General features: G+C 58.1%; 121 protein-coding genes, 3 tRNA genes and 2 pseudogenes (1 of these 126 only partly in view). 71 read left to right on the top strand and 55 right to left on the bottom strand.

The annotated features are described in order from the left end of the window. Positions 1-122: the 3' portion of a hypothetical protein gene (locus tag GSP01_RS14710; protein WP_167495493.1), read on the top strand. Its footprint begins 28 nt before the window's first position; 122 of the gene's 150 nt are visible here — the last part of the coding sequence; its start codon lies off the left edge, out of view; the stop codon is at positions 120-122. On the opposite strand, the gene GSP01_RS07845 is transcribed toward GSP01_RS14710, so the two are convergent. From GSP01_RS07845 to GSP01_RS07820, 6 genes are all read right to left on the bottom strand, one after another. Continuing rightward, positions 119-931 carry a phage head morphogenesis protein gene (locus GSP01_RS07845; protein WP_218023654.1) on the bottom strand — a complete coding sequence of 271 codons (813 nt, stop codon included), beginning with the start codon at positions 929-931 and terminating at the stop codon, positions 119-121. The genes GSP01_RS14710 and GSP01_RS07845 overlap by 4 nt on opposite strands. Before the next feature lie 180 nt (positions 932-1,111). After that, positions 1,112-2,728, bottom strand: coding sequence for a phage portal protein (locus tag GSP01_RS07840; RefSeq protein WP_141352405.1), 1,617 nt, complete (start codon positions 2,726-2,728; stop codon positions 1,112-1,114). Further along, positions 2,725-3,957: a PBSX family phage terminase large subunit gene (locus GSP01_RS07835; protein ID WP_141352403.1), complete on the bottom strand. Its 1,233-nt coding sequence runs from the start codon at positions 3,955-3,957 to the stop codon at positions 2,725-2,727. Before GSP01_RS07835 ends, GSP01_RS07840 begins: the two co-directional genes overlap by 4 nt. 2 nt (positions 3,958-3,959) lie before the next feature. Continuing rightward, positions 3,960-4,451 carry a helix-turn-helix domain-containing protein gene (locus GSP01_RS07830; RefSeq protein ID WP_141352401.1) on the bottom strand — a complete coding sequence of 164 codons (492 nt, stop codon included), beginning with the start codon at positions 4,449-4,451 and terminating at the stop codon, positions 3,960-3,962. A gap of 2 nt (positions 4,452-4,453) precedes the next feature. Next, entirely contained in the window at positions 4,454-4,798 is a 345-nt protein-coding gene (locus tag GSP01_RS07825) for a hypothetical protein (protein ID WP_141352399.1), read from the bottom strand. A gap of 62 nt (positions 4,799-4,860) precedes the next feature. Next, the gene (locus tag GSP01_RS07820; protein WP_228123796.1) at positions 4,861-5,364 is read right to left on the bottom strand and encodes a hypothetical protein; all 504 of its coding nucleotides are present in this window, start codon (positions 5,362-5,364) and stop codon (positions 4,861-4,863) included. A gap of 223 nt (positions 5,365-5,587) precedes the next feature. On the opposite strand from GSP01_RS07820, the gene GSP01_RS07815 reads away from it, so the two are divergent. Both GSP01_RS07815 and GSP01_RS07810 read left to right on the top strand, forming a co-directional pair. Then, positions 5,588-6,271, top strand: a complete 684-nt coding sequence (locus GSP01_RS07815; protein ID WP_141352395.1) for an HNH endonuclease — start codon at positions 5,588-5,590, stop codon at positions 6,269-6,271. A gap of 138 nt (positions 6,272-6,409) precedes the next feature. Beyond that, a complete protein-coding gene (locus tag GSP01_RS07810) occupies positions 6,410-6,964 on the top strand; it encodes a hypothetical protein (RefSeq protein WP_141352393.1) in 555 nt (184 codons plus the stop codon). 141 nt (positions 6,965-7,105) lie between these two features. Here the strand turns inward: GSP01_RS07810 and GSP01_RS07805 are convergent, their stop codons facing one another. The 10 genes from GSP01_RS07805 to GSP01_RS07760 all read right to left on the bottom strand — a co-directional run bounded on the left by GSP01_RS07805 (position 7,106) and on the right by GSP01_RS07760 (position 11,516). Next, the gene (locus GSP01_RS07805) at positions 7,106-7,591 is read right to left on the bottom strand and encodes a hypothetical protein (protein ID WP_141352391.1); all 486 of its coding nucleotides are present in this window, start codon (positions 7,589-7,591) and stop codon (positions 7,106-7,108) included. 212 nt (positions 7,592-7,803) lie between these two features. Further along, positions 7,804-8,157 carry a hypothetical protein gene (locus GSP01_RS07800; protein WP_141352389.1) on the bottom strand — a complete coding sequence of 118 codons (354 nt, stop codon included), beginning with the start codon at positions 8,155-8,157 and terminating at the stop codon, positions 7,804-7,806. Then, entirely contained in the window at positions 8,123-8,533 is a 411-nt protein-coding gene (locus GSP01_RS07795) for a Panacea domain-containing protein (RefSeq protein ID WP_228123819.1), read from the bottom strand. Before GSP01_RS07795 ends, GSP01_RS07800 begins: the two co-directional genes overlap by 35 nt. A 217-nt stretch (positions 8,534-8,750) precedes the next feature. After that, positions 8,751-9,062, bottom strand: a complete 312-nt coding sequence (locus GSP01_RS07790) for a hypothetical protein (RefSeq protein ID WP_141352384.1) — start codon at positions 9,060-9,062, stop codon at positions 8,751-8,753. Then, entirely contained in the window at positions 9,059-9,670 is a 612-nt protein-coding gene (locus GSP01_RS07785; protein ID WP_141352382.1) for a hypothetical protein, read from the bottom strand. Before GSP01_RS07785 ends, GSP01_RS07790 begins: the two co-directional genes overlap by 4 nt. A 3-nt stretch (positions 9,671-9,673) precedes the next feature. Beyond that, the gene (locus tag GSP01_RS07780; protein WP_141352380.1) at positions 9,674-10,510 is read right to left on the bottom strand and encodes a hypothetical protein; all 837 of its coding nucleotides are present in this window, start codon (positions 10,508-10,510) and stop codon (positions 9,674-9,676) included. After that, a complete protein-coding gene (locus GSP01_RS07775; protein WP_141352378.1) occupies positions 10,507-10,863 on the bottom strand; it encodes a VRR-NUC domain-containing protein in 357 nt (118 codons plus the stop codon). Before GSP01_RS07775 ends, GSP01_RS07780 begins: the two co-directional genes overlap by 4 nt. Next, on the bottom strand, positions 10,850-11,077 hold the full coding sequence (locus tag GSP01_RS07770; protein ID WP_141352376.1) for a hypothetical protein: 228 nt from the start codon (positions 11,075-11,077) through the stop codon (positions 10,850-10,852). The genes GSP01_RS07775 and GSP01_RS07770 overlap by 14 nt, the downstream gene beginning before the upstream one ends. Next, positions 11,074-11,262 carry a hypothetical protein gene (locus GSP01_RS07765; protein ID WP_141352374.1) on the bottom strand — a complete coding sequence of 63 codons (189 nt, stop codon included), beginning with the start codon at positions 11,260-11,262 and terminating at the stop codon, positions 11,074-11,076. The genes GSP01_RS07770 and GSP01_RS07765 overlap by 4 nt, the downstream gene beginning before the upstream one ends. Continuing rightward, positions 11,238-11,516 (bottom strand): hypothetical protein, encoded by a 279-nt coding sequence (locus GSP01_RS07760; RefSeq protein ID WP_141352372.1) that lies wholly within the window; start codon positions 11,514-11,516, stop codon positions 11,238-11,240. The genes GSP01_RS07765 and GSP01_RS07760 overlap by 25 nt, the downstream gene beginning before the upstream one ends. A 111-nt stretch (positions 11,517-11,627) precedes the next feature. Between GSP01_RS07760 and GSP01_RS07755 the strand changes: the two genes are divergently transcribed. Next, complete coding sequence (locus tag GSP01_RS07755) at positions 11,628-11,810, top strand: hypothetical protein (protein WP_141352370.1); 183 nt, start codon at positions 11,628-11,630, stop codon at positions 11,808-11,810. Between the two features lie 3 nt (positions 11,811-11,813). Here GSP01_RS07755 and GSP01_RS07750 read toward each other — a convergent pair whose 3' ends face one another. The 3 genes from GSP01_RS07750 to GSP01_RS15435 all read right to left on the bottom strand — a co-directional run bounded on the left by GSP01_RS07750 (position 11,814) and on the right by GSP01_RS15435 (position 12,931). Beyond that, complete coding sequence (locus tag GSP01_RS07750) at positions 11,814-12,146, bottom strand: hypothetical protein (protein ID WP_141352368.1); 333 nt, start codon at positions 12,144-12,146, stop codon at positions 11,814-11,816. A gap of 75 nt (positions 12,147-12,221) precedes the next feature. Beyond that, entirely contained in the window at positions 12,222-12,707 is a 486-nt protein-coding gene (locus GSP01_RS07745) for a hypothetical protein (RefSeq protein WP_141352366.1), read from the bottom strand. Further along, positions 12,707-12,931, bottom strand: a complete 225-nt coding sequence (locus GSP01_RS15435; protein WP_141352365.1) for a helix-turn-helix domain-containing protein — start codon at positions 12,929-12,931, stop codon at positions 12,707-12,709. Before GSP01_RS15435 ends, GSP01_RS07745 begins: the two co-directional genes overlap by 1 nt. Before the next feature lie 95 nt (positions 12,932-13,026). On the opposite strand from GSP01_RS15435, the gene GSP01_RS07735 reads away from it, so the two are divergent. Genes GSP01_RS07735 through GSP01_RS07725 form a run of 3 tightly spaced genes read left to right on the top strand, consistent with a single transcriptional unit; the run spans position 13,027 to position 14,668 of the window. After that, the gene (locus tag GSP01_RS07735; RefSeq protein WP_228123795.1) at positions 13,027-13,719 is read left to right on the top strand and encodes a LexA family transcriptional regulator; all 693 of its coding nucleotides are present in this window, start codon (positions 13,027-13,029) and stop codon (positions 13,717-13,719) included. Between the two features lie 7 nt (positions 13,720-13,726). Beyond that, positions 13,727-14,140, top strand: a complete 414-nt coding sequence (locus GSP01_RS07730; protein ID WP_141352363.1) for a hypothetical protein — start codon at positions 13,727-13,729, stop codon at positions 14,138-14,140. 21 nt (positions 14,141-14,161) lie between these two features. Further along, a complete protein-coding gene (locus GSP01_RS07725; protein ID WP_141352361.1) occupies positions 14,162-14,668 on the top strand; it encodes an ImmA/IrrE family metallo-endopeptidase in 507 nt (168 codons plus the stop codon). A 147-nt stretch (positions 14,669-14,815) separates the two neighbouring features. Here the strand turns inward: GSP01_RS07725 and GSP01_RS14860 are convergent, their stop codons facing one another. Then, positions 14,816-15,352 carry a hypothetical protein gene (locus GSP01_RS14860; RefSeq protein ID WP_174787568.1) on the bottom strand — a complete coding sequence of 179 codons (537 nt, stop codon included), beginning with the start codon at positions 15,350-15,352 and terminating at the stop codon, positions 14,816-14,818. Here GSP01_RS14860 and GSP01_RS07715 point away from each other — a divergent pair. The 7 genes from GSP01_RS07715 (at position 15,352) to GSP01_RS07690 (ending at position 19,142) form a co-directional block, all read left to right on the top strand. Then, positions 15,352-15,672, top strand: a complete 321-nt coding sequence (locus tag GSP01_RS07715) for a hypothetical protein (protein WP_141352357.1) — start codon at positions 15,352-15,354, stop codon at positions 15,670-15,672. The two genes, GSP01_RS14860 and GSP01_RS07715, sit on opposite strands and share 1 nt — an antisense overlap. Next, complete coding sequence (locus GSP01_RS07710) at positions 15,672-15,881, top strand: hypothetical protein (RefSeq protein ID WP_141352354.1); 210 nt, start codon at positions 15,672-15,674, stop codon at positions 15,879-15,881. The genes GSP01_RS07715 and GSP01_RS07710 overlap by 1 nt, the downstream gene beginning before the upstream one ends. A 30-nt stretch (positions 15,882-15,911) precedes the next feature. Further along, on the top strand, positions 15,912-16,199 hold the full coding sequence (locus GSP01_RS07705; protein ID WP_141352352.1) for a hypothetical protein: 288 nt from the start codon (positions 15,912-15,914) through the stop codon (positions 16,197-16,199). A 4-nt stretch (positions 16,200-16,203) separates the two neighbouring features. After that, positions 16,204-16,962 carry a hypothetical protein gene (locus tag GSP01_RS14855; protein WP_174787567.1) on the top strand — a complete coding sequence of 253 codons (759 nt, stop codon included), beginning with the start codon at positions 16,204-16,206 and terminating at the stop codon, positions 16,960-16,962. Continuing rightward, on the top strand, positions 16,959-18,575 hold the full coding sequence (locus GSP01_RS07695) for a DNA cytosine methyltransferase (protein WP_141352350.1): 1,617 nt from the start codon (positions 16,959-16,961) through the stop codon (positions 18,573-18,575). Before GSP01_RS14855 ends, GSP01_RS07695 begins: the two co-directional genes overlap by 4 nt. Next, complete coding sequence (locus GSP01_RS14705; protein ID WP_156472205.1) at positions 18,572-18,745, top strand: hypothetical protein; 174 nt, start codon at positions 18,572-18,574, stop codon at positions 18,743-18,745. Before GSP01_RS07695 ends, GSP01_RS14705 begins: the two co-directional genes overlap by 4 nt. 184 nt (positions 18,746-18,929) lie before the next feature. Then, a complete protein-coding gene (locus tag GSP01_RS07690; RefSeq protein ID WP_141352348.1) occupies positions 18,930-19,142 on the top strand; it encodes a helix-turn-helix transcriptional regulator in 213 nt (70 codons plus the stop codon). Here GSP01_RS07690 and GSP01_RS07685 read toward each other — a convergent pair. From GSP01_RS07685 to GSP01_RS07665, 5 genes are all read right to left on the bottom strand, one after another. Next, positions 19,137-20,369 (bottom strand): tyrosine-type recombinase/integrase, encoded by a 1,233-nt coding sequence (locus tag GSP01_RS07685; protein ID WP_141352346.1) that lies wholly within the window; start codon positions 20,367-20,369, stop codon positions 19,137-19,139. The two genes, GSP01_RS07690 and GSP01_RS07685, sit on opposite strands and share 6 nt — an antisense overlap. A 160-nt stretch (positions 20,370-20,529) precedes the next feature. Next, positions 20,530-20,620 (bottom strand) — tRNA-Ser (locus tag GSP01_RS07680). 18 nt (positions 20,621-20,638) lie between these two features. Then, complete coding sequence (locus tag GSP01_RS07675) at positions 20,639-21,295, bottom strand: phosphoribosylanthranilate isomerase (protein WP_141352344.1); 657 nt, start codon at positions 21,293-21,295, stop codon at positions 20,639-20,641. After that, a complete protein-coding gene (gene pyrF / locus GSP01_RS07670; protein ID WP_141352342.1) occupies positions 21,292-22,002 on the bottom strand; it encodes an orotidine-5'-phosphate decarboxylase in 711 nt (236 codons plus the stop codon). The genes GSP01_RS07675 and pyrF overlap by 4 nt, the downstream gene beginning before the upstream one ends. Before the next feature lie 8 nt (positions 22,003-22,010). Beyond that, complete coding sequence (locus GSP01_RS07665) at positions 22,011-22,346, bottom strand: LapA family protein (RefSeq protein ID WP_141352340.1); 336 nt, start codon at positions 22,344-22,346, stop codon at positions 22,011-22,013. A gap of 465 nt (positions 22,347-22,811) precedes the next feature. Here GSP01_RS07665 and GSP01_RS07660 point away from each other — a divergent pair, with 465 nt between their 5' ends. Genes GSP01_RS07660 through GSP01_RS07640 form a run of 5 tightly spaced genes read left to right on the top strand, consistent with a single transcriptional unit; the run spans position 22,812 to position 29,664 of the window. Next, positions 22,812-23,333, top strand: coding sequence for a protein-export chaperone SecB (locus tag GSP01_RS07660; RefSeq protein ID WP_141352338.1), 522 nt, complete (start codon positions 22,812-22,814; stop codon positions 23,331-23,333). A 54-nt stretch (positions 23,334-23,387) separates the two neighbouring features. Further along, positions 23,388-26,480: a glycosyltransferase gene (locus GSP01_RS07655; protein ID WP_141352336.1), complete on the top strand. Its 3,093-nt coding sequence runs from the start codon at positions 23,388-23,390 to the stop codon at positions 26,478-26,480. Between the two features lie 57 nt (positions 26,481-26,537). Next, the gene (locus GSP01_RS07650; protein WP_141352334.1) at positions 26,538-27,962 is read left to right on the top strand and encodes a M20/M25/M40 family metallo-hydrolase; all 1,425 of its coding nucleotides are present in this window, start codon (positions 26,538-26,540) and stop codon (positions 27,960-27,962) included. Between the two features lie 2 nt (positions 27,963-27,964). Further along, positions 27,965-28,969 (top strand): 4-hydroxythreonine-4-phosphate dehydrogenase PdxA, encoded by a 1,005-nt coding sequence (gene pdxA / locus GSP01_RS07645; RefSeq protein ID WP_174787571.1) that lies wholly within the window; start codon positions 27,965-27,967, stop codon positions 28,967-28,969. Further along, the gene (locus GSP01_RS07640) at positions 28,966-29,664 is read left to right on the top strand and encodes a pyridoxine 5'-phosphate synthase (RefSeq protein WP_141352330.1); all 699 of its coding nucleotides are present in this window, start codon (positions 28,966-28,968) and stop codon (positions 29,662-29,664) included. The genes pdxA and GSP01_RS07640 overlap by 4 nt, the downstream gene beginning before the upstream one ends. 49 nt (positions 29,665-29,713) lie before the next feature. Here GSP01_RS07640 and GSP01_RS07635 read toward each other — a convergent pair whose 3' ends face one another. Next, positions 29,714-30,313 carry a hypothetical protein gene (locus tag GSP01_RS07635; RefSeq protein WP_062269390.1) on the bottom strand — a complete coding sequence of 200 codons (600 nt, stop codon included), beginning with the start codon at positions 30,311-30,313 and terminating at the stop codon, positions 29,714-29,716. A gap of 187 nt (positions 30,314-30,500) precedes the next feature. Between GSP01_RS07635 and GSP01_RS07630 the strand changes: the two genes are divergently transcribed. Next, positions 30,501-30,725 (top strand): DUF3126 family protein, encoded by a 225-nt coding sequence (locus tag GSP01_RS07630; protein ID WP_141352328.1) that lies wholly within the window; start codon positions 30,501-30,503, stop codon positions 30,723-30,725. A 21-nt stretch (positions 30,726-30,746) separates the two neighbouring features. On the opposite strand, the gene GSP01_RS07625 is transcribed toward GSP01_RS07630, so the two are convergent. Beyond that, positions 30,747-31,268: a DUF2939 domain-containing protein gene (locus tag GSP01_RS07625; protein WP_141352326.1), complete on the bottom strand. Its 522-nt coding sequence runs from the start codon at positions 31,266-31,268 to the stop codon at positions 30,747-30,749. Positions 31,269-31,369: 101 nt separating this feature from the next. Here GSP01_RS07625 and GSP01_RS07620 point away from each other — a divergent pair, with 101 nt between their 5' ends. From GSP01_RS07620 to pyk, 4 genes are all read left to right on the top strand, one after another. Next, entirely contained in the window at positions 31,370-32,140 is a 771-nt protein-coding gene (locus GSP01_RS07620; protein WP_141352324.1) for a HesA/MoeB/ThiF family protein, read from the top strand. Next, a complete protein-coding gene (locus GSP01_RS07615) occupies positions 32,137-32,514 on the top strand; it encodes a DsrE family protein (RefSeq protein WP_141352322.1) in 378 nt (125 codons plus the stop codon). The genes GSP01_RS07620 and GSP01_RS07615 overlap by 4 nt, the downstream gene beginning before the upstream one ends. An 84-nt stretch (positions 32,515-32,598) precedes the next feature. After that, entirely contained in the window at positions 32,599-33,537 is a 939-nt protein-coding gene (locus GSP01_RS07610; RefSeq protein WP_174787566.1) for an SH3 domain-containing protein, read from the top strand. A gap of 24 nt (positions 33,538-33,561) precedes the next feature. Then, positions 33,562-34,992: a pyruvate kinase gene (gene pyk / locus GSP01_RS07605; protein WP_141352318.1), complete on the top strand. Its 1,431-nt coding sequence runs from the start codon at positions 33,562-33,564 to the stop codon at positions 34,990-34,992. A gap of 52 nt (positions 34,993-35,044) precedes the next feature. Here the strand turns inward: pyk and GSP01_RS07600 are convergent, their stop codons facing one another. Together GSP01_RS07600 and GSP01_RS07595 are read right to left on the bottom strand one after the other, a co-directional pair. Further along, on the bottom strand, positions 35,045-35,926 hold the full coding sequence (locus tag GSP01_RS07600; protein WP_141352316.1) for a prephenate dehydrogenase/arogenate dehydrogenase family protein: 882 nt from the start codon (positions 35,924-35,926) through the stop codon (positions 35,045-35,047). Next, on the bottom strand, positions 35,923-37,104 hold the full coding sequence (locus GSP01_RS07595) for an HpnL family protein (RefSeq protein ID WP_141352460.1): 1,182 nt from the start codon (positions 37,102-37,104) through the stop codon (positions 35,923-35,925). Before GSP01_RS07595 ends, GSP01_RS07600 begins: the two co-directional genes overlap by 4 nt. Before the next feature lie 134 nt (positions 37,105-37,238). Here GSP01_RS07595 and hpnA point away from each other — a divergent pair, with 134 nt between their 5' ends. The 3 genes from hpnA to hpnC are packed head-to-tail and all read left to right on the top strand — an operon-like array spanning position 37,239 to position 40,236. Next, positions 37,239-38,234: a hopanoid-associated sugar epimerase gene (gene hpnA / locus GSP01_RS07590; RefSeq protein ID WP_141352314.1), complete on the top strand. Its 996-nt coding sequence runs from the start codon at positions 37,239-37,241 to the stop codon at positions 38,232-38,234. Beyond that, complete coding sequence (locus GSP01_RS07585; RefSeq protein ID WP_141352312.1) at positions 38,234-39,376, top strand: glycosyltransferase; 1,143 nt, start codon at positions 38,234-38,236, stop codon at positions 39,374-39,376. The genes hpnA and GSP01_RS07585 overlap by 1 nt, the downstream gene beginning before the upstream one ends. Continuing rightward, a complete protein-coding gene (gene hpnC, locus GSP01_RS07580) occupies positions 39,373-40,236 on the top strand; it encodes a squalene synthase HpnC (RefSeq protein WP_141352310.1) in 864 nt (287 codons plus the stop codon). The genes GSP01_RS07585 and hpnC overlap by 4 nt, the downstream gene beginning before the upstream one ends. Positions 40,237-40,264: 28 nt before the next feature. Here the strand turns inward: hpnC and GSP01_RS07575 are convergent, their stop codons facing one another. Next, positions 40,265-41,434 carry a pyridoxal phosphate-dependent aminotransferase gene (locus GSP01_RS07575; RefSeq protein ID WP_141352308.1) on the bottom strand — a complete coding sequence of 390 codons (1,170 nt, stop codon included), beginning with the start codon at positions 41,432-41,434 and terminating at the stop codon, positions 40,265-40,267. A gap of 81 nt (positions 41,435-41,515) precedes the next feature. Then, positions 41,516-41,989, bottom strand: a complete 474-nt coding sequence (locus GSP01_RS07570; RefSeq protein WP_141352306.1) for a cupin domain-containing protein — start codon at positions 41,987-41,989, stop codon at positions 41,516-41,518. Between the two features lie 137 nt (positions 41,990-42,126). Between GSP01_RS07570 and hpnD the strand changes: the two genes are divergently transcribed. The 4 genes from hpnD (at position 42,127) to GSP01_RS07550 (ending at position 47,003) form a co-directional block, all read left to right on the top strand. Then, positions 42,127-43,002: a presqualene diphosphate synthase HpnD gene (gene hpnD, locus GSP01_RS07565; RefSeq protein ID WP_141352304.1), complete on the top strand. Its 876-nt coding sequence runs from the start codon at positions 42,127-42,129 to the stop codon at positions 43,000-43,002. 5 nt (positions 43,003-43,007) lie between these two features. Next, positions 43,008-44,303 (top strand): hydroxysqualene dehydroxylase HpnE, encoded by a 1,296-nt coding sequence (hpnE, locus tag GSP01_RS07560; protein WP_141352302.1) that lies wholly within the window; start codon positions 43,008-43,010, stop codon positions 44,301-44,303. Between the two features lie 73 nt (positions 44,304-44,376). After that, positions 44,377-46,371 (top strand): squalene--hopene cyclase, encoded by a 1,995-nt coding sequence (gene shc, locus GSP01_RS07555; protein WP_141352300.1) that lies wholly within the window; start codon positions 44,377-44,379, stop codon positions 46,369-46,371. Beyond that, complete coding sequence (locus GSP01_RS07550; RefSeq protein ID WP_141352298.1) at positions 46,371-47,003, top strand: phosphorylase family protein; 633 nt, start codon at positions 46,371-46,373, stop codon at positions 47,001-47,003. The genes shc and GSP01_RS07550 overlap by 1 nt, the downstream gene beginning before the upstream one ends. On the opposite strand, the gene GSP01_RS07545 is transcribed toward GSP01_RS07550, so the two are convergent. The 3 genes from GSP01_RS07545 to GSP01_RS07535 are packed head-to-tail and all read right to left on the bottom strand — an operon-like array spanning position 46,971 to position 50,312. After that, positions 46,971-48,332, bottom strand: a complete 1,362-nt coding sequence (locus tag GSP01_RS07545; protein WP_141352296.1) for a sodium:solute symporter family transporter — start codon at positions 48,330-48,332, stop codon at positions 46,971-46,973. The genes GSP01_RS07550 and GSP01_RS07545 overlap by 33 nt on opposite strands. 55 nt (positions 48,333-48,387) lie before the next feature. After that, positions 48,388-49,194 carry an RlmE family RNA methyltransferase gene (locus tag GSP01_RS07540; RefSeq protein WP_141352294.1) on the bottom strand — a complete coding sequence of 269 codons (807 nt, stop codon included), beginning with the start codon at positions 49,192-49,194 and terminating at the stop codon, positions 48,388-48,390. Continuing rightward, complete coding sequence (locus GSP01_RS07535) at positions 49,191-50,312, bottom strand: Ppx/GppA phosphatase family protein (RefSeq protein ID WP_141352292.1); 1,122 nt, start codon at positions 50,310-50,312, stop codon at positions 49,191-49,193. The genes GSP01_RS07540 and GSP01_RS07535 overlap by 4 nt, the downstream gene beginning before the upstream one ends. Positions 50,313-50,470: 158 nt before the next feature. Between GSP01_RS07535 and GSP01_RS07530 the strand changes: the two genes are divergently transcribed. The 3 genes from GSP01_RS07530 (at position 50,471) to GSP01_RS07520 (ending at position 53,618) form a co-directional block, all read left to right on the top strand. Next, positions 50,471-50,544, top strand: a tRNA-Gln gene (locus GSP01_RS07530). Between the two features lie 150 nt (positions 50,545-50,694). After that, positions 50,695-52,188, top strand: a complete 1,494-nt coding sequence (gene guaB / locus GSP01_RS07525; protein WP_141352290.1) for an IMP dehydrogenase — start codon at positions 50,695-50,697, stop codon at positions 52,186-52,188. Positions 52,189-52,244: 56 nt separating this feature from the next. After that, a complete protein-coding gene (locus GSP01_RS07520; RefSeq protein ID WP_141352288.1) occupies positions 52,245-53,618 on the top strand; it encodes an RsmB/NOP family class I SAM-dependent RNA methyltransferase in 1,374 nt (457 codons plus the stop codon). Here the strand turns inward: GSP01_RS07520 and GSP01_RS07515 are convergent. Continuing rightward, a complete protein-coding gene (locus tag GSP01_RS07515) occupies positions 53,584-54,108 on the bottom strand; it encodes a GNAT family N-acetyltransferase (RefSeq protein WP_141352286.1) in 525 nt (174 codons plus the stop codon). The genes GSP01_RS07520 and GSP01_RS07515 overlap by 35 nt on opposite strands. A 92-nt stretch (positions 54,109-54,200) precedes the next feature. Here GSP01_RS07515 and GSP01_RS07510 point away from each other — a divergent pair, with 92 nt between their 5' ends. Continuing rightward, positions 54,201-56,003 (top strand): cation:proton antiporter, encoded by a 1,803-nt coding sequence (locus GSP01_RS07510; protein ID WP_141352284.1) that lies wholly within the window; start codon positions 54,201-54,203, stop codon positions 56,001-56,003. Positions 56,004-56,010: 7 nt separating this feature from the next. On the opposite strand, the gene GSP01_RS07505 is transcribed toward GSP01_RS07510, so the two are convergent. Next, positions 56,011-56,523, bottom strand: a complete 513-nt coding sequence (locus tag GSP01_RS07505) for a L,D-transpeptidase family protein (RefSeq protein ID WP_141352282.1) — start codon at positions 56,521-56,523, stop codon at positions 56,011-56,013. 163 nt (positions 56,524-56,686) lie between these two features. Between GSP01_RS07505 and GSP01_RS07500 the strand changes: the two genes are divergently transcribed. Continuing rightward, positions 56,687-57,421 (top strand): response regulator transcription factor, encoded by a 735-nt coding sequence (locus tag GSP01_RS07500; protein WP_141352280.1) that lies wholly within the window; start codon positions 56,687-56,689, stop codon positions 57,419-57,421. Between the two features lie 38 nt (positions 57,422-57,459). Here GSP01_RS07500 and GSP01_RS07495 read toward each other — a convergent pair whose 3' ends face one another. Then, entirely contained in the window at positions 57,460-58,257 is a 798-nt protein-coding gene (locus tag GSP01_RS07495; RefSeq protein WP_141352278.1) for an exodeoxyribonuclease III, read from the bottom strand. An 81-nt stretch (positions 58,258-58,338) separates the two neighbouring features. On the opposite strand from GSP01_RS07495, the gene GSP01_RS07490 reads away from it, so the two are divergent. The 4 genes from GSP01_RS07490 (at position 58,339) to GSP01_RS07475 (ending at position 62,999) form a co-directional block, all read left to right on the top strand. Continuing rightward, the gene (locus GSP01_RS07490; RefSeq protein ID WP_141352276.1) at positions 58,339-59,346 is read left to right on the top strand and encodes a dipeptidase; all 1,008 of its coding nucleotides are present in this window, start codon (positions 58,339-58,341) and stop codon (positions 59,344-59,346) included. Positions 59,347-59,661: 315 nt separating this feature from the next. Further along, the gene (gene uvrC / locus GSP01_RS07485) at positions 59,662-61,599 is read left to right on the top strand and encodes an excinuclease ABC subunit UvrC (RefSeq protein WP_141352274.1); all 1,938 of its coding nucleotides are present in this window, start codon (positions 59,662-59,664) and stop codon (positions 61,597-61,599) included. A gap of 90 nt (positions 61,600-61,689) precedes the next feature. Beyond that, positions 61,690-62,292, top strand: coding sequence for a CDP-diacylglycerol--glycerol-3-phosphate 3-phosphatidyltransferase (gene pgsA / locus GSP01_RS07480; RefSeq protein WP_024716896.1), 603 nt, complete (start codon positions 61,690-61,692; stop codon positions 62,290-62,292). A 101-nt stretch (positions 62,293-62,393) separates the two neighbouring features. Continuing rightward, the gene (locus tag GSP01_RS07475) at positions 62,394-62,999 is read left to right on the top strand and encodes a hypothetical protein (protein WP_141352273.1); all 606 of its coding nucleotides are present in this window, start codon (positions 62,394-62,396) and stop codon (positions 62,997-62,999) included. A 44-nt stretch (positions 63,000-63,043) separates the two neighbouring features. Here the strand turns inward: GSP01_RS07475 and lexA are convergent, their stop codons facing one another. Then, complete coding sequence (lexA, locus tag GSP01_RS07470) at positions 63,044-63,754, bottom strand: transcriptional repressor LexA (protein ID WP_141352458.1); 711 nt, start codon at positions 63,752-63,754, stop codon at positions 63,044-63,046. Positions 63,755-64,059: 305 nt separating this feature from the next. On the opposite strand from lexA, the gene rpmG reads away from it, so the two are divergent. After that, positions 64,060-64,227, top strand: a complete 168-nt coding sequence (gene rpmG, locus GSP01_RS07465) for a 50S ribosomal protein L33 (protein WP_011253780.1) — start codon at positions 64,060-64,062, stop codon at positions 64,225-64,227. Positions 64,228-64,310: 83 nt separating this feature from the next. On the opposite strand, the gene GSP01_RS07460 is transcribed toward rpmG, so the two are convergent. Next, the gene (locus GSP01_RS07460; RefSeq protein ID WP_141352271.1) at positions 64,311-64,640 is read right to left on the bottom strand and encodes an FtsB family cell division protein; all 330 of its coding nucleotides are present in this window, start codon (positions 64,638-64,640) and stop codon (positions 64,311-64,313) included. A gap of 140 nt (positions 64,641-64,780) precedes the next feature. After that, positions 64,781-66,061, bottom strand: coding sequence for a phosphopyruvate hydratase (eno, locus tag GSP01_RS07455; protein WP_141352269.1), 1,281 nt, complete (start codon positions 66,059-66,061; stop codon positions 64,781-64,783). A gap of 102 nt (positions 66,062-66,163) precedes the next feature. Here eno and GSP01_RS07450 point away from each other — a divergent pair, with 102 nt between their 5' ends. Next, positions 66,164-66,634 (top strand): DUF3429 domain-containing protein, encoded by a 471-nt coding sequence (locus GSP01_RS07450; RefSeq protein ID WP_228123793.1) that lies wholly within the window; start codon positions 66,164-66,166, stop codon positions 66,632-66,634. Positions 66,635-66,636: 2 nt separating this feature from the next. On the opposite strand, the gene kdsA is transcribed toward GSP01_RS07450, so the two are convergent. The 4 genes from kdsA to tpiA form a co-directional block, all read right to left on the bottom strand. Continuing rightward, positions 66,637-67,461 carry a 3-deoxy-8-phosphooctulonate synthase gene (gene kdsA / locus GSP01_RS07445; protein ID WP_141352267.1) on the bottom strand — a complete coding sequence of 275 codons (825 nt, stop codon included), beginning with the start codon at positions 67,459-67,461 and terminating at the stop codon, positions 66,637-66,639. Then, positions 67,458-69,089, bottom strand: a complete 1,632-nt coding sequence (locus tag GSP01_RS07440; RefSeq protein WP_141352265.1) for a CTP synthase — start codon at positions 69,087-69,089, stop codon at positions 67,458-67,460. The genes kdsA and GSP01_RS07440 overlap by 4 nt, the downstream gene beginning before the upstream one ends. A gap of 103 nt (positions 69,090-69,192) precedes the next feature. Next, the gene (secG, locus tag GSP01_RS07435) at positions 69,193-69,513 is read right to left on the bottom strand and encodes a preprotein translocase subunit SecG (protein ID WP_141352263.1); all 321 of its coding nucleotides are present in this window, start codon (positions 69,511-69,513) and stop codon (positions 69,193-69,195) included. Then, positions 69,510-70,310 carry a triose-phosphate isomerase gene (gene tpiA / locus GSP01_RS07430; protein WP_141352261.1) on the bottom strand — a complete coding sequence of 267 codons (801 nt, stop codon included), beginning with the start codon at positions 70,308-70,310 and terminating at the stop codon, positions 69,510-69,512. The genes secG and tpiA overlap by 4 nt, the downstream gene beginning before the upstream one ends. Positions 70,311-70,383: 73 nt before the next feature. Between tpiA and GSP01_RS07425 the strand changes: the two genes are divergently transcribed. The 12 genes from GSP01_RS07425 to GSP01_RS07370 all read left to right on the top strand — a co-directional run bounded on the left by GSP01_RS07425 (position 70,384) and on the right by GSP01_RS07370 (position 83,530). Beyond that, positions 70,384-72,459: a peptidylprolyl isomerase gene (locus GSP01_RS07425; RefSeq protein ID WP_228123792.1), complete on the top strand. Its 2,076-nt coding sequence runs from the start codon at positions 70,384-70,386 to the stop codon at positions 72,457-72,459. Next, positions 72,459-73,871 (top strand): anthranilate synthase component I, encoded by a 1,413-nt coding sequence (trpE, locus tag GSP01_RS07420; RefSeq protein ID WP_141352259.1) that lies wholly within the window; start codon positions 72,459-72,461, stop codon positions 73,869-73,871. Before GSP01_RS07425 ends, trpE begins: the two co-directional genes overlap by 1 nt. Positions 73,872-73,929: 58 nt before the next feature. Further along, entirely contained in the window at positions 73,930-74,526 is a 597-nt protein-coding gene (locus GSP01_RS07415) for an anthranilate synthase component II (RefSeq protein WP_141352257.1), read from the top strand. Further along, positions 74,523-75,614: an anthranilate phosphoribosyltransferase gene (trpD, locus tag GSP01_RS07410; protein ID WP_141352255.1), complete on the top strand. Its 1,092-nt coding sequence runs from the start codon at positions 74,523-74,525 to the stop codon at positions 75,612-75,614. Before GSP01_RS07415 ends, trpD begins: the two co-directional genes overlap by 4 nt. Further along, positions 75,611-76,537, top strand: coding sequence for an indole-3-glycerol phosphate synthase TrpC (gene trpC / locus GSP01_RS07405; protein WP_141352254.1), 927 nt, complete (start codon positions 75,611-75,613; stop codon positions 76,535-76,537). Before trpD ends, trpC begins: the two co-directional genes overlap by 4 nt. A 151-nt stretch (positions 76,538-76,688) precedes the next feature. Further along, the gene (gene pdhA / locus GSP01_RS07400; protein WP_141352252.1) at positions 76,689-77,693 is read left to right on the top strand and encodes a pyruvate dehydrogenase (acetyl-transferring) E1 component subunit alpha; all 1,005 of its coding nucleotides are present in this window, start codon (positions 76,689-76,691) and stop codon (positions 77,691-77,693) included. Positions 77,694-77,696: 3 nt separating this feature from the next. After that, positions 77,697-79,064, top strand: a complete 1,368-nt coding sequence (locus tag GSP01_RS07395; protein ID WP_141352250.1) for a pyruvate dehydrogenase complex E1 component subunit beta — start codon at positions 77,697-77,699, stop codon at positions 79,062-79,064. A 5-nt stretch (positions 79,065-79,069) separates the two neighbouring features. After that, positions 79,070-80,299: a pyruvate dehydrogenase complex dihydrolipoamide acetyltransferase gene (locus GSP01_RS07390; protein ID WP_141352248.1), complete on the top strand. Its 1,230-nt coding sequence runs from the start codon at positions 79,070-79,072 to the stop codon at positions 80,297-80,299. Between the two features lie 3 nt (positions 80,300-80,302). Then, positions 80,303-81,709, top strand: coding sequence for a dihydrolipoyl dehydrogenase (gene lpdA, locus GSP01_RS07385; protein ID WP_141352246.1), 1,407 nt, complete (start codon positions 80,303-80,305; stop codon positions 81,707-81,709). Positions 81,710-81,714: 5 nt separating this feature from the next. After that, positions 81,715-82,683, top strand: a complete 969-nt coding sequence (gene lipA, locus GSP01_RS07380) for a lipoyl synthase (protein WP_141352244.1) — start codon at positions 81,715-81,717, stop codon at positions 82,681-82,683. Beyond that, on the top strand, positions 82,683-83,162 hold the full coding sequence (locus GSP01_RS07375; RefSeq protein ID WP_141352242.1) for a type II toxin-antitoxin system RatA family toxin: 480 nt from the start codon (positions 82,683-82,685) through the stop codon (positions 83,160-83,162). The genes lipA and GSP01_RS07375 overlap by 1 nt, the downstream gene beginning before the upstream one ends. An 86-nt stretch (positions 83,163-83,248) precedes the next feature. Then, entirely contained in the window at positions 83,249-83,530 is a 282-nt protein-coding gene (locus GSP01_RS07370; RefSeq protein ID WP_141352240.1) for a hypothetical protein, read from the top strand. A gap of 77 nt (positions 83,531-83,607) precedes the next feature. On the opposite strand, the gene GSP01_RS07365 is transcribed toward GSP01_RS07370, so the two are convergent. From GSP01_RS07365 to GSP01_RS07355, 3 genes are read right to left on the bottom strand one after another with little or no spacing between them, the layout of a single operon-like run. Beyond that, the gene (locus tag GSP01_RS07365; RefSeq protein ID WP_141352238.1) at positions 83,608-84,093 is read right to left on the bottom strand and encodes a CinA family protein; all 486 of its coding nucleotides are present in this window, start codon (positions 84,091-84,093) and stop codon (positions 83,608-83,610) included. Then, a complete protein-coding gene (locus GSP01_RS07360; protein WP_174787565.1) occupies positions 84,083-85,960 on the bottom strand; it encodes a lytic transglycosylase domain-containing protein in 1,878 nt (625 codons plus the stop codon). Before GSP01_RS07360 ends, GSP01_RS07365 begins: the two co-directional genes overlap by 11 nt. Further along, positions 85,944-86,546: a YjbE family putative metal transport protein gene (locus tag GSP01_RS07355; protein WP_141352236.1), complete on the bottom strand. Its 603-nt coding sequence runs from the start codon at positions 86,544-86,546 to the stop codon at positions 85,944-85,946. Before GSP01_RS07355 ends, GSP01_RS07360 begins: the two co-directional genes overlap by 17 nt. 91 nt (positions 86,547-86,637) lie before the next feature. Between GSP01_RS07355 and purB the strand changes: the two genes are divergently transcribed. From purB to GSP01_RS07310, 9 genes are all read left to right on the top strand, one after another. Further along, positions 86,638-87,969 (top strand): adenylosuccinate lyase, encoded by a 1,332-nt coding sequence (purB, locus tag GSP01_RS07350; protein WP_141352234.1) that lies wholly within the window; start codon positions 86,638-86,640, stop codon positions 87,967-87,969. Between the two features lie 145 nt (positions 87,970-88,114). Next, positions 88,115-88,879 carry a phosphoribosylaminoimidazolesuccinocarboxamide synthase gene (gene purC, locus GSP01_RS07345; RefSeq protein ID WP_141352232.1) on the top strand — a complete coding sequence of 255 codons (765 nt, stop codon included), beginning with the start codon at positions 88,115-88,117 and terminating at the stop codon, positions 88,877-88,879. Further along, entirely contained in the window at positions 88,876-89,118 is a 243-nt protein-coding gene (purS, locus tag GSP01_RS07340; protein ID WP_141352230.1) for a phosphoribosylformylglycinamidine synthase subunit PurS, read from the top strand. Before purC ends, purS begins: the two co-directional genes overlap by 4 nt. Continuing rightward, on the top strand, positions 89,115-89,522 hold the full coding sequence (locus GSP01_RS07335) for a Rap1a/Tai family immunity protein (RefSeq protein WP_141352228.1): 408 nt from the start codon (positions 89,115-89,117) through the stop codon (positions 89,520-89,522). The genes purS and GSP01_RS07335 overlap by 4 nt, the downstream gene beginning before the upstream one ends. Beyond that, positions 89,519-90,220 (top strand): phosphoribosylformylglycinamidine synthase subunit PurQ, encoded by a 702-nt coding sequence (gene purQ, locus GSP01_RS07330; protein ID WP_141352226.1) that lies wholly within the window; start codon positions 89,519-89,521, stop codon positions 90,218-90,220. Before GSP01_RS07335 ends, purQ begins: the two co-directional genes overlap by 4 nt. Further along, a complete protein-coding gene (purL, locus tag GSP01_RS07325) occupies positions 90,217-92,421 on the top strand; it encodes a phosphoribosylformylglycinamidine synthase subunit PurL (RefSeq protein WP_141352224.1) in 2,205 nt (734 codons plus the stop codon). The genes purQ and purL overlap by 4 nt, the downstream gene beginning before the upstream one ends. 5 nt (positions 92,422-92,426) lie before the next feature. Next, complete coding sequence (locus tag GSP01_RS07320; protein WP_011253808.1) at positions 92,427-92,657, top strand: BolA/IbaG family iron-sulfur metabolism protein; 231 nt, start codon at positions 92,427-92,429, stop codon at positions 92,655-92,657. An 87-nt stretch (positions 92,658-92,744) separates the two neighbouring features. Continuing rightward, positions 92,745-93,080, top strand: coding sequence for a Grx4 family monothiol glutaredoxin (gene grxD, locus GSP01_RS07315; protein WP_062032115.1), 336 nt, complete (start codon positions 92,745-92,747; stop codon positions 93,078-93,080). Between the two features lie 206 nt (positions 93,081-93,286). Continuing rightward, the gene (locus GSP01_RS07310; RefSeq protein ID WP_141352222.1) at positions 93,287-93,613 is read left to right on the top strand and encodes a hypothetical protein; all 327 of its coding nucleotides are present in this window, start codon (positions 93,287-93,289) and stop codon (positions 93,611-93,613) included. Between the two features lie 5 nt (positions 93,614-93,618). Here the strand turns inward: GSP01_RS07310 and GSP01_RS07305 are convergent, their stop codons facing one another. The 3 genes from GSP01_RS07305 to GSP01_RS07295 are packed head-to-tail and all read right to left on the bottom strand — an operon-like array spanning position 93,619 to position 96,444. Beyond that, positions 93,619-93,951 (bottom strand): YraN family protein, encoded by a 333-nt coding sequence (locus GSP01_RS07305; RefSeq protein WP_141352220.1) that lies wholly within the window; start codon positions 93,949-93,951, stop codon positions 93,619-93,621. 35 nt (positions 93,952-93,986) lie between these two features. Next, entirely contained in the window at positions 93,987-94,997 is a 1,011-nt protein-coding gene (hemB, locus tag GSP01_RS07300; RefSeq protein WP_141352218.1) for a porphobilinogen synthase, read from the bottom strand. Between the two features lie 10 nt (positions 94,998-95,007). Beyond that, positions 95,008-96,444: an APC family permease gene (locus GSP01_RS07295; RefSeq protein ID WP_141352216.1), complete on the bottom strand. Its 1,437-nt coding sequence runs from the start codon at positions 96,442-96,444 to the stop codon at positions 95,008-95,010. A 92-nt stretch (positions 96,445-96,536) separates the two neighbouring features. Between GSP01_RS07295 and glyA the strand changes: the two genes are divergently transcribed. Next, positions 96,537-97,841, top strand: a complete 1,305-nt coding sequence (glyA, locus tag GSP01_RS07290) for a serine hydroxymethyltransferase (protein ID WP_141352214.1) — start codon at positions 96,537-96,539, stop codon at positions 97,839-97,841. Here the strand turns inward: glyA and GSP01_RS07285 are convergent. Continuing rightward, positions 97,838-98,980: a M14 family metallopeptidase gene (locus GSP01_RS07285; protein WP_228123791.1), complete on the bottom strand. Its 1,143-nt coding sequence runs from the start codon at positions 98,978-98,980 to the stop codon at positions 97,838-97,840. The genes glyA and GSP01_RS07285 overlap by 4 nt on opposite strands. Positions 98,981-99,148: 168 nt before the next feature. Between GSP01_RS07285 and GSP01_RS07280 the strand changes: the two genes are divergently transcribed. Together GSP01_RS07280 and GSP01_RS07275 are read left to right on the top strand one after the other, a co-directional pair. After that, complete coding sequence (locus GSP01_RS07280; RefSeq protein WP_141352212.1) at positions 99,149-100,381, top strand: glycosyltransferase family 4 protein; 1,233 nt, start codon at positions 99,149-99,151, stop codon at positions 100,379-100,381. Then, on the top strand, positions 100,378-101,454 hold the full coding sequence (locus GSP01_RS07275; RefSeq protein WP_141352210.1) for a glycosyltransferase family 4 protein: 1,077 nt from the start codon (positions 100,378-100,380) through the stop codon (positions 101,452-101,454). Before GSP01_RS07280 ends, GSP01_RS07275 begins: the two co-directional genes overlap by 4 nt. Here GSP01_RS07275 and GSP01_RS07270 read toward each other — a convergent pair. Then, a complete protein-coding gene (locus GSP01_RS07270; protein WP_141352208.1) occupies positions 101,451-102,632 on the bottom strand; it encodes a DEAD/DEAH box helicase in 1,182 nt (393 codons plus the stop codon). The genes GSP01_RS07275 and GSP01_RS07270 overlap by 4 nt on opposite strands. 62 nt (positions 102,633-102,694) lie before the next feature. Between GSP01_RS07270 and GSP01_RS07265 the strand changes: the two genes are divergently transcribed. The 4 genes and pseudogenes from GSP01_RS07265 to GSP01_RS07250 all read left to right on the top strand — a co-directional run bounded on the left by GSP01_RS07265 (position 102,695) and on the right by GSP01_RS07250 (position 106,945). Beyond that, positions 102,695-103,627 carry a mitochondrial fission ELM1 family protein gene (locus GSP01_RS07265; protein WP_141352206.1) on the top strand — a complete coding sequence of 311 codons (933 nt, stop codon included), beginning with the start codon at positions 102,695-102,697 and terminating at the stop codon, positions 103,625-103,627. A 12-nt stretch (positions 103,628-103,639) separates the two neighbouring features. Further along, complete coding sequence (locus GSP01_RS07260; protein ID WP_141352204.1) at positions 103,640-105,526, top strand: hypothetical protein; 1,887 nt, start codon at positions 103,640-103,642, stop codon at positions 105,524-105,526. Positions 105,527-105,623: 97 nt separating this feature from the next. Beyond that, positions 105,624-105,698, top strand: a tRNA-Val gene (locus tag GSP01_RS07255). 388 nt (positions 105,699-106,086) lie between these two features. Beyond that, positions 106,087-106,945, top strand: a pseudogene (locus GSP01_RS07250) (IS5/IS1182 family transposase). A gap of 186 nt (positions 106,946-107,131) precedes the next feature. On the opposite strand, the gene GSP01_RS14915 reads toward GSP01_RS07250, so the two are convergent. The 3 genes from GSP01_RS14915 to gloA2 form a co-directional block, all read right to left on the bottom strand. Continuing rightward, the gene (locus tag GSP01_RS14915; protein ID WP_141352202.1) at positions 107,132-107,362 is read right to left on the bottom strand and encodes a hypothetical protein; all 231 of its coding nucleotides are present in this window, start codon (positions 107,360-107,362) and stop codon (positions 107,132-107,134) included. A gap of 72 nt (positions 107,363-107,434) precedes the next feature. After that, a complete protein-coding gene (locus GSP01_RS14910) occupies positions 107,435-107,746 on the bottom strand; it encodes a transposase (protein ID WP_141352199.1) in 312 nt (103 codons plus the stop codon). Positions 107,747-107,796: 50 nt separating this feature from the next. After that, positions 107,797-108,195: an SMU1112c/YaeR family gloxylase I-like metalloprotein gene (gene gloA2, locus GSP01_RS07235; RefSeq protein ID WP_174787564.1), complete on the bottom strand. Its 399-nt coding sequence runs from the start codon at positions 108,193-108,195 to the stop codon at positions 107,797-107,799. Positions 108,196-108,428: 233 nt separating this feature from the next. Between gloA2 and GSP01_RS07230 the strand changes: the two are divergent. Beyond that, positions 108,429-108,708: pseudogene (locus tag GSP01_RS07230) on the top strand (transposase); the annotation flags it as partial. Positions 108,709-108,744: the final 36 nt, after the last annotated feature.

Below are 108,744 nucleotides of genomic sequence, written 5' to 3'. Positions count from 1 at the left end.
AAGCCGAGACTGATGCTACTCTGGATCTGTACCCACAGATCCCCGACCAGCCGGGGCCTGAGTTTTTAGACCGCGTCGGAGAAGGGGTGGACAGCGCATTTAGCAACTTGGGCGAAGATTAATCGTCAAACCCCGGAATAATCACTTGCGACGTGCAGCGGCAGTTCGGTTCCTCACCGGGGAAGATGAGCTTGCCGTCACCGTCCACGTCCGCACCTTGGCGAATATCGTAGCGAAGTCTTTCACGTCCGGCTTTCACATGGTTCGGGCGAGGGTGCTTCCCCGCGCTTGAATGACACCAGATTGCCTCGGTCAGGCCGAGTTCGATTTGGCGCGTCCGCGTGATGAAGGACGTGGCCTTGTTGTTCTGGTCTCGCGCAATAAACGCCGCACGACGCTGCGCGATGCCGTAGCGTTCTTTGAGGTCTGCCGTCAGCGTTCCGAGATCGCGGCCCGCCATGACGGATCGCTGAACCATCTGCGAAACTTCCGTCAGATGATGGTCCGCAATCGACTTGATGAGACTGACATTCTCGTTGATCGCACCATCCAGAACGTCTTTCACGGCCTTCGATGGCCTGAACTTCACCGCAAACCCGGCCTGTCTCAGCTTGTCCATCAGGGACGTGTCGGCGTGCCCCTTCCAGCGCCCCGCCTGCCGCTCGGCAATCTTCCGCGCCCGGTCATCGAATAGACTGCGCCACCGGACCGTGAGCTTGTTCATGACCTTTTGCAGTTCGTCCGCCACGCTGTCTTGCGCAATGGCGGTCTCGTGCTTCCGATAGTTGGCCGTCAGCCAGTATGTGAGGCTGTCGTCCATTTCGCGGATCAGGCGCATCAGATCGCGGTAGTAAAGGGCCTCAAGCGCAGCACTGGCGCGGGTTGGCTTGAGTGCCTTCCCAGTCGCGGATGTGCAGCGGAGTTGGGTCATATTATCGAGGGGTCCAGAAACCGCCGAAGAACAGGAAGGTATTCACGAGGACTATGCTGATCATCGCGGCCCAGAAATTATTCTTGCCGGTTTTGGGTTTCCCGTGGTCTCGCGCAGTCAGCAGCAAGCCAACCGACAAAAGAAGAAAATACGCCCATTGAGGCCAATGCCAATTTTCCATCACTCTTCTTCCTCACCCTTCTTCAACAGGTCTTCCATTCCCGACATCTGCTCGGGCTCGGGCGGCTCTGGCGGAGGACCGCTCAGGTTCACGCCCCGGAAAATGCTGCGCTCGTCCGTGGCTTGCTGCTCGCGCGCTTCCTCTGGAGCGATGACGCCTGCCGTGATGAGCAGCGCCACCAGATCGGCCTTGATCTTCTCGATTTCTGCCAATTCCTTCTCGTCCATCTGCCAGAGCGGCACGAACGTGAAGGACAGATCCGGGTCGATCTTGCCCCAGAGGTGGATCTGAACGGCCTCGAAAATCCGCTGCAGGGCAGGGCGGATATGCGCTTCCTGAAAGGCTGAAACCTCGTCGTAGAAAACGCGGATTTCACCTTCGGACGATGCGTTCAGGCCTTGGGGCTGGATGCCGAACAGTTTGACCAGTGGAATGCCGGGGATGCTCGCCATCGCCTCCATTGCCTGCGCTTGCAAGCTGTCCAACCCAGACAGCGGCGTTGCGATGATCGAAGCGTCTTCACGCTCCTTGTCCACGACGATGGTGCCCTGTCCCTCGGACACGTCCTGCATGGCAGCGGCGCGTCCCTGAACGGAGACCATATCGACGTCGCCGTAAGGCATCGGCTGGGCGTCCATCCCTGGTCCGATGTCCGTCTGCATGTTCCCCGTCATGTCCGTTTTCAGGACCAGCTTGGAGAAATTACGAACGATGGTGGCCGTGCTGTTGCGCGTGGCCAGATAGTTGTGAACGTAGGCGCGCAGAAGCTGCGTGAGAGACTGCCCCCCGAAGTTGAAGGCAGGTGCAAGGATCTGACTGACAGGGTAGGGGATCGTGGTCAGAAGGCGGGAACTGTCCACCATCGTTCCGAGGACCCACCAGTTGTCTGGCTTGTAGAAGTTCGACGCGAGCGGGTTGTTCGCGTTGTAGCTGTTTGGCGTCGTCCAGATTGGCTCGATGTTCGCAAGACGTTCGAGCGTACCTTTCGCCATGCCTTTGTCGCCGATGACGAGCGGTACTGATTGCCCATCGGTCGTGAGTGGAACGCCTTTGATGCCGATCCACACATGCCCAAGGCCATAGAGCAGGCCGTGCAGGACATGCGTGCGGATGACGCGCCGGACGTTCAGGCGATCGAATTCTTTCTCGATCTCCGCAATTCGTTTCGCGGCGCCGTCGTTCTCGTCAACGTCCGCGCCCTGTTTGTCTGAGCGAATTTCAATCCACTCACGGGTGGCCTCGCGTGCAATCACCTCGCACGGCTTCCGAAACTCGGCCCGCTGCGCCATCTGGGCAAGCTGCGGATAGCCGAGGAAGGCCAAGCCGTCCTCGAAGTAATCTCGCAGGACAGGAGCGGCCGTCGCGGCCCATCCACCCATATCAGCGACGGCCTCGAGACTTCCGCTGTCCATCGCCATCGCGTCTGGAGCTTCACCTCGCACACCTTCGGGCGGCTTGTAGGTGTCGAAAGCTGCGCGCGGATCGAGTGGAAGGCCGCCAGAGCCATGCCCGCGAAACGAGCGCAGGTTCAAACGTCGATCAGAGCGTGTGAGCACAGGCTCGCGCCGCTCGGGCAACGGCTTGCGCTCCCGGATGCGGCTGAACCAGTGTTTCATCGACGTGTCCTTGATTTGTAGCCTGCGAACGAAGGCATCGAGCGGCGGTTCTGAATGATCCCATCGAGGGCGTATCGCAGTGCGTCGATCCAGTGGTTCCAGGCGTCCACTATGACCGGCAGCACTTCCTCGGTCTTGGAATCGACCTCGAAGGCGTACTTACGAAACTCTTCTGCAATGCGAGGGCAGCGCCGATGAACGACGATGCGCTTGAACGCCTTCAGCCGGTCGATGCCGTCCTCAACGCTCCCCGGCCACTTCTTGGCGGGCGTCATGTTGTAGCGATACCGGGTCGCCATAAAGCTGATGTTCTGAGGTGAGGCGCAGTCGGCCTTGATGGGCCAGCGTCGCGTTCCGGGGATCTCATCGAGCACGGCCGGCAGTTCATCCAAATGGATGCCGGTTCCACCCGCCTCGTAATCGACGTGCAGCACGTCATCACGGATGAAGCACCGGACGATTGCCGTTGGGTCTTGCGAAAACCCCCAGTCTAGACCGTAGAAGAAGCGGGCATCCTCAGGCGTCTCGAAATCATCGACGGTCACGCGCTTACGAAAGATCACCGCATCCGAAATGGTGACGTAATCACCTTCCCAGACGTGATCGTACTCGTCAGGCCGCGCCCTCTGGTCCTCCATGCGCTCGGTCGGCAGGGTGCCGTCATCGAACCATGGATTATCGGACCAGTTCGCCCGTACCGCTGTGAGATCAGCACGGTCAGAACCTTCGCCCCGGAAGAACTCATCAATCGGGTCGTCTGAAGACGCGGGGTTCCATGACGCCCATATTTCCGATCCCGGCTTACGCAGCGTTGGCCGAAGCATCCGCCATGAGTAAGAGCTGATCGACTGCGCTTCCTCAATCCATGCGCGGTCGAAGCCTTCGAGGGATTTGATGCTGTCAGCCGTGTGGTTCTGAAGGCCCTGAAACACAATCAGCCCATCACCCGGCGTCTTGATGACCTGGTCCTGCACGTCGAAATGTTTGTGCAAGTTGAACTGATTGATCTTGTCCACGATCAACTGTTTGGATGATCGCGCGATAGACTTCTGGATTTCGCGGATACAGACCGTTCGATGGCCCGGTATCGCAAGGTGTTCTTCGACGGTCAGCCCACCAAAGAAGTGTGACTTGCCGGATCCGCGCCCACCAAAGGCGCCCTTGTAGCGGTTCGGCTTCAGTAGAGGCAGAAAGACGCGCGCTGTGGGGATCTCCAGCGCCTTCGTCATGCTCAATCCTTCTTGGGCACATCCACGACCACACGCCTGATTTCCGTGAACTCCAATGGGCCGCCGTCAGCACCGGTGTGTTCATGGTCGTGCTTATCGCGCCATTTGTCGCGTTGGCGGTTCTTGAGCCAGAAAATCGCGGCAGTAGTGTCTGGAGCGTATCGCTCAGTGTACGGAACGATCAGCGGAGAGCCCTCGGCATTGAAGATTTTCACTGCGTCGTGCTCGTAGCCGGTCGCTCGTTTATACAGCCGGTCAGCCACGGTGGCGTCTGCTAGGATTTTTCCCTTTTTTATGGACTCAAGAAATTCGGGATGCGTTGCTTTCCAAGAGTTTATGGTCTGCTCGGATACATCGAAGAAATCAGCCAAATCGCTGTCGGTAGCACCCAAAAGGCAGAGCTTGCGCGCCTCGTCACAATAGCGATCTAGGAAAGCTGAAGGCCTGCCCACAGCGCGCGCCTCAGGAGCGGCTTCACCCTTCTTCCTCGCCATAACTAAACCACCAAATACTTAGGAATACCCGCCTCAATCCGGCGCGCGTCCATTTCACGCTCAATCGCGATCTTAATGCGAACCATCAACGAGGACGACACAGAACCAACAGGAACCAGATCAGCGAGATTGAAGCAGACACGCGGCTTGCAGCGAATTACGGCGCCATCTGTCAGCCCCAGAGTGATCGTGTCAGGGAAATGCACCGGAACGTCAGCCCGATAACGCATGTCGCGAACCTGTTTGACGCGACAAAGAACCGCACTTCCTGATTGCACATCCGCAATCACGAACCGAGACAAACCCCATCTCACCACGTCGCCAGTCGTGACGGTGGGAGAGGGCACAGCAAATTGTCCGGAGATGCGCCAATATTGCAGGCGCAATTATTCAGTGTTGTCCAACCGTATCAGTAGGCGCTGGCAGGTACAAGGTTTTTTTCCAGAGCGTTTCGCTCAATCGCCTGCCTGATCTCGCGTCGAGTATCGGCATAGGCCGCAGGAAGTTGGGCGACGATTAATGCGCATTGAGCTGAAACCTTCCCGCGTTGAAGGGCCTTTCCAAGATCTGGGTAAAGTGCCGCCCCCATCGCTGAAAAAGACAGCTCCCGAGCCAGCATCATCTCCAGTCGCACATGAGCGCAGAGACCTAGCCGATCGCGGATCATGCCGATGCGTTCGGCCGCGTTCCCGCGGGAGATGGCGAACGTATGGACATCCCCCTTCACATAGTCCGAAGGCAGCACATCATTCAGGATGTCCAGATATCCGTGGTTTGCGAACACATAGTCGCAGATCCACCAACGGGCCGCGTTGACTGCGTCTCCATCAATATCACCAGCCATATGCAGAGCGTTGACTGTGTTGAGTTTGATGCGCTTACCACCGACTGTTTCAAAGTCAGGTTTCGCCATCCTCTCCGGCGTAGGCGAATTATCCTCCGCTCTTGCGGGGATGAATGCCGTTTTTCGGACCGTCTTTGGCGTCGAAAACTGGCGGATCGTGTCGCCGAGTCCGGCGCGGGATTTAGCGGGTCTGGGCATGGGGGAATGTTAGTACAGGAGAGACTGGCTGTACAAGGGAAAGTGCTATAATTTTGTCGGAATAGAATCCAATACTTTTCATTTCGAGATATTTATGGACCTTCGAAAGGCGCTGATTCCCACATGGAAAGTGAAGTGGTTAAACCCCGAGGCTAAAGGTTCGATCGATTTCCTGCCGGACTTTGATCATCAGCTTGCAGACGGTCAAATCTACAAGCACTGGACAAGCATTTCAGGCAAGGAGGTGCTGTCTACTTTTACCGCGAGTGGGAAGAAATCTGATTTCGTATTTTCTTATGGCGGCCAGTGTCGAGCCGCCAACCAAGAAGCAGGAATTTTCGTCGGTGATGTGAGGCTAGATTATACAGCACTGCCAAACGTGTCCAAACTACATTGGCGCGCTGATGAGCAGGAAGAGTGGTTTCTTCTGCCAGTCATGATCGAGGAAATTGAATCCGAAGAGGGTGACGACATAGAACGCACCTCACGGAGCCGAGTTCGTAGCAAGAAGCTTGCAAACATGTACAGAACGCAAGCGAAGCTTCAGGGGCAGCTACATTGCCAGGCCTGCAAGACCAAAGGCTTGGAGAACTATGGTGAAGCGAAGGGAAGTTGCCTTGAGGTCCACCATAAACACCCCCTCAATTTAGGGGCGGCAAATAACACTTTGAACGAATTGACGCTGCTTTGCGCGAATTGTCATCGCGCAATTCACGCTCTTAACGAACCATATGAGAAGTTCTTGGCGCGCTTCCCAGAAGCCGAACAGCGTTCATGATCACACCACCAACAAAATCAGGCTGGGCCTACGACTGCTGTAAATGCGGGAAGGGCGCTTCATTTGGCGTTGAACGTCCGACCGGGGATCTACATTACTGCTACGAGCATTGGCAGCAGTGTAAGGATGGAGAGAGGCATGCTTCGAAAGCTTTTCAGTCGCAAAAATAATACCATTCAACGCCCACTGAGTGAGGGAGCGACGGCTCTAGCAGTCAAGTTCGACCCAAAATTAATCACTCCCTTTATCGAGAAAGACATCAGGGAATTTGTCCTATCGTTTGACGAAATTCCACAAGGCAAACAGAAAATCGTAATTGATGCCGCCTTGGAATCGCTAAAGGGAGGGGGTGGCAATAGTTTTGTAGTATTCACAGCCCTTCAAGCGGCTGGAATGGAAAAAAAACGATCCCTTGTTATTACTGACCTAATCATCAAGCGCAGTCGTTGGCGCGTCAATACACAAAGGCAAACCATTACAGGGATCTTTGAAGCGGAATGGGTGTGGGCTGGCGCACCATGCATTACGTCAAATCCTCCTTCACCAGAAGAAGCGGAAATGTCTGAGCAACACAAAGCAGCTAACGGACGGAAATTTGATATTCGTGAAGGGCTACTAATCGACGGGAAAAAGCAATTCCCCGGGCTAGCTTACAACTGTAAATGCGTGTCGCGTATTGTGTTGCCGTTTTAATTTTGGCTTGCTGATTACACTGCATGCGGTGCGGATCGTCCGCGCGGGTATAGAATGCCGAATACCCCTGCAGCTACCGCACTCCCGCCCAAGGATTGAGCCACCAGCGGAGCTGGTTAATGCACAAATTAAGGGGCGTTCTCAATCCTCTGGGAAAGGATCGAAAGAGACGTCCTTCTCCACTATCCCATTTTCTATGCGAATTAATTCTCTTTCCCTTAGATATCTCATCGCATTGTGCATGGTATTATGATCATCGATCCAATCCCTCTCTATTTTACTCTTGAAGAGAGTCGAGATATCCTGATCTGCGATAGGTAATTTATCCCATATTCTTTTCGCATCAGATCGAAATTTGGTGCGATTATTATTTATAGGCAGAACATCAACGGAGTGTCCGGTGAATTCATCGCCTCCCAAGGTGTTGATTGTAAGGATAAATCCTTCATACTCTTTATAGTCACCATTAGAAAAATAATTAAAATTAGGATATAGAGTATTTTTGTCCATCCTTTCTATTTTAGAAATGGTTCCCTCTACCCCATAAACATCCGATGAAAATGTCTTTTTTTCATTTTTTATATAAACAAAATCACCTTTATTTAATTCTATTGGAAAACCTGTCATTTCTTCCTCTATAATATTTCTTAAGCATATCAAAGACTACTAAGATAAAGTTACGATTTCCTCTCCACCTCAAGCCCCTTCCGGATCAGGCTCGGATATAGTACCGCGCACCGGAGTCCGGCCAAAAGGGTGGGATGAGGCGTATGGTCAGCTGCAAGAGAAGCAGGCGGCTCTTGTTGCCGCCTGACTATGGAGCCGCCCTTCGGGGCGGTTTAACTCTTGTCTTTTTGGCCGGCCCATCCGTCAATAACGCGGTATAATAGTATGGAAACCTCTTTTATACCGAGCCTGTTTGCCATCACCGCCAAAAGAACCACCTCAAAAGCGCAGATGACAAGTGGCTCCGGCCAAAGAGTGAGTTTCTCAAAAAAGATTAGATCTAGAAGGATGATAGTCCCGATGGTCCAGCAGAAACGCTCTGAACAGAGTTTTGACTTGTAATAAGTCAAATCGTTCTCCATCCGGCTGAATGCTTCGTCTAATTTCTCGTCGGTTTTATCTTTTGTATCCGACGAGAATAGATCGGAGAGATCATCCTTCTTTTGCTCGCCTTCTTCGGAACTCATCCGCTTCGGCCTCCTTGGGAATGAAGAGGTGCATGTATCCAGGTTTGTAGTATTTGGCCCATGCGCCTTCTGGCGAATGCGTCATATTAACCAGTTGTCCTGGCGTAAATTTTGACACAAAGGCGGCGACTTCTCTCACCACGCTAAGAGCCTCACCCTCAAGGCGACCAACGTCCGGGAATATATCTTCTACAGGGCTATTTCCGAAAATTCTGGCTCGCCCATAGACGCTCGGCAGCACAGGCCCATAGTCCCATGCCTCAAATTTTTCAGAGGTAATCGGAGTGCCGTGCCGTCCCATATGGACCATATCGGCGATATAGATGCTCTTCTGTAGAGCGAGATTGGAGATGCCCCAATCCCTTGCTTCACACATGGCTCGCGCCAATGCAAAGGACTGGGAATGCGAGAATGAATTCACGATGCCCTCCTCTACGCACATGATGCACCAAAACGATGCATCGCGCCCTCTTTATGGGCCGCATACCGGGCCAATGCAACAGGACTATGCGGGCTACGACCGATCTTGGTAGCCAAGTTATCCTTGCCTCTATCCAAACCCACAAGTGGCCCTTCGGAGCGTTTTTTTGTTCTCACTCCCCACTCAATCCAAGATCGCTCTTGGTGTTTATTGCTCCACCACATTCAAACAAAGACGGAGAGACATCGCCCTTCGCACCAGAGATTTCCACCCCATCGTCATGCGTCTCATGATCCGCGCCACGATCAGCGCCAATCCTACCCCGCGCAGCGTTGATGCTATCGAGGATGGCGCGACCGTCTGACCCGATATCTGCTCCGAGGCGGTACTGACTGCGGGCACAGGCCGCATTCCAGTTCCGAGGCTTGGCCAGTGTCGCGGCGTGTTCGCCAATGCAGGAGGGCCAAGTGTTGGGATCGGTCATGCCCGGTTCTCCGTCTCGCCGGATGTTGCCCGCAGTTCGCGGATCACGGCATCAGCAAGCGCACCGGCTCGGGCCAATTCCTTCGTATCGGGCCGCTGCCTCGGCTGTTCCTCCGGCGCTTCAGCTATGGCGAGGATGCCCCGGAGGTTCGTGACTTCCGCTCGGATCGCTTCCGCGAACGGGAGCAGGTGGGTATAGAGTTCGCCCGGGGCTGGCCAGCGTGAGCCGACCGGGTAGCCATTGCGCGGTGGCTGGCGGCTCCATGCGACACGGGTTTCTGGCGTCCAGGCTCCAGCGGGGATGTCGGAACAGACCTCGAAAATCGCTCGCGTTCTGGTCGATGCCTCATCGGGATCGGCAGGGCCGTTGGTCACCAGTTGCGCCAAACCCTTGAGCCACGACGCGACCACGACGGGATTGGGCGGAAGGCAGGCGCGCTCGGCATCGGAGAGCTGCTTGCGGACGGCGCGAATACGGTCCGGCGTGAGGTCGGAACGCCAGAGGTAGCCTTCGCGCTTGGCCTCGATCAGGGTCTTGAGATCCCCGGAAGCTGGCGAGAAAGTCGGGGCGATGACGACGGCTGTGGAGCGCTGGGTTGCGATGCTCATGGCTCAAACTCCCTCGATGTCGGGCACTCCGGCCCATGCGGCGTTGACCGCAATTCGGCGGTCGGAAGGCGCAGTACGCTGCGGATTTGGCTGCATGCCGTCCTCACGCCGAACCCAGTTCCGCCACGTCGCGTTCCAGTCAGTTTTGCGGCCCTTGGGATCGGGAACTCCAAGCCAATAATCGCGGAAAACTGCGCCTGTTCGCTCAGGATCGACGCCGTTTGATCGGGCAAACTCGGCCATCTCCAGCGATGGCTGCCAGTCGGCAGGGAGGCGGGAAGCGCGTTTCGACTTTTCCGATTTCGGTGCGGGAGCGGGCGGCGCGTCGGCAGGCGCGCTTTCTAACTCACGCAGTGAGTTCTTTCTTTCTGTATCTGCTTCTGCTTCTGTTTCTTGGTGTTTAAGGGGAGGGGTTGCGTTTGCCTTAAGGGAGGGGGTTAACCCCTCTGCGTCCTCACCCTTAACCTTGCGCTTTGCCTTTCCGGTAATGTTGGGATTACCCCCTTTCTTACCGTTGGCGGCGGCTTCATCACTGATGGCCTTATCCCTGACCATGCGGCGGCTGAAGATCGTCCCGTTGTCTGTGCGGCTGAAAACTCCGTTTTCTTCGAGTTCAGCCACCAGCTTTGTGGCCTCACGTTCGGAGCATCCCAGCACGGCTGAAAGCTGTCGCATGTTCGGCGAACGTCCATTGACCAGTAGGTGTCCGACCGGATCAGCGTCTGCCATCAGGCAAAGCATCTCGATCCAAGCGCCGCGTGCTGCGAGCGAGCACATTCGCAGCGCCGGGTCGCGTTGCCAGTCCTGCCACCAAAATTTTGCCCATCTGCGCGCGCTCATGCCATCACCTCCCCACGCATCGGCAACCCGCAGGCTGAGAGATAATTCAACACGCCATCGACGCACCGGCAGACGGCGACAGGCACGCCAGCACGCTCAATCCGCTCGTGCATGTCTCTCTGCACTGGCGACAGGGAGCCTCCAGGAGCTTTCAGCTCGATCAGGTATGTCCGGCCGCTCCAAATGATTTGGATGTCCGGCCAGCCCGCAAGGCAGCCGCGCCGCTTGCGTCGCGCCCCCTCACGGATGCCGTTTTGACGGTTCTCATGGCTGGTGCACACGGCATCAGCGGGCAGGGCATAGGTCAGGGCGCGCCAGACCTGCTCGTGAAGGCGATCTTCAGGCCGCTTCATGCTCGACCTCCACGCGCTCGAAATACTCAATCCGCCGTAAACCACATGCCTTGAGCATTGCGGCGGACAACGGGCGGCGGCCATTCAGCGCGTCTGATACATCCTGTTCCCGCAGGTTGTTCTCCTGCGCAAAACTACGCTGTGTGCCGTAATTCTTCTTGATCGTCTCACGAAGGATACGGAAGGCATCAAGCCGGTCGAGGCGCTCGGTCATTTCCGAAGCTCCTCCCGCGCCGCATCAAGCGCACGGCGGTACCGGGCCATCTCGGCCTCAGCCCAAGCGGACCAGGAATCCCAGTCGCGCCAGAGAATGCGCAGCCATGCGAACCGGTATGACGGAGGCGGCCCCGCGTGATGGCCGAACCCGAACCGGCCTAGTTTAAGGGTGAACCAGGGCATTGTGTGTCCTCACGCGCCTTGCGGCGCTCTGCGACAAGGCGTTCAACCTCGTCGGCAATGGATGAGCAGGAGGCCATCAGTTCGATAAGCGCCTCGGCATCGGGCGTGCATCGACCATCCAGCCAGTTTCGTGCGGCTCTCGGCGTCTTTCCTGAAGCGCGGGCCAACATTTCTTGCGCGAAGCGGAGAGGGCGAAACTCGCGACCAATCACTTCGAGCAGGGTTTCTTTGATCGGGCGCGAAATCGCGTTCATGCGCCCATCCAGGTAAAAAATGCGCCCATTTGGGCGGGTTTTTGACCAATCATTCCGCACTGGCTTGCTCCATTCTCTGCCGTGTCACCGAGCAGAGAAGGAGCAACAGCGATGGAAGGAGACGCGCCCCAGACACCACAATTCGAGACCGATGCGGACAGACCGCACCTTGCCGCAGACCTGTGCCGTGATGCCCAGATATGGGGCACCCTGCACAGCCGGCAGCCGCAGGAGGTCAAGGACCACCTGGCGCTCAAACTGGCGATGTTGATTGGAGCGGACATCTGGGGGTGAGGCTCAGTGCAGCCCGCGATCCCGGCCGAACGCGAAGTCCGGTACAGGCGGAGGGTTGCCGTTCCAGAGTGCCGACCATGTGATGTCCGAATACGGATCAAGCGGCTGGCGAATTACTGGCGGAGCCGGGGCGTGTTTCGTCGGGTGCGCTGCTCTCTTGCGGGCAGCCTTCCATTTGGAACGCAGAGCAGGAGGTACGCGCCGCTCGATTGCGCCCGAAACCACATTCCGAGACACACCAAGGCGTTTGACTATTTCCGGAAGGCTCGCACCGCAGTCCATCATTTCGATCAGCGCAGGCAATAGCGGCGTCCAGTCGATGCGCGGCATCGCCATCACGCAACCCTCCCGGCAAAATGCGCCCGGATGAACGCGGCGAATGACAGGGCGCAGAAGGCAATAGACGCGAAATCAAGCATCGTCCCGGACTCCCTTCGCGGAAGTATCGGTCGTAGCGTCATTGCGGGGATCGGCGGCAACCGAGTCCCCGCTTTCACCATCTGCCAATACAGAGGATGAACTGGAATGAGTAACAATATGACCCGAGAGGGATTGATCTGGAGCGTCGCCCGTGCCCTTGCTGCGGGGGACGGAGTTTCGATTGATGGGAGCACTACTGCTGGCCTGAAAGCGAAGCGTGCTGACATCCGAAGCATCATCCGTGAGGCCATCGATATTGTTGATGGAAGCGCAGACAGTTCCGCGGGAGGGGGTGCTTACATTGCCGGAGAAGACTACAATCCTCACAGATGAGCCATCATCCTGCGTGGATCCCTGAGTGAGATAGTTTTCAATGACTGTTGAGGTGAAAATTAACCCCTCGGCAGTCATTGGACGTCCATCGGCGAACTCGATAGCGAGCTTGAGAGCTTCAAGGCGCGTGGGATAATCGGACATCACGCCACCTCCTTCCGCTTGGCGCGGGTGGGGAGAAAATCTTCAAATGTGACTTTCCCTTTAGTGAACTCCGCAATTCGACGGATCACCGGGAGAGCTGGAGTGCGTTCCTGTGACAGGTACCGATAAACGGTCCTGATGCGGTGAGGCCCGGTCACGCCGATTGCATCAGCGAGATCCGAGACGGTAACGCCTTCTTGGCGTCGGTATTCGTCAAGAGTCATGGCCACGAAGATATGGCCGAGATGGCCAGAATGTCAATCAATAACGGCCACCATGGCCATATATTTTTTAAGCCAAATATGGCCAGACTGGACACATGACTGACGAGACACCCGAGAGCCGCGTTCAAGAGATCCGCTTAAAGCGTGAGATGAGGGCGGCAGACGTCGCGCGTCGCGCTAATATGGACCCATCAACGTACAACAAGATCGACAAGGGCAAGCGCGGAGTGTCTCCGCAGTTCGCGAAACCGCTTGCGCTTGCGCTTGGAGTAGGGCGCCTTGATCTCCTTTCCGAAATTGGTGCGCCCATCTCCTTCGAGGAAATCGAGGAGTCTGCACCTACTTCAGATAAGGTGGCCGGAGACGCGCTCAACGTCCCGGAAATCGACGTCAGCCCTCAAGCCGGGATGGGCGCTATTGTCTCTGACATTGTTGAGCACCAGCAGCCAATCGACCACTGGAGTTTTCCGCGCACACTGGTGAGCGCATTCATCTCCGATCCGTCGAAGCTGACGATTATTCGTGTAGCCGGCGACAGCATGGAGCCGGATTACTGCGCCGGAGATCGCATTCTGGTCGATACCGGGCACACCACACCATCACCGGCAGGCGTCTATGTCCTCTGGGATGGCCTGGGCGTTGTCTTGAAGCGCGTGGAAGTCGTGATGGGATCTGAGCCCAAGCGTATCAGGATCATGAGCATAAACCCCGCATATCCGGCCTACGAATTGGCACTGGATGATGTGCGGATCAACGGCCGCGTCGTTGGGAAGTGGACTTGGAAGTGAGGGTGGGATGATAAGTTGGAAAGAATGGGCCGCGCCCGCTCTTAAAATTGCAATCGCTGTATTTTTTGTAATGTTAACTATTTTGGCTGCAATTTACGTACCAGCGTATGTCACCCACGACGCAGGCACCATCGATTATAAAGATTATGGGCGAACTGATTTTATTACTATCGTTTTGTCCGCACTATCGGCTATTTTAGCGGCATTGGGTATAGTTTTAGCAGTTCTCGGGGCCGTCGGTTTTGTGGCGATTAAAAGTGCAGCAAAAAAAACAGCTAGAAAAATTGCCAAGCAGGAAGCGACCAGAATAGCGGAAGAAGTTGCCACACGGGTAGCTGCCGCTTACAACGCCCAAAGTGGGCTAGATGATAGTTCGCCCATGAACGACGATGCGGGGTCCATTGCGGCTGCTGAGCGTTAAGCTGACGGGAGGGCATGTTCAATGAACGCACTATATGATGAGCTTCCGATCGAAACGGTCGGACGTTTTATCCGCTCTGCGCCTGTAGACTTAGACGCATTAGCAAGCGCTTTAAATCTTCAGGTCGTTTATCGCCCGCTTCAACAGGTAATGATTTCCGGATCTCCTGAAAGTGTGGCTGGAAAAATTGAAAAGATAGATAGTCGTGGTCAATTCAGGATAACCATTAATTCTTCCGACAGTCAGAGGCGGCAAAGATTCACGCTAGCCCACGAAATCGCCCATTACGTTCTGCATCGTGGCATGATTGGCGACGGGGTTACAGATCACGGCCTTTATCGTAGTCGTTTAGGGAATCAAATTGAAACTCAGGCAAATCGCTATGCCGCAGACATGCTGATGCCTGCGGCTTTGGTCAAAGCGGAGTGGAAGAATGGCAACCGGTCTATCAATGTTTTGGCGCGAAAATTTAACGTCTCTGAAGACGCGATGCGCATCCGATTAGGTCAGCTTGGTTTTGGCGCATAATTGTTAATCCCACCCGGCTCCGGCCGGGTTTCTTTTTGCTCAGATCGAACCCACACGACAGACAGGCTTTGAATAATCGTTACCCACCAATGGAGATGGTCGTGCCTCATACTCCTGCCGCCTGTGGCCAACCACCAGCGCCCGCGCCTAACCCTCCTGGACCGCCGCACCCCAATCCTTACCCGCCCGCGGGCGAACCTCCGCCGATGCAGGAGCCTCCTGAACCGCTGAATTGAGCGGCGTTTCTCTTTGTTTCATTCTTGCCATGATCTCGCACAAGATGCTCCTCGTTATGATGCGCAGGAGGTACTTATGAAAAAGATTGCGAAAATCGGCACAGCTGTTGGTTTGGCGCTGGCTCTCTCCGCATGTTGGGGACCTGGTCCCGGCGGGATGGACGGTGGCCAAGGGGGCCCCGGCGGTCAGGGTGGTGGCCAGGGCGGACAAGGAGGTGGATATAGCCAAGGCGGCGGCCAGATGGGCGGCGGAGACGGAGGTCAAATGGGCGGTGGTGGCCCAGGCGGCGGAATGTAAGATTGAGACCCAGCTTCGGCTGGGTTTCTTTTTTTGGAAATCTATGGCCACAAAAAATATGGCCATATTGGCCAAATAGATATTGACGAACTGGCCATTATGGCCATAAGGTTCTTCCACACCGCACGAAGCGGCGAGGGAGAACCACAATGGCGAACCTGCCTGACAATTTCTCACAGAGTGCACGCGCCAACGCTGAGCCTTTGTTGAGCGACTTCGGATTTCCACTTGTCCGAACCATCAATTTCGAGAAGTGGATTGCGCTGTACCCCGGCCCACTTGGCACGGTCCGCAAGCTCCACGACACACCCCACTTTGCAGTGTTCGAAGAACAGACGGGCCTCGGAATTTACGAGAAGATGGCAGATGGCCAACTCCGCAGAGGCCAGATTGCACGTCATAGCAATAGCGACGAGCGCGCACTGGAATGGTGCAAGTGCTGGATTGCTCAGTACGAGGTCGTAGCGTGATGTCAGCAGCACTGACGTGCCCAGTCTCTTACGATCAGGCATGCAAGGATCTGGCCCCGGTCTGGGAATATCTCAAAGAACAGCGCCAGCAGGCCAATTTCCTGCACGGGACGAGGGCAGAGCGGGCTTTACGAGACGAGCGCACCGCCGAAATCGACCGGGTGGAAAAGCGCCTGAATGACTTCGTGGCCCAAGTAACCACCGACTGACACCAGCAGTAAACCACAGGAATTTCTGAAATGCGTGAAACAGCAAACGCTCGAGGTGTGTCCAAAGCATCAGTTCCATATCTGGAAATGAAGCGCCGCCAGTTCCGCAAGGCCGCTTGTGTGAGCCTGAGAGCAGCGGGCCGGGCCGATATGGCGGGAGACCGGGCGGAGCATGACCTGCACTGGCAGCGCTATCTCGATGGCGCGAACCTTGCGCTCGATACCGACCGGCAGATCAAGAGCCAGACCATAGCGGGCCTGTCCCGGATCGTGGCCCGCGTGCTGCGCAACCCCACCATCATTGCAGGAAGGGCCTGAGACGATGAACGCAGTTACGACGACTGACCAAAACTCCAATGTTCAGACTTGGCGCTCAAGCACAGACGCGGCTTCGATGTGTAAGGAAATCGTAGTCAAGAGAGCGATCAATCTTCAGGGCAGACGCTATGTCCCGGTGGAAGGATGGCAGGCCATTGCTGTGGCCCATGGATGTGTCGCATCCGCCGAGAACGTCCGCACCATGGATGACGGAGTCAGTGCGGAAGGTGTCATCCGCCGCATGTCGGACGGAAAAGAGATCGCCCGCGCCGAGGGGTTCGTCGGGAAGGACGAACCGGTCTGGTTTGGCGGCACAACAAACAACGGGAAAACTCTTCCGAAGCGACCGGATTTTGCTATCCGCGCCATGGCTCAAACTCGTGCTGTGTCGCGTGCTTGCCGCTCTGCATTTGCCCACGTCATCGTCTTGATGGATGTCGGACTGGAGACGACGCCATACGAGGAAATGGCCGGAGTGGTGGATGTTACGCCGCAAGTTCCGCGCGAAGAGCGCTCGGTCGATCACGTCGCGTTCTTCACCAGTCGCCTCAAGGCCTGTTCCGATACCGGCTGCGTCCTCGCACTTGAAAAGAAGTGGGAGCAGACGCAGGCCAAGGCGCGCGATGCAGGACGCCCGATTTCTGAGGAAGTTCTGGCAGATGTCACAGACCTGTTCGCGGATCGCTACGGCTTCCTGCACGAGCAGGAGCGGCAGCAGGCCGACGCCAATGCGGAAGTCCCGGCCGAGGAGATGCCAGCATGACTTGGACACTCGACGCAGAAATCACCGTTGTTTTGTTTGCGGGCTTAGGGGGAGCCTGCGAAGGCCTTGAAGATGCTGGCTGCCCCGTTCAGGTCGCGTGCAACCATGATGCGGTGGCGATTGCAGCCCATGCCGCAAACCATCCGCATACACGCCATATCAAGGGCGATATTTTCGACGTTGATCCTATCGAGGCCACGGGCGGCCGCCCGGTAAAAGTTCTCTGGGCCAGCCCGGATTGTCGGGATCATTCAGTCGCAAAAGGCGGCGCTCCCCGTTCAGCTCGCGTGAGGTCTCTGCCCTGGCAGGTCTGCCGTTGGGTCGGAAAGACACGCCCCCGGATCGTCATGCTGGAAAACGTCCGCGAAATTCGCGGATGGGGACCGTTAATCGCTCGGCGCGACAAGGTGACAGGCCGCGTCCTGAAACATGATGGAACGGTAGCCGCCAAGGGAGAGCGCGTTCCAGTCTGGGATCAGGTTCTTGTGCGGGACAAGCGATACACCGGTCGATCCTTCAAGGCGTTCATAAGGCACCTTCAGAAGCTGGGGGCAGAATACGAAGACCGGGATCTGTGTTGCGCCGACTACGGCATCCCGACAATTCGAAGCCGGTGGTTTGCGGTTGCCAGGTTCGACGGCCGCCCGATCCGCTGGCCAGAAAGAACCCATGCACCCGCGAAAGACGCTTCAGAACTCGGCTTGAAGCCATGGGTAGGTGCATACACAGTCATTGACTGGTCGATCCCAACAAAGAGCATCTTCAAACGTACGCGACCGCTTTCCGTGAATACCGAAAAGCGCATTGCCATCGGTCTCCGCAAGTTTGTTTTGGAAAACCCGCGTCCGTTCATCGTGCCTGTCTGCCATAGCAGAAACCTAACAGCCCATGACGGAGCGGAGCCACTTCGCACGATCACCACCGAGAAAGGCGGCGGATTTGCCGTGGTGGGGACGTCGTTCATGGAAGAACGGCGGGGCAACAGCATCGGGCAGGATCTGCGCAATCCTCTCGGTACACAGACTCAGACGACACACCATTCCATCGTCTCCGCATGGATGGCACAGCATAATGGCGCGCCAGATTTATGCGGCGTTTATGGACGGTCGGCAGTCGCGCCGCTTTCGACCCTTACAACAACCGGATCGCAGCAAGGGCTAGTGACCGCCACACTGGCTCACCTTCGAGGTACAGGAACAGCCACGGACATCGAGCGGCCAATGCCTACCCTGACAGCAGGCGGGAACCATGTGGCATGCGTGGCCGCATTTTTGACCAAATACTACAGCCAGGGCGGCCAGGATCAGGACATCAAAGACCCGCTGCACTGCCTGACCACGAAGGACCGTTTCAGCGTGGTAACTGCTTCGATCAAGGGGCAAGCATACATGGTTTCCGATATCACCATGCGGATGCTTTCGCCATCCGAAGCAGCTGCTGCGCATGAGTTGCGTCTGCCAGAACTAATTGAACTGGACGGCACTAAGCGATCACTGACGAAGACCGAGGCTATGCGCCTGATTGGGAATTCTGTTCCGAAGCGGATGTCTGCCCTGATCGCCATGGCCAATCACGTTCATTCTCTCGATATCACACAGAGGACTGCAGCATGACGCGCGACCTGGACCAGAACATGAGCGCTGCGATCTGGGTGCAGCATATGGCGGAGACGCTGCGGGAACTGTCGCAGGAGAACCGAGACAAACGCTGGGGCAGGGCGCTGGCGACTGACGACGTGCGGATGATGCGCCTCCAAGGGCGCTTTGTCGGGGGTGAAGCATGACCCCGCACCCGATCCTGACCTGGGTCGATCATGCTCTGCGCTCGCTGTCCGTGTGGTTCCACAACGGGATCACCGGGCACGGCTGGAGGATCTGGCGTGACTGACCTGCTCCCGAAATTTTGCGAGGCGCTGGCCCTCGTGTCCCTGCTGATTATGTCCGGCGATAGGCCGGGGAGGGGTAGGTATGAATGAGATGTCACAGCTTCTGACCGTAAAGGAAGTACAGTCGCGCCTTGGATGGAGCAGGGCAACCATCTACCGGCACATGAGCGCAGGTCAGTTTCCGAAGCCGCGCCGTCTGTCGTCCGGTTCGGTCCGGTGGGATCAGCGTGATATTGAGGAGCTGATCCGCATCGGAACGGATGCATGGAAGGAACAGAGCGAGCCCGCCCTATAGGGAACGGGCTTTGCGGCTCGTGCTCACCAAATCTTTGAGGCTGGCCTGCTTCTCCAAGATCAGGTCGGCCCAGATCTGCGCCAGTTCCCGACGGCGGGCAAGGAACAGGGCGCGGTTGTAGGCGCCTTCCACTTTATCTTTCATGACATGGGCGAGCATCAAATCGATGGCCTGCCGATCTTCCGGGAACCGTTCATTCATCGAACTTGAGAAGGTCGCCCGAAAACCATGCGGGACGTGCCGCTGATGGTAACCAGCCCGGTTCAGGAGATACCCGATCGCATTCTCGCTCATGACCTGCTTTGGCCGGCGCGCGTTCGGGAACAGATGCGGCCAGCGTCCGGACAGGGGGCGCAATGCTTCGAGCAGTTCAACAGCCTGATGCGAGAGCGGTACCAAGTGCTCACGTTTCTTCTTCATTCGAACTGCCGGGATACGCCATAGCGGCTCGGGGCCGTCCAGGTCCTCGAACTCGTCCCACATGGCATAGCGCAGTTCGCCCGGCCTGACCGCAGTCAGGTACAACAGCCGCAGCGCGAGGAGCGTGACCGGGTGCGCATCTTCGCCTTCGGTCTTGCGGATCATGGCGCGGGCCTCATCCAGATCCGTGATAGCTGGTTGGCGGCCACGAACCACGGGCCGCAGGGCAGGGGCGACGATGGCGGCCGGATCTGCCGTTCCATAGCCGCAGGCAATGGCATGGACGAAAATGTCTGACATGCGCTGCCGGGTGCGGTGGGCAGATTCTACCGCGCCGCGCGTTTCAATCTCTCGCAGGACAGCAAGGACGATCGGAGGGGTGAGGTCATTGACCGGCATGTGCCCCACGGAAGGCAGAACATCGCGCTCCAGGCTGCGCCACACATCCGCAGCATGCCGCTCCGTCCAGAGATCTTTCCTTTGAGCGAACCAGTCCCGGGCAGTCGCAATAAAGGTCTGGGCAGGATCGATCTTGCCGATCGTCTTGAGCAGCTTCTTCTCCCTTGCCGGGTCCCTACCGGCCTGCAAGATCTTTCGCGCCTCATCACGCTCCGACCGGGCATCAGGAAGGCGAACGTCCGGGTATGATCCGATCGTGTAGGTCTTTTCCTTGCCCTCAATCTCATAGCGCCAACGCCAGTGCTTGCCGCCTGATGGTGTGACTTGAAGATACAGGCCCCCACCATCCGTGAGCTTGAAAGCTTTGTCCTTTGGCTTGGCCGCACGGACCTGCGAGTCTGTCAGCATTTGGCTCTACCCGGTCACTTCCCAGATTATACCCGCCGTCTACCCGGTCCAGAACGAGACAGGATGAGACAAAACGAGAACGAATGAGACAAGAGAATGGCGCAAAACGCTGGATATACCAAGGCTTTGAGACAACATGAGACTGATTGAGAAGGGGATCTGGCGGAGAGAGTGGGATTCGAACCCACGGTACGCTATTAACGTACACACGCTTTCCAAGCGTGCGCCTTAAGCCGCTCGGCCATCTCTCCTGTCGAGCGAGGCGGTGTTTACGAGAGCTTCGGCTTGAGATCAAGTGCCTTTCGGCTGTTCTGGACAAATTTTTCAATAAGTTCAGCGGATTTACAGCCAGGAGCAGCTTCTACCCCCGAAGAAACGTCAACTGCTGGCGCTTGGCTTTCTAGGATTGCACGTTGGACATTGCCGGGATTCAGGCCACCTGCGAGAATCCAGGATGAGGGGGGTATCCATTTCTGGGTTAGGGACCAGTCAAAAATCCGCCCCAGACCACCTGGACGATGATCCTGTTCCTGCTTGGGGGCTTCGATGACATACCCTGCCATGCTTGGGTCTGTCGGCAGGTCCGAATATTTGGCAATGCCGCAAGCCTGCCAGACGGGGCGGCCGAAGCGGGATTGGATTTCTATTGCCCGTTCCGGGGTGTCATAGATCTGGAGAATATCCAGTGGAATAGTCCGCAGAACCTGTCCGATAAAGTCGTCATCGGATTTCACAAACAGACCGACCCGCAGAGGCCCACCTTCCTGACCGGATGGTGCGCTCTCATGCAGGCGAAGAGCGTCATCAGCGGTTACAAACCGTGGCGAAGCATCGCAGAATACGAACCCGACCCAGTCAACCTTCAGACGCGCACAAAGCACCATTGTCTGGGTGTCACGAATTCCGCAGATCTTGACGCCGATCATGCGCTGGCTAGTTCCTCCATGATAGCTCTGGCGGCCAGAACCGGATCTGAGGCTTTCGTGATGGGCCGTCCCACGACGATCCAGTCGGCGCCGGCTTGGGCAGCTTGTGCGGGCGTCATGATGCGCTTCTGGTCGTCGGAAGCGCTCCCAGCAGGACGGATGCCCGGCACGACCAGAACGGGATCGTCTCCCAAGGCATCGCGCAGAGGCGCAATCTCGTGCGCTGAGCAGACCAGACCGTCCGCGCCAGCGCTGACGGCCAGCTTTCCAAGTCTAAGTACCTGCTCTTGGGGCGTGGCGTTGACACCGATATCCAGCAGGCCCTCAGCGTTCATGCTCGTCAGCACCGTGACGGCAAGCAGTTTCGGGCGCCGTGTACCTGCGGGGAAAACCCTTTCAAGAGCTTCCCGGGACCGGGCAATCATTTCGGAACCGCCGCTGGCATGGATGGTCGTCAGGGCGGGTCTGATCGGGGCGAGGGCAGACAGGCCTGATGCGACGGTATGAGGAATATCGTGCAGTTTCAGGTCCAAAAACAGTTCGTGCCCGGCCGATACGGTTTTTACCGCATCCAGTCCGCAAGCATAAGTGAATTCGAGACCGAGCTTGATGGCGTCGACGTCTTTTTTCAGGCTGTCGGCCCAGTGCTGGGCCGTGGAACGAGATGCGGTATCGAAGGCTGCGATCAGTCGTGTGCGCCTGGACATGGTGGAGATCAGACCTTTTCAGACTGGGCGGGCGTGGTGCCTGGAAGAGGGGAACCTGCTGGGTTCTGAAGACGATCGAGACGCTGGTGGAGTTCGACCAGTTGACTTTCGAGGGTCCGGACATGCTGCTCGGCGCGACGTGCGCGCGAACGCTGCTGCATGTCACCGATCAGACCAATCAGGAAACCAAACAGCAGAGCAAGCACGCCGACACCTAGGACAAGGGTGCCAATGGACAGGTGCCAACCGAAGGACACCAGCCAGATGGGCTCCAGATCCGTATTGCTCAGGGCAAAAACGATCAGGACCGCAAGAAGAATAACGAGAATGAGCAATCTGAGCATGAACATGGTCCTATCGTGCTACCTGCAACACAACAAGATGTGCGGGCAAGAAGATTGATACCTGTCAGCAGTCATGATGCCCGGTGCAGACGGTATCATACGCCAGTGCTGACATCATGCCAGATGGCGATATCATCCCCAAGATATCACCAAAAGAGACTGAGGTGTCTGAAATCTTCCTGTTCTGGTGAGCGCCTCTGAAACATGATATCTTCTGGACTGTTTTGATAGACTGAACCGGAATGATGAGGCTTGTCGGGCCGATAAAGAAAAACACTCCATACCCTCCAAGGAACTGGCCCCCGATTACGAGCGTCTGGAGCTTCAAAATGAAAGATCACCAGACTTCGCCCCGCTGGTCAAAACGCAAACATCATGACAAAGTATGGGGTGCCACATTTCCTTGCTTTTCAGTGCAATATGAAATGTAGGGAATGATGATGACCGCATGAGGATGCAAACATTATGAGTCAAACATACGCCGACACCGTGACAGGAACTTCTGCCGGCTTGGATGTCTCGGATTCCCTGCCATCTTCCTCATCCCTCATCATCGGTTCACAGTACCTTCGGACGCTGTCGATTGACGTACAGAATACCCCGGACGTGTACAGGGAGCTACCGTCGCAGCCTCATATCGGCATGATGGTCGATGTGACAGGACGCCAGCTTGGGGATCAGCCGACATTCGAGGTCAGTCTGGTCATCCGTGCCCAGGGTTTTGAGCGCGCCCCCACACAGGACGCTCCCAATCCGAAAGTGCTGTATGAACTCAGCGTGGCGTATGCAGGCCTGTTCGGTCTGACGGGACGTATCCCGCAGGACGCAATCGAGCCCCTGTTGCTGGTTGAGGCACCGCGCTTCCTGTTCCCGGCCGCACGCAGTGTCATGCTAAACACGGTTCGTGAAGCTGGATTCCCGTCTCCTAACATCCAGCCCATTGACTTCCATGAACTCTGGCAAAGCCGACGCACACAGCAGCGTTAAACTTTGCACGATAGCTTTACCGTTCCGTGTGCTCTCCCAGAGGATCAAGCGTCAATGAAAGATCATATCCTTGTATCTCCGGCTTTCGCGGGCGACCGGCCACCTCTGTGGGCTGCGTTTGACGCTGAATGGTACCGCACACGTTATGGGCTGCGCCTGCGGGAGGAAGCCAAGGACAGCGGAGAGGCTGGCGAGCTTGATCTGAGTGACGAAGGGCTGGAGCGGCACTGGAAACGCAAAGGCGCCAGGGCAGGACTCTCTCCCAACCGTTTTTTTGATGAAGAATGGTATCTGCGCCAGAACCCGGATGTCCGCGAAGGCATCAGTCTGGGGATTTTCGACAGTGGTTTCCTTCATTACTGTGAAAGTGGCTTTCGAAGCCGCTCACCGCACTGGCTTTTTTCCGAAGAAAACTATTTCAGCTGCAATCCCGACCTGAGCCCCCACGTGCTGGCCTCACAGGGCTTCTGCAACGGATACGACCATTATCTTGCAGTCGGTGATCAGGAACATCGCAAATCGCATGTATTTTTCGATCCCGAAGTCTTTCGTGCTGCCAGCATGGCGGAACGGCAGCATTATGATTTCGCGATTGGTGATTTCGCCCAGTTCATCAGATTTTCGGTGGCCGGTCGACGGCGCAGCTCCTGGTATTTCGATCCGCAATGGTATCTTGAGCGCTATCCGGATGTTGTAGAGGCACTGGAGAACGGCAAGTTCCAAAGTCCGCTTCATCATTACCTGACCAATGGCAATCCGACAGCATACGATCCCAATCCGTGGTTCAGCGAAGCCTTTTATGCTGCGCAATATCCCGATGTCGGCAATATCGTGACCAATGGGGGCTTTCGGAACGGCTATGAGCATTTCATACGTTTCGGCATAGCCGAAAAACGACAGCCCCAGGCGGGGGTCGATCTAGCCGCCTTCCTGAGCCAAAGCGGAACACAGCGACAACTGCGCAGACCGGATATCCCCGATATTTTCACGCTCTGGGTCCAGTCCCAGGGCAACCTGATAAATGAGGCCGTTCCCGACATCCCAGCAGAGCAGTGTCAGCTTCTGGATCTTCAACGGGCGCAGACCCTCATTCCCTCGTTGATCCGCGGCCCTCTGGATTTCCGCCCGGTCACCATGCCGGACATAACGGTCATCCTGCCTGTTTCGAACCAGTTTCTTGAAGCCCTCGCAACGCTTGCCGCACTTCATGCGAACAGTGAACGCAATCTTCAAATCATTCTGGTGGATGCAGGCTCCACGGATGAGACGGCCCAGATCGAGAGATTTGTTCGTGGAATTCACATCGTCCGTCCTCCTTACCGAACCACGCATACCGAACAGGTCGCGCTAGGGCTTGAGCTTGCAAGGGCGGAGGTCATCCTCATGCTGGCCGCTGGCGTTCAGCCTTTCCCCGGAAGCCTGAATACTGCTCTTGAAGCCTTCGCAGACCCTGAAGTCTACGCGGTAGGCGGGCAGTCGCTGGCACTTGATGGACGGGTCCGTGAAGCCGGCAGCATCGTCTGGCGTACTGCAGCCTTTACACCCTTTGGGCAGGGATTGCGGGCGAACGAACCTGAAATCGCCTTCCGGAGATGGGTAGACGCCTTCACCGGTGGCCTGCTGTTCTGTCGCCGCCTTCCGCTCCATGATCACAACCGGCTCAATTCCGGCTACATCGGCCCAGAAGCCGAAATGCTGGCCATCTGCCTGTCCCTGCGACAGGCCGGGGGAAAGATCCTGTATGATCCGGATGTGCTCGACCGCTCGGCTTCTGAGCAGGAAATCGTGCCAGAGCTGCGCGCGCGCAATGAGACCTGGCTGAAACGCCGCTTCGCAGGACTACTCTCGAGACAGCCCTTGCCGGGAACCAGCCTCATGCGGGCCCGCTCTGCATCTGGAGCGCCAGCCATCCTGTTCCTATGTGAACGACTGCCTCATGTCATTCTGGGAACACCCTTTTTACGCCACCGCGACATGATGATGGGACTAAGCCAGCTGGGATATCAGGTGACTGTCTTTCCACTTGATGGCAGCCTTCATGACTGTGTCTCAACGGCACTGGATTTTCCGGCAAACATCGAACTGATGGACGATTGTGACCTCTCCGAGCTTGCCAATTTCCTGCGCGAGCGGCTGGGATGCTTTGATTACATCTGGATCGGCGGCATGAAAACACTCCAGCGAGCCGCGCCGATCCTGCAGCAGCACCCGCAATCGCTGCCCAGACTGGGAATGGTCGCAGATATTCACGCAAGCCATGCCCGTGAGACCCATAATCGCCGGCTTGTCGGAGCGATCGATGACCGGGAGCTGCTTTTTGATGATTTGGAGCAGGATATTGATCAGGTCTGGATGACACAGGCAGTGGTTGCCGGGACGGAAGCCGAAAAGGCCGATCTGGAGGTCCTTGGCCTTAGCAATGTACAGGTCCTTGGTGCACCGCCTGTGCCAACGACACTCTCGCCCGGCTTTGGCGAACGCTCGGGCATCCTGCTTGTTCTTCCAGTCTTTGCCAGCGGTGATGCAGTTCATGACGGTCTGCACTGGTTCGTCCATGAGGTCCTTTCACAGCTGGATCGCGGTCTACCACCGGACGCAACCGTTCTCCTTGCGGGCCATAAAGCCGCCGGGGTCGATCTCTCCGCGTTCGCGCGATATCGGCGACTGGAAGCCTTCCAGGAGGAAGCCGATCTTACCGCTCTCTACAGGTCACGCCGCATTCTCGTGGAGCCCACGCGCGTTTTGCCAGCCATCCCGCGGGAAGTTCTGGATGCAGCTGCGGCAGGGCTGCCTGCAGTCCTTTCCGAAACAATTTGCAAGACACTAGCATGGGAGAACGAAAAAGACTGCCTGTCTGGAGGCTTCTGCAATCCGGAGCAGTTCGCCCAGGCCGTGATCAGGCTGTATACGGACATGGATCTATGGAATACGATAAGCCATGGGGCGCAAGCCCGAATGGAAGAGGAGGCATCCCGTTCGAATTTTCATGAGGACCTTCGCAAGATCCTTTCCATTGCGGCAGGCACCACGCCTCTTGCGCCCTCGACCATAACGCCTCGTGCGCACAGACTGTCCGAGACCGCTCCCGATTTCGCCCCCGCGCCGATCCGTCTCCAGCCGCGCCGACTTACAACCAACAGCGATTAAAAGACCGGCTCTCCGGTCTGATTTTGGGTGACTGACACCCCGAACATGGAACACAAGATGACTGCCAATTCCGAGACACTTGATACCGTTCTCCAGACCGTCGACACCCATCTGGACACTTCGGTCTCACGCCTGTTCGAGATTCTCCGCATTCCGAGTATTTCCACGCAGCCCACACACGCCGCCGATTGCCGGAAAGCTGCGGATTGGATGCGGAAGGAGCTTGAACAGCTGGGGATGAAAGCAGAAATCCGCGACGTTCACTGGGCGGCTCCAGGGCACCCGATGGTCGTGGGTCATGATCAGGCTGGCGGCAGCAGCGATGGTCGACCCCATGTCCTGTTCTATGGTCATTACGATGTGCAGCCGACAGATCCGGAAGCCCTCTGGAATGCACCGCCCTTCGATCCACGGCTGATCGAGGACGCTTCAGGACGTAAGGTCATCGTTGCCCGCGGAGCGAGCGACGACAAGGGGCAGGTAATGACCTTCCTTGAAGCCTGCCGCGCCTGGAAAGAAGTTACGGGGTCGCTTCCAGTCAAAGTGAGTGTTCTGCTGGAAGGCGAAGAGGAATGTGGAGGGGCAAACCTGCTCCCGTTCCTCAAGGAAAATGCTGCGGAACTCAAAGCAGATGTGGCGCTCGTCTGTGATACCGGCATGGCGGATCGCAGAACACCGGGAATCACGACCTCCCTGCGCGGCATGATGGCCGAAGAAGTAGTCATCCAGTGCGCCAGCCATGATCTGCATTCCGGTCTGTACGGCAATGCTGCCGCCAATCCGATTGCCGTTCTCTGTCAGGCTCTGGCGACACTTCGGAATGCCGAGGGTGGTGTCACGCTGCCGGGTTTCTATGACGGCATCCAGGATCCGTCTCCGGCCACACGGTCGCAGTGGAGCGGGCTTTTCCCTGATGACCACTCACTGTTGGAGGAGGCTGGGCTGTCGGTCGCAGCGGGAGAGAAGGCCTATAGCGCGATCGAACAGACGTGGTGCCGTCCGAGCTGTGAAATCAACGGCATTTCCGGTGGTTATGAGGGCGAGGGGTTTAAAACTGTTCTTCCCGCCAAAGCCATGGCGAAGGTCTCGTTCCGACTGGTTCCCGGTCAGGACCCTGATCGCATCCGCGAGGCCTTCCGTGCCCATATCCGCGCAGCCCTGCCTTCCGACGCCCACGTCACATTCACTGCCCATGGCGGTTCTCCAGGCTTCGAAGTTTCCCGTGACAGCCGTTTTCTGGCACCCGCCCTGAAGGCCCTGAGTGATGAATGGGGCGTGCCTGCCGCGACTGTCGGTTCGGGCGGCTCCATCCCTGTGGCCGGCGAAGTCCGCGATGCGCTGGGGCTGGATGCTCTCATGATTGGATTTGCCCAGAATGACGACCGGATCCATTCCCCGAACGAACAGTACGGGCTGGATTCCTTCCACAAGGGTATCCGTTCATGGGTGCGCGTCCTGGCGGCGCTGGCAGACGCCCGCTGACGATGAAACACCCGCTGCCGCTTGCAGTGACGCTTGGAGATCCGGCGGGGATCGGCCCACAGCTTGCAGCAGAAGCCTGGCGCAAGCTGCGACCTTCAAAGGAAGGGACCTTCTTCTGGCTCGGTGATCCACGTCTGGTTGAGCACGCTGTGCCCGTGACCTGCATCACAACGCCGGAAGAGGCGACGAGTGTTTTTCCTGACAGCATGCCTGTTCTGCCGGTTCCATGCGAAGTAGAGGTCATTCCGGGTCACCCTGATTCCCGGAATGCCGCAGCGACAATCAACAGTATCCGTAAGGCCGTTGAGTATGCTCTTGCAGGGCGTGCCGGCGGGGTCGTGACGAACCCGATTGCCAAGCATGTTCTGGCTGCGGCCGGTTTCCCCTATCCGGGTCATACGGAATTTCTGGCGGCTCTATGTGATATGCTCGGAGAAGAGATCATGATGCTGGTCTCGCCCCAGCTCAGGGTTGTCCCGGTGACGGTTCATGTCTCGCTCCGCAGGGCTATGGAGACCCTGACAACCGAACGCATCGTACAGGTGGCGGAGATCGCCAATGCGGCGCTCCAACGTGATTTCGGGATTGTGTCTCCGCGCCTGGCAATCGCGGGGCTGAATCCTCATGCTGGTGAGCACGGCATGATGGGCAATGAAGAAATTACAATCATTCAGCCCGCAATCGACAGGCTCCGGACACAGGGGATCGACTGTCATGGGCCGATGCCGCCGGACACGATGTTCAGCGCCAAGGCCCGGCCGCATTACGATGTAGCGATCTGCATGTATCATGATCAGGCGCTCATTCCACTGAAGACGCTTGATATGGAAGAAGGCGTGAACGTGACGCTCGGGCTGCCGATTATCCGCACCTCGCCTGACCATGGGACGGCTTTTGATATCGCAGGTCCTGTGACGGATACCTGCCGGGCGGATGTGTCCAGTCTTCTGTCGGCGATCCGACTGGCTGGCGGAATGAGCGCTTATCAGGAAGGAAAAGGATCATGATCCGTCTTGGAGTGAACATTGATCACGTCGCTACGCTGCGCAATGCCAGAGGGGGCACGTTCCCCGACCCCATAGCGGCGGCCGAACTGGCCATCGCCTCGGGCGCAGACGGGATTACGGCGCATCTGCGAGAAGACCGGCGCCATATCCGCGATGCTGACATGCCCCGGCTCAAGGCGCTATCCGCGCCTTTGAACTTCGAGATGGCTGCGACGGACGAGATGGTCCGGATTGCCTGTGATCTTCGGCCGCATGCCTGCTGCCTGGTGCCTGAAAAACGCCAGGAAATCACGACCGAAGGCGGCCTGGATGTCGTGGGACAGAGTGAGGCACTCAAGCCGAAAATCGCGCGGCTGCGGGATACTGGCATCCGGGTTTCACTGTTCATCGATCCCGAGGCGCGACAGATCGAAACCGCTGCAGCTTTGGGAGCGCCCGTTGTGGAGCTTCATACCGGCGCTTACGCTCTGGGCGGTAGCCAGGAACTGGAACGTCTGCGGTCAGCGGCGGAGACGGTCGCAGCCTGTGGGCTGGAACTCCATGCCGGGCACGGACTGACTTACGACAATGTGGGCGCGATTGCGGGCCTGGCAGGGCTTGCCGAACTGAATATCGGCCATTTTCTGATCGGGCAGGCCGTTTTTGACGGGCTGGGACCGGTGGTCCGCAAAATGAAAAGCCTCATAAATTCATAAACGCAAGGAGGAGCGGGACGTCTGTCGTCCCGCTCCTCCTTTTTAAGGTTCACTTGACCGGCTGGATAACCGGCTGAGTGTCGTCGTTTGTGAACTTGGGAACGTATTTCCCGGACTGGTCCGAATAGGTTGCTGTCGCACTCTGCGCCGGCGTACGGGGTGGGTGGAAGCCAGATACAGGGCCGAAGGGGCCGCCATTCACGCGACGCATCGTGGATTCACGCTGACGGGCACAGCCACGAGTAATGATGGAGCAAATACCGTCCGTTCCGATATATTCGTCGTCATTACCTGTGTAATGCACTTCGGAAACCCGGTCATGATCCATGCGGACCAGCATGCGACAGGCCGTACCACCACCGCCAAATGCGGACTGATAGATGCTAATAGCGGATTGGACAGGAATGAATCCGGAATCCGAAGGCATCGTCGGAAGCGCCTTGCTGCCGTCATACTGCCAGATCTCTGTTGTATCGTTCAGCTTCTTTGTGGAAGCCGGAATACCAGCACAGGCCTGCAAATCGTAGCTTGTCATGCCAACCATTTCGTACTGTGCCTTATGTGCACTGCGGGAATCGAAATAGCCACACCCAGAAAGGGCTGCGGTTGCTGTCATGGCAACGAGAAGGCGTGTGTAAACCGGGCGCATCATGTCTCCTTTGCGCGTAAGGGAAGCAGACTGCAGACCCGGAACGATTCATGACGAACAGGTCACAATCAGATGTGAAGTGTCCTGTTTCTACAGCAGCATCTCTGACGGGGATAGAGGAAGCGGGTTCCTTTGTTCCGGATGATGGGTTAGAGGGCAGTTCCCTTGCATCACAGGAATGCCACCAATGGCCGATATGACCCCATCCGAGGTGACACGCCTCCAGACCACGCTCCAGCGCCTGCTGGGTTCCCCGAAGCTCACGGTCAACAAGCCCAGCCGCAAGGGCATGAGCGTTGAACTGGCCGTTGCCGGAGAAGTCATCGGAACGGTTCACCGCGATGAGGATGAAGGCGAAGTCTCCTACGCCATCCACATCACGGTTCTGGAAGAAGACCTACCGCCTGCCTGAAATCCCAAGCAGCGTTAAACCTCAGGCAGCATGAGCCGGTGCAGGCATTTCGAATCGCGTGATCTCCCAGCCCCAATGCTCGAACTTCATGTGAAGGACAAATGGTGTCTGTCCCGGCTGATCCAGACTGGCCTCGAACTTTCCTGGGCTCACGAAATGGGCATGCATGGAATGCCACATTCCAAGCCAGTCTGACATGGCGGGAGCGTGCGGCATCACCTGATGCGCTGTAGTGATCAAGGTCGCAGGTGTCAGATGCGTATCGATGGCATTAGACACAGCCTGCCCCGCAAATGAACTCCCGAATCCCGGCAGGTCATCATCGACAGGTGCGGCAGGCGCAAACTGTTCCTTGAAGCAGTGCGTCAGCGCTGACCAGTCCACATGAGGCGCCAGGCGCGATGGATTGTTGCCGTTCATGGCCCGATCGATATCCCACAGGGCGAAATAGGGCGACACCGCATAGACTGCCAGAACAGCGCCTGCACTGACACCAAGCCCCTGCCATGCACGCGGCATAACTCTGCGAAAAGTGTTTTTCATGATGACTTCTCTGCTCAGGTCCTGCGAGACACCAGGACAGGGTTGAACGACACTGACGCTAACGTCTTTCAAGAGTGAAAGTCAGCAATTATCATCATTTCATGGATATGAATTTTTCTGACAACGAGCTGGAGCGGTATTCCCGCCATATTCTCCTGCCTCAGGTCGGGGCAATCGGGCAGACGCAACTTTGCGAAGCCTCTGTTCTGGTGGTCGGCGCCGGAGGGCTGGGAGCTCCACTGCTTCAGCAGCTTGCTGCATCCGGAATCGGGCGTATCGGAATCATGGACGATGACCGCGTCGATCTCAGCAATCTACAACGGCAGGTTCTCTATGACACTGACGACATCGGAGAGTTCAAAGTCAAGGCCGCGGCAAAGCGTCTGAAGGCGCTGAACCCGCTGGTTAGGGTCAGTCCGCATCAGGTTCGCGCGACGACCACCACGCTAGATGCGCTTGTGCCGCAGTATGATCTGGTCTGTGACGGGACCGACAACATCGTCACACGGCTGGCCGTATCTGATGCCTGTGTGCGGCATGGTCGGTCTCTGGTATCCGGGGCGGTACAGGGATTTTCAGGACAGATGGCTGTATTCAGGCCGCAAAAGGGCGGCCCCTGTTATCGCTGCCTGTTTCCAGAGGCCGCAAAGACAGAAGCGCCGAACTGCGGCATGTCCGGTGTGCTTGGCGCAGCGGCGGGCGTCATGGGAAGCCTAATGGCCGTGGAAGTCATGCGGGAAGTCATCGGACTGGAAGGTACAGATCAAACGCGTGTCCGCCTGTGGGATGCGCTGTCGGGAACGATGGAGAGTTTCGTGTTGAAGCGGGATACTACATGTCAGATCCATCATGATGAGCAGGCGCCCGGATGACACATCCCATGTTCCTGACGCTGGCCGACGATTCCTGGCAGCGGGCGCATTATGCACTTGTTGTTGCGGCGGGCGGCCTATCGCTCGGACGCAATGTGACGATTTTTGCGGGCGGACGCAGCGTTTTGGCGCTGACGCCGGACTGGAAGGGACTTGCAGGGGTTATTGCGGACGGTGAGCTCGAGGCCCGTGGGATCTCAGGGTTCGGGGAACTCCGGGAAGCGGTTCTGGACCTTGGCGCGACGGTCATGGCCTGTGAGGCCGGCCTCAGGATGGCAGGTCTATCTGAAAAGGACCTACTCGACGGAGTTACGGTGCGGGGAATTGTCAGCTTTCTTGAACTGGCGGGAGACAATCCCGTCCTTGCGCTGTAAGTTTCTAACCAAGACACGATTTTCGGACGTCTTTCCCATTTTGATGACTTGCCCAAACCTTCGGCCCTTGGCAGGGATGCGCTCATGAGAATGTCAGTCTTCCCTCTGCGTCCTGCCAAAGGCCATTTCGCTCTTCTTCGAGCGCTGCTGGCAGGTACGGTCCTGCTTTCTGCTCCGGGCTTCGTGAGTTCCGACGCCTGGGCTGCCCATCATCACAAGAAGCATGGGGAGACGGCCGCAAAGACTGTGGATAAGCATGCGTCGGTCAAAAAACATCACAAGGCCGCCGATACGGCAAAACCGGCATCACCAGCGGCGAAGCATAAAACGATGCATCACACCGCTCTGAAACATGCCGCTCCGGCTGTTGCTGCAGGCGCTGCCGCCACCGCGGCGAGTGCAGCAACAGCTGATCAGCCTGCAACTCCGCCTATTCCGCCAGCTCCTGAAAACACGGACAAGGGCAGCAACACCGGACTGCCGCTGCCGCGTTATGCTGCGTTTCGGGCCGACAAGGTCTATATGCGTCGCGGACCGGGAGACAGGTATCCGATCGACTGGGTTTATCACCGTCGCGGGCTGCCCGTGGAAATCGAGCGCGAATTTGATGTGTGGCGCCTTGTCGAAGATTCCGATGGTCAGAAAGGCTGGGTGCATCAGGCGACGCTCTATGGCAGCCGGACCTTTGTCATTCCGGGACTGCCTCCTGAAGGCGTGAAAGCCCAGAACGGCGAGGCAAGCGCGCAGGAAGGTGACCATATTGGCAAGGCCGATGCCCGTATTCTCGCCCGTGTGGCCACTCAGGACGAGGCGCGGGCACATAAAAATGATGTGCTCCTCATGAGCCATCCGGAAGAAGATAGCACTGTCATCGCGGTGCTGCAGCAGGGAACGGTGGGCAATATCAAACTGTGCCCTCAGAATTCCCAGTGGTGCCGCGTGAGTGTGAAGGGCTACGAGGGCTGGCTGCCCCGCCGTCTTTTCTGGGGACTGCTCCCGGGCGAGACGATACAACCTAACTGATTTTTTCGATCGAGGACGCCGTATATGACATCCAGTTCCCATTACCGCCGCACGCGGATTGTCGCTACTCTTGGGCCGGCCTCATCTTCACCCGAGATGATTCTTTCCCTGGCGAAGGCGGGCGTGAATGTCTTCCGGCTCAATTTCTCCCACGGCGCGCATGAGGATCACGGCCAGCGTCATGCCGCCATTCGGGCTGCCGAGGAAAAGGTCGGGCGCCCTCTGGCCATCCTGGCGGATCTTCAGGGCCCGAAACTGCGTGTCGGCGTGTTCGAGAACGGTCCGATAATCCTCGAGGAAGGCAAGCCGTTTCGCCTGGATCTGGACCGGACACCCGGTACGATTTCGCGCGTCTGCCTGCCTCATCCGGAAATCATTTCCGCCGCCAAGTCAGGCAGCCATCTCCTGCTGGATGACGGCAAGCTCAAACTGCGTGTCGTAAAGACGGGCGAGGGGTTCCTCGAGACGGTTGTTGTCGTGGGCGGAAAGCTTTCGGAGCGCAAGGGCGTCAATGTTCCCGACGTGACGCTGCCCATTCCGGCGCTGACCGAAAAGGATCGCCGTGACTTTGACTTCGCATTGTCGCTAGGTGTGGATTTTGTAGCGCTTTCGTTCGTGCAGCGCCCAGAGGACGTGCAGGAAGCCCGCGAGATCGCAGCAGGCCGCGCAGCCATTGTGACCAAGCTTGAAAAGCCGCAGGCGATGGATGATCTGGCTGCCATCGTGCACCTGTCGGATGCGATCATGGTGGCGCGTGGCGATCTGGGTGTGGAGCTGCCGCCTGAGGAAGTTCCTGTGGCGCAGAAGCGCGCCATTGCCGAAGCCCGCAAGCAGTGCCGCCCGGTCATCGTGGCGACACAAATGCTTGAGAGCATGATCGAAAGCCCGACGCCAACGCGCGCCGAAGTGTCCGATGTGTCCAATGCCGTTTACGATGGCGCGGATGCCGTTATGCTGTCGGCGGAAAGTGCGGCAGGTAAGTATCCTATCGAAGCCGTCTCAATGATGGTGCGGATTGCCGAGCGCGTGGAGCAGGACACTGAGTGGCGTCTCCGCATGGACCGTCTGCGCCCAGCGCCAGATGAAACTGTCCAGAGCGCGATCGTTCAGGCCGCCTGGCAGGTCAGCTGCACGCTTCATGCCGGTGCTATCGCATGCCGGACCCGGAGTGGAGCAGGAGCCATGCTTCTGTCCCGTGAACGGCCGCATTGTCCGATCATTGCCCTGACACCCGAACTATCGGTTACGCGTCGACTGTGTGTTGTATGGGGCGTCTTTCCGCATCTGATCAACAGCGAACAGAGCTCTCAGGGCATCGAGCCTCTGGCCGGTCCTGTTGTCGAACTCGCACAGAACATGGGTTTCTGCAAAACCGGGGATCGGATTCTGATCCTGGCCGGCCTGCCTTCGGGGCATTCCGGAAGCACGAACACCCTGCGCGTCATCACAGCCTGAATAACCAGCTACTGTCGGACTCTAGTCCGGCAGTAGCTTATGCCTAGGCAGTTCAGGCTTGACGGTTTTCAATCAGGGTCCGGCGAATAGCCCGCCCACGTTCAATTTTGCTTGTGATAGCTGCTTCGTCGCCGGTACGGATTGCATCGGCCATTGCCTGTGTGTCGGCCACGAACTTGTCGAGCGTCCCAAGCAGCGCTTCCCTGTTGGCCAAGAAGATGTCTCGCCACATGACCGGGTCCGACGCCGCAATCCGTGTAAAATCGCGAAAGCCCGACGCGGCATAATCCAGGACAGCCGCACGAATTTCATCAGACAGGTTGTCTGCGGTATCACAGATCGTAAAAGCAAGGAGATGCGGCAGGTGACTGACCATGGCGCAGATCCTGTCGTGCTTTTCATCAGACAGAACTTTCGTGCGCGCTCCGCACAACGTCCAGAGCTGCTCAATCGTGATCACAGCCTTCGTATCCGCGCCTTTAGGCGGAACGAGCAGCGCCCAACGGTCTTCAAACAGGGTTGAAAATCCCGCGTCCGGCCCTGAATGTTCGGTTCCGGCCATCGGGTGGCCGGGAACATACGCCACGTTTTCAGGCAGGATCGCCGCTAGTGTCGGGCCGAGCTGTCCCCGAACAGAGGCTACATCTGTCAAAATGCTGCCAGGTTTCATAAAGGGGAGCACCTGACGGGCGACCGGTTCAACTGCGCCAACAGGAACGCAGATCATGACGCAGTCTGCCTGCGCAGCAACAACAAGGTCGGACGTCGTGATATCCGCGATGCCCAATTCCCGCACACGTTCAAGAACGCCCGAGTTTGAGTCGGCTGCGATCAGGGTTTCGGCAATTTCCCCCGTTTCACGGGCCCGGCGCAGAATGGACGAACCAATCAGCCCCGGGCCGATGACAGAGAGAGACCCAAAGAGAGGTTTCATAAAACTCTGGGAGCCGTCGCGAAAGGGGTATCCTCGGTGCTTTTGCCGTCCCGGGACGTGGCCTCTTTTTTGATACTACCGGCAAGGGCCGTCACGGCGGGAGGAATAACGGTCTTGCGGGAGGAAACCGGAGACGGAGCCGGCGTATTTTTACTTACTTCCATAGGAGGTGCACGACGCAGCCGACGCATTTCCACAATCTGCCAGACCAGAAGGACCGGAATACCGATCAGGATGTCACGCCCGCGGCGCAGTAGGGAAAGACTGAGCGAGATTTCAGCATCGATGCCGAAAATCATGCCCAGGGCAGCATAGGCTGCTTCCTGCACACCCAGAGCGCCCGGTACCAGGAAACCGGCCGACATGATACCACAGACCACGCCCTCGATTGCGACCGAGGAGAAAAATCCGACATGGGCGCCGAGCAGATGAAAGGCCAGCCACGTCATGGCTGCACTGCCCATCCAACATAGCAGATGGCAAAATGCCCCCAAGGAAATCCTGTCCGGGCGGCTCCAGAGGCTTTCGAGTCGTAACTGGAATGTCTCCGTATTGCCGATCAGGGAATCGCGCCACTCCGCAGCAATGTGCTTCCCGAGAAACGCCGCAGCCTTGCGAACCATCACTCCGCCGCGCTGCTGGGTCCAGATGAATCCGGCAATCCCAATGCTCAGCAAGAGCATGCCACCTATGAGTGGCCAGACAAATCGCGAAGCCCCGTGATGGCCGATCAGACAGAGAAGAGCAATCAGGACGAAGGCGATCTGCCCTAGAACCTCGGTCGTGATATCCACCAGGTTTGCGGCCACACCTTCGGGCCAGTTTAGTTTTTCTCCCTTGACGGTGCGGGGATCCACACCGGCCAGCGTGGCGCGGACACCAATGACCATACCGCCGAGTTGAGAGAAGGGAAGACATGCACCTGCGCTGTCACGGACCAGACGCGCTCCCATAAGGCGCCGCATGCTCAGCAGCGGCACCGCCGCGTGCCACGCAACACCGAGCCCCATGTCAATCAGAAGCTGGCAGAGCGCGAGCAGCAGGAAGCCACCAACACCGACTTTTGAAAGAGCGTCCATGACGGGATGAATACCCGCCTTAGCCGCAATGAAGGTGAAAAGGGCCACCCCAAGAAGGGAAAGCAGAACAGGGAGAGTTTTTTTCAACGTCTTCGTCACATACCGTTTGGACACGCTCTATCGCACACAGGGTAAATATTCCACCCTTTCAGACGCTTTCCCCAAAAAGCCGGGGGGATTATGCTGTCATAAATTGCAACCATCTGCTGATGACCCAAGGAGACTCTGCCACCATGAACGATGTCACACTCGTTACGGGGGCTACAGGGTTTGTCGGCTCTGCCGTCGCTCGCGTCCTTGAAGAACGCGGCCACCGCCTGAGACTTCTCGTCCGGCCGACATCCGATCGTTCAAATATTGCTGAATTGAACGCGGAACTCGCCGTCGGCGACCTTTCCGATCCTGATACGCTTGCTCCGGCGCTGAAAGGCGTCAAAATCCTGTTTCATGTTGCTGCCGATTACCGGCTCTGGGTTCCGGACCCGGAAACCATGATGAAGGCCAATGTGGAAGGTACCCGTAATCTGATGCTGGCTGCCCTTGAGGCTGGCGTAGAAAAAATTATTTACTGTTCGTCGGTTGCGGCCCTGGGGCTACGAAGCGACGGGGTGCCAGCAGACGAAACCACACCAGTTTCCGAAAGCAAGGTCATCGGGATCTACAAACTTTCGAAATACCGGGCGGAACAGGAAGTCCTTCGTCTGGTCCGCGAGAAGAACCTTCCGGCGATCATCGTGAATCCCTCGACGCCGGTGGGACCACGGGACATAAAGCCGACGCCCACGGGACAGATGATCCTCGACTGTGCCAGCGGAAACATGCCGGCCTATGTCGAGACCGGGCTGAACATCGTTCATGTCGATGACGTCGCCGAAGGTCATGTTCTTGCGCTGGAGCAGGGAAAGATCGGCGAGAAATACATTCTCGGCGGCGAGAACATCATGCTGGGAGACTTGTTCCGCATGGTCAGCCAGATTGCGGGAGTAAAGCCGCCTGGCATCAAGCTCAAGCAGTCCTGGCTCTATCCCGTAGCGCTTGTGTCTGAATGGCTAGCCCGCGGGTTTGGTATCGAGCCGCGAGTCACGCGTGAGACGCTGGCCATGTCCAAAAAGCTGATGTTCTTCTCATCCGACAAGGCGAAGAAAGAACTCGGATATGCTCCGCGCCCGGCCCGCGATGCCGTGGCAGACGCCATTGCCTGGTTCCGTCAACACGGGCGGATGAAATAATGCTGTTCGGAACTGCACTGACCAGTCTGGGAGCCTGGCTCTACCTTTCTCTGTTCCATGGGAAATTCTGGCAGAAAGGCCCCATTCTCGCCCAGAAACCCACTCCGGTCTGCGCACCGGACGTGGCGGTAGTCGTCCCCGCCCGTGACGAAGCGGACTCTATCCGCGAATGTCTGACATCCCTTCTGGAGCAAGATTATGACGGGAAACTGTCTGTTATTCTGGTCGATGACGAGAGCACAGACGGGACGGGCGATATCGCACGCGCGCTGCCTGATCCGCATCACCGCCTGACCGTCATTTCGGGCCAGAAGCGCCCTGCCGGATGGAGTGGCAAACTGTGGGCGGTCCATCAGGGAGAACAGGAAGCCCTGACGCGGATCGGCCCTTATGGTTACATCCTGCTAACAGACGCGGATATCATACATGCCCCGGGTCATCTTTCCTCCCTGGTCGCCAAGGCCCGGGAAGATGATCTGGATCTTGTTTCGGAAATGGTGGCGCTGAACTGCGAGAGCACTGCAGAGCGTTTTCTGGTCCCGGCGTTCGTCTATTTCTTTGCGATGCTCTATCCGTTTTCACGGATTGCTAGCGAGCATTCGCGGATCGCGGGTGCGGCAGGCGGAACCATTCTTCTGCGGCGTCGGGCTCTGGAGCGAATCGGAGGCATCAGTGCCCTGCGTGGCGCTCTGATCGACGATTGCACACTGGCCGCACATGTAAAGCGTTCGGGTGGCCGGCTCTATCTGGGACACAGTGCCCTGGCATGGTCCGTGCGACCGTATCGTGGCATGAAGGACGTGTGGCACATGATCGCGCGGACGGCTTACGTGCAACTGCGCTATTCGCCGCTCCTGCTGCTAGCAACGATCATCGGGATGGCCACGATCTGGCTTCTGCCGGTGACCCTCGCCCTGTTCAGCAAAGGGCGGGAACGACGGGTCGGCCTTCTGACCTATCTGCTGTCCTGCCTGACTTTCGTACCGACACTTCGCCGCTTTGGCCTGCCACTATGGCGTGCCATTCCCCTCCCACTCGTGGCAGCCTTCTATATGGCAGCAACCATCGGCTCGGCTCTCGATCACCACCGCGGGGTCGGCGTGCGCTGGAAAAATCGTTCCTACACGGATGAAATATCGTGACAGACAGCATCTGGGGGGCGAAAGACGTCACCTCTGCCAAAAGCAAATCCGACGAGAATTTTCCCGTCGGTTCTTTCCTGATTGCCCCACGGCTGCGGCCTTACGTCCATACCTATTATAATTTCGCGCGTGTCGCGGATGACATGGTGGACACGACAGAGCTGACGCCTGCCGAAAAAATTGCGCGGCTCAAAGGCATGGCGGCGATCATCCGGGGTGAGATCACCGCACCTCCGCGCGCCGACGCACAGACGGCGGTCAAGCTGCGCGAAGTGCTTCTTCAGACGGGCGTGCCGCTGGAAACGGCGACGGATCTTCTCGAAGCGTTCTGCATGGATGCGGAAAAGACCCGCTATGAAAGCTGGGACGAGCTGCTGCATTACTGCAAATATTCAGCAAATCCCGTCGGCCGCTTCCTGCTCCTGTTGCATGGTGAGGCAGAAGAGACGCTCGCACCTTCCGATGCCCTGTGTTCAGCCCTTCAGGTCGTCAATCATCTTCAGGACGTCGCAGACGATCTAAAGGTCCTCGACCGGTGCTACGTACCGCTACCGTGGTTGGAAGAAGAAGGTGTCTGTCTGGATGACCTGCGTCTGGTACGCAGCAAGCCGGGGGTTCGCCGTGTGCTCGACCGGATGCTGGATGGGGTGGACGTCCTCAACAGAAACGCCCGGATCCTGCCTCTCCTGATCCGGGATCGCCGGATGCGGCTGGAAGCGGCCGTAATTGTGGAGCTGTGCCATACCCTGACAGCCCGTTTGCGTCGCCAGGACCCGTTGCTGGAACGTGTGGCCTTGACGAAGGCGGATGGGGCGAAGGCCCTGTTCCGGGCGCTGCGTTATTTCCCTGCCGCCGGCTGAGCCGGAACGGCAGGGAGGCTGGATCGGATCAGGCGATGATCCGGTCCAGCGCCGTACAGAAGGTCTTCATTTCATCCATTGAGCCGACGGTAACCCGCGAGGCATTCGGCCAGATGGGCCAAGAGCGTCCGATCACGACTTTTTGCTGCAGAAATGCATCCTTGATCGGCTCTGCCGGTTTCTTCCAGTCAATAATGAACATGTTTGCATCCGACGGAATAAAATGGATGCCGCGCTTGCGCAGATGCTGGAACGTCATGTTCCGGGCTGCAATCATTTCCTGACGACGGGCAGCGATGGCTGATTTCATGGTCAGACTCATCGTGCCACAGGCCATAGCAGGAACCGGCAGCATCACGGTTGCGCTCTTGCCATCATAACGCATCATGGCTTCATGCAGATCGGGTCTGGCAAATGTCAGGCCAAGACGCATGCCAGCCATAGCAAACATCTTGGAGAAAGTGCGCAGAACGACTACGTCCTTGTTCTTGGCGACCAACTCCAGAGCGCTCGGCGCTTCCGAAAAGTGGATATAAGCTTCATCGACCAGAACGACAGAGCCCTTTGGTTTGTGCTCGACGAGCCATGCAATATCGCGCAGAGGCGTAAGCGTCCCAGTCGGATTGTTCGGGGAGCAGATGTAATAGACGCCGGCATTGGGATCGGCCGCCAGCATGGCGCGTACGTCAGTACGATAACCACCCCTGGCGGACAGCGGCACACGGGCGAGGGGGATCTTCAACCAGTCAGCAGCCACCCAGCCAGCTTCATAGCTCGGATCTGCCGTAACAAGCCCACGGGTGGGCGAGCAGAACGTAACAATCGCGCGGGCGAGAGGATCGGACGAACCACACCATGTCATGACATGGCTTTCGGGAATTCCTTCCACGTCAGAAGCCGTCTTGATCAGATCATCACGCATGTGGCCGGTCGGATCGTAACGGTTGCTCTGGAAAACGGAAGAAGCACCGGCTTGCGCGGCTTCCGGGAAAGGCCCCGTCCAGCATTCATTACTACCCAGACGGGTCATGCCTTCAAAATTAATTCCTGACGGAAGAATGCCAGCATGCGCGGATTTCGTCAGGGCGTGAACGGTCGCACCAGCTGCCAGAAGCGTGGCAATCCGTCCAAAACTGCGGCGGGAGTATCCCCGGGCCAGAAGGTCGCTGCGGGCGACGGAAGAGAGGGGACTGGTCATTGTGGGCCATACTCCAGACTAGGGTCAGAACATATTAGTTCCGAAACATTTTCTGTGTCAAAGCAGGCCCGAAGGATATTTTCAGTATTCTTTCTTCTGGCCGGGCAGGGGGATGGATGTCGGCTTTCCAGGAGAGCCGGCATAGGTCAGCAGCAGAACCGTCTGTCCGTCGCCGCTCACACCGCGATGGACATCATTAACCGATTCCGCGAAGGCTTCACCCTGATGAAAAGTGCGCTTCTTGCCGCTCTCACGGTCCTCGATCGTGAGGGTGCCTTCAAGCACATAGCCCGCATTAGGATAGGGATGCACATGCCAGGGCAACGCGGAATGCGCCGGGATTGTCAAACGGATCATGCTAAGCATCGGGCGGGTCGCCGGATAATGATCGTAAGGGGTGCCATTCCACGAATGATCGTCCGCAAGGAGATGTTCGGCGTGGCCACTGGCTGTTGCGGGTGAGGGCGCCTGTGCAAAGACAAGCGGTGTCGAGAAAATCGCAGTTGCAACTGCCCCTGCAAGAAGGGCCGGGTTTATCTGAGAAAAGAAACGCATGTCGTAAAGACTCCTCTTCAGGTGTTGCGTTTTGGCATCACACTAACGCATGGCACGCCTTTCCGTTCAGGTCATCTTTGTCTCGGGGGGATTTGGGTCTAGAACCCTGATCTTCTGAAACGAGACAGGGGACAGACATGGTTTTCAGCAGGATGCGCGCTTCTTCCGGTCTTCCCTGCGCGCAGGCCGATCTGGACCATGTCGAGAGGATCGTCACCACTTCGGGAACATCCTTTGCCCGCGGGATGAGCATTCTTCCGCCGGATCGGCGTCAGGCGATGTTTGCGGTCTACGCTTTCTGCCGTCTGGTGGACGATATTGCGGACGGCGACGCTGGTGTTGCAGACCCGATGGCGGCTCTTCAGGAATGGCATCACCGGATTGACCAGCTCTATGAAGGTGTAGCGACGGATGCGCTCGATCGTATCCTGATTGTTGCCATCCATCGCTATCAGATTCAGGTCCAAGATTTCCATGACGTTATCGACGGTATGGCCATGGATTGCGGCGCGCCGATCGTCGCGCCCGACGAGGCAACGCTTGATCTGTACTGTGACCGCGTAGCCTCTGCGGTCGGACGGCTTTCAGTCTGCGTGTTTGGTGATTCGTCCGACAATGCGCGGCGCGTGGCTTACCATCTGGGACGCGCCCTGCAGTTGACTAACATCCTGCGCGACATCGCCGAAGATGCGGGACGGGGCAGGCTATATCTTCCCGCCGAGCTTCTGACTCGGTTCGATGTTCCCAAAGACCCGCAGGAAGCGCTGTACGCCCATGGCCTGGATCAAGTCGCCCGCATTCTTGCACAACGGGCGAAAGACCATTTCCGCGAAGCCCGCAATGCCATGCGGCTGTGTAATAGCACTGCGATGCGGCCGGCCCGCATGATGGCAGCCTCCTATGCGTCGATCCTCTCAGCGCTGGAAAAGCGCGGCTGGAAAACGCCGGATATCGCTCCGAAAGTCTGTAAACCCTGGAGAAAGCTGCGCACTCTCGCAGCGTATGTGAAGTAAGCCCCATGAGCCATGTCCACATTATCGGCGGTGGTCTGGCAGGCCTTTCCGCCGCAATCGAACTGGCAGCACAGGCCCGGGTCACGGTCTACGAGGCAGGGCCAGCCTGCGGCGGACGTGCCCGCTCTTTTCACGACCGCTCCCTCAATGCCCGGATTGATAACGGCAATCACCTGATCCTGTCGGCGAATGATCTGACGTTTCGCTACCTGGACATCATTGGCTCTCGCCATACCCTGACCGGTCCGGGACTGCCGATCTTTCCGTATTACGATCTCGAGGACAGCCTGGCCTGGACGCTGCGCTTGTCGAAAGGAAAGCTACCATTCTGGGCGCTTCCGGGCGGCCGACGCGTCCCGGGCATGAAACTGTCGGAACTGGCTTCCCTAGGTCGCTTCCTGCGCGCCGGCGAGAACACGACCGTGGATGCCTGCCTGAGTTCCGGGCAACTGAGCCGCAGGCTGCTCGTACCTTTTGCGATTTCCGTTCTCAATACGGATATCCATACCGGCAGTGCAAAACTGCTTGGGAACGTAATCCGTCAATCCCTCGCCAAGGGCGGAATGGCCTGCTGCCCCTGGTTCCCGGAAGTTGGATTGTCCGAAACACTGATCGATCCGGCCATTGCGTATCTGAAGCGCTTTCATGGCGATGTCCGCACGGGTGTCCGCGTCAGTGCCATCGAACAGCAAAATGGCCGGGCAAGGGCGCTCGAAACCGCTGAAGGGCGGGTCGAGCTCGGCCCTGAAGATCAGGTCATCATGGCCGTCCCGGGGCCTGTCGCGCAATCCCTGATTCCGGGACTGAAAGCGCCGGATGCTTTCGAAAGCATCGCAAACGCGCATTTCCGTCTTCCGGCCGTGGTTCAGGCCCGGGGCGTGGTGACCCAAGCCGGGTTTGTTGGGCTGGTTGGCGGCATTTCGGAATGGATCTTCTTTAAGGGCGATATCCTGTCCGTTACCGTCAGTGCGGCCAACCGCTACGCCGATCGCGAAAACAGTGAACTGCTGGCCACAATCTGGTCCGAGATTCGGCGTGCTCTTGATCCCGTCCTGTCGCAGTCGCTTCCGGTGGCCATGCCGCCCGCGCGCCTGATCTGGGAAAAACGGGCAACATTCGCCGCGACCCCCGAACAAAACCGACTGCGGCCAGGCCCCCGAACGGATCTCGTGAATTTGGCTCTAGCCGGGGACTGGACTGACACCGGCCTGCCGTCCACGATCGAAGGCTCCATCCAATCGGGTCTCCAGGCCGTGGCGGCGCTGGGTTTCCGCTCCGCCCTTGAGAACACGAAATCGTGATGAACGCTCTCACAATCATGATTGTAGCACAACCCCCGCCTTTCAGGACCGCCTGTGTCGGGAGAACCGAACAATGCTGATCTATTCTGATATTCTGGAAAAGGAGGACCGCGTGAGCGAAACCTTATCCCGCCAATCCGTCGAACCCGATGAAATCAATCATGCCGTCGAGGGAGCGCAAGCCGCGCTGGGTGGGAAGCAGAAATCAGACGGACACTGGGTTTACGAACTCGAAGCGGATGCGACGATCCCTGCGGAATATGTGCTGCTCGAACATTATCTCGACCGGATCGACCCTGAAAAACAAGCCAAGATCGGTGTCTATCTGCGTCGCATTCAGGGCGATCACGGGGGATGGCCGCTTTATCATGACGGCGGCTTCGATCTGTCGGCGACCGTAAAAGCCTATTTCGCACTCAAGGCGATCGGGGATGACATCAATGCGCCTCACATGCGCATTGCGCGTGAAGCCATTCTCGACCACGGCGGCGCGGCGCGGACAAACGTATTCACGCGGATCCAGCTCGCCCTGTTTGGGGAAGTGCCCTGGAATGCAACTCCTGTCATGCCAGTCGAGCTCATGCTCCTGCCACGCAAGGCGTTCTTCTCGGTCTGGAACATGTCTTATTGGTCCCGGGCCGTCATCGCACCACTGCTGGTCCTCAACGCGCTTCGACCCAAGGCCATTAATCCGCACGGTATTCATGTGCAGGAATTGTTCGTCAAACCGCCTTCGGAAGTCACGGACTGGATCCGCGGACCGTACCGCTCGGTCTGGGGACGGTTTTTCAAACATCTGGACTCTGCACTTCGGCCGGTCCTGCCACTTATTCCGCGCAGCATGCACAAGAGGGCCCTTAAGGCCGCCAGCGACTTCATCGAACCGCGCCTGAGTCGGGGTGGCCTTGGTGCGATCTATCCAGCCATGGCGAATGTCGTGATGATGTACCGCGCCCAAGGCATCCCGGACAGCGATCCGCGTGCCAAAACGGCATGGGACGCAATCCAGGATCTGCTCGTGGATCATGGTGACGAGATTTACTGCCAGCCCTGCGTCTCACCAGTCTGGGATACAGGCCTGTCGGGCCTTGCGATGATTGAGGCGGCGTCCGGACCGGCCGGCACGAAAACCGAGGAAACACTCGCCGCACTAAAAAAGAGTGCCGAGTGGCTGCGGGAACGCCAGATCCTGGACGTCAAGGGCGACTGGGCCATCAACACGCCTGACCTGCGCCCCGGTGGCTGGGCGTTTCAGTACGAGAACGACTACTACCCGGACGTCGATGACACTGCCGTCGTGGCCATGCTTCTGCATCGCGTCGATCCCGAAAACAGCCGTGAGGCCATCTCCCGCGCTCGGGAATGGATCATCGGTATGCAGAGTACCAATGGCGGCTGGGGTGCGTTCGATATCGACAACGACCACGAGCTACTCAACCATATTCCCTTCTCGGATCACGGCGCACTTCTGGATCCACCGACCGCGGACGTCTCGGCGCGCTGCATTTCCTTCCTGGCGCAGCTTGGAGACCCGGATGACCGGCCCGTTATTCTCAAGGCGATCGAATATCTGCGCTCGGAACAGGAGCCCGAGGGCTGCTGGTTCGGCCGTTGGGGAACGAATTATATCTACGGAACATGGTCTGTTCTGTGCGCCCTGAACATTGCAGGTGTGCCGCATGATGATCCGATGGTCCTGCGGGCCGTAAACTGGCTTGAGAGCGTCCAGCGTCCAGACGGCGGCTGGGGCGAGGACTGCGCCACTTACGAGGGCGGTACCGCCGGCATCTATAAAAAGAGCCTGCCGTCGCAGACCGCCTGGGCCGTCCTGGCTCTCATGGCCGTCGGACGCCGCGATAGCGATGCGGTCAAACACGGCGTAGCCTATCTCGTGTCCCAGCAGAACGAGAAGGGCGAATGGCAGGAAGAAGCCTATAACGCGGTCGGTTTTCCGAAGGTCTTCTACCTGCGCTATCATGGCTACAAGCAATTCTTCCCGCTGACTGCCCTGGCCCGTTACCGCAATCTTGGTGCAAGCAACAGCGGCAAGGTGGAGTACGGGTTCTGATGCTCGGTATTCTCGCAGGCCTGAAACAGGAAGCCAGTCTGATCCGACGCTTCCTGCCGAATACTCCCGTGGCATTGAGCAATGCCACGCCGGAAGGCGCGCGCAGGGGAGTGGAACGTCTGCTCAATGCAGGCGCAACGGAACTCCTGTCTTTCGGATGCGCAGGAAGCCTCTCACCGGACATTGCACCCGGAACAGTCATCGTGGCGGACCATGTCCGTTACCAGAACAGGGATATTTCCTGCGATCCGCGTCTGAGTGAAATGTTCGGCTCGGCCTATGCGCGACGTGGTGGCATCCTGCACAGCGACGCACTGGTCGAACTGGCTCTGGAAAAAGCCTTATACTTTTCGCAGACAGAATGCCTGGCTGTGGACATGGAAAGCGGCGTCGTTGCCGATGTAGGTCTGCCTTTTACTGTTCTACGGGTGGTCTGTGACGATGCAAAGCGGGATCTCCCGCCCGCGGTCAAGACCAGCGTCAGAGATGGGGCCGTGTATGTACCAGGCCTAGTGGGTTCCCTTCTGCGACATCCCCTGCAGATCGGCGGACTGATCCGTCTGGGCAGGGAAGCGGCCATCGCCCAGCGTTCCATGGCTTCATTCCTGCAGACCAATTCGCCTCAGGCCTGAGAAGGTCCCGGCACCGGCAAACGTGGCCGCGACACCGATCGGAACGAGCCACGGAAAGGCAATGGAATGCCCCTCAATCCGGATGAGGGACACAAGCGCCAGCACGATCACTGCGGATATGAAACCGGCAATCGCAGCTCGTTCATCCCGGGAATGGCCGATCATGGCCAGCAGGAATACTCCAAGGGTGGCGCCATAGCTGTAGGACGCGATGGAGAGGCCGAAGACGACAGCCGAACCACTTGGGCGCGAAAACAGCATCGCGGTCAGAACAAGAAGAAAAGCCCAGAACGCCGTCAGGCTCCTTAGAGAGAACGGGCCGTGCGGCATAAAGTCTGTCCGACTTGCGGCCGCCATCGCGTTCATAGCGCTGGACAGGGACCCCATAGTCGCAGCGAGTATACCTGCGACCATAAGGCCGCCTAATACGGGTGGCAAGGTCAGGATGAAATGCGGAAACAGTGCGTCGGGCCGCGCCCCCTGAGCCGGCATCAGATCCCGCAATGCCACACCAATGAAGGAGAGCAGGGCAAAAAACCCTCCCACGACAAAAACACTGCCGATCATCGCCGCGCGCGCACCATTAAGGGTCTTCGCCGCAAGACAACGTTGCAGCATCAACTGATCGGTCCCGTGCGAAGCCAGAGCTAGAATAGCCCCGCCGATAACTGCGCCGGCGATGGAAAACGGATCTGTAAAGACGGGCAGGCCATGACTGAAGACAGGGGCCCAGTGAAAGGGAGCTGCCCCCGCGCGGCACCAGATCACGATAAGACAGGCAATACTTCCGCCCAGATACAGTCCAAGCTGGAGACTGTCGGACCAGACAACGGCTTTCAGACCGCCCGCGATTGTATAAGCTAGCGTCAGCAGAACGATCAGAAATAGAAGAATCAGGTCCGAGACTGGATAACCCATGCTGGCAAACAGCATCGAGACGGGAAGCATTCCAGCGTAGAGGCGGACGCCTTCGGCGACGAGGCGGGTGATCAGAAAGGTGCCAGAGAGGAGCTTCTGTAGTTTTGTACCAAATCTCTGGCCAATATAGCGATAGATGGATGTTGCGCCACGTTCATGCAGCGGCAGAAACCAGATTGCGACCGCCGTGCGACCAATCAGGTATCCAATGGCCAGCCCGACAAAAACATAACCCTTGAGGTAAGCCACGCCCGGGACACTGACGATGGTCAGGGTCGATGTTTCGGTCGCGACTAATGAAAGGCAGATCGCCCATGGCGGGAGATCCTTATGAGGCTGCCGAGCCAGCGCAATGGAGATAACGGGCAGAAAGCAGAGATACAAAAGAATAACGAGCAGGCTGGCAAGCATCGAGACAGGTTATTCTTCCGAAAAAATCTATACAGGGTAGTGGTATCTGCTGCCCTCAGGCACCCTTGCTGCTTTCGAGCAAACGCTCCGGGCGGAAACCCGTTGCAATGACATAAAGCTCGCTGGATTCCTTGCGAGATGCCGGGGGCTTGACGTGCTTGACGCTGGAAAACGCTGTTTTCATCAGTGCCAGCATGTCTTTTTCCGAACCACCCTGGAATACCTTGGCGATGAAGCTTCCCCCTTCGGCCAGAACCTGAAAAGCGAAATCAAGCGCTCCTTCCGCGAGCCCCATGATCCGCATGTGGTCGGTTGCGGCATGACCCGTCGTATTCGGCGCCATATCGGACATGACGAGATCGGCCGGACCACCCAGCATATCCTTCAGGCGATCCGGCATCTCGGGATCCGTAAAGTCCCCCTCGATGACTTCCGCACCCGCAACAGGATCGACCGGAAGCAGATCCAGCCCCACAACATGCTTAGCCCCACGCTTAACCGCGACCTGAGTCCAGCCACCAGGAGCAGCACCCAGATCGATGATCCGCGTACCTTCCCCGATCAATTTGAATCGGTCGTCGATTTCGATCAGCTTGAAAGCAGCACGCGAACGCCAGCCCTGCTTGCGGGCGGCCGCCACATAGGGATCGTTCAGCTGACGATTGAGCCAGCGCTGCTGGGCCGTGGTGCGTCCACGGGCCGTGCGTAACGACACGGTCTTGTTGCGGGCCGTGCGGGCGGTTGCAGAATCAAGCGTTGCGTCGTTTTCACCGGGGTTGGAGGCGCTTTTCAGGGCCTTTCCCGGAATACGCTTCGGTCCCGTGTCCTTACTGGAACCGGAGCGGGATCTTGGCGGCTTCATATCGTTGCGTATGTCCCGAATGGGCCCCGTGACCGAGGCGTGGCATGGCGACTGGTCGTACTGCGCCCCTTGCCGGAACGCTGACCATGATCGCGGGCCATACGCAGCAACATCCCGTCGCGCAACCCCCGGTCCGCAATCGTTACGTCCTCAACCGGCCATAGACGATGGATCGCTTCGAAAATTGCACAGCCCGGCAGAACGAATTTCATGCGTTCAGCCCCCACGCAAGGATGCTCTGCCAGTTCGTCACGATCCAGACGGCGCAGGTTGCCGATGGCATCAACCATGCTTGGGCCAGGCAGTGTCAGGCCATCAATAGCCGCGCGGTTATAACGGGGTAGGGAGAGCGCCACTCCGGCTAGCGTCGTCACGGTTCCGGAGGTGCCAATCAGCCGTGTTTTGCCGAGCGTTACCTCACGCCGAATACGGTGAACGGTCTCGAAACTTTTCAGATAGCCCTGAACATGACTGACCATCGTCTCATAAGAGGGGCCATGTCCTTCACCGAACATTTCCTGAAGAGTAATTACGCCGACGGGGACACTTGTTGTGCCTATCAAGGTCTGGGTCTGACGCTCCGGATCGATCCGGACCCAGGCGACCTCGGTAGAGCCACCTCCGATATCGAAAAGGACCCCACGATCTGCCTGAACCGGCTTGTGCTCCGGCTGCCGGAAGAGGGGGGAGCAGCTTTCAAGCGCCAACTCCGCTTCTTCACGAGCCGTGATGATATCAATCGTCAGACCTGTCTCATGCTGTACGCGCGCCAGAAACTCGCGACCATTGGCAGCCTGACGACAAGCTTCGGTCGCAACGGCGCGGACATGGACGAGGGGCCACTGCTTCATGCGTTCTGCACAAATACGGAGTGCATCAAGCGCACGCTTCATGGACTCTTCAGCAAGACGGCCACTAGCGCGCAGGCCTTCGCCCAGACGGACTGAGCGATTGAAGCTATCCACTACACGAAAACCGTTGGGCGTACCCGCTGCAATCATGAGGCGGCAGTTGTTGGTACCGAGATCGATGGCACCAAAGAACGGACCCGTACGTCTGGCAGACGCATGCACAGGCACAGGGCCTGACAGGTTGTAATCCGTTCTATACCTCATCATGTGTTTCGGCTCCCGCTTGCCCTTGATCTGGGACCTTGGAAAAGCAGCATGGGGTGCGCAGGACCCTAGTCGCAAGAAAAATATCAGTTTTTCTGAAAAAAATATCAATCGCCCCCTTGCGCCACCCCGGGGCGATTGATAAACACCCTCTCACCGCTTGGGAGATAGTTTAGCGGTAGAACTACCGGCTCTGACCCGGTCAGCCCTGGTTCGAATCCAGGTCTCCCAGCCAAAAAATCCTCAGAAAATACCGCAAAAAAGAGACTTCCCCTCAAGGGGTAAATTACTCTATGAGGACCCGCCAACGGCCGGGCGGCCTCTTGGTCTCCGGTTCACACATATCGCGTCGTCACGACGCATGACGTAACGGGGGCAAGCGGGCATGACATCATCTTCCGGCACAACCAATTTTAATGAGCGCATCCGCGATGCTCTGGCTTTTGACGACGTTCTCGTCGAGCCGGCTGAATCATCGGTCCTGCCGGCACAGACCTCCACACGAACCCGCCTGACGCGCTCCATCGAACTAAACATCCCGCTGATGTCGTCCGCCATGGACACCGTGACCGAGGACGGCATGGCTATCGCGATGGCGCAGCAGGGCGGCATGGGCGTCATTCACAAAAACCTGTCCATTGAAGAGCAGGCCGAGCAGGTCCGCCGCGTCAAGCGCTTCGAATCAGGCATGGTCGTCAATCCTGTCACGGTTGGCCCGGACCAGACGCTGGCCGAGGTTCAGGCCATCATGGCGCGGCATGGCGTCTCTGGCCTTCCTGTCATTGAAGATGGCAGCGGTGTTCTCGTCGGCATCCTGACCAACCGTGACATGCGCTTCACGACCGATCCGAACACGCGCGTTCGCGACCTGATGACGCACGAAAACCTCGTAACGGTCCTCAACGGGGCTGCACCTGATGAAGCGCGCACGCTCCTACATCGTCACCGGATCGAAAAACTCCTGGTGGTGGACGAAGCGAAGCGTTGCATCGGGCTAATCACTGTCAAGGACATGGACAAGGCCATCGCGCATCCGCTGGCCATCAAGGATTCCCAAGGCCGTCTGCGCTGCGCTGCAGCCGTAGGCGTCGGAGAAGACGGCTTCCGTCGCGCTGCAGCCCTTGCTGAAGCCGGAGTGGATGTCATCGTCGTGGATACGGCCCACGGACACTCCCATGGCGTTCTGACCGCAGTTGAGACACTCAAAAGCCGTCACGGGAACCTGCAGGTCATCGCAGGCAACGTTGCAACGCCGCAGGCCGCGCGTGCACTGATTACAGCCGGTGCCGACTGCGTGAAGATCGGCATCGGACCAGGATCCATCTGCACCACGCGCGTCGTGGCTGGCGTGGGTGTGCCGCAATTCTCTGCCGTCATGGAAACGGCTGCCGCCTGCCACGAGCTGGACATTCCGGCCATTGCAGATGGTGGCGTTCGGACCTCGGGCGATATCGTCAAGGCGCTCGGCGCCGGTGCGGATGTGGTCATGGTCGGCTCGCTTCTGGCGGGTACCGACGAGAGCCCGGGCGAAACATTTCTGTATCAGGGCCGTTCCTACAAGGCTTATCGCGGCATGGGATCGCTCGGCGCCATGGCCCGCGGCTCCGCAGATCGTTACTTCCAGGCTGAAGTCCGCGATACGCTCAAGCTGGTCCCGGAAGGCATTGAAGGTCAGGTTCCATACAAGGGGGGCATGTCCGCGGTCATCCACCAGCTTGTCGGCGGTCTGAAGGCAGGAATGGGCTACACCGGATCGGCCACCATTGCCGATCTTCAGGTCCGTACCATGTTCCGTCGCATCACGAATGCTGGCCTCCGTGAAAGCCACGTCCATGATGTGACGATCACCCGCGAGGCTCCGAACTACCGCCGGGACTGAGCGTTCCTGCATCAAAGCCTCTCGCATTGAGGGGCTAAACGGGCTACGGGGGCGCTATGACCCCCGCAGCCCGTCTTTCAGGCGCCATCGATCTGCTCTGTGCGATCCAGAACGCGCCCCGCCGTCCCGCCGACGCCACAGCCAACGCTTTTTTCCGCGAACGCCGTTATATTGGTGGCGGAGACCGTCGGGCCATCTCCACGATCGTCTGGGATGTCCTGCGGGGTTGGCGACGGCTGCAATGGCATCTTAAGGATATTTCCGGCGACATTTCTCCACGCCTGCTGTGCTCGGCATCGCTTCTTCTCGGTGGGGAAACGATGGATAACGTCCGCAAGCTGTTCAGTGGCGAGCGCTATGCGCAGAAGCCTCTGACATCACGTGAAGATATGGCGCTCAAGGGGTTGGAAGGAAAAGAACTTTCCGCCCAAAAACAACCCATTGCCGTACGCCTTGAATATCCGGACTGGCTGGACAGCGCACTACGCGAGACGTTCGGCAACCGCCTTCCAGACGAGATGGAAGCCATGCTCGGAACGCCGACACTCGATCTGCGTGTCAATCTGCTAAAAGGAAGCCGTGAGGCGGCCATCCGCGAGCTTCGCCGCGAATCGCTTCAACCAGAACCGACGAAGCTCTCGCCCTGGGGACTGCGGCTTGATGGACGCCAGCCCGTAACGGCGACGCAAGCGTTTAAGGATGGGCTGGTCGAAATCCAGGACGAGGGTAGCCAGCTTGTGGTGGCAGCCGCGAATGCGCACGGCGAACACCGGGTTCTGGATTACTGTGCAGGTGCGGGTGGCAAAACGCTGGCACTGGCGATGACCATGGAAAATCGCGGGCATATCGTAGCATGTGATGTGCATGAAAAGCGCCTAGACGGAGCGGTCAAGCGGCTGCGTCGGGCAGGCGTTCATAACGTCGAGCGGCATCTTCTGGTGTCGGGAGACAAATGGGCCAAGCGTCGAGCTGGTAGCTTCGACCGGGTGCTGGTCGACGCACCGTGCTCAGGAACCGGAACCTGGCGTCGGAACCCAGATGCACGGCTGCGCCTGACGCCCGAAGACATTCAGGAGCTTGTTATCAAACAGGCACAAATCCTTGATCGTGCAGCATCTTTGGTGAAGCCGGGTGGGCGGATGATCTATGCGACCTGTTCGCTTTTGGCGTGCGAGAACGGGCAGCAGATCGATTCTTTCCTCAAGCGTCGCAAGGATTTCACGCGCCTGCCGAAAGAGCAAATGTCTGAACTCCTGCCTACCGAACTACGGAACAAGGCGCAGTTTTCCCTGACGCCGTTGCGGGACGGAACGGACGGGTTCTTTGCCTGTGTGCTGGAGCGGGTCATGACGGAAGTGAAGCCTGAAGAGCCGACCGAGACAGCTGAATCCGTGATTACGACGCCGGCGGCAGAAGGTCCTTCCACATAACCAGTGCGTCCACATAACCTTGGGATGGGTGGTCGAATGCTCCGGGAAGCGTGCCGATCACCCGGAAGCCTAGTGATTCCCATAAGACTATGGCACGCAAATTTGTGCTAACAACGAAATTGAACTGCATGGCGCGAAAGCCGAGTTTCATGGCTTGCGCCAAGGCATGCTCGGCCATGAGGCGGCCCGCGCCGAAGCCGGGCCGGGCGACGAAACCAGCATTGGCAATATGCGCACCACCGCCTTTTTGATTGGCCTGAAGATAAAATGTCCCGACAATCTCATAGTCACGGGTCTGTGCGACGTAGACGCGATGCTCCACATCCATCCAGTACGCCAGCGCCTGTCGCCGTCCCCAATGACGGGGCAACGCGTAGGTTTCTGCCTTGCGCAGAACGGGGGACAGGAGACACCAGATTCCTTCACGGTCCAGCGAATGGGCGGGACGGATCAGGAGGTCCGTATCTGGCAGGGACTGCGGGCGCATCATAACTGATCATTATTCCATAATTTAGGTGCATTGGCTGATCCGGGATATGATACCGCTTCGTATCCATAACGCGGAGCCCGTCCCGAACATCCATGCAATATGACATTCTTATCGGCATTGCCTCGACTTTCGGAGCAGGGATGCTGGCCCAGTGGGTCGCGTGGCGATTCCGACTTCCGGCTATTGTCCTTCTGTTTTTGCTGGGCCTGATCTTCGGACCTGGACTGGGTATTCTTCATCCATCGGAGACGATGGGGTGGATGTTCCGGCCTCTGGTGTCGCTACTCGTGGCGCTCGTAGTGTTCGAAGGCGGCATGGCGCTGGATTTCCGCCAGTTGCGCGAAGCCGGTGAGGGCGTTGCACGCCTGACGATGCTTGCACTACCGATCAACTGGGTTCTGGGCTCCCTGGCGGCGCGTTATGTCGCGCATCTGGAGTGGGGTACATCCATGCTGTTCGGGGCGATCGTCGTCGTAACGGGACCGACGGTGGTTCTGCCGCTGCTACGCAGCGCCAAGCTTCAGCCGCGCGTGGCCGCATTCCTACGCTGGGAAGCCATCGTCAACGATCCTCTGGGCGCGATTCTGGCAGCTGTCGTCCTTCAGCTCATGATGCTGCATGTGGACGTTCATGCGGACGTGTTCTTTACGCATACGCTGCCGGACCTTCTGGGAGCAATTGCCGTCTCACTATCGGCAGGAATCCTGCCGGCCTATCTGATCCGCTATCTCTTTACACGAGATTTGATGCCGGAAATCCTCAAGACCCCAATGCTGATCTCGATAGCGCTGGTGATCTTTTCGCTATGCAATCTTGAGATGGGTGGCGCAGGACTGATGGCCGTCACGATCTTTGGTATGGCGCTGGCAAATCTTCAGATCCCTGGTGTCACGGAACTGCGACGCATGAAAGAATCGCTCGTGGTTCTGGTCGTGTCAGTGCTGTTCATCATGCTAACAGCCGATCTTCACCGCACTGTTCTGGCGCGGCTTTCCATTCCGATTTTCGCACTGACGGTCGTGGTCCTGTTTGTTGTGCGGCCAATGGGTATTTTCCTGTCCACACTGGGAACAAGCATGCCCTGGAAGGAAAAGTTGTTCGTTGGCTGGATCGCGCCGCGCGGTATCGTGGCGGCGGCTGTAGCCGGTGAGGCCGGAATCAGCCTCAAGGAAGCTGGATATCAGTCCGCGGATCTCATCATGCCAGCGGTGTTCGCCGTGATTGCGGTCACGATGATCCTGCATGGATTTTCGCTCAGACCGATCGCGCGGCTTCTGAAGCTCACGCTATCCAACGATCCGGCGATTGCAATTCTGGGAGCAAGTCCGTGGTCCATCAATTTTGCGTCCTGCCTGCGCAGGGCCGGCGTGCCCGTACTTCTGGTAGACAACCGCTCCAGTGCACTCATGCCGGCAACACGCAGGGATATTCCCGTCCTACGGGCGGAACTCCTGTCTCAGCACGGACAGGAATCCTTTGAAGAACGCCCTGCTGATTATCTGATCGCGACGACGGGTGATGGCATCTATAACGGAATGGTGTGTGGACATCTGGCACCGACCATGGGGCGGCAGCGCGTCTATCAGATCAGCCCCGGCGTGGCGCGGCTGGATTTCTATCACGGCCTGTCACGCGATGCGCGAGGCAAAGTTCTGGGGGATCCCGCCTGGAATTACACCCTGTTCGATACGCTGTTCGAACAGGGGTGGCGGTTCGTGGCAGTGGAAGCCACGGAAGAAAGCGCGCCGACTTTCGGAACGGACGAGAACAGGCTCGACATTCTTGTGGTACGGCGTGACGGAAACATCCTGATCCGGTCGGCCGAGGACAATGACAAAGCCGTGCCTCAACCGAGAGATTACATGGTCTCTATGGTTCCGCCAGCAGCAGAATAAGATCATCTCAGGACGGGTTTTCCACAGTAATGTGGGAGAGACCGTCCCGCAGAAGGGCGCGGAGTTCCTTTTCCTCTAGGGCAATGCAGCCTTCCGTGTAACCACTGACGGGCGGAAGGTGCAGAAAAATAGCCGAGCCTCGCCCCGACTCGGCTGGCGCGTCGTTCCAGCCCATCACAATACAGAGATCGTAAACATGGTCCTCGCGCCACAGTGTCTCGCAGGAAGCTGGGTGGGGCAGGGAGACGGCGCGGTTGTAGTCGGGATGGGCCGGATCATCACACCAGCCGTCATTGGGAGCGATTGGTTCAACAGGCAGCTCTACACCGCAAACGGGGCTGGATATCCGGTCTGCACGATAGAGGACACGTCGGATCGGCAGTTCCCCCACGGGGGTGCACAGATCGCCTTCGACCTTGTCAAGAGATAGACCGCGCCGCCCCGTCAAAACCGGAATGATTTTACCCTGGAAGTGAATAAAAGCGCGGTCTCCAGCGGTTTTCAAAATAGCTTTAGCCATAATGCTGTTTCCTTTTGCGACTGTACTTGCCATAGTCTGCCCCGAGAGCATGCTGCTTTCTTCACCCCGTAACGGGAACGGCAAGTCCAGATGCACGAGTTACGAACGCCGACCTCTGCGGATGTGACTTTTCTTCCGTCGTGATAGAACGAGACAGGTTATTATGGCAGGTCCACGCCCCATTCTGGTTGTTGACGATGATGATACGCTGCGTCGTCTTCTCGCAGAGCAGCTTCAGCACGGTGGCGAACTGGAAGCCGTTGAGGCGACCTCCGTTGCTGCGGCGCGCGAACTTCTCGCCAAGCCTGGTGCCCGTTATGACGCCATGCTGCTGGATATCACTCTCCCCGATGGTGATGGACGCGATTTCTGCGCTGAGCTGCGACGCGAAGGCGTCCGCATGCCGATCATTATCCTGACTGGATCCGATGACGAACACGACGTCGTTCGCGGTCTGGATGCAGGAGCCAACGATTACGTTGCCAAGCCTTTCCGGATCGGTGAACTTCTCGCCCGCCTGCGTGCCCAGCTGCGGATTTTCGAGAACAGCGAGGACGCCGTCTTCGAGATCGGTCCGTATGCCTTCCGTCCGTCCGCCAAGCTGCTGGTCGAAACTGCCCGCAACCGCAGGATCCGTCTGACGGAGAAGGAAGCGGCGATCCTGAAATATCTTTACCGCGCAGGTCAGCGTCCGGTGGCCCGTCAGGTTCTCCTAAACGAGGTATGGGGCTACAACGCAGCCGTCACCACCCACACGCTTGAGACACATATCTACCGTCTTCGCCAGAAGATCGAACCCGATCCGGCTCGCACGTCACTGCTGATTACGGAAGGGGGCGGGTATCGTCTCGATCCGGAAGGCCGTGGTGTCATCAGCTCCGACAGCCTGTCAGCCTGAAGGCTGTCAGCCTGAAGGCTGACAGGCTGGGTAACGGGTCAGGCCGGATCGAAATCCAGCACGACCGGGACGTGATCGGAGGGACTGTCCCAGTCCCGCACGTCCTGAAGGACCCGGACATTACGAAGGCCCGGCATCAGATCGGGCGTCATCCAAACATGATCAAGCCGGCGTCCGCGGTTGGATTTCTTCCAGTCTTTGTTACGGTATGACCACCATGTATAGAGCTTTTCGGGCTCTGGCGTGATCGTCCGCATAGCATCCTGAAACCCCGTTGCCATCCATGCCTTGAGACGTTCAATCTCGGGAGGCGTGTGACTGACGATCTTCAGGAGCTGTTTGTGGCTCCAGACATCGTGTTCCAACGGCGCAATATTAAGATCGCCAACCAGAATACTGCGTGCAGGTGGTGTGGTGCTGAACCAACTGATTACCTCGTCCACGAAGGCCAGCTTGTGAGCGAATTTTTCGTTTTCTTCGGGATCCGGGATGTCTCCCCCAGCCGGTACATAGAAATCGTGCAGCAGGATCGGGCCGGCCGGTGTGGTAATACTGGCTGCGACATGTCGGCAGTCGGAGCGAGTGCACCAGTCAGGTGTGCCGTCTACGCTCTGTAGTTCGTGTCGCGACAGGATCGCCACACCGTTATAGCCCTTCATGCCTTTGTAGATCTGATGAGAGAGCCCCATTTCGGCCAAAGCCTGAGCAGGGAAGAGAGGATCCGGGACTTTCGTTTCCTGCAGGCAAACGATATCCGGGTTTTCCTGTTCGACGATCTGCTTCAGCAGAGGCAGTCTGAGTCGAAGGGAATTGATGTTCCAGGTGATGAGACGCATTCAAACTGGATCGACCGGATCGATCGTTTTGACAAGCACCCTCTTGCACACAAGACGTTCCCGTCCGATCTAGAACGAACCATGACCGATCTGCACGACACGCTCCTGACGCTTGATTCCCATATCGATATTCCCTGGCCGGACCGGCAGGATGCCTGGGCAGAAGAAACGCCAAGGCAGGTGAATGTCCCGAAGACTCGCAAAGGCGGTCTGCGGGCCGTATGCTTGGCCGCCTATATTCCACAGGGCCCCCGTGACGAAGCCGGACATGCTAACGGCTGGAAACGGGTTCAGGACATGCTGGACGTGATTGCTGGACTTGAAGGACGGCAGGGCGATCAGGGCGCACGTATCTGCCGCACAGCTGCGGATGTGCGGGCCGCCCACAAGGCAGACGACCTCGCCATCATTCCGGCGATCGAGAACGGGCATGGTCTGGGCGGTCGTCCAGAGCGTATTGCCGAGCTCGCCCGTCGTTATGGCGTCCGTTACATGACACTTACCCATAACGGGCATAATGCACTCGCGGATGCGGCCATTCCCCGCAAAGATCTAGCGGATAGCGATACACTTCATGACGGCCTGTCCAATCTGGGGCGTGAAGCGATTGCACACATGAACCGCACAGGCGTTCTGGTCGATGTGTCCCATGCGGCGAAGTCGACCATGATGCAGGCCACTGAAGTCTCCACCACGCCTATTTTCGCCAGCCATTCCTGCGCCCGCGCCCTGTGCGATCATCCGCGCAATCTGGATGACGAGCAGCTTGATCGCCTGAAGGAAACGGGTGGCCTGATTCAAGTGACTGCTATGGGCTCTTTCCTGAAAAAGGGCGGCGGAGGCACTGTTGACGATCTGGTGCGGCATGTCTCGTACATTGCGGATCGTATCGGAGTTGAGCATGTGGGTATCTCGTCCGATTTCGATGGCGGTGGCGGTATTCCAGGCTGGAAGGACGCAACTGAAACTGCAAACGTGACCTGGGCCCTTCAGGCGGCAGGATTCAGCGACGCGGATATTTCTGCCATCTGGGGTGGTAACATGCTGCGTCTTCTGGAGACGGCCGAACAGGCTGCAGAGAAAGCCTGAGAGCGGAGTCTTCACACGCTTTCGGGGGCGCCCAGCAGAACAGAACATGATCATGGACGGCTAAATAGGGAGTCGGTTCGTCCACCACGATCGGAAGAGATGCCCATCGGGAGCTTCCTGCACCTTTCTGTCCCACAGATCGACGCTGGCGGGATATATTGGGAAGCAAGATACAAGTGTTTTCAATGACTTACAAAATATGATTAAAAATTGGGCAATCTGATGGCATCTCCAGCAAACCGGGGCTTTCATGATTCTGTCACGGAGCAGCCCACAGACTTTTCCACAGGTTCAGTGGATGACTGAAGAAGCTGAATGACCGACCTTCCTCCGCACCATTCCGACTATCCTGCCGATCAGGACGCCCCCCTTGTTCCTGCAGAGAAAAAGCAGGGCGTGGAGGCCATCCGTGAGGCATTGAAGACCATTCCTTACAGCCCTGGCGTGTATCGCATGCTGAGCGAGAAGGGAGAGGTTCTGTATGTCGGCAAGGCGCTGAGCCTAAAGAAGCGCGTGTCGTCCTATACCCGCATCAACCAGTTGCCGGAGCGGCTGCGGCGGATGGTGTCGATGACGGTGTCGATGGAAATCGTCATCACAAGGACGGAAGCCGACGCGCTGCTTCTGGAAGCTAACTACATCAAGCGTATGAAGCCCCGCTTCAACATCCTGCTGCGCGACGACAAGAGCTATCCGTGGCTGATGCTGACCGAGAGCCATGAGTTTCCCCAGATCACCAAACAGCGTGGCAAACCGGTTAAGGGTGCGACCTACTGGGGCCCGTTCGCGAATGTCTGGGCGGTCAATCAGACGCTTAATCTGGTGCAGCGCAGCTTTCTGCTGCGGTCCTGTTCGGATGCGGTTCTGAACAGCAGAACGCGCCCCTGTCTACTGTACCAGATCAAGCGCTGCTCAGCGCCCTGTGTGAACCGGATTTCCAAAGAAGATTACGCCGAACTGGTCAGCGAGGCACGCCAGTTCCTTTCCGGACACAGCACGGAACTGCAGCAGCGCCTAGTTGCCGAGATGGAGCAGGCCTCGCAGGAAATGAACTACGAGCGGGCCGCATCCATTCGGGACAGGATCCGAGGTTTTTCCAGTATTCAGGGCTCGAGCACAATCAACCCGACCTCAATCAACGATGCGGACATCATGACCATCTGGCAGGAAGCTGGTCAGAGCTGCATCCAGGTTTTCTTCATTCGCGGCAACCGCAATAACGGCAACCGGGCGTTCTACCCGGCACACTCGGAAGAAGAGACCGCTGCAGACGTGCTGTCCGCCTTCATGATCCAGTTCTATGATAACAAACCGCCACCGCCTTCCATTCTTGTGAACTGCGAACTGCCAGAGCTGAATCTCGTCGAGGAAGCCCTTAGCATACGCCGCGGACAGAAGGTCGAGATCCTGAGACCCCAGCGGGGCGAAAAGAAAGACGTTGTCGAGCATGCCGCACTGAATGCGCGTGAGGCATTGGAGCGGAAGCTGGCGGAGAATACCGGACAGCGCAGACTGCTCGAGGGTGTTGCGGAAGTGTTTGGCCTGCCGGAAATTCCCCAGCGGATTGAGACCTATGACAACTCACACATTATGGGACAGGCCCCTTATGGCGTGATGGTCGTGGGCGGTCCGGAAGGGTTCAACAAGCGCGCCTATCGCAAATACGCCATCAAGGGACCTGTCGCGCCAGGCGATGATTTCGGCATGATGCGGGAAGTCATGGAACGGCGGTTCGGACATCGCCCTGAAAACGGGGAGCGACCGGAAGATTGGCCCGATCTGCTGCTGATTGATGGAGGGCTCGGGCAGTTCAACGCAGTACGGACCGTTTTGGCAGATCTGAGCGTGACAGGAATCCCGATTGTTGCCATCGCCAAAGGACCGGATCGTGACGCAGGGCGGGAGTGGTTCTTCATGGAATCGAAACCGCCATTCCAGCTCCCGCCGCGAGATCCGGTCCTGTATTACCTGCAGCGGCTGCGTGATGAGGCGCACAGATTCGCCATCACGACCCATCGGACAGGGCGCTCTAAAGGACTGCGCAGTTCGGAGCTGGATCACGTTCCGGGAATCGGGGCGGCGCGAAAAAAAGCCCTGCTCAACCATTTCGGCTCAGCGAAATCCGTCAGACAAGCGAGCCTTGACGAACTTGAGAATGCGCCGGGGATCAGCTCGAGTACGGCAACCGCCATTTACGGGCATTTTCATCCGGAATGGGCGCAGAAGACATCGACCGATAATCGCAGCCATTAAGCCGCACGTCGGAATTTACACGAAAAATACATCTTTTACGGCCACATTGGCGCATACCGGAAAGACGAAAACTGTTCTAGACTGCCTGCGATGCTGACAGATCTGCCAAACATCCTGACACTGCTGCGTATCGCGTCCATTCCTGTACTGGTCGTGCTGCTCTCCGTGCATTCGCCGACTGCAAACGTAATTGCATGCGCGGTCTACACTGCAGCGTGCATCACGGACTATTTGGACGGGGCACTCGCACGCCGTTGGCACCAGCTTTCGGAGTTGGGCCGGATGATGGATCCGATTGCAGACAAGCTGCTGGTGGGGTCGCTTCTTCTGGCTCTCGCCGGGCTGACGCACCTCCCGGTTTTCTCACTTTATGCCGGGATCATCATCATGGTCCGGGAAATTCTGGTCAGTGGCCTTCGGGAATACATGGCATCACAGCGAGAAACGCTGCCCTCCACCCGCTTGGCGAAATGGAAAACCGGAATTCAGATGGTGGCGATCGGGTTTCTGATCGGTGGAGATGGGGCAGCAGGAATGCTGGGTCTCTCCTTCCTTCCCGCCAGCCTGATCGGTGGAATTCTTCTCTGGTTCTCGGTCATTCCGACCGTCATCAGCGGCTGGGGTTATTTGACTGCCGGGCTCGCCCGTATCATGGCGGGACAATCCCGCAAGTCATCCAAGATCAGTTTCTGACACTAGTCTCTGTGGAATTATGGATGTCTTTGACTGTCTTCATCTGGCGCTCCGTCACAAGGACCGCTAAGGGTCATTCATTGACCTTGTGGGAGTAAGAAATGCGGAAGGCCGCTCTGCTGGCACTACCTCTCGCTCTGAGCGGCTGTTCAGGCATGGGCAAGTATATCCGTGACACCATGGTGTGGACGGCACTCGATAATCCCAATGGTCCACACGGTGACAGTGAAAATATTCACCGTGCCCGTGGTGAAAAATACGCCGAAACCCCGATCTTTCCTGAAGGCGGCAATATCTGGCCTGGTGCCCCACAGCCTCTTCCAACTCTCAAGGACGTCGAAAACCCCGACAGCACGTTCAGTCATGCCCTCGGAGACCCTGCAACCTATTTCGGTGGCGCAGCTCTCGACGAGAACTTTATGGGAGGCATTGGCAGCAAGGGGGCTCTGGGGGCTTCCGGACAGCAGCTCATGCAGGGGCAAAGCATGTCTGTCGGCGAAAGCGCCGATACCCATCAGGGCGTGAGCCGGGACCGCAGCCATGTAATTCCAACACTCCCATCCTCGGTCCCCGATAGCGCTACCCGTTTCCTGAACAAGAATCCAAGCAAGACCATCGTCATTCCGAATGGCGACGGCACAAGCACACTGATTGCGCCGGATGGCAGCGTGAAAGTCGTACGAGGCACACCCGCTGCGTCGCAATAACAGGAATTCTGATGGCTTCTGAAGCCGTCAACAGTTGCTCAGTTTCAGTACTGCCGGAAAAGCGCGATCAGACGACCCTGGATATGGACCCGTTCCGCCGGGAAGATGCGGGTTTCATAGTCCCTGTTGGCCGCTTCCAGCGCAATCATCGATCCGCGACGACGCAGCTTTTTGAGCGTCACTTCCTGCTCGTCGATCAGGGCGACAATGATCTGTCCATTTTCCGCAGTCTCGCGTCGCCGTATGATGGCGATATCGCCATCCAGAATGCCCGCTTCGATCATCGAATCACCCGCAACCGTCAGGGCATAATGCTCGCCGGTGCCAAGAAGCGAGACCGGAACGTCAATCCGATCGCTATCATCCTGCATGGCCTCGATCGGAAGACCAGCTGCAATACGTCCATAGAGTGGGATGCTGACAGTCTGGCGGTCATTGGCGACGCTGGCTTCTGAGAATGCACCTTCAAGGCCCTTCTGCCCCTGGTTAAGGACGGCAGGGAGGAACGCGGTACCCGTAGCGGCAGTAACCTCGGTTCCCATGTTTGGCAAACGCAACACTTCGAGCGCTCGGGCGCGATGATGGTGACGACGCAGAAAGCCGCGCTCTTCCAGAGCAGAAATCAGCCTATGGATGCCAGACTTTGAGCGAAGCTCAAGAGCATCCTTCATTTCGTCAAAAGAAGGAGAATATCCCGTCCTGCGAAGGTGGTCGTCGATATATAGCAAAAGCTGGTGTTGCTTGCGGGTCAGCATGCAGGCGCTCCCATGCGCCTCGGCGGAGGCAGGTCGGAAAACAAGGTGTAGAATGAAAGTCATCCCACATTTGTTCCTTATAGGTTCCTGTCTGTTGCCTCACAAGCGAAAGAGAGAGGCTTGCACGGTGGCCTGATAAGATTCTCTGGGTCTGAAAGTCTTTGAAAGCGCAGGAAAACCCCGAAATTGTACGTCAGGGCCTTGACCTGCGGACCACAAATCAGCATGGTGCGCCCAATCTAGAGATCAACATGCTGCATCGACACCTTCGAGCGGCATCAGTATGGCGAAAGCCCGAGGGTATCATGGGAAAGAGCAACGTTATTCAGATCCGGCTCGTTTCGTCCGCCGAAACCGGCTACTTCTACGTCACGAAGAAGAATGCCCGTTCCGCTACGGGGAAAATGGAAGTGCGTAAGTACGACCCGGTTGCACGCAAGCACGTCGTGTTCCGCGAAGCCAAGATCAAGTAAGGCTGTTTCGACAGCCTTTATGAAAAAAGCGGCCTTAAGGCCGCTTTTTTTGTATCTACTGAACTAGGTTTCCTGACAACTGCTCAGAATAGCTTGTCGTGAGGACCGTAGGGAACAACCAAATCACCGCTGCGGGTTAGATTCATCGTGGCACGTGCCCGCTCATCCAGCATATCAGCGTCAAGCGCCTTTTCCTTTAGCGCGACGACACGCCGGCGCCAGACACTCTGTTCGTCGTCGGCATCCTGCCGAGCCTGAAGAGCATCCTTCTGAAGCTGCAACTGCTCCTGGTAGGCATGAATACCATGAGCGCCGTGAAGGGCGTTCCACCCGAAATAGGCCGTCAGGGACAGGAAGAAAGCTGGGGGAGCAACGGCGCGGACACCACGCTTGATGAGCCGGATCAGTGTCACGTCGTGAATACTCCGTTCTGAAGGACTGCTTCAGCTTATATCAGTCAATCATGATCAGACAATGAATGAAGCAGAGATCTTTCACGTCTGGATCTGAAAAACGGCCCCATTCCCGAAGGAGATGAGGCCGTCGTGCAATCTCAGAAGTTCTTGAGAATACTACGTCCGGCATAGCGTGCGGCGCTACCGAGCTGCTGCTCGATCCGGATCAGCTGATTGTACTTTGCCGTGCGGTCAGAGCGGGAGAGGGAGCCCGTCTTGATCTGTCCACAGTTCGTGGCGACGGCGAGGTCGGCAATTACGGAATCTTCCGTCTCACCGGAACGATGGCTCATGACGCAGGCATAACCGGCCTTATGAGCGGTTTCGACAGCTTCAAGCGTCTCGGTCAGCGTACCGATCTGATTGACCTTCACGAGCAGCGCGTTACCCGTGCCGGCCTTGATGCCACGGCGCAAACGCTCCGGGTTGGTCACGAACAGATCGTCTCCCACAAGCTGAAGCTTCTTGCCCAGACGGGTCGTAAGCTCTGCCCAGCCTTCCCAGTCATCCTCCGCCAGACCGTCCTCAATGGAGACGATCGGGTAACGGTTGGCCAGATCTTCAAGATAGGAAATCATGCCCGACGCATCGAATTCCTTGCCTTCACCCTTCAAGTTGTAGCGGCCATCAGCATAAAATTCAGTAGCAGCACAATCGAGCGCGAAAGTTACGTCTTCACCGAGCTTGTAGCCCGCAGCCTCAACAGATTTTGCAATAAATCCAAGAGCTTCATCAGCAGACTTCAGATTCGGTGCAAAACCGCCCTCATCGCCGACATTGGTGTTGTACCCGGCTTCGGACAAGCCTTTCTTCAGGCGCGCAAAAATTTCCGAGCCCATACGGATGGCATCCGCTACCGTCGGAGCACCGACCGGCTGAATCATGAATTCCTGGATATCGATCGGATTGTCGGCATGCTCGCCGCCATTGACGATGTTCATCATCGGCACAGGCAGAAGATGGGCATAGGCACCACCGACATAGCGGTACAGCGGCAGTTCCAGTTCCTCGGCCGTTGCCTTGGCGACGGCGAGGGAGACGCCCAGGATGGCATTTGCACCCAGACGGGATTTGTTGGGGGTCCCGTCCAGATCGATCATCGCATTGTCGATGGCGATCTGATCTTCCGATTCGGCGCCCTGGAGCACTTCAAGGATGTCATTTTCAACATGGCTGCAGGCCTTCAGGACACCCTTGCCGCCGTAGCGGGACTTATCACCATCGCGCAGTTCCACGGCTTCATGGGCACCTGTAGAGGCACCAGACGGGACAGCAGCGCGGCCGCGGGCACCGGAGGACAGCTCGACCTCGACCTCGACGGTGGGATTGCCGCGGCTGTCCAGGATTTCGCGGGAGGTAATATCAACGATGGCGCTCAATGGAAGCTCTCCTGGAGATGCGTGAACCGGGTTGGCTCGTGACCGTTCGGAATGAAACAGCTATTTCAAGTCTCAAAATCACGCCGTGAGGTCAACGACGACATGCGTCTTCCTTTTCCCGTTTTCGTGCTCGGCATTGCCGGACTGATCCCCTTCATGACGCTCGGAGGGTGGATCTTCCTGGCCGGGATCTTCACGCCACTACCTCATCTGAAAATCATTCTTCTGGCGTACGGGTCCTGCGTTCTGTCATTTTTGGGGGCCGTGCACTGGGGCTTGGCCATGGAACGTCCGGACATCATCACCGTTGGCGGCACATCGCAGCGGGACCGTCAGCGCCTCGTACTGGGTGTCTGCCCTGCGCTGTGGGCATGGCTGTCACTATGCGTTGGCGTTCTGGGGCATATCCGCGCCGGCTTTGGGCTGGAAATCATCGGTTTTGTCGGGACATTCCTGGTGGAACGGGAGGCCTGGAGAAAAGGCGCTCTTCCCCCAGGCTATCTGCCGCTTCGCACAGGGCTCACAGCTATTGCGGTGCTGAGCCTGTTTCTAGCGGCTCTGGCGCCGTCCTAAACCTAGGACAGAAAAGACTTCGTGAGCGCGTCGAAGGCCTTCAGGCGCGTCAGAAGTTCGCGCATTTCACTAAGCGGCACCATGGTCGGACCATCGCTCGGCGCGTGATCCGGGTCTTGATGTGTCTCGATAAAAACGGCAGCCACGCCGATCGACAGAGCAGCACGTGCCAGAGGCTCAACAAACTCCCGCTGACCGCCAGTTGAAGCCCCAAGGCCACCCGGTTGCTGCACGGAGTGAGTGGCATCAAATACGACGGGATAACCCGTCTGCGCCATGATCGGCAGACCACGCATATCGCTCACCAGCGTGTTGTAACCGAAGCTCGTGCCGCGGTCGCAGAGCATGATGCGCTCATTGCCTGTAGACGCGATCTTCGCGGCAACATTTGCCATGTCCCAAGGTGCGAGAAACTGGCCCTTCTTGATGTTGATGGCACGACCAGTTTTGCCCGCAGCCAGCAGCAGGTCAGTCTGGCGGCACAGGAAAGCTGGGATCTGAAGAACATCAACGGCCTGGGCAGCAGGCTCACACTGCTCGGCAGTATGGACGTCCGTCAGGACGGGGACGCCGAATCGTTCCCGGATGCTGGCGAGAATCTCTAGACCCGCATCCATACCTACGCCACGCGCGGCGTTGACCGAACTGCGGTTCGCCTTATCGAAGCTGCTTTTGTAGATCAGACTGATTCCCAGCTCACGACACAGGCTGGAAATAGCATCGGCCATTTCTGTTGCGTGCTCGCGGGATTCGATCTGGCAAGGGCCAGCAATCAGCGTGAACGGCTGATCCTGGCCGACCGTAAGGTCTCCGATCCGGAAGCTCACTTGCGGTGAGCCTCCTTGACAGCCGCGGCAATGAAGCCTGCAAACAGCGGATGCGGGTCGAAAGGCTTGGAGAGCAGTTCCGGATGGTACTGCACTGCTACGAACCAAGCGTGATCCGGATACTCAACAACTTCCGGCAGCACACCGTCAGGAGAGAGGCCGGAGAACCGCAGGCCCGTCTTTTCAAGGCGATCCTTGTAGTGGGCGTTGACTTCCCAGCGATGACGATGGCGCTCGCGGATTTCCGTGCGGCCGTAGATTTCTGCCACGCGGGAGCCCGGAACCAGCTTGGCCGGATAAGCACCCAGACGCATCGTACCGCCCAGATCGCCACCTTCGCGGCGACGAAGCAGCTCGCTGCCACGCGCCCATTCAGTCATCAGGCCGACCAGAGGTTCGTCCGTCGGACCGAACTCAGTCGAGGAGGCCTTGGGCAGACCAGCCAACGAACGGGCACATTCGATCACGGCCATCTGCATGCCGAAGCAGATGCCCAGGAAGGGAATGTTGTGCTCACGGGCATAGCGGACAGCCTGGATCTTGCCTTCCGCGCCACGCTCACCAAATCCGCCTGGCACGAGGATAGCATCTGCATCCTTCAAACGCTCGGCAATGTTGCCGTTCTTTTCGAACTCTTCCGATTCGATCCAGTCGAGCTTCACCTTAACATGGTTGGCGATGCCACCATGCAGTAGGGCTTCGGCCAGCGACTTGTAGCTGTCGAGCAGAGCCGTGTACTTGCCGACGATGGCTACGCGGACTTCGCCTTCGGGCTCACGAATCGCGTGGACGATCTTTTCCCAGCGCGAGAGGTCCGGCTTGCTGTCATAGGGCAGGCCAAAATAGCGCAAGACTTCCTGGTCCATTCCCTCATTGTGATAGGAAATGGGGCAGGCATAGATCGTGTCCACATCGAGCGCTGCAATGACAGCTTCCGAGCGGACGTTACAGAAATTGGCGATCTTGCGACGCTCGTTGTCCGGAATCGGACGATCCGAGCGGCACAGGAGCATCTGCGGCTGGATGCCGACATTCTGCAATTCCTTGACGGAATGCTGCGTCGGCTTCGTCTTGAGTTCGCCAGCTGCCGGAATGTAGGGCAGGAGGGTCAAGTGCACGCACATGGTCTGGGCATGGCCGAGATCATTGCGTAACTGACGGATGGCCTCGAGAAAAGGCAGGCTCTCGATGTCGCCGACCGTACCGCCGATTTCCACAAGGACGAAATCATAGTCGTCGGTGCCTGTGACCACGACGTCCTTGATGGCGTCCGTGATGTGCGGAATGACCTGCACGGTCCCACCCAGATAGTCGCCACGGCGTTCGCGGGCGATCACATCCGAATAGATCCGTCCCGTCGTGGTGTTGTCAGCACGTGACGCATGGACGCCCGTAAAGCGTTCATAGTGACCGAGGTCGAGGTCGGTTTCGGCCCCGTCATCGGTAATGAACACCTCACCATGCTGGTACGGGCTCATGGTGCCCGGATCCACGTTGAGATAGGGGTCCAGTTTGCGCATACGGACCTTGTATCCGCGCGCCTGGAGGAGAGCAGCTAGGGCCGCTGAAGCGATGCCCTTGCCGAGAGAAGATACCACACCGCCGGTGATGAATACGAAACGCGTCATGGGCGGTCTTCATACACTGCCGACATGGGGCAGGGGAAGCGAAGAGACGCGTCTGTTGAAAAGATCCCCGTTAAAAAGTTTGAACGGGGATCTTTAGGCTCGGTCAGTGAGCAGGTGCAGCCGGGGTTGTGGTGGTGGTCGTCTGGGTTGCGGCAGGCGGCTCGGCCAGAATGTCATGCGAGCCAACGCCGGAAGAAGCGCCACGGTTCATGACGGCCAGCACCAGGCACAACAGCATGAAAATGCCAGCGAGAACGGACGTGGCACGCGTCAGCAGCGTTGCCGTCCCGCGGCCGCTCATGAAGGAGCCCATGCCCTGGCCGCTGCCAATGCCGAGGCCACCGCCTTCGCTACGCTGGATCAGGATCACTCCGATCAGCGCCAGTGTGACCAGCAGGTTGAGAGCAAGCAAAAGAGTGGTCATGAACGATAGGGTCCGGACAATGATTGGGACGTCAGGCGGAAAGATGCTGCTTCAGCGATGCGCAGGAAGCTCTCTGCTTCCAGACTGGCACTGCCAACCAGCACCCCGCCAAGCGACCCGATGGAAAAAATAGTCGGCGCCTGAGCCGGTGTGACGGAGCCGCCATACAGGATCGGCACGCGAATGTCATCCGTCTTGAGACGGGACTGCAACAGTCCATGCAGGAGAGAGAGGGTTCTCTCAAGCTCGTCGATAGGCGGGATCGTGCCACTTCCGATAGCCCAGACAGGCTCGTAAGCCAGGATACCTGTAAAGCCGTCGGTCAACGATCCCTCGACCTGCGTGGCCAGAACGGTGGTCGTCCGGCCTTCAAGACGCTCCTGCATCGTCTCACCGATACAGACGATGGGAATGAGGCCCGCAGCTTCGGCAGCTTCAACCTTCTGGCGAATCAGGAAATCAGTTTCGCCATGGGCTTGTCGACGCTCGGAATGGCCGAGAATGACGTAGCGGACACCAAGGTCGGCCAGCATTTCAGCCGAAATATTCCCGGTATGGGGCCCCGAAGACGTCGTATGACAGTCCTGCGCACCAAGATGCAGCGGCGTCGCCGGCCCTTCAGCATTGATGATGCCATGCACGCTGGCAAGCTGGGTGAAGGGTGGGCACAAAACGAGCCGCACGTCATCGGGGAGAGACTGCGCGCCCTCGGCGACGGCACGGGCAAGACGGCCGGACTGCTCCCGCAACCCATGCATCTTCCAGTTTCCAACGACAAGCCTAGGTGATGGGGGCACTCTTCCTCCTTGATGATGAGCCCTGAAGAATGAGGGCGTTACCGGTATGCGCTCAATGTCTGCAACCGAATGAATGCCGCAAGTCAGCACTCGTTCCGGTCTGCTTCTGGTCAAGCCGTTCTCACGACATTATGGTGCGGCAAGTCTAGCGGGCCTTTTGTGTCCGCACCATCCCGTCATCCGGATCTGCCCTGACCCTATGATTACCACGCTCCGCCACCTCTTTGTTGACTCCTGGGCCGGCCGTGCCGCCGCGCTGCTGATCTTTCTGGCCTTCATCGGCTGGGGCGTGGGAGATGTGTATTCCAACATGGGCACGGCAAGCTCGAACGAAGTCGTGCGCGTCGGCGATCGGAGCATCACGCCGGATGATTTCAGTCGCGCGCTCTCGGCGCAGCTTCCCGAAGTCGCCAGACGGATCGGACTTGCCGACCCGTCCAAGCTTCCCAAAGGCGAGGTCGAGCAGATCGCAAGGCAGGCGCTTCAAAACCTTGTGATCCAAAACGAGACCCAGCTTGCTGCCGCCCGTGCGGGCATGATGGTTCCCGATGATCTGGTTCGGCAGGAAGTCTTTGCCATTCCAGCGTTCCACAACGCCGCCGGACAGTTCGACCGGAGCGTCTTCAATGACCGTCTGACCCGGATCGGCCTGTCCGAGGGCAAGCTGCTCCAGGCCATCCGCGAGGATATCGCTTCACGCGGCCTTCTGCAGGGCATGGGACAGTCTGTTGTCGCGCCGTCTTCCCTGACGGACCGGATGCTGTCCTTCGATGCGAGCCAGCGCGTGTTCGATCTTGTCCGGATCCCGTTTGCAAGCAGTGTCATTGCTGCCGCGCCGACCGATGACCAGCTTCATCGTTTCTATGACAACCACCCGCAGATGTTCCGCACGACGGAATACCGTCATGCAAAGATGGTCGTCATGACGCCGGACAGCGTAGCGAAGACGATCGAGGTTCCCGACGACGTCCTGCACCGTCTCTATGATTTTCAGGCCCGCACCTTCGATATGCCCGAGACGCGGACAATTCAGGTCCTGACCTTCACCGATCAGGCAAAGGCCGATGCTGCTGCCGCTGCTTGGAAGAGCGGAACGTCCTGGAACGATATCCAGAAGAAATTCCCTGAAGCTGCTGCAGTATCCCTGCCGTCCGTACGCCAGAGCGACATCCCAAACCCCGAACTCGCCAAGGCGGCATTCGCAGCAGCGTCCGACCGCATCTCCGGCCCGGAAAAGACCGGCATGGGCTGGGTCGTCTTTAACATCACGGCCATTACCGCGCCGCACAAAACGACTTTCGAACAAGCTAAGGAAGGTTTGAAAACGCAGGTCCAGCACCAGGAAGCCGGGGAAGCGCTTCAGGCCCGTCAGAAGCAGTTTCAGGATGCAGTTGCCGGATCTTCGACGCTGGAACAGATCCCAAGCGACCTCGGGGCCGTGCCCGCATCCGGCACACTGGATTCAAACGGCCTGACGCAGGACGGTCTGCCGGCACCCATCCCGGGCGACGCAGCCCTGCGCCAGGCGATCATCCACCAGATCTTCACCCAGTCCAAGGATACCCAGCCGACCGTCATCAATGGTCCGAACGGCACGGCATTCTCCCTGCTCGTCGATGAAGTGCATCCGGGCACACTCAAACCGTTCGACAGCGTACGCGATCAGGTCGTGCAAGCCTGGACGGCGGATCAGAAGCGCCATGCTGCAGATCTGCGTGCGACCACACTGTTCAATAGCGCCAAGGCTGGAACGCTGCGCAAGGCCGTTGAGGGGCAGACCGAAGCCTCAGCCCTGCGCCAGGACGTTGCCGTGTCCCGGGTTCATCCAGACCAGAGCCTTCCGCAGAATGTCCTGCGCGGCGTCTTCGGACTCAAGCCGGGAACGAGCGGCATGTTCGAATCACCGGATGCCTTCTGGCTGGTCAACGTGACGGCGGACAAGCCGGCCTCGGCAGAGGAGTTGAAGAGCCTGGGTAAGCAGCTTTCCGACGAATATCTGCAGTCCATGCGTTCCGACATCCCGATGGCGCTGAACGCCGCCATGGAAAAAGAGGTTCCGCCCTCACATATCAATATGGCGCTTTATAATCAGGTCGTAACGGCCGCCACGCCGGCAAGTGCTCCGGCAGCCGATAACGGGGCACACTGATGGGCTTTGTCTACAGCATCGAAGCTGCCGATCTCCTGACGCCCGTCTCGGCCTTTCTGCGCCTTTCAAAACTGTCGGACGATCCGTACCGACTGCTGTTCGAGAGTGTCGAAGGCGGTGCAGCCCGCGGGCGTTATTCCGTCATCGCGCTTCTGCCAGATCTGGTCTGGAAATGCCGGGACGGAAAAGTGACACTGGATGGCAGGCCCATTGACGGCGTGCCGCTCGAGACACTGAAGACCATCGTGGATGAGAGCCAGATGGAGCTTCCGGCCGGAATGCCGCCAATGATCGGCGGCGTGTTCGGCGTACTGGGTTATGACATGGTGCGCCAGATGGAGCGCCTGCCGAACGCCCCACTCAACGATCTGGGACTGCCGGAAGGGATCATGATCCGTCCGCGCCTTTTCGCAGTCTTCGATTCCGTGCGGGACGAGCTTACGCTGGCCGTGCCAGTGCGCGGCGAGACAACGGATGCGAAGGCGAAGGCACTTCTCGATCAGGCACGGGCCGCTCTGGCCGCCCCACTGGGAGACGAGCGCGAGACGCTGCCGCCCGACACGGAACTGGCACCACCGACATCGAACATGACGCAACAGCAGTTCGAGGATCACGTCCGCAAGGCACAGGACTATATCGCTGCGGGCGATGCCTTCCAGATCGTGCCGAGCCAACGCTTCACAACACCATTCCCACTGTCGCCGCTCTCGCTCTATCGCAGCCTGCGCCGTGTCAATCCGGCTCCCTTCCTGTTCGTAATGGAGCTTGAGGACTACGCTCTGGTCGGGTCCTCGCCTGAAATTCTCGTGCGGTTGCGCGCCGGCGAGGTCACAGTACGTCCGCTGGCGGGCACACGTCCGCGCGGAGCGGATCGCGAAGAGGATCTGGCCCTGGAAGAGGAGCTACTGGCCGACCGCAAGGAACTGGCCGAGCATCTGATGCTGATTGACCTGGGCCGAAACGATGTCGGACGCGTCTCAGAGCTTGGAACCGTCGAGGTTCCGGAAAAATTTGTCGTCGAGCGCTACAGCCACGTCATGCATATTTCCTCGACCGTTACCGGCCGCATCAAGGACGGCAAAACGGCGATGGATGCACTTGTCGCAGCTTTCCCGGCCGGAACGCTGACAGGGGCCCCCAAGATCCGCGCCATGGAAATCATTGACGAGCTGGAACCGACGCGGCGTGGGCCCTATTCGGGCTGCGTCGGATATTTCGGGGCAGATGGGGAAATGGATACCTGCATCGGGCTGCGCATGGCCGTTCTCAAGGGCGGCAACATGTATGTGCAGGCCGGCTGCGGTGTCGTGGCCGACAGCGATCCGAACGCCGAGTTCCGCGAGACGCAGGCGAAGGCCCGCGCACTGTTTCGCGCGGCGGAAATCGCCGTCGCAACTGCCGCAAAAGCCTGACGGGGCCTCGAAACGCGATGTATTTGACGAAAACAGACACGGCGGTCATTCTATTGCCATGATCCTTCTCATCGACAATTACGACAGCTTCACATTCAACATCGTCCACCATCTGGGTGCGCTTGGGGTTGAGTGTGACGTGCGGCGCAATGACGCGCTGAGTGTCGAGGAAGCCCTGGCGCTCAATCCGTCTGCAGTCGTGATCTCGCCAGGTCCGGGTGCTCCGACCGAAGCCGGGGTCTGCTGTGACCTGATCCGTGCAGCTGCGGGCAAGGTGCCGGTTTTCGGCGTATGCCTCGGCCACCAAGCCATTGGGCAGGTCTTCGGGGCAGAAGTTGTACGCGCGCCCATGCCTATGCATGGCAAGATCAGCGCAGTTCATCATGACGGAACAGGCGTCTTTGCCGGGCTGCCAGAGCCAGTAGATGTGGTGCGCTATCACAGCCTGACTCTTGCCCCCGACAGCATTCCCGAAACGCTCGTAGTCAATGCCCGGACGGAAGACGGCGTCATCATGGGCGTGCGCCACCGTGACTATCCTGTGCACGGCGTACAGTTCCATCCCGAGAGTATTGCTTCCGTTGCAGGCCGGGAACTGCTGGCCAATTTCCTGACGATTGCCGGTATTCCGGTCCATGCCACGCAGGCCGCATGACAGTGAGTGCAGATTTTACGTCCCTTCTGCATCAGGCGGTCTCGGGACGACAGCTCGACAGTCATGAGGCAGAAACTGCTTTTCACGCCATCATGGCTGGCGAGGTCGATCCGGTTCAGCTTGCCGCTTTCCTGACTGCGCTGAAACTGCGCGGCGAAACCTTTGCTGAACTGACTGGGGCCGTTCGGGCGGTCCGTCATCACATGACGGTTCTGCCGGATGCTCCAGCCGGCACTATTGATGTATGCGGAACAGGCGGCGACGGCCTGAAGACACTGAATGTGTCCACAGCCGTAGCCTTCGTACTGGCGGGACTTGGCGTCCCCGTAGCCAAGCATGGTAACCGCGCACTCTCATCTGCTACGGGTGCGACGGATGTTCTCGAGGTTCTGGGCATTCCCCCGACCGACAATCTGGAGCTTCAGGGCCGTCGGCTGCGCGAAGATGGACTAGTCTTTCTGGCAGCCCCCCAGCATCATCGTGCGATGCGGCATGCGGCTCCTGTCCGTAAGACGCTGGGTTTCCGCACCTTGTTCAATCTGCTCGGCCCGCTGTGCAACCCCGCTCAAGTCCGCCATCAGCTGATCGGCGTGTTTGACAGGCGCTGGTGCGAGCCCGTGGCGCGGGCGCTTGGCGCACTGGGCAGTCTGTCGGTCTGGGCCGTCCATGGCTCGACCGACGAGGGTGGAAGCGACGAGCTTACGCTTGCTGGCCCCTCCCAGGTTTCGGTCTGGCAGGACGACGCTTTTTTTTCATTCGGGATCGAACCGGACATGGCCGGACTGGCTGTCGCGCCGATTTCAACCATCCGGGGCGGGGACGCGCAGACCAATGCTGCCGCATTGCTCGCCCTGCTGGATGGCGCGAATGGCGCTTACCGGGATACGGTTCTTCTCAACGCCGCTGCGGCCCTGCACGTGGCAGGTCGCGGCGATATCGTGAAGGCCGGAGCGATTGACGTTCCGGCCTTCCGTCGCAATGTAGGAATGGCGGCAGACTCCATTGACCGGGGGCTTGCACGTGCCGCGCTCGAGGTTGCGCGCATGTCAGCTCATTCCATTGCCCCCCAAAACGCAGGACGATCATGACATTCATGTACCATCGACCGGCGATGACATATTCGCCTGAGGGAACGGAACAGTTCCCGGACCCGGAAATTCCGGAAACGACGACCCCGCCCATCAAGGATCCCGAAGCGGAAACTGCGGCTGACCGCAGTGACGTTCTGGCCCGGATCTGCGCCCGCACCCGCGTGGATATCGAGCAGCGCTCGCAAATCATGTCCCTCAAGGAGATCACAGCGCGCGCCCGGGAAGTAACGGTCCCGACACGGGGCTTTGGTCAAGCGCTCCAGCATCTCACGGCTGATCGTCAGGTCGGACTGATTGCCGAGATCAAGAAGGCGTCTCCATCCGCCGGTATTCTGCGTCCGGACTACAATCCGGTGGAGATAGCGCAGGAATATCAGGCTGCCGGCGCCACCTGTCTTTCGGTTCTGACGGAAGGCTCGTGCTTTCACGGCAACACGGATGATATCCGGGCCGTGCGTGAGGCATGCAGTCTGCCGATCCTGCGCAAGGATTTTATTCTGGACCCCTGGCAAGTCCATGAAAGCCGCCTAATCGGGGCGGACTGCATTCTGCTGATCATGGCGGTGCTGACGGAAACGCAGGCGGCCGAACTAATCGCAATTGCGCGCGGGCTGGACATGGATGTCCTTCTGGAGGTCCATGACGAAGCCGAACTGAACCGGGCGCTGGCACTCGATACATTCCTGATTGGAATCAACAACCGTAACCTTCGCACCCTGAAGACCGATATCCAGACGACGATCGATCTGGCGCCGATGGTGCCGCCGGACCGTCTGGTCGTCTCGGAAAGTGGCATCCGGACGCAGGACGATATGATGAAAGTCGGAGCAGTAGGTGCGAGCGCCGTACTGGTCGGTGAGAGCCTGTTGCGTGAGCCCGATCCGGGCGTTGCAGCACGTCGATTGCTCGGTTTTATTTGATCTTCGGCCGCCTTTAAGGGCGGTCAGGGCCGTTTTTTCACGGCATACCCCCAGATCGGTGCGTTCCGCGAAAGCGGGACGTGGTCTGGCTTTTGGTAGATTCTGCCGCTAAAGCATGCGGGATTTTGTGCATTTTCATCAGGAGACCGTCATGGACGAGACACCGTCCGCTTCAGGCCGGAGCAACGGTCCGGCCCTTTCGCCGGAGACCATGAAGCGCGCTTACAGGGACATGCTTCTTGTTCGGCGATTTGAGGAAAAGGCTGGCCAGCTTTACGGCATGGGCCTGATCGGCGGCTTCTGCCATCTCTATATCGGGCAGGAAGCCGTTGTGGTTGGGATCGGCCTCAACATGAAGCAGGGCGACAAGTCCATCACGTCCTATCGCGATCACGGGCAGATGCTCGTAGCAGGCATGACGCCGCGCGGTGTTATGGCGGAACTGACGGGGCGGTCCGGTGGGTATTCCCGCGGCAAGGGGGGCTCCATGCACATGTTCTCCCGTGAAAAAGAGTTCTACGGCGGTCATGGCATTGTCGGGGCACAGGTGGCCCTCGGCACGGGGCTGGCGTTTGCGAACAAGTATCGCGGTACGGATGAAGTCTCGATCGTGTATTTCGGCGAAGGAGCCTCTGCACAGGGGCAGGTTTATGAGAGCTTCAATCTCGCCGCACTGCACAAGCTGCCCTGCATCTATGTGATCGAAAACAACCGCTACGGCATGGGCACATCCATCGAGCGCGCTTCGGCCTCCAAGGATCTGTCCCGCAACGGCGAGCCCTGGGGCATTGCCAGCCGCAAGGTAGATGGCATGGATATCTTCGCTGTGCATGAAGCCGCGCAGGAGGCCATAGAATATTGCCGTGCGGGCAAGGGGCCGTTCCTGCTGGAAATGGAAACCTATCGCTATCGTGGGCACTCCATGTCCGATCCGGCGAAGTATCGCCAGCGCGCAGAGGTTGAAGAAATGCGTCGTACGCGCGATCCAATCGAGACCCTGAAAGCCGAGATGCTACGCAGCGGGATCGAAGAGAGCGTGTTCAAGGACATTGAGACGGACGTAAAAGCCATTGTGGCTGACGCGGCCGAATTTGCGCAGACAAGCCCTGAGCCGGATCATTCCGAACTCTGGACTGATATTCTGGTGGAGGCCTGATCCATGGCATCTCTCATTTTGATGCCGGCACTCTCGCCGACGATGACCGAAGGGACACTTGCGCGCTGGCTCAAGGCGGCAGGTGAGGCCGTTTCCGCCGGAGACGTGATTGCCGAGATCGAGACCGACAAGGCGACCATGGAAGTGGAAGCCGTGGACGAAGGTGTGATCGGCAAGACGCTGGTGGCCGAAGGTACGCAGAATATCGCGGTTAACACGCCGATCGCAGTGCTTCTGGCGGAAGGCGAGGACGCTGCCGCAGCAGACACTGTAACCCGTTCTGCTGATCCGGCTGCAAGCGCTTCTGTCGCGATTGAAACACCAACTGATCCGGGGATCGTGGAAGCACCGGAAGTCGCACAGGCCGAGAATGATCGGGACTGGGGCGAAACCAGCGAAATCACCGTCCGTCAGGCCCTGCGGGATGCGATGGCGGACGAGCTTCGTCGCGATGAGGACGTGTTCCTGATCGGTGAGGAAGTGGCGCAGTATCAGGGTGCTTACAAGGTCAGTCAGGGCCTGCTAGATGAGTTCGGCGAGAAGCGCGTCATCGATACGCCGATCACGGAACATGGTTTCACGGGTATGGCCGTTGGTGCGGCGCTGACGGGATTAAAGCCGATCGTCGAGTTCATGACCATGAACTTCTCGCTTCAAGCCGTTGATCATATTATTAATTCTGCTGCCAAGACGTTGTATATGTCCGGTGGTCAGATGGGCTGCCCTATCGTGTTCCGTGGCCCGAATGGTGCAGCGGCGCGTGTCGGCGCACAGCACTCGCAGTGTTTCGCAAGCTGGTTTGCCCATATTCCGGGCCTGAAGGTGGTCGCTCCCTGGTCGTCTGCGGATGCGAAAGGATTGCTGCGGGCCGCTATTCGCGATCCGAACCCGGTCATCGTGCTGGAGAACGAGATCCTCTACGGCCAGAAGTTTCCGTGCCCCGTGGATGAAGACTTCATCCTGCCGATCGGTCGCGCGAAGATCGAACGGGAAGGGACGGACGTAACGCTCGTGGCCTTCTCCATCATGGTCGGCGTAGCGCTGGAAGCCGCAGCCATTCTGGCAGAAGAAGGCATTTCGGCCGAAGTCATCAACCTGCGCTCGATCCGTCCTCTGGATACCGAGACGATCGTGCGCAGCGTGAAAAAGACAAACCGGATTGTGTCCGTCGAAGAAGGCTGGCCGGTGGCAGGCATCGGGGCGGAAATCTGCACCGTGGCCGTCGAGCAGGCTTTTGACTGGCTCGATGCTCCGCCGGCGCGTGTCTGCGGACTCGACCTGCCAATGCCGTATGCGGCCAATCTCGAAAAACTGGCGCTTCCCAAACCTGAATGGGTTGTGGACGCCGTTCGCAAGCAGCTGCGGGACTGACAACGATGGCTACCGATATTCTGATGCCGGCGCTGTCGCCGACTATGACCGAGGGCAAACTGGCTCGCTGGCTCAAAGCTGAGGGCGATACCGTCTCCGCTGGCGACGTGATTGCCGAAATCGAAACCGACAAGGCGACCATGGAAGTGGAAGCCGTGGACGAGGGCATTCTTGGCCGCATCCTGATTAAGGAAGGCGTCGAGGGCGTTCCCGTCAACACGCCGATCGCAGTTCTTGTGGAAGAGGGTGAAGCTGTGCCGGACGCCTCTTCCATGCAGGCGCCAGCGGCCCCGAAAGCTGAGGTCGCCCCACCGGAAACGATGAGAGCCGTGCCTGCAAAAGCTTCGGCAGAAGAGAAGGGTGAGCGAATTTTCGTCTCTCCGCTGGCGCGCCGCATGGCGCGTGAGCGAGGCATTGCCCTCGATGAGCTGACGGGCAGCGGCCCGAATGGCCGTATTCTCAAGCGAGATGTAGAAAAGGGCGTGACGGCTCCAAAGACTGAGCCGAAAGTAGTTCCGGCAGCAACTCTTCTTGCCACTTCGGAAGATACGGTGCGTCGCGTTCCGAATTCCACGATGCGTAAAGTCATTGCGCGACGTCTAACGGAGTCCAAGACGCAGGTTCCGCATTTCTATGTCTCGGTCGATATCGAGTTGGATGCACTGCTGGAATTGCGATCGAAGCTGAATGCTACTGCGCAAGAAAACAGCTTCAAGATTTCTGTCAATGACATGATGATCAAGGCCGTTGCGCTGGCTCTAAAGAAGGTACCAGGTGTGAACGTGCAGTTCACGGATGTCGAGACGCTGCATTTCGAAAATGTGGACATCTCGATGGCCGTGTCGGTGCCAGACGGCCTGATCACGCCGATCATCCGCAACGCTGATCACAAGTCCCTGCGCCAGATCAGCGTCGAGGCCAAAGATCTGGCCAAGCGTGCCCGTTCTGGAAAACTCAAGCCGGAGGAATTCCAGGGCGGGACGTTCTCCATTTCCAACATGGGCATGTTCGGCGTGCGCGAATTCGCAGCGATCATTAATCCGCCTCAGGCCGGTATTCTGGCAATTGCATCCGGTGAAAAGCGGGCCGTGGTGCGTGGATCAGAAATTGCTGTTGCAACCGTGATGACGGCGACGCTTTCGGTCGATCACCGCGCCGTCGATGGCGCGCTTGGTGCCGAATGGCTTAATGCACTGCGCGATATCGTGCAGAACCCTTACATTCTGGTGGTCTGAACCATGTCCGATACATTCGATCTGATTGTTGTTGGCGGCGGCCCCGGCGGCTATGTGGCGGCACTTCGCGCCAGCCAGCTCGGCATGAGCGTGGCGCTTGTGGAAAGCACGCATTTCGGCGGAGTGTGCCTCAACTGGGGCTGCATTCCGACCAAGGCGCTTCTGCGGTCTTCGGAAATTCACCACCTACTTCACGAACTGGGGACGTTCGGGCTTTCCGCCGACAATATCTCGTTTGATCTGTCCAAAATCGTTGGGCGTTCGCGCAGCATCGCACGCCGGATGGGTGCTGGCATTGCGCATCTGCTGAAGAAGGCCAAAGTCACGACGTTTGACGGTCATGCAAAACTGTCCGGTCGTTCGGGCGAGGCGCATCAGGTCGCCATCACCAAGGATGGTGCTGCGGTTGCGACCATCAAGGCGCCGCATGTCATCCTTGCAACGGGTGCGCGCGGTCGTCAGCTTCCGGGGCTTGAAACAGACGGCACCCTGATCTGGGGCGCACGCGAGGCTATGACACCGAAGGAACTGCCCAAACGCCTCCTCGTCATCGGCTCAGGTGCCATCGGCATCGAGTTCGCGTCCTTCTACCGGAACATGGGCAGTGAGGTCACGATTGCCGAAGTGGCGGACCGGATCCTGATTGCCGAAGATCCGGAAATCAGCGCCGCTGCCCGCAAGGCCTTCGAGAAACAGGGGGTGCAGATCATCACCAGCGCGAAAGTAGGACCGCTGAACAAAGGTGAAAACGAAGTCTCCACGACGATCGAAAGTCCGGCGGGTAAGGTCGAGCTTACGGTCGATCGCGTGATCTGCGCCGTCGGCATCGTCGGTAATGTCGAGGATCTAGGACTCGAAGGCACTAAAGTGCAGGTCGAACGGACCCACATCGTGACGGACGGTTTCTGCCGCACCGGCGAACCAGGCATCTATGCGATCGGCGACGTCGCGGGGGCTCCATGGCTGGCCCACAAGGCGAGCCATGAGGGCATTCTGTGCGTGGAGAAGATTGCAGGCCGTTCGCCGCAACCGCTCCATCCCTTGAATATCCCCGGTTGTACCTATTCGCGTCCGCAGATCGCCTCTGTCGGGCTCAGCGAAGAGAAGGCCATTGCTGCCGGCCACAAGGTCAAGGTCGGGCGCTTCCCGTTTATCGCCAATGGTAAGGCTGTTGCGATGGGCGAGACAGACGGTATGGTCAAGACCGTGTTCGATGCCACGACCGGCGAGCTTCTTGGCGCGCACATGATTGGTTCCGAAGTCACGGAAATGATTCAAGGCTACGTCATCACCCGCACAGGTGAACTGACGGAAGCGGAATTGGTCGAGACGGTTTTCCCGCATCCGACCATTTCCGAAACTATGCACGAGGCAACTCTGGCGGCCTTCGACGGCCCGCTGCATATCTGAGTATCATGTCCCAGCGTATCACCATCGATCACCGTTCGGCGCCTGCCCTCCGTCATCCGGAAAAGGCGCACCGGCCTGACAACCCTATCCAACGCAAGCCGTCCTGGATCCGGGTCAAGGCTCCGAACCATCCCGTGTATCACGAGACCCGCGCGCTCATGCGGGATGCGGGCCTCGTGACGGTCTGCGAGGAGGCGGCCTGCCCCAATATCGGGGAATGCTGGTCTCAGCGTCATGCCACGATGATGATCATGGGCGAGATCTGCACCCGGGCCTGTGCGTTTTGCAACGTCACGACCGGGATGCCTAAGCATCTCGATGAGGACGAGCCACGGCGGGTCGGGGAAGCGGTGGCGAAGCTTGGACTCAAGCATGTCGTCATCACTTCGGTAGACCGTGACGATCTGGAAGATGGGGGAGCGACGCATTTCGCACGGGTCATCCATGCAATCCGTGAGGCTTCTCCACAGACCACGATCGAGATTTTGACGCCTGATTTTCTGCGCAAGGATGGCGCCCTGGAGGTCGTGGTCGCGGCTCGACCGGACGTTTTCAATCACAATATCGAGACCGTGCCGCGCCTTTACCCCACCATCAGACCCGGCGCTCGTTACTATCAGTCAGTCCGCATCCTGGACGGAGTAAAGAAACTCGATCCTTCCATTTTTACCAAGTCCGGCCTGATGCTTGGGCTTGGCGAAGAACGGATGGAAGTAGCCCAGGTGATGGATGATTTCCGAATTGCGGACGTCGATTTCCTGACGCTTGGACAATATCTCCAGCCGTCCGCGAAACACGCGGCGGTGGAAAAGTTTGTTACCCCCGACGAGTTTGACGGCTATGCTGCTGCTGCCCGTTCAAAAGGATTTCTTCAGGTCAGCGCCAGTCCACTGACCCGGTCCTCCTACCATGCGGATAGTGATTTCGCGAAGCTTCAGGCTGCGCGGAACAGCCGTCTGAAAGAAAGTCTCTGATGCCGACACATGCCGAGCAACGGTTGATCGCTTACACGCCAGATCAGCTTTTCGATCTTGTGGCAGATGTGGAGAAATATCCGCAGTTCCTTCCTTGGTGTGTGAAGGCAAGCATCCGAACCCAGACGGAACAGGAACTTGTTGCGGATCTGACGATCGGGTTCGGCCCGTTCCGCGAAACCTTCACCAGCCGCGTGACACTGGAGCGGTCGTCACGTATCCGGGTGCGCTACGAGAAGGGGCCTTTCCGCTACCTGAACAATGTCTGGACGTTCACGCCGGATCCACGGGGCTGTCTGGTCGATTTCTTCGTGGATTTTGAATTCCGTTCGCGTCTTCTACAGAATGCGATGGGCGTCGTATTCAATGAGGGCGTGCGCCTGATGGTCTCTGCCTTCATCAAGCGTGCACGGGACATTTACGGCACACAAGCGACGAAAGCGGTCCCGCCAGCACCCGGACTTTCCCAACGGACATAAAATTTCATAGTATTTCCAGAACCATCTGATGCGTGAGTCGTTACTGCTCTTGAGCACGGTCATGGTAATATGGAAAGGATTACGTAATGAAAAAGATTTCTTTTGGCGCATTTACCCTCATCGCTCTGGTCGCTGTGGCTTCTCCCGCAATGGCCGAGCATCACCATCACAGCAAGCACCACGGCAAAGCTGCGCAGGCGCAGAAGATTGACAGCGAGTCCGCAACAGATGCCCTCAACGCCCGTTCGCTGCAGCAGGCACAGACGCCGGTTGCAGCGACGGCACCAACCGCCGCAATTCCGACGGCTCCGAGTCTTCAGGCTCCGGCAACAGCTTCCACGCTTCCGGCTCCGACGCAGGGCAACTGAGGCTCCAGGCGGACCTTAGGTCCGCTGCAATGTCAGGCGAAAGCGGCTTCCGTTCATTCGGGAGCCGCTTTTTTGTGTCAGGCATCCAGAACCATCTGCAGGGCATGGTGTACGGACTGGGCGCGGATGGCAGCGCGGTCCCCTGTAAAATGACGTTGTACGCTTGTGGTTAATCCCGTTCGGACGGCCAGCCCGAAGCAGACGGTTCCGACCGCTTTGAGTGCGCTACCACCACCCGGTCCGGCGATCCCTGTCACGGAGATGGCAACGTCCGCATTCTTGGCATTCAGAAGACCACCGTTAGCCATCGCCTCGGCGGTCTGGATGCTAACGGCGCCGTATTGCACCAGAATGGCTTCGGAAACACTGACAGCGCTCATTTTTAGGGCATTGGAATAGGTAACAAAGCCGCCCTCCAGCATGTCTGACGATCCAGGAATATCACTAAGCGCAGCAGCAATCAGACCGCCTGTACAGCTTTCCACCGTAACCAGCCTGCGGCCGGTTCTGCGGAGATGCTCAAGCACCTGTGCGGCAAAAGTGCGGAGTTCGTTATCCGGCATGGGTATTCCTGACATGATAGATCATCATGCTGGCCTCGATATTTTCGACATAGAGGCGTGTCTCGCGATAGGGCAGGCGTTCGATCCAATCCAGAACACCATCTTCGGAGAGCGGTTCGGCGGGAGGATCTGCCTTCAGCCAGAGATCAACGCGGTGCGGGCCGGCATTATAGGCCGCCAGAGCATAGGGAATCACATTCCCGAAACGCTCCAGAAGCTGTGAAACATAGGCCGTGCCGATCCGGAGATTCGTCTGGGGATCGGTCAGGGCTGCGGGGGAGACATTAACGTGACCAAGATGCCCCTTACGTACTACGTCCTTCGCTGCGGCGGGAAGAAGCTGCAACAGGCCGACCGCATGAGCGCTACTTATGGCGTCGGGGTCAAAGCCGCTTTCCTGCCGAATAATGGCGGGAATCAGCCCGTCAGGGACAGTCGAATTTGACGGATAGGGATCGGGAAAGCCCTGTGGGTAAAGAGCAATCCCTTTGCGGGCCAAGGCATACGATGCAAAGACTTCCGGCGCGGCTAGATCAAGCCGGGACGCAGCATCCGCAACGGCTTTCTGTCCCTTGGACGAAGGATTGAGCACACTCAGCATCATGAGAAACTCGCGTGCATGATCGGGATCGCCTGCCTGCACGAGATCCGTTGCAGCTTCGAGCAGGTCCGTATGGATGAGGGTTCCGGCAGTAAGGGGGGGAAGGGTCTGGAGCGCCTGCAGCAGGGCGCCGTCAAAAACCTCTGAGGACTTTCCGGAAACCAGAATATTTTCATCGTGTGTCAAAGCCGCGAGCGCAAGCTGCCCAGGAAAGGTGGTGGGATAAGAAGCGGCTTTGCGGAAGGCGGCTTCGGCATCCTGCTGCCGGTCTACGGCCTGTAGTGCGCGGCCTGCCCAGTAATAACCACGGGCCTGCATCTGGAGCGAAGTGGCGTCCTGAAGTGGTCTGAAGAAGTTTTCCGCACGAGCAGGAGCCTGAAACTCCCTCAGGGCGATGATCCCACTAAGCAGCTCGGCTTCCTGACGATCCGTCGTATCGGGCGCCATGCTGGTGTCGTCGGCGAGATCCGCAGCCTCTTTTGGACGGCCAGCCAGCAAAAAGGCACGAGCAAGACTGAGGCGTTCGGACGACCAGTCATGCGAGGGGTTGGCTTTCTGGAGCGACGCGCCCTGCGCATCCCACAACGATAGCGCTTCGTCCAGCCTGTCCCCACGGCGCAGCGCTCTGAGGCGATAACGGATCAAGACAGGATCAGATTGCAGGTCAGCAGGGAGCAATGCGAACAGGGAATCAGCGTCAGGCAAACCCTGACGTTCGGCCAGCCGGGCACGAGCCAGTAGCTGTTGCTCCGGGGCAAGACGCTCGATCTGACGAGACGCGGCGGAGAACTGGCCCCGCAGTTCCAGCGCCTCATAACGAACCCACTGATCGGTGGAGGCGAAGTTCTGGCCGAACCGCTGAAATAGTGTCTGTTCTTCGCCGACGGTCAGGGCATTGCCTGACAACCAGAGACGACGGGCCGTTGATGCCGCGTCAGGAAGATGAAGAGCGCAGACCTCGAACGCCGCCGGGAGCGTGAGAGGATAGCGCGGGCAAAGAGCGTTCAAAATCTGCGGATCACTCGTCTGGGCCAGGGCGTTCTGGTAGCGCCAGAGGATCCGGCCCCGCTGCGGCCACTGCGGCGTCTGGGCCAGAAAATCAGCGTAGCGCTGTGCCGGAAAAACAGCTCCGCCCGGTCCGACGAGAAGGAGCCATTCCGCCAACCGCTCCCGAACGAGAGAAGACGGAGGCACGGCGAGGGCAGATGGCGCGGCGCAAAGCGCCATAAGCCCAGTAAAGAGTATTCGGCTATTTCGGAAGAACATGCGTCCAAACCTCTCCGCCACCCCGGATGACGAGTTCGATTGCGACACCCAGAACCACCAGTAGGCCGATCCATGCGATCCAGCGATAACGGGCTAGAAGATTGGCGACGATCGATGCAGCGAGCCCCATCAGCAGAACCGAGAGCACAAGCCCCGATACAAGAATCCACGGATGTCCGACAGCGGCACCAGCCACCGCCAGAACGTTATCGAGACTCATGGACAGATCGGCCACCACGATCCTCAGGACGGCCTGTCCGAGGCGCGGTGGGGCGGCTTCGATGTCCTCGTGATGTTCGGCGCCACGAAGCTCACGATACATTTTCCAGCAGACCCATAGAAGCAGGAAGCCACCTGCCAGCGTCAGGCCAACCACGGCAAGGAGCGTTGTCGCCAGCAGGGCCAGGCCGACACGCAGGATGGCCGCAAAGCCCGTTCCGAACAAAATGGCGAGACGGCGCTGCCGACCCTCGAGATTACGCACGGCCATCCCGATGACGACCGCATTGTCACCGGCGAGGGTGATGTCGATCAGGGTGATCTGGCCGAGGGCTACGAGAGCGTGAAGCAGAGAGTCAGGAGCCAAAGTGTCATTCTTCCGAAAAGGGGTCCGTGCAATGTCTTCGTATTTGGTCTAAGGAGCCTCCGTAAAGCCCCACCCAGCATCCGGAGTTCCCATGGTACCCCGTTATAGCCGTCCGCAGATGACTGCCATCTGGTCTCCCGCCAACCGTTTTCGCATCTGGTTCGAGATCGAAGCCCTTGCCTGCGAAGCCATGGCACAACGGGGTGACATTCCCGCCGAATCAGCCAAAATCATTCGCGAAAAGGGTGATGTCGCCATGGCGGCGTTCTCCGACGCGGATCTGGCCCGCATTGACGAGATCGAGGCCGAAACGCGCCATGACGTCATTGCGTTCCTGACCTGGCTTGCAGAAAAGGTCGGCCCGGACAGCCGCTTCGTCCATCTGGGCATGACGTCTTCGGATGTGCTGGATACCTGCCTGTCCGTCCAGATGACGCAGGCCGCCGATCTTCTGCTGGAAGATCTGGACCGCGTTCTCGCTGCCCTGAAGGCCCGCGCCTACGAGCACCGCAACACGGTTACGATCGGCCGCAGCCACGCGATCCATGCCGAGCCGACCAGCTTTGGCCTGAAAATTGCTGGACACTACGCCGAATTCGCCCGCAACCGCGAGCGCCTTCTTCAGGCCCGCAAGGAAATTGCGGTCTGCGCGATTTCCGGTGCTGTCGGCACCTATGCCCATATCGACCCGGAAATCGAAGAATACGTCGCTGACAAGCTGGGTCTGGCTGTCGAGAGCGTGTCCACGCAGGTCATTCCTCGTGACCGCCATGCCGCGTTCTTCTGCACCCTCGGCGTGATTGCCAGTGGCATTGAGCGTCTGGCCGTTGAGGTCCGTCATCTGCAGCGTTCGGAAGTTCGGGAAGCTGAAGAGTTCTTCCACAAGGGACAGAAGGGCAGTTCGGCAATGCCGCACAAGCGCAACCCTGTCCTGTCGGAGAACCTGACCGGCCTGGCGCGCCTGATCCGCTCGCATGTCGTGCCGGCTCTGGAAAACGTCGCATTGTGGCACGAGCGGGACATCAGCCACTCCGCCGTCGAGCGCAACATCTGCCCCGATGCGACGATCGGCCTGGATTTTGCTCTGATGCGTCTGGCCGGGATGATGGAAAAGCTGGTCGTCTATCCCGAACAGATGATCGCGAACATGGAAAACCTCGGCGGCGTCGTCCATTCCGGTGAGGTGCTGCTCACGCTGGCGCGCGCCGGAATTTCCCGCGAGGACGCCTATCGGATCGTACAGCGCAACGCCATGGAAACATGGACCAAGCTGAACAAACCGGGCTTCAAGACCTTCCGTGAAAACCTTGAAGCCGATCCGGAAGTCGCCGGTCGGGTCAGCAAGGAGATTCTCGATCAGGCATTCGACCCGGCACAGCATCTTCGTGCCGTGGATCGCATCTTCGCCCGTATCTTCGACTGAGAGGTATGCGGAACGCAGACTTCCTGCGATTTCCTGCGTTCCGCACACTCGCAGTTCCGGTTCCGCAATGCTATGGAACCACAATTCGTCGCTGCTCCAGCCGTCCGCATCTTCTGTCAGGACGGCGCAACGCTAAGGATTGCTCATGGCTCGCCGCCGCCAGCTCTATGAGGGCAAAGCCAAGGTTCTTTTTGAAGGCCCAGAACCCGGCACACTCGTTCAGTACTTTAAGGATGACGCCACCGCCGGAAACGGCGCGAAGAGCGGCATCATCACCGGCAAGGGTGTCCTGAACAACCGCATCAGCGAATACCTGATGCTCAAGCTTCACGAGATCAACATTCCAACCCACTTCATCCGTCGGCTGAACATGCGCGAGCAGCTCATCCGCGAAGTGGAGATCATTCCGCTTGAAGTTGTGGTACGCAATGTGGCGGCGGGCTCGCTGGCCAAGCGGCTTGGCATCCCCGAGGGGACGCGCCTGCCGCGCACGATCATCGAATATTACTACAAGAACGACGCGCTCAATGACCCGATGGTGTCGGAAGAGCATATCGCAGCGTTCAACTGGGCCGCACCGCAGGACATGGACGACATGAACCAGCTTGCGCTCAGGACAAATGATTTCCTGATGGGCATGTTCACGGCCGTGGGTATCACGCTGGTGGATTTCAAACTGGAATTCGGACGGATCTGGGAAGGCGAGGAGATGCGTATTCTTCTGGCAGACGAGATTTCACCGGATAACTGTCGTCTGTGGGATTCCAAGACGAACGAAAAAATGGACAAGGATCGCTTCCGCCGTGACATGGGTCGCGTCGAGGAAGCGTATCAGGAAGTGGCAAAGCGTCTCGGGATCCTGCCCGAGGCCGGGAATGGTGACCTCAAGGGTCCGGAGGCAGTTCAGTGAAAATTCGCGTTTTTGTTTCCCTGAAAGACGGCGTTCTCGACCCGCAGGGCAAGGCCGTGGGCCATGCTCTGGAAACCCTTGGCTTCAAGGGGCTCGGCGAAGTTCGCGTCAACCGCGTCGTCGAGCTTGAGGTTCCGACCGACAATGCCGCCGATGCGCTGGCACAGGGCGAGGCCATGGCGCGTGCGCTTCTGGCTAACGAAGTCATCGAAGATTTCAGTGTCGAGGTGGCAGAATGACCCGTCTTTCCGCGATCTTTCTGCTGGCTGGCATCGCGGCCGCTCCCGCTCTTGTCACTGTCCCGGCCCACGCGCAGCGCGTGTCCAAGGTTTCGGGTAAGGCTCTGGGCCAGATGTGCTCCAGCAAGTCCTCCATCGGGATGTGCGACGCCTATCTTTCTGGCCTGATGGATGGTGAAGCCTGGGCCAAGAAATATGACAGTTTTGCCCATGACGAGTCCGCTCCGGTCGCATTCTGCGTACCCGCCCAGCAGACTGCACCGCAGGTTCGCGGTCTGGTCGTCGCCTGGCTGCATGCCCATAACGACGCGCTGGCGGAGCCTGCCGGTAAAGCGGTCTATCGCGCCCTGCATGACACTTATCCGTGCCATGCAGCTTCCGCTCCGGCGGAGGACCAGAAATGAAAGCAGGTATCGTCGTATTTCCCGGCACGAACCGGGAGCGCGACATGGTTCATGCCCTGAAGCTGGTCACGGGGCAGACACCGCGTCTAATCTGGCACCGAGAGACCTCGCTGGGTGATCTGGATCTCGTCGTGCTGCCGGGCGGTTTCAGCTTCGGGGATTACCTGCGCAGCGGTGCCATGGCCGCACATTCGCCGATCCTGCGCGACGTCAAGGCGTTCGCGGGCAAAGGCGGTCACGTTCTGGGCGTCTGCAATGGCTTTCAGATCCTGACGGAATCCCATCTTCTGCCGGGCGCACTGCTGCGCAATGCAGGCCTGCGTTTCCTGTCGCAGGATTGCCATCTGAAGGTTGAGAACGCGTCGTCGCCCTATACGCAGGGCTGGACGCGCGGGGATGTGTTCCGCGCGCCGCTCGCACATGGTGACGGCAACTACACGGCTTCGCCCGAGACGCTGAAGCGTCTTGAAGGCGAGGGCCGCGTGGCGTTCCGCTACTGCGGTGCGGATGGAGTGGTTTCGGACGATGACCGCGCCACCAACCCCAACGGGAGCACGCGCTCCATCGCCGGGATCCTGAGCGAAAATGGCCGTGTCTGTGGCCTGATGCCGCACCCGGAGAACCTGACTGACCCCGAAATCGGCGCAACCGACGGCGTGCCGCTTTTCAAAGGCCTTGTGGAGGCTCTTGTCGGATGAGTGTGACGATTGATGCCCAGCTTGCCCAGTCTTTCGGACTGACCGGCGAGGAATACGCCAAACTTGTCACGATCATGGGACGGACGCCGAGCTTTACGGAGCTTGGAATTTTCTCCGTCATGTGGTCCGAACACTGCTCCTACAAATCGTCCCGCATCCATCTCAAGACGCTGCCCACCAAGGCTCCGTGGGTCATCCATGGGCCGGGCGAGAACGCAGGCGTCGTAGATATCGGCGAGGGTCTGGCCGCCGTCTTCAAGATGGAGAGCCACAACCACCCGTCTTTCATCGAGCCCTATCAGGGCGCGGCGACGGGCGTCGGCGGCATTCTGCGCGACGTGTTCACGATGGGCGCGCGTCCAATTGCGAACCTCAACGCCCTGCGCTTCGGCGATCCAAAACATGCAGGAACGCGCCGCATCGTCGATGGCGTCGTGCGTGGTGTTGGTGGTTACGGCAACTGCGTCGGTGTTCCGACCGTGGGTGGCGAGGTCAACTTCCACAAGGCGTATGACGGCAATCCGCTCGTCAATGCCATGACGGTAGGTGTGGCCAAGCAGGACAAGATCTTCCTGTCGGCTGCGGCTGGCGTAGGCAATCCGGTCGTGTACGTCGGCTCCAAGACGGGCCGTGACGGTATTCATGGCGCGACCATGTCCTCGGCGGAGTTCGACGAGGAAGCAGCGTCCAAGCGCCCGACCGTTCAGGTTGGCGATCCGTTCATCGAGAAGCTGCTGATCGAGGCCTGCCTTGAACTGATGGCGACCGATGCGATCGTCGCCATTCAGGACATGGGTGCAGCCGGTCTGACATCTTCCGCCGTTGAAATGGCGGGCAAGGGCGGCGTTGGCATCGAGCTGAACCTTGACGCAGTTCCGCAGCGCGAGCCGAACATGTCGGCTTACGAGATGATGTTGTCCGAGAGCCAAGAGCGGATGCTCATGGTTCTCAAGCCCGAACGGACCGAAGTTGCCCGTGCGATCTTTGCCAAGTGGGAACTGGATTTCGCCATCATCGGTGTACTGACCGATACGGGCCGCATCACGATCCGTCATAATGGCGAGATCGAAGCCGATATTCCGCTGGCCCCGCTAGCAGATGAAGCTCCGGTCTATAACCGCCCGACCGTGCCTCTGACGACACCAGCACGGATCGAGACTCCGGCAGACCCGGAAGGGATCGAAAAGGCGCTTCTGACGCTGATCGGTTGCCCCGATCTGGCATCCCGCGCCTGGGTCTGGAACCAGTATGACGGTTCGGTTGGTGGCAACACGGCGCGTCGTCCGGGTGCGGCCGATGCGGCTGTCGTGCGTGTCGAAGGTACGCGTCTGGGTCTTGCCCTGACAACGGACTGCACGCCACGCTACTGTCAGGCTGATCCGAAAACGGGTGGTGCGCAGGCTGTGGCCGAAGCCTGGCGCAACCTGACGGCGACCGGTGCCACACCGCTGGCCGTGACGGACAACCTGAACTTCGGCAATCCGGAACGTCCGGAAATCATGGCGCAGTTCGCCGATGCCATCAAAGGCATGGGCGATGCCTGCCGCGCGCTCGACTTCCCGGTCGTGAGCGGCAACGTCTCGCTGTATAACGAGACGCGCTCTCCGTCCGGCGAGGCTCAGGCGATCCTGCCGACGCCGGCGATCGGTGCGCTTGGCGTGCTGGCGGATGCGTCCAAGTCCATCGGACTTGCGATGCCGGATGCCCATGATCTGGTGCTGGTCGGCTCTATCCAGGGCGAACTCGGGCAGTCCCTGTGGCTGCGCGAGATCTGCCAGCGTGAAGATGGTGCACCGCCAGTGGTCGATCTTGCTGTCGAGCGTCGCAACGGTGATTTCGTGCGCAGCCAGATCGGCGCGGGCGCAGTTGCGGCCTGTCACGACATTGCCGATGGCGGACTGCTGGTGACGGTGGCGGAAATGGTCATGGCAAGCGGCGTTGGCTGCACGCTTGAAGCCGCTCCGACGGATATTGCCGCGCATGCCTTCTGGTTCGGTGAGGATCAGGGCTGCTATGTTGTAGCAACTTCTGATGGCGCAGCCCTTGTCGCAGCGGCTGAGAAGGCCAATGTTCCGGCAATCCGTCTGGGACGTTCGGGCGGCAAGGATCTGATCGTGCCAGAAACCGTCAGTGTCAGCGCGGACCATCTCAGCGAGATCAATGCCGCGTTTTTCCCGCGGTTCATGGGTGAGGGAGCCTGATTTCCATGCCGATGGCAGCTTCTGAGATCGAACGCACGATCCTTGCCGCTATCCCTGACGCCCGGATCGAGATCGAAGATCTCGCCGGGGACGGGGATCATTACGCCTGCACGGTCACAAGTGAGGCCTTCCGCGGGCTTTCGCGTGTACGCCAGCACAAACTGGTTTATGATGCGTTCGGAACCCGCATGGGCACTGAACTGCATGCGATGGCCCTCAAGACGCTCACCCCTTAAGAGCCGGGGCTGACGTCTCTTTTTCCAGACGAACACTGACAGCAGGAGCGGATGGTCTGTCCGCCCTGCCGAACCAAGGAAAATCCAATGTCCGAAACCGTGTTCCAGCATATCCAGAACCTGATCGACGCCAATCCGGTCATGCTGTTCATGAAGGGTGACAAGCTCTTCCCGCAGTGCGGCTTCTCCGCACGCGTGGTCCAGATCCTCAACCATCTTGGCGTCCCGTTCGCAACCTGCAACATTCTTGAAAGCGCTGAACTTCGTCAGGGCATCAAGGACTTCTCGCAGTGGCCAACCGTGCCCCAGCTCTACGTCAAGGGCGAGTTCGTTGGTGGCTGCGATATCGTTACCGACATGTATCAGAGTGGCGAGCTTGAGACTCTGCTGACTGAAAAAGGCATCACGACCGCTAACGCCTGAGTTGCTACGCCCTGATTCAGGGCCAATCATGGCGAAAAGTGCTGAATTCAGCACTTTTTAAGCATTGCTCCTGCCACAATTCAGCCATGAAGCAGCGAAAAGTGGCAGGACCTTGATTTTTTTGGAAACTTTCCCAGCAGGGGTTGCCGGACCCCGAGTTCAGCGCATAGGCTGTCTCCATCAGAACAGGATGGGACACAACGTCAATGGCGCGCAACTGGGTCGGCAGAATTGCTCTGGGTATCATGGGTGTCGGTATCTGCATGGGAGCAGGCAAAGCCTATGCCCGTCCGGCCATCACCGATTATGAAGCCAGCAAGCTGACCTTCGATGCACTGACTGCCACGCCGGTCTATCACCATGTCGTTTTCCATCATGCTCTCGCACGTCGCACGACGTCGCATAATACAGCCATTGCCTGGAACAGCTCACACGCGGTGGTCCGTAACGTGGCCTATCGTCCGCATACAGTCGCTCACACACATGTCACTGTTGCCTCGGCACACCACCACGCACGCGCCCGTCGGACCTGATTTCTTCAGAACTGCCGCAACACATCCTGGATGCGCCGCGCCTGGCCTGATGAGTCAACAACGATAAGGTCAATCCGGGTACTGGGCCTGTTCCACTCCGGTTTTGTCAGCAGGATATAGTTGAAGGCTTCCATCAGTCTTTGAGACTGTCTGGCTGTCAAACATGACGCACTTTCCCGCAGGCTGCGTCTCTGTTTGACCTCAACGGCGATCAGCCATTCCGAATCTGTCGCCAATATATCGAGTTCGCCGTAAGGCGTTCGCAGCCTCTGTGCAAGAATTGTCAGACCGCGCTCCTCAAGGAGGCGGGCTGCAATGTTTTCGGCGTTCAGCCCCATGTAATAGGACTGAACGCCGCGTGTGCGCCTGCTTTTCAGCGTTCGCTCCGCAGAAGGCGGGCGGCATCCAGCGCGAAATAGGTAAGGATGCCGTTACATCCAGCACGTTTAAAGGCCATCAGGCTTTCCATGATCGTGCGGTCACGGTCGAGCCAGCCGTTCTGAATGGCCCCCATCAGCATCGCGTACTCGCCAGACACCTGATAGGCAAAAGTCGGTACCTCAAAGCGCTCTCGAACGCGACGGATGATATCGAGATACGGCATACCCGGCTTGACCATGATCATATCCGCACCTTCACGCAGATCCTGCTCGACTTCGCGCATGGCTTCGTCGGAATTGGCAGGGTCCATCTGGTAGGTCTTCTTGTCTCCGTGTAGCAGGCTGCCGGAACCCAAGGCATCACGAAACGGGCCATAGAAGGCGGAGGCATACTTGGCCGTGTAAGCCATGATACGCGTCGTGTCGTAGCCGTTGCCATCAAGCGTTTCGCGAATAGCCTTAACGCGACCATCCATCATGTCGGACGGAGCGATAATATCATTCCCGGCTCGGGCCTGATTAAGAGCCTGCTGACGCAGGATCTCGACGGAGGCGTCATTGAGAATGCGGCCGTTCTCAATGACGCCGTCATGGCCATGATCAGTGTACGGGTCGAGCGCCACATCGCCGATGATACCCAGATCAGGGAAAGCTTCCTTGATGGTGCGCGAGGCACGGCACATCAGGTTGTCCGGGTTGAGGGCCTCGGTCCCGGTAGCGTCGCGGACGCTCATGGGCGTGACAGGGAAGATGGCGACGGCCGGGATGCCGAGGTCCACAGCCTGCCGGACGTGTTCCACGACATTGTCCACGCTGACGCGTTCGGCGCCCGGCATGGAGTCGACCTTCTGGCGCTGGTTTTCACCTTCGCAGACGAAAATCGGCCAGATCAGGTTGTCGACATGCAGGCGATGTTCCTGCACCAGACGACGGGTGAAAGCATCGTGGCGATTACGCCGCGGACGGGAGAGGGGGTATGCTGCATTGCTCATACCCCCGATCATGCGCCTAACTTCAGTCCCTGCAAAGTCGACTGTTGCGGATGCCGTACGCAAAATAGACAGAAAGTCCAATAGCGAGCCAGACAACAAGTCTGATCCAGGTCAACCTGTCGAGCGATACCATCACTGCACCACAAGATAGTATTCCGAGCAAGGGAACGAGCAGACCACCCGGAACCCGAAACTGCCGCGGGGCGTCCGGATATCTGTAACGCAGGACTGGAACGCCGACGCAGACAATGATGAAAGCCAATAAAGTACCGATGGACGTCATATTGCCGAGCTGAGCAATCGGAAGCACCGCAGCAAACACGCTGGTCAGCGCTGCAAACATCAGATGTGACGTCCAGGGCGTATGGGTTCGGGCATTGAGCTTCGAGAAGACTGGCGGCAACAGGCCGTCATGGGACATAATCAGGAAGACGCGCACCTGCCCCATTAGGAGCCCGAATAAGACCGAGATATATCCGGCCGTGATGCCGAGTTTCACAAAACTGGCCAGCCAGGGCATGCCGGCGACATCGATGGCCGTAGCAACCGGGCTCGGGTCATTCGCCATAGCGCGGTAATCAACCACGCCTGTCAGGACCATTGAGAACACTGCATAGACCACGGAGCAGACGAGCAGACTTCCCAGAATACCAACGGGAATGTCGCGCGCCGGGTTGCGGCTGTCCTGCGCAGTAGTGGAGACGATGTCGAAGCCTAGATAGGCGAAAAAGGCCATGCCGGCGGCTCGCATGACGCCGGACATGCCGAACTGTCCAAATGTACCGGTGTTCTGCGGAATGAACGGATGGTAGTGCGCGAAGCTGATATGCGGTGCGCAGGCCGCAATCACAGCGACGATAACGGTGAGCTTGATGCAGACAACGATCGTGTTGATAGTCGTAGACTCACTCACGCCGCGCATGAGCAGAGCCGTGACACCCCAGAGCGCACAGACAGCCGGGAAGTTGAACCAGGCCGAGGCCATACTTCCATCCGGCATCGTGACAGGCGTCATTGGCGTTGCCAGCAGACGGGGATCGATATGGATGCCCCAGCCCTCAAGCAACGACGCAAGGTAGCCTGACCAGCTGGACGCAACGGCCGCAGCGCCCACGGTATATTCCAACACGAGATCCCAGCCGATGATCCAGGCGATCAACTCGCCCATCGACGCATAGGCGTAGGAATAGGCTGAACCGCCCGAAGGGATCATGCTGGCAAGTTCACCGTAGCAGAGGCCCGCGAAACCGCAGGCTACCGCTGCGATGACGAAAGAGAGAGTCACAGCCGGGCCAGCATTCTGGCCGGCGGCAACGCCCGTGAGAGAAAAAAGGCCAGCACCGATCGTCACACCGACGCCCAAGGCAACGAGCTGCCACGGACCGAGGACACGCTTGAGGCCAGTCTGGCTGTCAGCTGCGGAAGATACGGGTTTGGTCCGCCAGAGCGGAGTGGTCATGAAGGATCCTCGTTTGATAGGCGGATTGTTTTTGCCGAGGCAGGAAATCTGGGCTAGTCACATGCCGAACTCACCCTGGAGAATGGACCACGATGTCGGAACACGCCAGCCAGTCCACGCTGAATCGTTTCTTTCATGCCCCCCTCAAGGAGGCTGATGCCGAAGTTGCCACCATTCTGAACGAGGAGCTGACGCGCCAACAGGACGGCATCGAGCTCATCGCTTCGGAGAATATGGCCTCTTTCGCCGTCATGGAAGCACAGGGTTCGGTGCTGACGAACAAGTATGCCGAAGGCCTTCCAGGCAAGCGCTATTACGGCGGCTGTGTGGACGTGGACCGCGTTGAAAACCTCGCCATCGAGCGTCTGAAAAAGATGTTCGGCGCAGAGTTCGCAAACGTGCAGCCGCATTCCGGCGCCAATGCCAATCAGGCCGCTTTCATGGCACTGGCCAAGCCGGGCGATACGATTCTCGGCCTGAGCCTCGCGGCTGGTGGACATCTGACGCATGGCGCGGCCCCGAACTACTCGGGCAAGTGGTTCAACTCAGTACAGTATGGCGTGCGCGCTGAGGACGGGCTGATCGATTACGACCAGATGGAAGCGCTGGCCCGCGAACACAAGCCGAAGATCATCGTGGCGGGCAGTTCTGCCTATCCGCGCGTCATCGACTTCGCCCGCTTCCGCAAGATCGCCGATGAAGTCGGTGCGTATCTGATGGTGGACATGGCGCATTTTGCCGGTCTGGTTGCCGCTGGCCTGTATCCGAACCCGGTTCCGGTTGCGGACATCACGACGTCCACGACCCACAAAACGCTGCGTGGCCCGCGTGGTGGCATCATCCTGACGAACGATCCGGAACTGGCGAAAAAGGTAAATTCCGCCGTGTTCCCAGGCCTGCAGGGTGGTCCACTCATGCATGTCATCGCGGGCAAGGCCGTTGCGTTCGGTGAAGCGCTTTCGGATGAGTTCAAGAACTATCAGAAGCGTGTTCTTGCCAATGCCCGCGCGCTGGCGGACGAGCTTCAGAACCGTGGCTTCGACATCGTCACAGGCGGCACGGACAGCCATCTGATCCTCGTGGATCTGCGTCCTAAGAAGGTTACTGGCAAGCTGGCCGAAGCCATTCTGGAACGTGCCGGCATTACGGCGAACAAGAACGCCATCCCGTTCGATCCGGAAAAGCCGTTCGTGACCTCCGGTATTCGTCTGGGTAGCCCAGCTGCAACCGCGCGTGGTTTCGGAGAAGCCGAGTTCCGCGAAATCGGTCGCATGATTGACGAAGTGCTGACGGCGGCTCTTGAGGAGGACAATGCCGAGGCCGTCACGGCCCGGGTTCATGAGGAAGTAAAGGCCCTGTGCCGCCGCTTCCCGATCTATGACCGCGCGTCTGCCTAAGATCTGAACAGTGCTGCGGTCCGTCTGGCCAGACGGACCGCAAGCTGTCCCCGACGAGGACGAAGATTGGGCATGATCAACAGACACTCATCATATGGTGTACAGATCAGATCATGCCCGTCATGAGCGAGGGGCGTTCCTGCTTTAGGAATCATAGCCCCACCCTCCCATGGCCTGACAAAATTGAAATCCGCATTCCGGGCGATGATATTGTCCGTCACCACCGCCATTTCCGTCTGACGGGACTCCTCGGTCGCCTGTCCACGAAGATGGATGGTCTCGGCCTCCGCCAGCAGGCGTGCAATCGCGCTTTCCATAACCGTGACGGTGGAAGGCTCCCAGTGAGGACCAGCCTCCAGGAGGCAACTGCGTCCCGTGCCGCCCGGCGACATGAAATGCGCATGCTCGATCAACCGTGATCCACCATGATGCCCGAGATCCGTTAGGACCATCTGCGGCAGTTCCTTGCCACCCGCCAAAGCGCAGGCCAATTCGGTCGATCTCTGACGGGGGGGAGCAATGAACAGGGGTTCAGATGGCCATAGCGTGGAATGTAAATCCAGCAGCAGGTCGGCCCGGGCAATATAGGGCTGAATCTTACGGGCACGCTCAAGTTCGCTGGAATGCTCGCGACTGTTCAAACGTGTATTGTGCCACAGACGATTAAGATCCTCGTCGACATGACGGGACATGACCGGATTGGCAGCATCGAAGCGATCAAAGGCCTCTAGATTTGCCAGAATCAGCGTCAGGCGTCCGGAGGACAAGACAGGAGCACCCCTACGGAGATTTTCAAGCGCCCATCCCCCGGCATATTCGTTGCCATGCACCATGGCCATGATGACTATCTCTGGGCCGGAACGGCCCGAATCGAAAACCCAGACGCCAGGTATTCCCGAAGGAGGTGCACGCCACGATAAAAGATCGGGGGGCGAAAGGGCCACGTTGAAGACCAAGGGCGGGCGGCCGAGCCCCGGCAACGTTTCCGACAGACGGGGCTGACGGATCCGGAGCGGATGGTGCCGCTGTCCCGCCTTGCAACTCATGGTCCCCGTGAACCCAACGATACAGAACAGGACCAACTGCTCCCCATCCGGTCGCCCGGGGGAGCCATACCTGCACCAAGGGGCATAGGACATGGATCGGTCATGGGTTGTAGTGTAAGCACGTTGGGGACAGCTCACCAGAGAGGGAATGTTGCCTTTTTCTTCGGCAGGGCCTGAAGAGAGTCACATTTCGTCGAGATTGATCTGGCGCCTCCCCTTTCCGTACTCCGCCCGGTTTTTCGCGGATTACAGCCCGTGTCCATGGTCACGACCCAGGTACAGACGGCACATGAACAGACGATGAAACAGTCTCTCTCCTTTTTTCACAAATTGTGGCAGCAGCTTCCTGCCGAATCCCGAAGGCGGTTTTTCGCACGGGTCACGGCGCTTACAGCCCCCGCGCTCAGGCCGCACAAAATTATTCCGGCACACGGGATGATCGTAGCGGGAGAGTTCAGCCGCAGTTCGGGGCTGGGCGAGGGAGCGCGTCTGATGGTTCAGGCATTGCGGGACATGAATATTCCCTGCGCAACATGGGACATTGACCGACGCGTTCTTGAAGGTGACGCAACGGGGCCGGGCGCAGCACTGATAATTCACGTCAATGCACCGATGCTGCCTTATGTACAGCTTTTCATGCCACGCTGGCTGAGAACTGGACGGCGAGTCATTGGATACTGGGCTTGGGAACTACCAATTATGCCACAGACATGGCGTCATGCCCGCCGTCATGTCCATGAAATCTGGGCTCCGTCACATTTTACCGCTCAGGCTTTTCGTACGCTGGGGCGCCCTGTGCGGGTCGTCGAGCATCCGGTGGGCCTTGCGGAACAGAAACCCTCAGATCGTGACCGGGCATCTTTCGGGTTACCAGAAGACTGCGTGATTGTTCTTGTTTCGTTCAGCCTCTCTTCCAGCATGGTGCGCAAAAGCCCGATTGAGATGATCGAGGCGTTTCGCGCTGCCTTCGGGGATCGTTCAGACCGGCTCCTGCTCATGAAGATCGGCCATACCGAACATTATCCTGACGACCTGGCGAAGATCCGAGCAGCCACCGGGGGAGCGACCAATATTCGGATCGAGACCGGGCAACTCAGCGGCGCCGACCGGCTTGCCTTAACGGTCTGTGCAGATATCGTGCTCTCCCTCCATCGCAGTGAAGGGTTCGGGCTTGTCGTGGCGGAGGCCATGGCGCTGGGGCGGTGCGTGATTGCAACAGACTGGTCGGCGACGACTGAGTTTCTGGACGGGACGTGCGGCCTGCCGGTCCCGTACACGCTGGTTCCGGCGCGGGATCCACGCGGGATCTGGGACATGCCAGACACGAAATGGGCGCTTGCCGACAAAAATGCCGCTGTGGCGGCCCTGCGGACGGCAGCCGCAGATCCGGGCTTGCGGTCACACCTAGGTGCGAATGCCAGACAGAGGATCGCCACGCGCCTGGATGGTACGACACTACGGGAAGCGGCTCTGGCGGTTGGGATCCAAGCGTGACAACATCTGCCGACCGCATTCTGGTGTGGCAATGGGGGCGACGGGGAGCCGGGCCGCGGATTGCCGTAGATTTGGCGGATGGGCTGAAACGCCTGACTGGTACAGATGTTCTGCTTTGCCTATCAGACCGTGCGGAAATTCTTCAGAGCCGGAACGCTCCAGACGCGGTCGTGAAAATTGCGACCTATAGTTCCTTCCGGGGTCTGGTGGCGCGCCTGCTGACGGCGCCCGGATTTCTACGCCAGCTGGGATGGATTGTAAGAGACTTCCGTCCGGATGTAGCGATCTGTGCGATGCCGGGCCCCCTAGATCTGCTGATGACGTATATGCTGCGACGGGCTGGCGTGAAAATTATGCTCATTGTACACGATGCGCAGCCACATCCGGGAGACGGCTATCCTTTACAGGCAGCCTTGCAACGCAGGCTGATCCGTCAGGCCGACCAGATCGTCACGTTCAGCCGGCATGTCGCCAATGGACTGACCACCGGGCCGGATGCCTTAGACTGTCCCGTCGTCGCCTTGGCCCATCCGCCGTTCATTGGGGGAGCAGCCGCGCCACCGTTCGCCCATGAGGGAGCCCCGCGCATCCTAATGTTTGGCCGTCTGTTGCCCTACAAGGGGCTGGACCTGCTGGCGGAAGCTTTGCCGCATGTCAGACGTGATTTCGAATGTCGGGTTGTAGGCCAGGGACCTGAAAGCCCGGAACTGGGGCGACTGGCGGCACTGGCGCAGGTCAGGGTCGAGAACCGCTGGGTCGCGGAAGACGAACTTCCCCGCCTCATCGCATGGGCCGACATTGTGGTGCTGCCCTATCGTGAAGCCTCCCAGAGTGGCGTCGGGGCCATGGCGATTGCCAGCGGGCGCTATGTCGTGGCGACCAGGGTCGGGGGGCTGGTAGAGCAGTTTTCGGGCGATGCACAGGCCGTTCTGTGCGCGCCAGAACCGGTGGCGATTGCGACAGCGCTGGAGAATATCCTTGAGGCGCCTCCACCCGTTCGCCCGCAGGTTGATAGCGGGCAGGAATGGGAAAATCTGGCGAGGGATATTCTCGCCAGCCGTGAGATGTCCTAGCGGTCCAGCGAATCTTCCGTCGCGATCCGGACACGGTAGCCGATATGCTTTTCGACATCGCGCAGGAACGTACGTTCGTCGATATTGATTAGCGAGAACGCCACGCCCTTACGGCCGGCGCGGGCAGTCCGGCCAATGCGGTGCACATAGGCTTCCGGCGTTTCGGGCATGTCCATGTTGATAACGAGATCCACATCCGGAATGTCGAGACCACGCGAGGCGATATCGGTCGTGACCAGAACCGGAACACGCCCCTGACGAAACAGATCCAGTGCCTTGTTGCGGGCACCCTGCGTTCGGTCGCCATGCAGGGTTTCGACCCGCAGGTTATGCCGGCGCAGCGTTTTGGCGAGGGCATCTACCGTGTTTTTCGTCCGGGCGAAAACGATGCTGCGGCCTTCAAAATGCTTCAGAAGACGGGCAACAGTCTCGGGCTTGTCGTCCTTCTCTACAAAAATCGCCCGCTGACGAATGTTTTTAGGGGTAAAGGATTCTGCTGCGATTTCCACGCGGACGGGATTGCGTGTCACACGCCTAGCCAGATCCATTACCGGCTCAGGCAATGTAGCCGAGCAGAAAACAGTCTGGGGTGGTTGGTCCGGGAAATAGGGTGTTAGGGCCGTCATGCTGGCAGAGAAATCCTCATCCAACAGACGATCCGCTTCATCCAGTACCAGATAGGTGAGATGTTCCAGAACGAGATCGGCCTGCATGACCAGATCAAGAAGGCGACCATGCGTCGCAACGATGATATCAACCCCATCGCTGACGGACTGGACCTGCTGCTCACGGGATGTCCCGCCACAGATAACGCGCGTTTTCAGGGCGAGCCGACGCCCGAGCTGGCGGCAGACAGCAGCGGTCTGTGCTGCAAGCTCGCGCGTAGGTTCCAGAATAAGCGCACGTGGACCGGGAGCCGGACCAGCTTCCGTCAACTTCTGGAGCATGGGCAACACGAAAGCGGCTGTCTTGCCGCTGCCTGTCTGGGAGCCAACCAGAACGTCTTTGCCCTCCAGAAGAGGGGGAATGGCCTGTGCCTGGATCAGGCTCGGACGTTTGTGTCCGGCCTGGGCAAGAGTTGCCAGCAGGGGTGCAATCAACCCAAGCTCCTCAAACCCGGGAGCAGGAGTGACGGACGTTGCGGTCGGCGAGGCAGGGCGCGGCTGGGACGTTATCATGTGCGCTTCTTGCCAAATTTCTTACAGTTCGGGAAATACCTTCTTTTTTACGGAGTTCCCTCATGAAGGCCATCATCATCGCAGAGGACTTCGCCGGCATGCGGGCGCAGGGGGCGGGACTGGCTGAAAAGGCCGGTCTGGAGTGGGATTTCCAGCCTGTGTGCATCCAGCCTTTCTGGTCGCGTTTTCCCGCGCGTTACTGGCCATCTCCGCTGCGTCGGGTCAATCCCATCAGGATTCCCGAAGACACAGACCTCATTATCTGTATCGGAGGAACAGGAGGCGTCATCGGCAGAGCCGTGGCCCGACGCGAGGGACTGCCGGTCGTGCAGATCCAGAACCCGCGCATGCCGGTCAGCAGGTTCGAGCTCGTGATTGCCAATACGCATGATGACATCAGTGGACCGAATGTCCTGATTTCGCGCAATGCACTGCACCCCGTCACACCAAAAAAGCTCGCTGTGGCGCGGACCGAGTGGGAAGAGCGCCTGAAACAGGGCGCACGACCGCTGTTATCCATTTTGGTTGGCGGCGCCAATGGTCGTTTCTCGCTGGGGGCGGTTGAAGCGGAGCGGATGGCAGAAGGAATCATCACTTTCACGAAGCGCAACGACATACAGGCCGTCCTTACACCTTCGCGCCGGACCGATCCCGCTGCCGTGGCCATTTTTCGCAAACGGCTGGAGCCTCATGGCATTGCCGTTCTGACAGGTAGCGGGGGCGACAACCCTTATATGGGCATGCTGGCCTGCGCAGACATGATTGCCGTCACGACGGACAGTGTCTCGATGATTTCCGAAGCCGTGGCAACGTCAGCCCCCGTGCTGGTTTTCCCGCTTCCAGGCCGTTCCAGCCGAATTTCACGCTTTGTAAAAACCCTTGAGGACGCCGGGCGGGTTAAGTGGTTCGATCCAGCACAGGTTCCATGGAATGTCATGCCGCTTGACGATACCCCCCTCGTGGCGAGAGAAATGCGCCGACGTCTGAAGCTCTGAAAGGGCCCCTGTATGCTCGATATCCGCACCTTTGGTCCGCAGGGTGGCAATGTTCTGTACAAGGCGCTGGCGCATCCGCTGGCCACGGAAGCACTCGTCCGGATGGAAGCCGAATTCGCAGGGCGGACACTGGCTGTATACGATCCGGATGACGCTGCCCGCACACTGGCCGCGCTCTATCCAGGACTGAAACCGGCCTGCGTCTATGTTCATGATACGGAGCGGGTAGGGCAGCCGGACGGTTTTGGCGGAACACTTCGTGCGCTCGTGGATCTTCCCGCGACCGAAGCGGATGCTATCCTTGCTTTGTCTTTTGAAGATGCCAAGATGCGGACCCGGCTAAAGGGGCTTCAGAAAGACCGAAATCTTTACACGCTCGCTCCCGCGCGCCTGCCAGACGAGATGCTAGTTGCAGGCCGTCCCTATCTGGACAAACTGAACTTCGCGACCAACTTCGCCTTTTTCCGCGAAACGAAGCAGTTTTCCTGCCGGATCGTAACCGCCAATTACTGGTCCAGCTATGCGGCGGAGAACCTGCGTTACTGGATGCGGCTCTATGACGGAGCAGGCAAGGTACTGGCCCAGTGGGAACAACCGGTGACTGAAGCCGGGGCAGGAATCACGATTGACAGCGCCGATATCCGTCGTCGCTTTGATCTACCAGAATTTACGGGACAACTTTTCATCCATGTACTGGGCGCGCGCGGACATGACGTCGTCAAATATGCTCTCGACAGCTGGGGCAAAAACGGCGATCCGAGCCTCTCCGTCACGCATGATGCCAATGCCTGGCCTTCCGTGTGTTACGCAACGCTTCCTGCCCCTGAACCCGACGAGACGCTGATCGTCTGGGTGCAGAACAGCCATGCGACCACCATTCCAGCAGGAGGCATTACCTTCAACCGGATGGGAGAAGGTAGATCGCATCCGCTCGATCGGACTGTAGGGCCGTTTGAGACGGTGGCCGTAGATGTTGGTACGCTTTTTCCCGGATTGCACTGGCCTGCACAGCTTGAACTGCGTTCGGGCCGACATCTTGTGCGTCCCCGCTATGAAATCACGCAGCGAGGCCGCACCCGAATCGCCCATCTAAACGTAGAACGAGACGATCTGCGCCCTGATCCTGCCATCCGTCAATTTGCGCCGTCGCTGGGTCGTGGGTTTTTGCTGCCGTTTCCAATCCTGGATCCAAAACAGTTCGAGACTTTCCTGCAGCCCAACCCCATGTCCGAAGCGCTTCAGTCTCTTCCCGTAAGGCTCGATCTGTTTGATGAAGCAGGAGGAAAGGTCGGATCGCATTTCCTCGGCAATCTATCCCGGAACCATGACACAGCCGTTGCACTGCATACCCTGATGGATCGACCGGGTCATGCCGATTTGGTCTATGATTTCCGCGATGGCGGCGAAGCTGATGGCTGGTTGCACGCCCTGATGCGCTATCGAAATCGGAAAAGCGCTCACGCCGCTGAAACCAGTTTCGGCGCCCATATCTTCAATACGCTCATGACTTGGCGCTCGGAGCCGCAATCGTACTCAGGCCCACCGCCGGGCCTGACGACACGACTTTTTCTAAAGTTGGGACACAAGGCAGGACAGGAGACGCTCCGAAGCTTCTGCTGCCTGATTCATCCGGCTTCCGTCGAAGGGACCGATAGTTCGGAAACCGTTCTTCTGCTTCATGGCGCAAATGGGTCCTTAATTACCCAGACGACCATCACAATTGCGCCCAACGGGTCATTCATGATCCGCCCGCACCAACTATTTGATGGCTCGCACCTCGATCATGCCGGGGAAGGGGGGTACGTCCTGATCCGAGACCTGACCTGCCGCCTTTTCGGTTATCACGGCCTGGAAAACGGAAAAGGCGCATTCTCGCTGGACCACATGTTCGGCTTCTGAACCATTGCAACACGGGAACCGCAACGGACAATGCGGCTCCCCACGAAAAAGATCTTGTCATGAAAACAACGTCTTGCTAAAAGCCCGTCCCACGGATGGGCGCGTAGCTCAGCGGTAGAGCACTGCCTTCACACGGCAGGGGTCACAGGTTCAATCCCTGTCGCGCCCACCATCCTAAATCCTTGAAAATTATATTTTTAAGAATTTTTATTCTCCCACAACCTAAACGGTGCAAGGATATAACTGATTAAATCCCCTTAGAACCCAAAAGAGATTGCAAGATTTACGTCACCCTTCTGCATCGCGTCGTTCAGAAACGGCAGCAGTCATAGTTTTGTTTTCGCCAATATGCTCCTCACTACAAAAATTGAAAATAACTTTTCTTTTATTGCCAGACTATTACATATATTCTTCAATTTTCGTGTAAAATACAGCACAAAAATCAAGTTATTTACATACTAAACACATTATCTCAGACCACTTGGAGGGTTCGAAAAACCCTCTATTTTGAGAGCTGCCCTGTGATTCCATTTCTTCTGCGATGATTGGGGATATGGGTCATAAAGCAAACTGGTTTCTTTGATGTTGAAGAGAGTCTGAGCAGGACTGGTGATCAACTCGAAGCGTTTTCCCAGATTGTGGATTTTGAATTGTTCCGCACTGTTTTGAAGAAGGCTCTGGCCTATTCAACTGGGAGTAAAGGCGGGCGACCGCCATTTGATCCGGTGCTGGTGTTCAAGATCCTGGATGCAACGCTGGTGGCTACTCCAAAGCAGCGCAATACCAACACTGAGAAAGCCGACCTTCGGGCAGGGCGTATTCTGGCAGGACAAGCTCGCAAAAAGATCATCATGCGCGCTGGACGCTGAAATTCACCAAAGCGAAGCGACAGGATGATGAAACCATGCCATCGAGTGATCTTGCCATCCCGTTCTTTGGCTACAAATCCTACGTCTCCCTCGACCTGAAGTTCCGGTTCATCCGCAAATGGAAAACGACGGATACCGCCACCAGTGATGGCGCGCGGCTGAGAAAGTGCCCGTTGGATAAAACTAATACAGCTTCAACGGTTTGGGCGGATACGACATATCGCTCAAAAGCCAATGAGGACTTCATGGAAAAACAGGGATTTTTTCAAAGGTTCACAGAAAACAAGCCGCATCTCAAGTCTATGGGCGGACAGCGAATGCTGGAAAGCCCGTGATCCGCCTGCGTATCGAGCATGTCTTTGCCGATCAGAAATCACAGACAGGGTTGTTCGTCCGAATCGTAGGCCTCACCCGGGCCACCATGAGGATCGGGCTGGCCAGTATCGTCTACAACATGCACCGCTTCATCTTCCTGGAGCGGATCAACCAATGGTTCTTCGATCCCTCCAGATCGCTCACCTTCCAGCATCCCCAATCATTGCCGCAATGATGAAATCATACAGAAAACCTCAAACCAAAGGATTTTTCGATCCATCTAATTTCAGTCTGAATAATTAATTTACACATCTCCAAGCCTGCCCCCAAGGACCGCCTTACGCTCAGGACTCATTCTTTAAGATAGAAGATGAAGCTTGCTACGATTTGGATTGCGAAGATGAATGTATGAGCGCAGCAGTCATGCCCCCCCCTTCGCCAGTCTTTCAATTTCGTGAACATGCTTTCGATCAAATGGCGCTTTTATAAAGATGCCAATTGTAAGGCCGCTTTGATTTCCTGTTTTTCTTTGATGGAATACAGGTGGTGACGTTCCGGTCTGCGAGAGGCTGTCTAATTTTATTACTGTCGTATTCCCGATCACTTCTTCTGTCTCACCCGACAGGTCCGCCAGCAGCACCTTTGAAATCACTGACCTGTCCAGCAGTCAGATGGAGGCGGACAGATCGGCCCTGATCATCGCGCACGGCATAAAATTTTGAGTTCAGGCCGCTTTTTGTCCGTCCGATATGGCGGGAAAAAGCCCCTTTTTGAGCAGGCCCGTCGATGCCCGGTGTACCTTGAAGTGTATTGCATCGATCATCAGAAGCTTCGAACGGCTAGCCTGTTCTGTCAGGACGACAAAAATCCTGTCAAAAACACCGAGACAGCTCCACCGGATAAAGCGATTATATAAAGCCTTGTGCGGACCATACGATTTCGAAGCGTCTTTCCACTGAAGGCCGTTGCGAATCACATAAACGATCCCGCTCTTCCATGCGTGGTACTCCCTGCGCCAGCAGAAAAAGCGGCTCAATCCGCTTCATCTGGCTCTCAGACAGCATAGTCTCCTTAATTTGAGGGCGCTCACATTTCATAGAGTTCGAGTGGCAAATCATCCGGATCAGCGAAAAAGGTAAACAGGCGACCCGTATAGGAATCTTTGCGAATTGGCTCCGAAACAATTCCGTGCCCCTCTAGACGTTGTACGACCCTGGCAATGTCCTGAACACGGAATGCGAGATGGCGCAGTCCGCAGGCTTCTGGCCGCGAAACCCGAGGGGGAGCCTGCGGAAAAGAAAAGAGTTCAATCTGGACATCACCGACCTGAAGATCGCACTTCCATGAATTACGCTCGGCGCGAAAATTTTCAGCGATGACCTTGAAGCCCAGCAAATCAACATAAAATGCGCGAGAGCGCTGATAATCGGATGCGATTATGGCGACGTGATGCAAACCAATAATATCGCCAGCATCCTGCCTCATCTTATCTGCGCCCCTTAACATCAGTTCTAACGAGGATAGCGTCAGTAACTACCAAGATCCAGCATGCTGATAGTGCAGACAGGATTTCGCGTGCTGGCTTAAGCAACATCACGACATTGAATCGCCCATGCTGACAAGCTTCCTAGGCTCAGGACCCATTGATTTGATTGCGGAAATCTGATTCACGCTCTGCGCGGAGACTGAAAATGAGCATTTTCATGTAGATGACGGATGGCCTGTCTGCTGCGAAAGCCGAGCCTCAGACCATTATGATTGATGCGACCTATCTCAAAGCACATCGCACGGCTTCAAGCCTGCGCCTAAAAAAGAGATACAGGGCACCTGATCGATCGGACAAAAGACGACATGAACACGAAGCTACATGCGATAACGGATCAGAACGGACGACCGCTGAGCTTCTTCATAACGTCGGGACAGGTCAGCGATTACACCGGTGCCGCTGCTCTGCTGGACAGTCTTTCTATGGCACAGTGGATGCTGGCGGGCCGGGGTTAGAATGCTGACTGGTGCAGGGATGCCCTGGAAGAA

The organism is Gluconobacter sphaericus NBRC 12467, from assembly GCF_006539125.1.
In the GTDB taxonomy this organism is placed as follows: domain Bacteria; phylum Pseudomonadota; class Alphaproteobacteria; order Acetobacterales; family Acetobacteraceae; genus Gluconobacter; species Gluconobacter sphaericus.
Note: the sequence above shows the minus strand (reverse complement) of the source record. Positions and strands in the feature narration are given on the sequence as shown.

Excerpts from the sequence above, each read along its gene's own strand:
- GSP01_RS07545 (WP_141352296.1), bottom strand. The coding sequence starts at position 48,332 with ATGCTTGCCAGCCTGCTCGTTATTCTTTTGTATCTCTGCTTTCTGCCC.
- GSP01_RS07490 (WP_141352276.1), top strand. The coding sequence starts at position 58,339 with ATGACCGATCTGCACGACACGCTCCTGACGCTTGATTCCCATATCGAT.
- GSP01_RS07845 (WP_218023654.1), bottom strand. The coding sequence starts at position 931 with ATGACCCAACTCCGCTGCACATCCGCGACTGGGAAGGCACTCAAGCCA.
- GSP01_RS07810 (WP_141352393.1), top strand. The coding sequence starts at position 6,410 with ATGCTTCGAAAGCTTTTCAGTCGCAAAAATAATACCATTCAACGCCCA.
- GSP01_RS07840 (WP_141352405.1), bottom strand. The coding sequence starts at position 2,728 with ATGAAACACTGGTTCAGCCGCATCCGGGAGCGCAAGCCGTTGCCCGAG.
- GSP01_RS07515 (WP_141352286.1), bottom strand. The coding sequence starts at position 54,108 with ATGATGCGCCCGCAGTCCCTGCCAGATACGGACCTCCTGATCCGTCCC.
- pdxA (WP_174787571.1), top strand. The coding sequence starts at position 27,965 with ATGAAACACCCGCTGCCGCTTGCAGTGACGCTTGGAGATCCGGCGGGG.
- GSP01_RS07260 (WP_141352204.1), top strand. The coding sequence starts at position 103,640 with ATGCTCGATATCCGCACCTTTGGTCCGCAGGGTGGCAATGTTCTGTAC.
- GSP01_RS07450 (WP_228123793.1), top strand. The coding sequence starts at position 66,164 with ATGCGTCTTCCTTTTCCCGTTTTCGTGCTCGGCATTGCCGGACTGATC.
- GSP01_RS07655 (WP_141352336.1), top strand. The coding sequence starts at position 23,388 with ATGAAAGATCATATCCTTGTATCTCCGGCTTTCGCGGGCGACCGGCCA.
- GSP01_RS07610 (WP_174787566.1), top strand. The coding sequence starts at position 32,599 with ATGAGAATGTCAGTCTTCCCTCTGCGTCCTGCCAAAGGCCATTTCGCT.
- GSP01_RS07685 (WP_141352346.1), bottom strand. The coding sequence starts at position 20,369 with ATGCTGACAGACTCGCAGGTCCGTGCGGCCAAGCCAAAGGACAAAGCT.
- GSP01_RS07625 (WP_141352326.1), bottom strand. The coding sequence starts at position 31,268 with ATGAAAAACACTTTTCGCAGAGTTATGCCGCGTGCATGGCAGGGGCTT.
- GSP01_RS07365 (WP_141352238.1), bottom strand. The coding sequence starts at position 84,093 with ATGCCGGATAACGAACTCCGCACTTTTGCCGCACAGGTGCTTGAGCAT.
- GSP01_RS07295 (WP_141352216.1), bottom strand. The coding sequence starts at position 96,444 with ATGACCACTCCGCTCTGGCGGACCAAACCCGTATCTTCCGCAGCTGAC.
- GSP01_RS14705 (WP_156472205.1), top strand. The coding sequence starts at position 18,572 with ATGACGCGCGACCTGGACCAGAACATGAGCGCTGCGATCTGGGTGCAG.
- GSP01_RS07320 (WP_011253808.1), top strand. The coding sequence starts at position 92,427 with ATGCCGATGGCAGCTTCTGAGATCGAACGCACGATCCTTGCCGCTATC.
- hpnD (WP_141352304.1), top strand. The coding sequence starts at position 42,127 with ATGGTTTTCAGCAGGATGCGCGCTTCTTCCGGTCTTCCCTGCGCGCAG.
- GSP01_RS07745 (WP_141352366.1), bottom strand. The coding sequence starts at position 12,707 with ATGTCCGATTATCCCACGCGCCTTGAAGCTCTCAAGCTCGCTATCGAG.
- pyk (WP_141352318.1), top strand. The coding sequence starts at position 33,562 with ATGACATCCAGTTCCCATTACCGCCGCACGCGGATTGTCGCTACTCTT.
- GSP01_RS07755 (WP_141352370.1), top strand. The coding sequence starts at position 11,628 with ATGGAAGGAGACGCGCCCCAGACACCACAATTCGAGACCGATGCGGAC.
- GSP01_RS07395 (WP_141352250.1), top strand. The coding sequence starts at position 77,697 with ATGGCATCTCTCATTTTGATGCCGGCACTCTCGCCGACGATGACCGAA.
- GSP01_RS07265 (WP_141352206.1), top strand. The coding sequence starts at position 102,695 with ATGAAGGCCATCATCATCGCAGAGGACTTCGCCGGCATGCGGGCGCAG.
- GSP01_RS07800 (WP_141352389.1), bottom strand. The coding sequence starts at position 8,157 with ATGAGTTCCGAAGAAGGCGAGCAAAAGAAGGATGATCTCTCCGATCTA.
- GSP01_RS07830 (WP_141352401.1), bottom strand. The coding sequence starts at position 4,451 with ATGGCGAGGAAGAAGGGTGAAGCCGCTCCTGAGGCGCGCGCTGTGGGC.
- GSP01_RS07785 (WP_141352382.1), bottom strand. The coding sequence starts at position 9,670 with ATGAGCATCGCAACCCAGCGCTCCACAGCCGTCGTCATCGCCCCGACT.
- hpnE (WP_141352302.1), top strand. The coding sequence starts at position 43,008 with ATGAGCCATGTCCACATTATCGGCGGTGGTCTGGCAGGCCTTTCCGCC.
- GSP01_RS14855 (WP_174787567.1), top strand. The coding sequence starts at position 16,204 with ATGAACGCAGTTACGACGACTGACCAAAACTCCAATGTTCAGACTTGG.
- GSP01_RS07675 (WP_141352344.1), bottom strand. The coding sequence starts at position 21,295 with ATGATCGGCGTCAAGATCTGCGGAATTCGTGACACCCAGACAATGGTG.
- GSP01_RS07505 (WP_141352282.1), bottom strand. The coding sequence starts at position 56,523 with ATGGCTAAAGCTATTTTGAAAACCGCTGGAGACCGCGCTTTTATTCAC.
- GSP01_RS07310 (WP_141352222.1), top strand. The coding sequence starts at position 93,287 with ATGGCGCGCAACTGGGTCGGCAGAATTGCTCTGGGTATCATGGGTGTC.
- GSP01_RS07360 (WP_174787565.1), bottom strand. The coding sequence starts at position 85,960 with ATGTTCTTCCGAAATAGCCGAATACTCTTTACTGGGCTTATGGCGCTT.
- GSP01_RS07665 (WP_141352340.1), bottom strand. The coding sequence starts at position 22,346 with ATGCTCAGATTGCTCATTCTCGTTATTCTTCTTGCGGTCCTGATCGTT.
- GSP01_RS07835 (WP_141352403.1), bottom strand. The coding sequence starts at position 3,957 with ATGACGAAGGCGCTGGAGATCCCCACAGCGCGCGTCTTTCTGCCTCTA.
- GSP01_RS07600 (WP_141352316.1), bottom strand. The coding sequence starts at position 35,926 with ATGAAACCTCTCTTTGGGTCTCTCTCTGTCATCGGCCCGGGGCTGATT.
- purQ (WP_141352226.1), top strand. The coding sequence starts at position 89,519 with ATGAAAGCAGGTATCGTCGTATTTCCCGGCACGAACCGGGAGCGCGAC.
- GSP01_RS07770 (WP_141352376.1), bottom strand. The coding sequence starts at position 11,077 with ATGACCGAGCGCCTCGACCGGCTTGATGCCTTCCGTATCCTTCGTGAG.
- GSP01_RS07585 (WP_141352312.1), top strand. The coding sequence starts at position 38,234 with ATGCTGTTCGGAACTGCACTGACCAGTCTGGGAGCCTGGCTCTACCTT.
- GSP01_RS07650 (WP_141352334.1), top strand. The coding sequence starts at position 26,538 with ATGACTGCCAATTCCGAGACACTTGATACCGTTCTCCAGACCGTCGAC.
- GSP01_RS07695 (WP_141352350.1), top strand. The coding sequence starts at position 16,959 with ATGACTTGGACACTCGACGCAGAAATCACCGTTGTTTTGTTTGCGGGC.
- GSP01_RS07765 (WP_141352374.1), bottom strand. The coding sequence starts at position 11,262 with ATGCCCTGGTTCACCCTTAAACTAGGCCGGTTCGGGTTCGGCCATCAC.
- lipA (WP_141352244.1), top strand. The coding sequence starts at position 81,715 with ATGTCCCAGCGTATCACCATCGATCACCGTTCGGCGCCTGCCCTCCGT.
- GSP01_RS07425 (WP_228123792.1), top strand. The coding sequence starts at position 70,384 with ATGCCGCAAGTCAGCACTCGTTCCGGTCTGCTTCTGGTCAAGCCGTTC.
- lexA (WP_141352458.1), bottom strand. The coding sequence starts at position 63,754 with ATGCTGACCCGCAAGCAACACCAGCTTTTGCTATATATCGACGACCAC.
- GSP01_RS07760 (WP_141352372.1), bottom strand. The coding sequence starts at position 11,516 with ATGAACGCGATTTCGCGCCCGATCAAAGAAACCCTGCTCGAAGTGATT.
- GSP01_RS07775 (WP_141352378.1), bottom strand. The coding sequence starts at position 10,863 with ATGAAGCGGCCTGAAGATCGCCTTCACGAGCAGGTCTGGCGCGCCCTG.
- GSP01_RS07535 (WP_141352292.1), bottom strand. The coding sequence starts at position 50,312 with ATGATGAGGTATAGAACGGATTACAACCTGTCAGGCCCTGTGCCTGTG.
- pdhA (WP_141352252.1), top strand. The coding sequence starts at position 76,689 with ATGGACGAGACACCGTCCGCTTCAGGCCGGAGCAACGGTCCGGCCCTT.
- GSP01_RS07640 (WP_141352330.1), top strand. The coding sequence starts at position 28,966 with ATGATCCGTCTTGGAGTGAACATTGATCACGTCGCTACGCTGCGCAAT.
- GSP01_RS07630 (WP_141352328.1), top strand. The coding sequence starts at position 30,501 with ATGGCCGATATGACCCCATCCGAGGTGACACGCCTCCAGACCACGCTC.
- GSP01_RS07370 (WP_141352240.1), top strand. The coding sequence starts at position 83,249 with ATGAAAAAGATTTCTTTTGGCGCATTTACCCTCATCGCTCTGGTCGCT.
- GSP01_RS07495 (WP_141352278.1), bottom strand. The coding sequence starts at position 58,257 with ATGCGTCTCATCACCTGGAACATCAATTCCCTTCGACTCAGACTGCCT.
- GSP01_RS07705 (WP_141352352.1), top strand. The coding sequence starts at position 15,912 with ATGCGTGAAACAGCAAACGCTCGAGGTGTGTCCAAAGCATCAGTTCCA.
- GSP01_RS07620 (WP_141352324.1), top strand. The coding sequence starts at position 31,370 with ATGGATATGAATTTTTCTGACAACGAGCTGGAGCGGTATTCCCGCCAT.
- GSP01_RS07790 (WP_141352384.1), bottom strand. The coding sequence starts at position 9,062 with ATGACCGATCCCAACACTTGGCCCTCCTGCATTGGCGAACACGCCGCG.
- trpD (WP_141352255.1), top strand. The coding sequence starts at position 74,523 with ATGACAGTGAGTGCAGATTTTACGTCCCTTCTGCATCAGGCGGTCTCG.
- hpnA (WP_141352314.1), top strand. The coding sequence starts at position 37,239 with ATGAACGATGTCACACTCGTTACGGGGGCTACAGGGTTTGTCGGCTCT.
- GSP01_RS07805 (WP_141352391.1), bottom strand. The coding sequence starts at position 7,591 with ATGACAGGTTTTCCAATAGAATTAAATAAAGGTGATTTTGTTTATATA.
- lpdA (WP_141352246.1), top strand. The coding sequence starts at position 80,303 with ATGTCCGATACATTCGATCTGATTGTTGTTGGCGGCGGCCCCGGCGGC.
- gloA2 (WP_174787564.1), bottom strand. The coding sequence starts at position 108,195 with ATGAGGCAGGATGCTGGCGATATTATTGGTTTGCATCACGTCGCCATA.
- pyrF (WP_141352342.1), bottom strand. The coding sequence starts at position 22,002 with ATGTCCAGGCGCACACGACTGATCGCAGCCTTCGATACCGCATCTCGT.
- pgsA (WP_024716896.1), top strand. The coding sequence starts at position 61,690 with ATGCTGACAGATCTGCCAAACATCCTGACACTGCTGCGTATCGCGTCC.
- glyA (WP_141352214.1), top strand. The coding sequence starts at position 96,537 with ATGTCGGAACACGCCAGCCAGTCCACGCTGAATCGTTTCTTTCATGCC.
- GSP01_RS07475 (WP_141352273.1), top strand. The coding sequence starts at position 62,394 with ATGCGGAAGGCCGCTCTGCTGGCACTACCTCTCGCTCTGAGCGGCTGT.
- GSP01_RS07440 (WP_141352265.1), bottom strand. The coding sequence starts at position 69,089 with ATGACGCGTTTCGTATTCATCACCGGCGGTGTGGTATCTTCTCTCGGC.
- GSP01_RS07735 (WP_228123795.1), top strand. The coding sequence starts at position 13,027 with ATGACTGACGAGACACCCGAGAGCCGCGTTCAAGAGATCCGCTTAAAG.
- GSP01_RS07815 (WP_141352395.1), top strand. The coding sequence starts at position 5,588 with ATGGACCTTCGAAAGGCGCTGATTCCCACATGGAAAGTGAAGTGGTTA.
- GSP01_RS07750 (WP_141352368.1), bottom strand. The coding sequence starts at position 12,146 with ATGGCGATGCCGCGCATCGACTGGACGCCGCTATTGCCTGCGCTGATC.
- GSP01_RS07715 (WP_141352357.1), top strand. The coding sequence starts at position 15,352 with ATGGCGAACCTGCCTGACAATTTCTCACAGAGTGCACGCGCCAACGCT.
- GSP01_RS07550 (WP_141352298.1), top strand. The coding sequence starts at position 46,371 with ATGCTCGGTATTCTCGCAGGCCTGAAACAGGAAGCCAGTCTGATCCGA.
- guaB (WP_141352290.1), top strand. The coding sequence starts at position 50,695 with ATGACATCATCTTCCGGCACAACCAATTTTAATGAGCGCATCCGCGAT.
- purL (WP_141352224.1), top strand. The coding sequence starts at position 90,217 with ATGAGTGTGACGATTGATGCCCAGCTTGCCCAGTCTTTCGGACTGACC.
- purC (WP_141352232.1), top strand. The coding sequence starts at position 88,115 with ATGGCTCGCCGCCGCCAGCTCTATGAGGGCAAAGCCAAGGTTCTTTTT.
- secG (WP_141352263.1), bottom strand. The coding sequence starts at position 69,513 with ATGACCACTCTTTTGCTTGCTCTCAACCTGCTGGTCACACTGGCGCTG.
- GSP01_RS07270 (WP_141352208.1), bottom strand. The coding sequence starts at position 102,632 with ATGATAACGTCCCAGCCGCGCCCTGCCTCGCCGACCGCAACGTCCGTC.
- trpC (WP_141352254.1), top strand. The coding sequence starts at position 75,611 with ATGACATTCATGTACCATCGACCGGCGATGACATATTCGCCTGAGGGA.
- GSP01_RS07730 (WP_141352363.1), top strand. The coding sequence starts at position 13,727 with ATGATAAGTTGGAAAGAATGGGCCGCGCCCGCTCTTAAAATTGCAATC.
- GSP01_RS07635 (WP_062269390.1), bottom strand. The coding sequence starts at position 30,313 with ATGCGCCCGGTTTACACACGCCTTCTCGTTGCCATGACAGCAACCGCA.
- purB (WP_141352234.1), top strand. The coding sequence starts at position 86,638 with ATGGTACCCCGTTATAGCCGTCCGCAGATGACTGCCATCTGGTCTCCC.
- GSP01_RS07575 (WP_141352308.1), bottom strand. The coding sequence starts at position 41,434 with ATGACCAGTCCCCTCTCTTCCGTCGCCCGCAGCGACCTTCTGGCCCGG.
- hemB (WP_141352218.1), bottom strand. The coding sequence starts at position 94,997 with ATGATCGGGGGTATGAGCAATGCAGCATACCCCCTCTCCCGTCCGCGG.
- GSP01_RS07500 (WP_141352280.1), top strand. The coding sequence starts at position 56,687 with ATGGCAGGTCCACGCCCCATTCTGGTTGTTGACGATGATGATACGCTG.
- GSP01_RS07390 (WP_141352248.1), top strand. The coding sequence starts at position 79,070 with ATGGCTACCGATATTCTGATGCCGGCGCTGTCGCCGACTATGACCGAG.
- GSP01_RS07780 (WP_141352380.1), bottom strand. The coding sequence starts at position 10,510 with ATGAGCGCGCGCAGATGGGCAAAATTTTGGTGGCAGGACTGGCAACGC.
- GSP01_RS07725 (WP_141352361.1), top strand. The coding sequence starts at position 14,162 with ATGAACGCACTATATGATGAGCTTCCGATCGAAACGGTCGGACGTTTT.
- GSP01_RS07795 (WP_228123819.1), bottom strand. The coding sequence starts at position 8,533 with ATGTGTGAAGCAAGGGATTGGGGCATCTCCAATCTCGCTCTACAGAAG.
- GSP01_RS07335 (WP_141352228.1), top strand. The coding sequence starts at position 89,115 with ATGACCCGTCTTTCCGCGATCTTTCTGCTGGCTGGCATCGCGGCCGCT.
- trpE (WP_141352259.1), top strand. The coding sequence starts at position 72,459 with ATGGGCTTTGTCTACAGCATCGAAGCTGCCGATCTCCTGACGCCCGTC.
- GSP01_RS07820 (WP_228123796.1), bottom strand. The coding sequence starts at position 5,364 with ATGGCGAAACCTGACTTTGAAACAGTCGGTGGTAAGCGCATCAAACTC.
- GSP01_RS07690 (WP_141352348.1), top strand. The coding sequence starts at position 18,930 with ATGAATGAGATGTCACAGCTTCTGACCGTAAAGGAAGTACAGTCGCGC.
- GSP01_RS07520 (WP_141352288.1), top strand. The coding sequence starts at position 52,245 with ATGACCCCCGCAGCCCGTCTTTCAGGCGCCATCGATCTGCTCTGTGCG.
- rpmG (WP_011253780.1), top strand. The coding sequence starts at position 64,060 with ATGGGAAAGAGCAACGTTATTCAGATCCGGCTCGTTTCGTCCGCCGAA.
- shc (WP_141352300.1), top strand. The coding sequence starts at position 44,377 with ATGCTGATCTATTCTGATATTCTGGAAAAGGAGGACCGCGTGAGCGAA.
- GSP01_RS07510 (WP_141352284.1), top strand. The coding sequence starts at position 54,201 with ATGCAATATGACATTCTTATCGGCATTGCCTCGACTTTCGGAGCAGGG.
- GSP01_RS07710 (WP_141352354.1), top strand. The coding sequence starts at position 15,672 with ATGTCAGCAGCACTGACGTGCCCAGTCTCTTACGATCAGGCATGCAAG.
- GSP01_RS07280 (WP_141352212.1), top strand. The coding sequence starts at position 99,149 with ATGGTCACGACCCAGGTACAGACGGCACATGAACAGACGATGAAACAG.
- uvrC (WP_141352274.1), top strand. The coding sequence starts at position 59,662 with ATGACCGACCTTCCTCCGCACCATTCCGACTATCCTGCCGATCAGGAC.
- grxD (WP_062032115.1), top strand. The coding sequence starts at position 92,745 with ATGTCCGAAACCGTGTTCCAGCATATCCAGAACCTGATCGACGCCAAT.
- GSP01_RS07540 (WP_141352294.1), bottom strand. The coding sequence starts at position 49,194 with ATGAAGCCGCCAAGATCCCGCTCCGGTTCCAGTAAGGACACGGGACCG.
- GSP01_RS15435 (WP_141352365.1), bottom strand. The coding sequence starts at position 12,931 with ATGACTCTTGACGAATACCGACGCCAAGAAGGCGTTACCGTCTCGGAT.
- GSP01_RS07570 (WP_141352306.1), bottom strand. The coding sequence starts at position 41,989 with ATGCGTTTCTTTTCTCAGATAAACCCGGCCCTTCTTGCAGGGGCAGTT.
- GSP01_RS07305 (WP_141352220.1), bottom strand. The coding sequence starts at position 93,951 with ATGGGGCTGAACGCCGAAAACATTGCAGCCCGCCTCCTTGAGGAGCGC.
- GSP01_RS07285 (WP_228123791.1), bottom strand. The coding sequence starts at position 98,980 with ATGTCCTATGCCCCTTGGTGCAGGTATGGCTCCCCCGGGCGACCGGAT.
- GSP01_RS07615 (WP_141352322.1), top strand. The coding sequence starts at position 32,137 with ATGACACATCCCATGTTCCTGACGCTGGCCGACGATTCCTGGCAGCGG.
- GSP01_RS07415 (WP_141352257.1), top strand. The coding sequence starts at position 73,930 with ATGATCCTTCTCATCGACAATTACGACAGCTTCACATTCAACATCGTC.
- GSP01_RS07660 (WP_141352338.1), top strand. The coding sequence starts at position 22,812 with ATGAGTCAAACATACGCCGACACCGTGACAGGAACTTCTGCCGGCTTG.
- GSP01_RS07375 (WP_141352242.1), top strand. The coding sequence starts at position 82,683 with ATGCCGACACATGCCGAGCAACGGTTGATCGCTTACACGCCAGATCAG.